At 71.6% G+C, this 114,732-nt stretch carries 108 protein-coding genes (2 of these 108 running past the window's edge); 46 read left to right on the forward strand and 62 right to left on the reverse strand.

Annotated features, from left to right (window positions below; translation table 11 throughout):
* Positions 1-465, forward strand: partial view of a hypothetical protein gene (locus tag BN6_RS34995; RefSeq protein WP_015104590.1) — the 3' portion only. 249 nt of this gene lie to the left of the window's left edge; only the last 465 of its 714 coding nucleotides appear in the window; the start codon falls outside the window, past its left edge; its stop codon occupies positions 463-465.
* A gap of 22 nt (positions 466-487) precedes the next feature.
* Here the strand turns inward: BN6_RS34995 and mnmA are convergent, their stop codons facing one another.
* The 7 genes from mnmA to BN6_RS35030 form a co-directional block, all read right to left on the reverse strand.
* Positions 488-1,570, reverse strand: a complete 1,083-nt coding sequence (gene mnmA / locus BN6_RS35000) for a tRNA 2-thiouridine(34) synthase MnmA (protein ID WP_015104591.1) — start codon at positions 1,568-1,570, stop codon at positions 488-490.
* Between the two features lie 5 nt (positions 1,571-1,575).
* Entirely contained in the window at positions 1,576-2,751 is a 1,176-nt protein-coding gene (locus tag BN6_RS35005; protein ID WP_015104592.1) for a cysteine desulfurase family protein, read from the reverse strand.
* Positions 2,751-4,145 (reverse strand): MFS transporter, encoded by a 1,395-nt coding sequence (locus BN6_RS35010; protein WP_015104593.1) that lies wholly within the window; start codon positions 4,143-4,145, stop codon positions 2,751-2,753. Before BN6_RS35010 ends, BN6_RS35005 begins: the two co-directional genes overlap by 1 nt.
* A gap of 110 nt (positions 4,146-4,255) precedes the next feature.
* Positions 4,256-5,143 (reverse strand): lysophospholipid acyltransferase family protein, encoded by an 888-nt coding sequence (locus BN6_RS35015; protein WP_015104594.1) that lies wholly within the window; start codon positions 5,141-5,143, stop codon positions 4,256-4,258.
* A complete protein-coding gene (locus BN6_RS35020) occupies positions 5,140-5,913 on the reverse strand; it encodes a GNAT family N-acetyltransferase (RefSeq protein WP_015104595.1) in 774 nt (257 codons plus the stop codon). The genes BN6_RS35015 and BN6_RS35020 overlap by 4 nt, the downstream gene beginning before the upstream one ends.
* 149 nt (positions 5,914-6,062) lie before the next feature.
* Entirely contained in the window at positions 6,063-7,022 is a 960-nt protein-coding gene (locus tag BN6_RS35025; protein WP_015104596.1) for an electron transfer flavoprotein subunit alpha/FixB family protein, read from the reverse strand.
* Positions 7,023-7,036: 14 nt separating this feature from the next.
* Positions 7,037-7,819, reverse strand: a complete 783-nt coding sequence (locus tag BN6_RS35030; protein ID WP_015104597.1) for an electron transfer flavoprotein subunit beta/FixA family protein — start codon at positions 7,817-7,819, stop codon at positions 7,037-7,039.
* A gap of 292 nt (positions 7,820-8,111) precedes the next feature.
* On the opposite strand from BN6_RS35030, the gene BN6_RS35035 reads away from it, so the two are divergent.
* Positions 8,112-8,954 (forward strand): DegV family protein, encoded by an 843-nt coding sequence (locus tag BN6_RS35035; protein ID WP_015104598.1) that lies wholly within the window; start codon positions 8,112-8,114, stop codon positions 8,952-8,954.
* A 62-nt stretch (positions 8,955-9,016) separates the two neighbouring features.
* On the forward strand, positions 9,017-9,160 hold the full coding sequence (locus BN6_RS47540; protein ID WP_173430502.1) for a hypothetical protein: 144 nt from the start codon (positions 9,017-9,019) through the stop codon (positions 9,158-9,160).
* A 61-nt stretch (positions 9,161-9,221) separates the two neighbouring features.
* Here the strand turns inward: BN6_RS47540 and BN6_RS35040 are convergent, their stop codons facing one another.
* From BN6_RS35040 to BN6_RS42710, 3 genes are read right to left on the reverse strand one after another with little or no spacing between them, the layout of a single operon-like run.
* Complete coding sequence (locus BN6_RS35040) at positions 9,222-9,917, reverse strand: hypothetical protein (protein ID WP_015104599.1); 696 nt, start codon at positions 9,915-9,917, stop codon at positions 9,222-9,224.
* A gap of 7 nt (positions 9,918-9,924) precedes the next feature.
* Positions 9,925-10,506 carry an OmpA family protein gene (locus BN6_RS35045; protein ID WP_015104600.1) on the reverse strand — a complete coding sequence of 194 codons (582 nt, stop codon included), beginning with the start codon at positions 10,504-10,506 and terminating at the stop codon, positions 9,925-9,927.
* Positions 10,506-11,486, reverse strand: a complete 981-nt coding sequence (locus BN6_RS42710) for a coiled-coil domain-containing protein (protein ID WP_015104601.1) — start codon at positions 11,484-11,486, stop codon at positions 10,506-10,508. Before BN6_RS42710 ends, BN6_RS35045 begins: the two co-directional genes overlap by 1 nt.
* Before the next feature lie 314 nt (positions 11,487-11,800).
* On the opposite strand from BN6_RS42710, the gene BN6_RS35055 reads away from it, so the two are divergent.
* Both BN6_RS35055 and BN6_RS35060 read left to right on the forward strand, forming a co-directional pair.
* Positions 11,801-12,547, forward strand: coding sequence for a class I SAM-dependent methyltransferase (locus tag BN6_RS35055; RefSeq protein WP_041315191.1), 747 nt, complete (start codon positions 11,801-11,803; stop codon positions 12,545-12,547).
* A complete protein-coding gene (locus tag BN6_RS35060; protein WP_015104603.1) occupies positions 12,544-14,022 on the forward strand; it encodes a 1,4-alpha-glucan branching protein domain-containing protein in 1,479 nt (492 codons plus the stop codon). The genes BN6_RS35055 and BN6_RS35060 overlap by 4 nt, the downstream gene beginning before the upstream one ends.
* A gap of 10 nt (positions 14,023-14,032) precedes the next feature.
* On the opposite strand, the gene BN6_RS35065 is transcribed toward BN6_RS35060, so the two are convergent.
* Complete coding sequence (locus BN6_RS35065; RefSeq protein WP_041315195.1) at positions 14,033-14,257, reverse strand: hypothetical protein; 225 nt, start codon at positions 14,255-14,257, stop codon at positions 14,033-14,035.
* A gap of 54 nt (positions 14,258-14,311) precedes the next feature.
* Between BN6_RS35065 and BN6_RS35070 the strand changes: the two genes are divergently transcribed.
* Positions 14,312-15,559, forward strand: a complete 1,248-nt coding sequence (locus BN6_RS35070; RefSeq protein ID WP_015104604.1) for a glycosyltransferase family 4 protein — start codon at positions 14,312-14,314, stop codon at positions 15,557-15,559.
* Between the two features lie 69 nt (positions 15,560-15,628).
* Here BN6_RS35070 and BN6_RS35075 read toward each other — a convergent pair whose 3' ends face one another.
* The gene (locus tag BN6_RS35075) at positions 15,629-16,567 is read right to left on the reverse strand and encodes an NADP-dependent oxidoreductase (RefSeq protein WP_041315198.1); all 939 of its coding nucleotides are present in this window, start codon (positions 16,565-16,567) and stop codon (positions 15,629-15,631) included.
* Positions 16,568-16,634: 67 nt separating this feature from the next.
* On the opposite strand from BN6_RS35075, the gene BN6_RS35080 reads away from it, so the two are divergent.
* On the forward strand, positions 16,635-17,042 hold the full coding sequence (locus BN6_RS35080; RefSeq protein ID WP_015104606.1) for a winged helix-turn-helix transcriptional regulator: 408 nt from the start codon (positions 16,635-16,637) through the stop codon (positions 17,040-17,042).
* Positions 17,043-17,275: 233 nt separating this feature from the next.
* Here the strand turns inward: BN6_RS35080 and BN6_RS35085 are convergent, their stop codons facing one another.
* On the reverse strand, positions 17,276-18,022 hold the full coding sequence (locus BN6_RS35085; protein ID WP_041315201.1) for an acyltransferase: 747 nt from the start codon (positions 18,020-18,022) through the stop codon (positions 17,276-17,278).
* A complete protein-coding gene (locus BN6_RS35090) occupies positions 18,019-18,438 on the reverse strand; it encodes a GNAT family N-acetyltransferase (protein ID WP_041315204.1) in 420 nt (139 codons plus the stop codon). Before BN6_RS35090 ends, BN6_RS35085 begins: the two co-directional genes overlap by 4 nt.
* Before the next feature lie 90 nt (positions 18,439-18,528).
* Between BN6_RS35090 and BN6_RS35095 the strand changes: the two genes are divergently transcribed.
* The gene (locus BN6_RS35095; RefSeq protein WP_015104609.1) at positions 18,529-19,476 is read left to right on the forward strand and encodes a nucleoside hydrolase; all 948 of its coding nucleotides are present in this window, start codon (positions 18,529-18,531) and stop codon (positions 19,474-19,476) included.
* On the opposite strand, the gene BN6_RS35100 is transcribed toward BN6_RS35095, so the two are convergent.
* From BN6_RS35100 to BN6_RS35115, 4 genes are all read right to left on the reverse strand, one after another.
* Positions 19,450-20,604 (reverse strand): THUMP-like domain-containing protein, encoded by a 1,155-nt coding sequence (locus BN6_RS35100; RefSeq protein WP_015104610.1) that lies wholly within the window; start codon positions 20,602-20,604, stop codon positions 19,450-19,452. The genes BN6_RS35095 and BN6_RS35100 overlap by 27 nt on opposite strands.
* Positions 20,605-21,570 carry a class I SAM-dependent methyltransferase gene (locus BN6_RS35105; RefSeq protein ID WP_015104611.1) on the reverse strand — a complete coding sequence of 322 codons (966 nt, stop codon included), beginning with the start codon at positions 21,568-21,570 and terminating at the stop codon, positions 20,605-20,607.
* Between the two features lie 61 nt (positions 21,571-21,631).
* On the reverse strand, positions 21,632-22,411 hold the full coding sequence (locus tag BN6_RS35110) for an enoyl-CoA hydratase/isomerase family protein (protein WP_015104612.1): 780 nt from the start codon (positions 22,409-22,411) through the stop codon (positions 21,632-21,634).
* A 37-nt stretch (positions 22,412-22,448) separates the two neighbouring features.
* Positions 22,449-23,225 (reverse strand): ABC transporter ATP-binding protein, encoded by a 777-nt coding sequence (locus tag BN6_RS35115; protein WP_051075852.1) that lies wholly within the window; start codon positions 23,223-23,225, stop codon positions 22,449-22,451.
* A 143-nt stretch (positions 23,226-23,368) separates the two neighbouring features.
* Between BN6_RS35115 and glgX the strand changes: the two genes are divergently transcribed.
* The 4 genes from glgX (at position 23,369) to BN6_RS35135 (ending at position 28,065) form a co-directional block, all read left to right on the forward strand.
* Positions 23,369-25,513, forward strand: a complete 2,145-nt coding sequence (glgX, locus tag BN6_RS35120) for a glycogen debranching protein GlgX (protein WP_015104614.1) — start codon at positions 23,369-23,371, stop codon at positions 25,511-25,513.
* 268 nt (positions 25,514-25,781) lie between these two features.
* Positions 25,782-26,360, forward strand: coding sequence for a cysteine dioxygenase (locus BN6_RS35125; RefSeq protein WP_015104615.1), 579 nt, complete (start codon positions 25,782-25,784; stop codon positions 26,358-26,360).
* Positions 26,357-26,743, forward strand: coding sequence for a rhodanese-like domain-containing protein (locus BN6_RS35130; protein ID WP_015104616.1), 387 nt, complete (start codon positions 26,357-26,359; stop codon positions 26,741-26,743). Before BN6_RS35125 ends, BN6_RS35130 begins: the two co-directional genes overlap by 4 nt.
* Positions 26,744-26,940: 197 nt before the next feature.
* Positions 26,941-28,065, forward strand: coding sequence for a tetratricopeptide repeat protein (locus BN6_RS35135; RefSeq protein WP_015104617.1), 1,125 nt, complete (start codon positions 26,941-26,943; stop codon positions 28,063-28,065).
* A gap of 71 nt (positions 28,066-28,136) precedes the next feature.
* Here BN6_RS35135 and glgP read toward each other — a convergent pair whose 3' ends face one another.
* Positions 28,137-30,707: an alpha-glucan family phosphorylase gene (gene glgP, locus BN6_RS35140; RefSeq protein WP_015104618.1), complete on the reverse strand. Its 2,571-nt coding sequence runs from the start codon at positions 30,705-30,707 to the stop codon at positions 28,137-28,139.
* Positions 30,708-30,857: 150 nt separating this feature from the next.
* Positions 30,858-33,710, reverse strand: coding sequence for an NACHT domain-containing protein (locus BN6_RS35145; RefSeq protein WP_051075854.1), 2,853 nt, complete (start codon positions 33,708-33,710; stop codon positions 30,858-30,860).
* A gap of 392 nt (positions 33,711-34,102) precedes the next feature.
* Here BN6_RS35145 and BN6_RS35150 point away from each other — a divergent pair, with 392 nt between their 5' ends.
* The 4 genes from BN6_RS35150 (at position 34,103) to glgB (ending at position 41,474) form a co-directional block, all read left to right on the forward strand.
* Positions 34,103-36,082, forward strand: a complete 1,980-nt coding sequence (locus BN6_RS35150) for an alpha-1,4-glucan--maltose-1-phosphate maltosyltransferase (protein WP_015104620.1) — start codon at positions 34,103-34,105, stop codon at positions 36,080-36,082.
* Positions 36,083-36,175: 93 nt separating this feature from the next.
* Positions 36,176-37,987, forward strand: a complete 1,812-nt coding sequence (gene treS / locus BN6_RS35155) for a maltose alpha-D-glucosyltransferase (RefSeq protein WP_015104621.1) — start codon at positions 36,176-36,178, stop codon at positions 37,985-37,987.
* Between the two features lie 5 nt (positions 37,988-37,992).
* Positions 37,993-39,330 carry a maltokinase N-terminal cap-like domain-containing protein gene (locus tag BN6_RS35160; RefSeq protein WP_041319101.1) on the forward strand — a complete coding sequence of 446 codons (1,338 nt, stop codon included), beginning with the start codon at positions 37,993-37,995 and terminating at the stop codon, positions 39,328-39,330.
* Positions 39,327-41,474, forward strand: coding sequence for a 1,4-alpha-glucan branching protein GlgB (gene glgB / locus BN6_RS35165; RefSeq protein ID WP_015104623.1), 2,148 nt, complete (start codon positions 39,327-39,329; stop codon positions 41,472-41,474). The genes BN6_RS35160 and glgB overlap by 4 nt, the downstream gene beginning before the upstream one ends.
* Here the strand turns inward: glgB and BN6_RS35170 are convergent.
* Genes BN6_RS35170 through BN6_RS35180 form a run of 3 tightly spaced genes read right to left on the reverse strand, consistent with a single transcriptional unit; the run spans position 41,461 to position 44,965 of the window.
* Entirely contained in the window at positions 41,461-42,192 is a 732-nt protein-coding gene (locus tag BN6_RS35170; protein WP_051075855.1) for a TolB-like translocation protein, read from the reverse strand. The genes glgB and BN6_RS35170 overlap by 14 nt on opposite strands.
* A 20-nt stretch (positions 42,193-42,212) precedes the next feature.
* Positions 42,213-43,403 (reverse strand): MFS transporter, encoded by a 1,191-nt coding sequence (locus BN6_RS35175; protein WP_015104625.1) that lies wholly within the window; start codon positions 43,401-43,403, stop codon positions 42,213-42,215.
* Positions 43,403-44,965 (reverse strand): discoidin domain-containing protein, encoded by a 1,563-nt coding sequence (locus BN6_RS35180; protein ID WP_015104626.1) that lies wholly within the window; start codon positions 44,963-44,965, stop codon positions 43,403-43,405. Before BN6_RS35180 ends, BN6_RS35175 begins: the two co-directional genes overlap by 1 nt.
* A gap of 296 nt (positions 44,966-45,261) precedes the next feature.
* Between BN6_RS35180 and BN6_RS35185 the strand changes: the two genes are divergently transcribed.
* The 3 genes from BN6_RS35185 (at position 45,262) to BN6_RS35195 (ending at position 49,585) form a co-directional block, all read left to right on the forward strand.
* The gene (locus BN6_RS35185; RefSeq protein ID WP_015104627.1) at positions 45,262-46,647 is read left to right on the forward strand and encodes a neutral zinc metallopeptidase; all 1,386 of its coding nucleotides are present in this window, start codon (positions 45,262-45,264) and stop codon (positions 46,645-46,647) included.
* Positions 46,648-46,718: 71 nt separating this feature from the next.
* Positions 46,719-48,158 carry a neutral zinc metallopeptidase gene (locus BN6_RS35190; RefSeq protein ID WP_015104628.1) on the forward strand — a complete coding sequence of 480 codons (1,440 nt, stop codon included), beginning with the start codon at positions 46,719-46,721 and terminating at the stop codon, positions 48,156-48,158.
* A 161-nt stretch (positions 48,159-48,319) separates the two neighbouring features.
* The gene (locus tag BN6_RS35195) at positions 48,320-49,585 is read left to right on the forward strand and encodes an IS4 family transposase (RefSeq protein WP_015098774.1); all 1,266 of its coding nucleotides are present in this window, start codon (positions 48,320-48,322) and stop codon (positions 49,583-49,585) included.
* A gap of 408 nt (positions 49,586-49,993) precedes the next feature.
* Here the strand turns inward: BN6_RS35195 and BN6_RS35200 are convergent, their stop codons facing one another.
* Genes BN6_RS35200 through BN6_RS35210 form a run of 3 tightly spaced genes read right to left on the reverse strand, consistent with a single transcriptional unit; the run spans position 49,994 to position 52,257 of the window.
* Positions 49,994-50,989 carry a tetratricopeptide repeat protein gene (locus BN6_RS35200; protein ID WP_015104629.1) on the reverse strand — a complete coding sequence of 332 codons (996 nt, stop codon included), beginning with the start codon at positions 50,987-50,989 and terminating at the stop codon, positions 49,994-49,996.
* A 45-nt stretch (positions 50,990-51,034) separates the two neighbouring features.
* Positions 51,035-51,889 (reverse strand): SCO6745 family protein, encoded by an 855-nt coding sequence (locus BN6_RS35205; RefSeq protein WP_015104630.1) that lies wholly within the window; start codon positions 51,887-51,889, stop codon positions 51,035-51,037.
* A gap of 50 nt (positions 51,890-51,939) precedes the next feature.
* Positions 51,940-52,257, reverse strand: coding sequence for an MTH1187 family thiamine-binding protein (locus tag BN6_RS35210; protein WP_015104631.1), 318 nt, complete (start codon positions 52,255-52,257; stop codon positions 51,940-51,942).
* A gap of 43 nt (positions 52,258-52,300) precedes the next feature.
* Here BN6_RS35210 and BN6_RS35215 point away from each other — a divergent pair, with 43 nt between their 5' ends.
* Together BN6_RS35215 and BN6_RS35220 are read left to right on the forward strand one after the other, a co-directional pair.
* Positions 52,301-52,804, forward strand: coding sequence for a MarR family winged helix-turn-helix transcriptional regulator (locus tag BN6_RS35215; RefSeq protein WP_015104632.1), 504 nt, complete (start codon positions 52,301-52,303; stop codon positions 52,802-52,804).
* A 104-nt stretch (positions 52,805-52,908) separates the two neighbouring features.
* Positions 52,909-53,991: a phosphotransferase gene (locus BN6_RS35220; RefSeq protein WP_015104633.1), complete on the forward strand. Its 1,083-nt coding sequence runs from the start codon at positions 52,909-52,911 to the stop codon at positions 53,989-53,991.
* A 40-nt stretch (positions 53,992-54,031) separates the two neighbouring features.
* Here the strand turns inward: BN6_RS35220 and BN6_RS35225 are convergent, their stop codons facing one another.
* The 5 genes from BN6_RS35225 to BN6_RS35245 form a co-directional block, all read right to left on the reverse strand.
* Positions 54,032-54,343: a DUF3817 domain-containing protein gene (locus BN6_RS35225; RefSeq protein ID WP_041319114.1), complete on the reverse strand. Its 312-nt coding sequence runs from the start codon at positions 54,341-54,343 to the stop codon at positions 54,032-54,034.
* A gap of 349 nt (positions 54,344-54,692) precedes the next feature.
* Positions 54,693-55,736 carry an ABC transporter permease gene (locus BN6_RS35230; protein ID WP_015104635.1) on the reverse strand — a complete coding sequence of 348 codons (1,044 nt, stop codon included), beginning with the start codon at positions 55,734-55,736 and terminating at the stop codon, positions 54,693-54,695.
* On the reverse strand, positions 55,733-56,647 hold the full coding sequence (locus tag BN6_RS35235) for an ABC transporter ATP-binding protein (protein ID WP_015104636.1): 915 nt from the start codon (positions 56,645-56,647) through the stop codon (positions 55,733-55,735). Before BN6_RS35235 ends, BN6_RS35230 begins: the two co-directional genes overlap by 4 nt.
* Positions 56,648-56,930: 283 nt before the next feature.
* Complete coding sequence (locus BN6_RS35240) at positions 56,931-59,264, reverse strand: GH92 family glycosyl hydrolase (protein WP_051076082.1); 2,334 nt, start codon at positions 59,262-59,264, stop codon at positions 56,931-56,933.
* A gap of 44 nt (positions 59,265-59,308) precedes the next feature.
* The gene (locus BN6_RS35245) at positions 59,309-62,566 is read right to left on the reverse strand and encodes a GH92 family glycosyl hydrolase (RefSeq protein ID WP_015104638.1); all 3,258 of its coding nucleotides are present in this window, start codon (positions 62,564-62,566) and stop codon (positions 59,309-59,311) included.
* Positions 62,567-62,726: 160 nt separating this feature from the next.
* On the opposite strand from BN6_RS35245, the gene BN6_RS35250 reads away from it, so the two are divergent.
* From BN6_RS35250 to BN6_RS35270, 5 genes are read left to right on the forward strand one after another with little or no spacing between them, the layout of a single operon-like run.
* Positions 62,727-63,710 (forward strand): LacI family DNA-binding transcriptional regulator, encoded by a 984-nt coding sequence (locus BN6_RS35250; RefSeq protein WP_041319120.1) that lies wholly within the window; start codon positions 62,727-62,729, stop codon positions 63,708-63,710.
* A complete protein-coding gene (locus tag BN6_RS35255) occupies positions 63,707-64,702 on the forward strand; it encodes a class I mannose-6-phosphate isomerase (protein WP_015104640.1) in 996 nt (331 codons plus the stop codon). Before BN6_RS35250 ends, BN6_RS35255 begins: the two co-directional genes overlap by 4 nt.
* 1 nt (position 64,703) lies before the next feature.
* Positions 64,704-65,453, forward strand: coding sequence for an ATP-binding cassette domain-containing protein (locus tag BN6_RS35260; protein ID WP_015104641.1), 750 nt, complete (start codon positions 64,704-64,706; stop codon positions 65,451-65,453).
* Entirely contained in the window at positions 65,450-66,436 is a 987-nt protein-coding gene (locus BN6_RS35265) for an ABC transporter permease (protein ID WP_015104642.1), read from the forward strand. The genes BN6_RS35260 and BN6_RS35265 overlap by 4 nt, the downstream gene beginning before the upstream one ends.
* Positions 66,437-66,455: 19 nt before the next feature.
* Positions 66,456-67,424: an ABC transporter substrate-binding protein gene (locus BN6_RS35270; protein ID WP_015104643.1), complete on the forward strand. Its 969-nt coding sequence runs from the start codon at positions 66,456-66,458 to the stop codon at positions 67,422-67,424.
* A gap of 30 nt (positions 67,425-67,454) precedes the next feature.
* Here the strand turns inward: BN6_RS35270 and BN6_RS35275 are convergent, their stop codons facing one another.
* Positions 67,455-68,459, reverse strand: a complete 1,005-nt coding sequence (locus tag BN6_RS35275; protein WP_015104644.1) for a hypothetical protein — start codon at positions 68,457-68,459, stop codon at positions 67,455-67,457.
* 129 nt (positions 68,460-68,588) lie between these two features.
* Here BN6_RS35275 and BN6_RS35280 point away from each other — a divergent pair, with 129 nt between their 5' ends.
* Complete coding sequence (locus BN6_RS35280; RefSeq protein WP_015104645.1) at positions 68,589-70,100, forward strand: alpha/beta hydrolase; 1,512 nt, start codon at positions 68,589-68,591, stop codon at positions 70,098-70,100.
* Between the two features lie 450 nt (positions 70,101-70,550).
* Here the strand turns inward: BN6_RS35280 and BN6_RS35285 are convergent, their stop codons facing one another.
* The 3 genes from BN6_RS35285 to BN6_RS35295 form a co-directional block, all read right to left on the reverse strand.
* Complete coding sequence (locus BN6_RS35285; protein ID WP_015104646.1) at positions 70,551-71,204, reverse strand: response regulator; 654 nt, start codon at positions 71,202-71,204, stop codon at positions 70,551-70,553.
* An 11-nt stretch (positions 71,205-71,215) separates the two neighbouring features.
* Entirely contained in the window at positions 71,216-72,778 is a 1,563-nt protein-coding gene (locus tag BN6_RS35290; protein WP_015104647.1) for a GAF domain-containing protein, read from the reverse strand.
* A 180-nt stretch (positions 72,779-72,958) separates the two neighbouring features.
* Positions 72,959-73,357, reverse strand: a complete 399-nt coding sequence (locus BN6_RS35295) for a pyridoxamine 5'-phosphate oxidase family protein (RefSeq protein ID WP_015104648.1) — start codon at positions 73,355-73,357, stop codon at positions 72,959-72,961.
* Between the two features lie 110 nt (positions 73,358-73,467).
* Here BN6_RS35295 and BN6_RS35300 point away from each other — a divergent pair, with 110 nt between their 5' ends.
* The gene (locus BN6_RS35300) at positions 73,468-74,418 is read left to right on the forward strand and encodes an arylamine N-acetyltransferase family protein (protein ID WP_015104649.1); all 951 of its coding nucleotides are present in this window, start codon (positions 73,468-73,470) and stop codon (positions 74,416-74,418) included.
* A 108-nt stretch (positions 74,419-74,526) separates the two neighbouring features.
* Here the strand turns inward: BN6_RS35300 and meaB are convergent, their stop codons facing one another.
* Both meaB and BN6_RS35310 read right to left on the reverse strand, forming a co-directional pair.
* Positions 74,527-75,492, reverse strand: a complete 966-nt coding sequence (gene meaB, locus BN6_RS35305; RefSeq protein WP_015104650.1) for a methylmalonyl Co-A mutase-associated GTPase MeaB — start codon at positions 75,490-75,492, stop codon at positions 74,527-74,529.
* A 4-nt stretch (positions 75,493-75,496) separates the two neighbouring features.
* On the reverse strand, positions 75,497-76,684 hold the full coding sequence (locus tag BN6_RS35310; RefSeq protein WP_041315221.1) for an acetyl-CoA C-acetyltransferase: 1,188 nt from the start codon (positions 76,682-76,684) through the stop codon (positions 75,497-75,499).
* A 125-nt stretch (positions 76,685-76,809) separates the two neighbouring features.
* Between BN6_RS35310 and mce the strand changes: the two genes are divergently transcribed.
* Positions 76,810-77,256, forward strand: a complete 447-nt coding sequence (mce, locus tag BN6_RS35315; RefSeq protein ID WP_015104652.1) for a methylmalonyl-CoA epimerase — start codon at positions 76,810-76,812, stop codon at positions 77,254-77,256.
* Between the two features lie 5 nt (positions 77,257-77,261).
* Here mce and BN6_RS35320 read toward each other — a convergent pair whose 3' ends face one another.
* Both BN6_RS35320 and BN6_RS35325 read right to left on the reverse strand, forming a co-directional pair.
* Entirely contained in the window at positions 77,262-77,813 is a 552-nt protein-coding gene (locus BN6_RS35320) for a TetR/AcrR family transcriptional regulator (protein ID WP_015104653.1), read from the reverse strand.
* A 77-nt stretch (positions 77,814-77,890) separates the two neighbouring features.
* Complete coding sequence (locus BN6_RS35325) at positions 77,891-78,250, reverse strand: SPW repeat protein (protein ID WP_041319131.1); 360 nt, start codon at positions 78,248-78,250, stop codon at positions 77,891-77,893.
* Positions 78,251-78,493: 243 nt separating this feature from the next.
* On the opposite strand from BN6_RS35325, the gene ccrA reads away from it, so the two are divergent.
* On the forward strand, positions 78,494-79,825 hold the full coding sequence (gene ccrA / locus BN6_RS35330; protein ID WP_015104655.1) for a crotonyl-CoA carboxylase/reductase: 1,332 nt from the start codon (positions 78,494-78,496) through the stop codon (positions 79,823-79,825).
* A 69-nt stretch (positions 79,826-79,894) separates the two neighbouring features.
* Positions 79,895-81,274 (forward strand): hypothetical protein, encoded by a 1,380-nt coding sequence (locus BN6_RS35335; RefSeq protein ID WP_015104656.1) that lies wholly within the window; start codon positions 79,895-79,897, stop codon positions 81,272-81,274.
* Positions 81,275-81,350: 76 nt separating this feature from the next.
* Here BN6_RS35335 and BN6_RS35340 read toward each other — a convergent pair whose 3' ends face one another.
* Positions 81,351-82,058: an alpha/beta fold hydrolase gene (locus tag BN6_RS35340; RefSeq protein WP_015104657.1), complete on the reverse strand. Its 708-nt coding sequence runs from the start codon at positions 82,056-82,058 to the stop codon at positions 81,351-81,353.
* Positions 82,059-82,096: 38 nt separating this feature from the next.
* Between BN6_RS35340 and BN6_RS35345 the strand changes: the two genes are divergently transcribed.
* Complete coding sequence (locus BN6_RS35345) at positions 82,097-82,627, forward strand: GNAT family N-acetyltransferase (protein WP_015104658.1); 531 nt, start codon at positions 82,097-82,099, stop codon at positions 82,625-82,627.
* Positions 82,628-82,703: 76 nt separating this feature from the next.
* On the opposite strand, the gene BN6_RS35350 is transcribed toward BN6_RS35345, so the two are convergent.
* Both BN6_RS35350 and BN6_RS35355 read right to left on the reverse strand, forming a co-directional pair.
* Complete coding sequence (locus tag BN6_RS35350; protein ID WP_231904829.1) at positions 82,704-83,456, reverse strand: alpha/beta hydrolase; 753 nt, start codon at positions 83,454-83,456, stop codon at positions 82,704-82,706.
* 150 nt (positions 83,457-83,606) lie between these two features.
* On the reverse strand, positions 83,607-83,900 hold the full coding sequence (locus tag BN6_RS35355; RefSeq protein WP_041315228.1) for a hypothetical protein: 294 nt from the start codon (positions 83,898-83,900) through the stop codon (positions 83,607-83,609).
* Between the two features lie 52 nt (positions 83,901-83,952).
* Between BN6_RS35355 and BN6_RS35360 the strand changes: the two genes are divergently transcribed.
* Positions 83,953-84,312: a hypothetical protein gene (locus tag BN6_RS35360; RefSeq protein ID WP_148303144.1), complete on the forward strand. Its 360-nt coding sequence runs from the start codon at positions 83,953-83,955 to the stop codon at positions 84,310-84,312.
* Positions 84,313-84,316: 4 nt separating this feature from the next.
* Positions 84,317-84,541 carry an FmdB family zinc ribbon protein gene (locus BN6_RS35365; protein WP_015104661.1) on the forward strand — a complete coding sequence of 75 codons (225 nt, stop codon included), beginning with the start codon at positions 84,317-84,319 and terminating at the stop codon, positions 84,539-84,541.
* 127 nt (positions 84,542-84,668) lie between these two features.
* On the opposite strand, the gene BN6_RS35370 is transcribed toward BN6_RS35365, so the two are convergent.
* The 9 genes from BN6_RS35370 to BN6_RS35410 all read right to left on the reverse strand — a co-directional run bounded on the left by BN6_RS35370 (position 84,669) and on the right by BN6_RS35410 (position 94,454).
* The gene (locus tag BN6_RS35370; RefSeq protein WP_231904830.1) at positions 84,669-85,178 is read right to left on the reverse strand and encodes a DUF3558 family protein; all 510 of its coding nucleotides are present in this window, start codon (positions 85,176-85,178) and stop codon (positions 84,669-84,671) included.
* A gap of 259 nt (positions 85,179-85,437) precedes the next feature.
* On the reverse strand, positions 85,438-87,213 hold the full coding sequence (locus BN6_RS35375) for a 3-hydroxyacyl-CoA dehydrogenase family protein (protein WP_015104663.1): 1,776 nt from the start codon (positions 87,211-87,213) through the stop codon (positions 85,438-85,440).
* A gap of 136 nt (positions 87,214-87,349) precedes the next feature.
* Positions 87,350-88,030 carry a dihydroxyacetone kinase phosphoryl donor subunit DhaM gene (gene dhaM, locus BN6_RS35380; RefSeq protein WP_015104664.1) on the reverse strand — a complete coding sequence of 227 codons (681 nt, stop codon included), beginning with the start codon at positions 88,028-88,030 and terminating at the stop codon, positions 87,350-87,352.
* Complete coding sequence (gene dhaL, locus BN6_RS35385; RefSeq protein ID WP_015104665.1) at positions 88,027-88,656, reverse strand: dihydroxyacetone kinase subunit DhaL; 630 nt, start codon at positions 88,654-88,656, stop codon at positions 88,027-88,029. The genes dhaM and dhaL overlap by 4 nt, the downstream gene beginning before the upstream one ends.
* Positions 88,656-89,657, reverse strand: a complete 1,002-nt coding sequence (gene dhaK, locus BN6_RS35390; RefSeq protein WP_041319137.1) for a dihydroxyacetone kinase subunit DhaK — start codon at positions 89,655-89,657, stop codon at positions 88,656-88,658. The genes dhaL and dhaK overlap by 1 nt, the downstream gene beginning before the upstream one ends.
* A 56-nt stretch (positions 89,658-89,713) precedes the next feature.
* The gene (locus tag BN6_RS35395; protein ID WP_015104667.1) at positions 89,714-91,219 is read right to left on the reverse strand and encodes an aldehyde dehydrogenase family protein; all 1,506 of its coding nucleotides are present in this window, start codon (positions 91,217-91,219) and stop codon (positions 89,714-89,716) included.
* Positions 91,220-91,290: 71 nt separating this feature from the next.
* Entirely contained in the window at positions 91,291-92,283 is a 993-nt protein-coding gene (locus tag BN6_RS35400; protein WP_015104668.1) for a DUF3558 domain-containing protein, read from the reverse strand.
* A 210-nt stretch (positions 92,284-92,493) separates the two neighbouring features.
* On the reverse strand, positions 92,494-92,757 hold the full coding sequence (locus tag BN6_RS35405) for a hypothetical protein (protein WP_015104669.1): 264 nt from the start codon (positions 92,755-92,757) through the stop codon (positions 92,494-92,496).
* A gap of 11 nt (positions 92,758-92,768) precedes the next feature.
* Entirely contained in the window at positions 92,769-94,454 is a 1,686-nt protein-coding gene (locus BN6_RS35410) for a sodium:solute symporter family protein (RefSeq protein WP_015104670.1), read from the reverse strand.
* A gap of 134 nt (positions 94,455-94,588) precedes the next feature.
* Here BN6_RS35410 and BN6_RS35415 point away from each other — a divergent pair, with 134 nt between their 5' ends.
* The gene (locus tag BN6_RS35415; RefSeq protein WP_015104671.1) at positions 94,589-95,284 is read left to right on the forward strand and encodes a hypothetical protein; all 696 of its coding nucleotides are present in this window, start codon (positions 94,589-94,591) and stop codon (positions 95,282-95,284) included.
* Here the strand turns inward: BN6_RS35415 and BN6_RS35420 are convergent.
* On the reverse strand, positions 95,251-95,610 hold the full coding sequence (locus BN6_RS35420; protein WP_041315234.1) for a hypothetical protein: 360 nt from the start codon (positions 95,608-95,610) through the stop codon (positions 95,251-95,253). The two genes, BN6_RS35415 and BN6_RS35420, sit on opposite strands and share 34 nt — an antisense overlap.
* A gap of 252 nt (positions 95,611-95,862) precedes the next feature.
* Here BN6_RS35420 and BN6_RS35425 point away from each other — a divergent pair, with 252 nt between their 5' ends.
* A complete protein-coding gene (locus tag BN6_RS35425) occupies positions 95,863-96,687 on the forward strand; it encodes a hypothetical protein (protein WP_148303145.1) in 825 nt (274 codons plus the stop codon).
* A gap of 4 nt (positions 96,688-96,691) precedes the next feature.
* Here BN6_RS35425 and nucS read toward each other — a convergent pair whose 3' ends face one another.
* On the reverse strand, positions 96,692-97,351 hold the full coding sequence (gene nucS / locus BN6_RS35430) for an endonuclease NucS (protein WP_041315241.1): 660 nt from the start codon (positions 97,349-97,351) through the stop codon (positions 96,692-96,694).
* Between the two features lie 56 nt (positions 97,352-97,407).
* On the opposite strand from nucS, the gene BN6_RS35435 reads away from it, so the two are divergent.
* The 3 genes from BN6_RS35435 to BN6_RS35445 are packed head-to-tail and all read left to right on the forward strand — an operon-like array spanning position 97,408 to position 99,841.
* Positions 97,408-98,790: an amino acid permease gene (locus BN6_RS35435; protein ID WP_231904831.1), complete on the forward strand. Its 1,383-nt coding sequence runs from the start codon at positions 97,408-97,410 to the stop codon at positions 98,788-98,790.
* Between the two features lie 2 nt (positions 98,791-98,792).
* Positions 98,793-99,329, forward strand: coding sequence for an NUDIX domain-containing protein (locus BN6_RS35440; protein WP_015104676.1), 537 nt, complete (start codon positions 98,793-98,795; stop codon positions 99,327-99,329).
* Positions 99,326-99,841 carry a GNAT family N-acetyltransferase gene (locus tag BN6_RS35445; RefSeq protein WP_015104677.1) on the forward strand — a complete coding sequence of 172 codons (516 nt, stop codon included), beginning with the start codon at positions 99,326-99,328 and terminating at the stop codon, positions 99,839-99,841. Before BN6_RS35440 ends, BN6_RS35445 begins: the two co-directional genes overlap by 4 nt.
* On the opposite strand, the gene BN6_RS35450 is transcribed toward BN6_RS35445, so the two are convergent.
* Positions 99,838-100,611: an enoyl-CoA hydratase-related protein gene (locus BN6_RS35450; protein WP_041319148.1), complete on the reverse strand. Its 774-nt coding sequence runs from the start codon at positions 100,609-100,611 to the stop codon at positions 99,838-99,840. The genes BN6_RS35445 and BN6_RS35450 overlap by 4 nt on opposite strands.
* A gap of 56 nt (positions 100,612-100,667) precedes the next feature.
* Here BN6_RS35450 and BN6_RS35455 point away from each other — a divergent pair, with 56 nt between their 5' ends.
* Together BN6_RS35455 and BN6_RS35460 are read left to right on the forward strand one after the other, a co-directional pair.
* Positions 100,668-101,441, forward strand: coding sequence for a hypothetical protein (locus BN6_RS35455; protein WP_015104679.1), 774 nt, complete (start codon positions 100,668-100,670; stop codon positions 101,439-101,441).
* 42 nt (positions 101,442-101,483) lie between these two features.
* Entirely contained in the window at positions 101,484-102,257 is a 774-nt protein-coding gene (locus tag BN6_RS35460; protein WP_015104680.1) for a hypothetical protein, read from the forward strand.
* Here the strand turns inward: BN6_RS35460 and BN6_RS35465 are convergent.
* The gene (locus BN6_RS35465; protein WP_015104681.1) at positions 102,244-103,194 is read right to left on the reverse strand and encodes a GlxA family transcriptional regulator; all 951 of its coding nucleotides are present in this window, start codon (positions 103,192-103,194) and stop codon (positions 102,244-102,246) included. The genes BN6_RS35460 and BN6_RS35465 overlap by 14 nt on opposite strands.
* Positions 103,195-103,267: 73 nt before the next feature.
* Here BN6_RS35465 and BN6_RS35470 point away from each other — a divergent pair, with 73 nt between their 5' ends.
* Positions 103,268-103,783: a cysteine hydrolase family protein gene (locus BN6_RS35470; RefSeq protein WP_015104682.1), complete on the forward strand. Its 516-nt coding sequence runs from the start codon at positions 103,268-103,270 to the stop codon at positions 103,781-103,783.
* Between the two features lie 171 nt (positions 103,784-103,954).
* Here BN6_RS35470 and BN6_RS35475 read toward each other — a convergent pair whose 3' ends face one another.
* Positions 103,955-105,946: a protein meaA gene (locus BN6_RS35475; protein WP_015104683.1), complete on the reverse strand. Its 1,992-nt coding sequence runs from the start codon at positions 105,944-105,946 to the stop codon at positions 103,955-103,957.
* 92 nt (positions 105,947-106,038) lie between these two features.
* Here BN6_RS35475 and BN6_RS35480 point away from each other — a divergent pair, with 92 nt between their 5' ends.
* Positions 106,039-106,335 (forward strand): hypothetical protein, encoded by a 297-nt coding sequence (locus BN6_RS35480; protein WP_015104684.1) that lies wholly within the window; start codon positions 106,039-106,041, stop codon positions 106,333-106,335.
* A gap of 97 nt (positions 106,336-106,432) precedes the next feature.
* A complete protein-coding gene (locus tag BN6_RS35485; protein ID WP_015104685.1) occupies positions 106,433-107,014 on the forward strand; it encodes a DinB family protein in 582 nt (193 codons plus the stop codon).
* A 77-nt stretch (positions 107,015-107,091) separates the two neighbouring features.
* On the opposite strand, the gene murA is transcribed toward BN6_RS35485, so the two are convergent.
* The gene (murA, locus tag BN6_RS35490) at positions 107,092-108,369 is read right to left on the reverse strand and encodes a UDP-N-acetylglucosamine 1-carboxyvinyltransferase (RefSeq protein WP_015104686.1); all 1,278 of its coding nucleotides are present in this window, start codon (positions 108,367-108,369) and stop codon (positions 107,092-107,094) included.
* 87 nt (positions 108,370-108,456) lie between these two features.
* On the opposite strand from murA, the gene BN6_RS35495 reads away from it, so the two are divergent.
* Entirely contained in the window at positions 108,457-109,029 is a 573-nt protein-coding gene (locus BN6_RS35495; RefSeq protein ID WP_015104687.1) for a cob(I)yrinic acid a,c-diamide adenosyltransferase, read from the forward strand.
* Positions 109,030-109,453: 424 nt separating this feature from the next.
* Here BN6_RS35495 and BN6_RS35500 read toward each other — a convergent pair whose 3' ends face one another.
* Together BN6_RS35500 and BN6_RS35505 are read right to left on the reverse strand one after the other, a co-directional pair.
* Positions 109,454-109,888, reverse strand: a complete 435-nt coding sequence (locus BN6_RS35500) for a DUF2550 domain-containing protein (protein WP_015104688.1) — start codon at positions 109,886-109,888, stop codon at positions 109,454-109,456.
* A 22-nt stretch (positions 109,889-109,910) separates the two neighbouring features.
* Complete coding sequence (locus tag BN6_RS35505) at positions 109,911-110,276, reverse strand: F0F1 ATP synthase subunit epsilon (protein WP_041319151.1); 366 nt, start codon at positions 110,274-110,276, stop codon at positions 109,911-109,913.
* Between the two features lie 535 nt (positions 110,277-110,811).
* Here BN6_RS35505 and BN6_RS35510 point away from each other — a divergent pair.
* A complete protein-coding gene (locus BN6_RS35510; protein ID WP_015104691.1) occupies positions 110,812-111,732 on the forward strand; it encodes an IclR family transcriptional regulator in 921 nt (306 codons plus the stop codon).
* A 154-nt stretch (positions 111,733-111,886) separates the two neighbouring features.
* On the opposite strand, the gene atpD is transcribed toward BN6_RS35510, so the two are convergent.
* The 3 genes in view from atpD to atpA are tightly spaced (at most 7 nt apart) and all read right to left on the reverse strand, a layout consistent with a single transcriptional unit that may run on beyond the window.
* Positions 111,887-113,323, reverse strand: a complete 1,437-nt coding sequence (gene atpD, locus BN6_RS35515; RefSeq protein WP_015104692.1) for a F0F1 ATP synthase subunit beta — start codon at positions 113,321-113,323, stop codon at positions 111,887-111,889.
* Positions 113,316-114,227 carry a F0F1 ATP synthase subunit gamma gene (locus tag BN6_RS35520; protein ID WP_015104693.1) on the reverse strand — a complete coding sequence of 304 codons (912 nt, stop codon included), beginning with the start codon at positions 114,225-114,227 and terminating at the stop codon, positions 113,316-113,318. The genes atpD and BN6_RS35520 overlap by 8 nt, the downstream gene beginning before the upstream one ends.
* A gap of 7 nt (positions 114,228-114,234) precedes the next feature.
* On the reverse strand, positions 114,235-114,732 hold the 3' portion of the coding sequence (atpA, locus tag BN6_RS35525) for a F0F1 ATP synthase subunit alpha (protein ID WP_015104694.1). Its footprint extends 1,149 nt past the window's final position; 498 of the gene's 1,647 nt are visible here — the last part of the coding sequence; its start codon lies off the right edge, out of view; the stop codon is at positions 114,235-114,237.

Here is a 114,732-nt window from a genome sequence, read left to right on the forward strand (position 1 = left end):
GGGCTGTTCACGGTCGCCTCGGTGCTGGAGGTGACGTTGATCGGCGTGCAGGCGTGGCGCGGGGTGCCGTCGCACTTCAACGAGGCCACCGCGCTCGACACGGTGGTCACCCGCTGCCTCACCGCCGGCGGGGTCATGATCATCGTGTCGGTGGTGGCGCTCGTGGTCGCCGCGTTCCGAGCCGTGCACCTCGCGCCGAGCATGCGATTGGCGGTTCGGGCAGGCGCGGCGAGCCTGGCCGTGGCGCTGGCGTTCGGCGGGCTGATGATCGCCGAGCGCGGCGGCTCGTGGAAGCTGTCGCACGGCGTGGCGATGCACGGCGTCCTGCTGCTGCCGCTGCTGGCGTGGCTGCTCGCCTTCACCACGGGGGACGAAGCACGCCTCACGCGCGTGGTCGGGACGGCCGCCGCGGGCTACGGGGCGCTGGTCGTGGCCGCGGCGGTGGTCGACGCCGTCAGCCTGTAGGGCCGGTGGTGGTGCGGCGCCGTCAGCCCGTGGTGCTGATGGTGGCGCTGGCCAGCACCAGGTCGCCCGCCGCGTCCGGCCGGTACACCGCGACCGCCTGGCCCGGCGCGACGCCGCTCAACGGCTCGCGCAGGTGCACGTGGAGCTCGCCGTCGACCAGCTCGGCCACCGCCGGGGCGAGGCCGCCGTGCGCCCGCACCTGGGCGACGCACTCCACCGGGCCGGCGAACTCGATCCGGGTGACCGGGGTCCGCGCGACGATCTCGGTCACCGCGAGCTTCTCCGCCGCCCCGACCCGGACCGTGCCGGAGACCGGCTCCAGCGACAGCACGTACCGGGGCCGGCCGTCCGGCGCGGGCGCGTCGATGCCCAGGCCCTTGCGCTGGCCCACGGTGAACTCGTGCACGCCGGCGTGCCGGCCGAGCACCGCGCCGGTCTCGTCGTCCACCAGCAGGCCGGGCTGCTCGCCCAGCCGCCGGGTCAGGAAGCCGCGGGTGTCGCCGTCCGGGATGAAGCAGATGTCGTGGCTGTCCGGCTTCTCGGCCACCTGCAGGCCGCGCTCGGCCGCCTCCGCGCGCACCTCGGTCTTGGTCGAGCCGCCCAGCGGGAACATCGCGTGCGCCAGCTGCTCGCCGGTCAGCGAGGCCAGCACGTAGGACTGGTCCTTGCCGTCGTCGGCGCTGCGCCGCAGCTCCGGCCGGCCGTCCACGGTGGACAGCCGGGCGTAGTGGCCGGTGCACACCGCGTCGAACCCGAGGCCGATCGCCTTGTCCAGCAGGGCCTCGAACTTGATCCGCTCGTTGCACCGCAGGCACGGGTTGGGCGTGCGGCCGGCCGCGTACTCCGCGACGAAGTCCTCCACCACGTCCTCGGTGAACCGCTCGGCGAAGTCCCAGACGTAGAACGGGATGCCCAGCACGTCCGCGGCGCGCCGCGCGTCACGCGCGTCCTCGACCGTGCAGCAGCCGCGCGCGCCGGTGCGCAGCGTGCCAGGCTTCGCCGACAGCGCCAGGTGCACGCCGGTCACGTCGTGACCAGCCGCCACCGCCCGCGCCGCGGCCACGGCGGAGTCCACCCCGCCGCTCATCGCCGCCAGCACCCGCATCCCGCTCACACCTCCGCCTTGAGTCGCTTCATCCCCGCGATGCCCGCCGTGCGGGCCCGGTCCACCACCGGTCCGATCGCCTCGGCCAGCTCCCGCACCTCGCCGGTGGTCGAGGTGTGCCCCAGCGAGAACCGCAGCGAGCCGCGCGCCAGCACCGGGTCCACGCCCATCGCCAGCAGCACGTGGCTGGGCTGCGCGACGCCGGCCGTGCACGCCGAGCCCGTCGAGCACTCGATCCCCTTGGCGTCCAACAGCATCAGCAGGCTGTCGCCCTCGCAGCCGGGGAAGGTCAGGTGGGCGTTGCCGGGCAGCCGGTCCACCGGGTCGCCGTTGAGCAGCACGTCCGGCACCGCGCGGCGCACCTGCGCGAGGAGGTCGTCGCGCAGCGCGGCCAGCTCGCCGGCGCGCGCGACCTGCTCGGTCACCGCGTGGCGCACGGCGGCGGCCAGGGCGACGATCGCGGGCACGTCCAGCGTCCCGGAGCGCACGTCGCGCTCCTGGCCGCCGCCGTGCAGCAGCGGGGTCGTCGGCACGTCGCGGCCCAGCAGCAGCACGCCCACGCCGTACGGACCGCCGACCTTGTGCCCGGACACGGTCAGCGCGCTCGCGCCGGACGCGGTGAAGTCCACCGGCACCGCGCCGACCGCCTGCACCGCGTCGGTGTGGAACGGGATGCCGCGCGCGGCGGCCAGCGCGGCCAGCTCCACCACCGGGTTGACCGTGCCGACCTCGTTGTTCGCCCACATCGCGGTGACCAGGGCCACGTCGTCGTCGAGCACCTCGGCCAGCGCCTCGGGCCGGATCCGGCCCAGCTCGTCGGGCTCCAGCCAGGTGACCGACGCGCCCTCGTGCTCGGCCAGCCACTGCACGGTGTCCAGCACGGCGTGGTGCTCGACGCTGGACGCGACGACCCGGCGCCGGCGGTCCGTGCGGCGGGCCCAGTAGACGCCCTTGACCGCGAGGTTGTCGCTCTCCGTGCCGCCGCTGGTGAAGATGACCTCGGACGGGCGGGTGCCCAGGGCGTCCGCGATGTCCTCGCGGGCCTCCTCGACCGCACGCCGCGCCCGCCGCCCGGAGGTGTGCAGCGACGAGGCGTTGCCCGTGGTGGACAACGCCCTGGTCATCGCCTCGATCGCCTCGGGGAGCATGGGGGTCGTGGCGGCGTGGTCGAAGTAGGCCATCAGTCCTCCAGGGTAGCCCGGCCCAGCCTCGTGGTGAGCACGGCACCAAGGACCGAGACGCCGGCCATCAGCAGGTCGAAGGGCACGACGGCGGCGGTGGGCGCGGCGGTGGAGGCGAACCGGGCGACCAGCACCCCGCCGAGCCCGACCATCAGCGCCGAACCCAGCATGTCGCTGATCTGCAGCGCCGCCGAGTTGAAACCGCGGTCCACGTCGCTGGACGCGGCCAGGGTGAGCACGCTCAGGCTCGACATCGCCAGCCCCATGCCCGCGCCGGCGACCGTCCACAGCACCGGGGTGAGGAACGCGGGGCCCCACGAAGGTGCGATGAGCGTCACGCCGGCCACGCCGACGGCGTTGAGCACGAACCCCCAGCGGACCATGGTGGCGCGCGGGACGTCGGGCTTGCGCGACTGCCACCACGCGCCGGTCGTCCAGCCCAGCGCGCTCAGCGTCAGCGGGATGCCGGCGGCGATGGCCGAGTAGCCGTGCACCGAGGTGAGGGTGAGCGGGATGAACGCCTCGACCGCGAAGAACGAGCCGGCCAGCAGGCCGCGGGCCAGGATCGTCATCGGCAGGCCGCGGCGGGCCCGCAGCGTGCCCTTGGGCAGCAGGACCCGCAGCGCCGGGACGAGCACGGCCAGCCCCGCCAGCCCGATCACCAGGTTGATCCCGGTCGGGTGCTGCGCGGCCCAGCTCAGCCCCACCACGCCCAGCCCCGCGCCCAGCGCGGCCCACGGCAGACCGCGCCGGCGGGTCTCGTCGGGCCGGTGCGCGGGCAGCTTGCCCAGCACCGGGACCAGCAGCAGCACGCCGAGCAGCACGAACGGGGCCAGCCCGAGGAACACCCACCGCCAGGACAGCGCCTCGGTGAGCCACCCGGACACCGCCGGCCCCACCAGCGACGGCACCACCCAGGCGCTGGCCACCAGGCCGAACACGGCGGGCCGGTCGCGCTCCGGGTAGACCAGCCCGATCAGCACGTAGGCGGCCACGATCTGCGCGCCGCCGCCGAGCCCCTGGAGCACCCGGCCGAGCAGCAGTACCGTCATGTCCTGCGCCAGTCCGGCGACGACCAGGCCGACCAGGAACAGCGCGGGCCCGATCAGCAGGCTCGGCCGAGGCCCGCGCAGGTCGCTGAGCCGTCCGGACAGGACGGTGGCGATGACGCTGGCGGCGAGGAAGGCCAGGAACGGCCACGCGTACAGGTCGTCGCCGCCCAGCTCCGCCACCATCCGCGGCATGGCCGTGCCGACGCCCATGTTCTCGAACGCGAGCAGCGTGACGAGCAGCACGATCCCCGCCGTGGGTCCCCTCCGCTCGGGAGTCCAGAGCCGGCCCTTGTTCGTCGTACCGGACTCGTGTCCCGCGTCGGTGGTGCTCACGCGCCCCATGTTTCAACCTCGACCCCGGTGGAGGTCAAGCCGAAGTGACGCGGAGGGCGCGGGCGGGGCACGGCGGGGGCGCGTAGGCGACCGCGCCCCCGCCGGGGTTCCGCCCGGGTTCAGCGGCGTGCGGTGGTCCGCTGCTCGACCGGTTTGCGGCTTCGGTGGACGCGCTGGATCGGGACCAGGACGTCTCCGTACAGCGCTCGTTCGGACTCCCACTGCACCAGGCCGGCCAGGTCTCGGCGGTCGGCGGCGCGGCCGGGGGCGATCTCGTCGAGCACGTGCACCTCGACCACCAGGCCGCGCAGGCGCAGCACGCGCAGCAGGGAGCCGACGAGGGTGTCCGAGCCGACGAACGCCGCCCGGCTCGTGGGCTCGCCGTCGACCAGGTAGCGCAGGACCACCGGCCGGACCGGCACGCCGGCGTCCAGGGCGGACTGGAACAGCGCCGGGCGGTAGCGGCCGGAGGCCAGGCCGCACCACGTGGTGCCCTCGGCGTGGATGCCCACCGCCGCGCCGTCGCGCAGCGCGGCGGCCAGCTCGGCCACCGTCCCGGGCAGCAGCGAGAGCCGCTCGCGGTCCAGGTAGACGGTCCGGGCGGCGGTGATCAGCCGGCCCAGCACCGGCCAGTCCCGGATCTCCCGCTTGGCCACCAGGCGGATCGGCTGCACCGCGTCGATCGCCAGTTCGTCCAGCCACGACACGTGGTTGGACACGACCAGCACGCCACGGCCGGGCGTGGCCTGGAAGACCGGGCCGCCGGTGACGTCCAGCCGCGCGCCGAACGCCCGCACCAGCGCCCGGAACCAGCGGCGCAGCACCGCTTCGCGCGTCCGGCCCTGGCACACCAGTGCCGCGAGCCCCACGAACACCCCGCACGACAGGACGGTCAGCGCGGTGACGACCCGCCACGCCAGCCGGAAGGCGCCCACCGACGGGGTGGCGTGGTCCACGCACCCGTCACCGCACGGCGAGTACGGCATCCACGCGTGCGGGGCGGTCATGATGTCTCGCCCAGGAAGAACTTGAGGTACCGCTGGTCGACGTGCTCCATCCCGAGCAGCACGAACAGGTCGGCCACGCCGAAGTCCTCGTCCAGCGCGGGCCGGCCGCACACCCACGCGCCCAGCCGCAGGTAGCCCTTCAGCAGCGGCGGCAGGACGGCCTTCGCGGGGCGTGGCACGGCGTCGACGTCCCACGGGTTCAGCGGCGTCACCCGGTACTGCTCGGGCGCGTAGTGCTTGGCGTGCACCTGGTCCCACACGCCGGCCGCGTACGAGCCGCCGTCGTTCAGGGGCACGGAGGCGCAGCCGACCAGCCACGAGTGGCCCGACAGCAGCATGTAGCGGGCGATCCCGGCCCACACCAGGGACACCACGGCCCCGGTGCGGTGGTCCGGGTGGACGCAGGACCGGCCGGTCTCCACGACGCCCGGCCGCAGCGCCGCGAGCCGCGACAGGTCGAACTCGGTGTCCGAGTAGAGCCGGCCCGCTTCGGCGGCCCGCTCGGGCGGCAGCATCCGGTAGGTGCCGACGATCTCGCCGGTGCGGTCGTCGCGCACCACCAGGTGGTCGCAGAACTCGTCGAACGGGTCCACGTCGTGGTCGGCGACGGGCGAGTGCAGGGTCGCGCCCATCTCCCCGGCGAAGACCTGGTGGCGCAATCGCTGCGCGGCCACCACCTCGGCGCTGTCGCGGGCGACGAGCAGGGAGTACCGCGGCGCGTCGGCGGCGGCGTCGTTCCCGGTGCTGACAAGCAGTTGAGGCTGCGTCATGGCACTGGTGTACCGACCGGACGGCGTATTCCAGCAGGTTGTTCCGATGACGCATCAGTGGCAGGACGGTTAAACCCTGGTGCGCCGAGTCGGCAAGAGGGCCGTACCTGCGAAAACGCGGGTACGGCCCTCGGCTTTTCCAGCGGTGCTCAGCCCTTGCGCTTGTCGACCTCGCCGGTCAGCTGCGGGGCGACGGTGAACAGGTCGCCCACCACGCCGAAGTCCGCGATCTCGAAGATCGGGGCTTCCGCGTCCTTGTTCACGGCGATGATCGTCTTGGACGTCTGCATGCCCGCGCGGTGCTGGATCGCGCCGGAGATGCCCAGCGCGATGTAGAGCTGCGGCGAGACCGTCTTGCCGGTCTGGCCGACCTGGAACTGGTGCGGGTAGTAGCCGGAGTCCACCGCGGCGCGGGACGCGCCCACGGCCGCGCCCAGGCTGTCGGCCAGCTTCTCGACCACGGCGAAGCTCTCCGCCGAACCGACGCCGCGGCCACCGGAGACCACGACCGACGCCTCGGTCAGCTCCGGGCGGTCGCCGCCGACGATCGGCTCGCGGCCGGTCACCCGGGTCACCTTGGCCGGGTCGGCGGCGGGCAGCTCGACCGACTGCTCCACGGCGTCACCGGGGGCCTCCTCGGCCTCGACGCCGCCGGGGCGCACGGTGATGACCGGCACGCCGGTGGTCACCTTGGACTTGACCACGAACGCGCCGCCGAAGACGGACTGGGTGCCGACGCCGTCGCCGTCCACGTCCACCAGGTCGTAGATCAGGCCGGAGCCCAGCCGCGCGGCGAGCCGGCCGGCCACCTCCTGGCCCTCGACGGTCGCCGAGACCAGCACGGCGGCCGGGGAAGCGGTGCCCGCGATGGTCGCCAGGGCGTCCACCTTGGGCGTGACGAGGTGGTTGACCGCGTCGTCGGACTCCACCGCGTACACCTTGGCCGCGCCGTAGCGGGCCAGCGACTCCTTCACCTTGCCCGCGGTGCCGGGCGATCCGACCACCACCGCGGCCGGCTCGCCGAGACGGCGCGCGGCGGATAGAAGCTCATGGGTGACCTTCTTGACCTCGCCGTCGACGTGGTCGACGAGGACCAGGACCTCAGACATGCGTTCCCTCGCCTTCAGATGAGCTTCTGGCCGACCAGGTACTCGGCGATCTTCGAACCGCCGTCACCCGAGTCCTCGACGCGCTGACCGGCGCTGCGCGGCGGCTTGGGAGCCGCCTCCAGCACCTGCGACCACGCGGCGCCGAGACCGACCTCGCCCGCGTCCAGCCCGAGGTCCGCCACGGTGAGCGTGGACACGGGCTTCTTCTTGGCCGCCATGATGCCCTTGAAGGACGGGTAGCGCGGCTCGTTGATCTTCTCGGTCACGCTGACCACGGCGGGCAGGTTCGCCTCGATGAAGGCCAGGCCCTCGTCGGTCTCCCGCTCGGCCTTGATCACGCCGCCCTCGACGGACAGCTTGCGCACCTGGGTGACCTGCGGCAGGCCGAGCAGCTCGGCCAGGATGGCCGGGATCGCGCCCGCGCGGCCGTCGGTGGCCTCGTTGCCGGCGATGACCAGGTCGAAGCCCTCGACCGTGCCGATCGCCTTGGCCAGGACCTTCGCGGTGGTCAGCACGTCGGAGCCGTGCAGCGACTCGTCGGAGACGTGGACCGCCTTGTCGGCTCCCATGGAGAGCGCTTTGCGGATCGCGTCGGTGGCGCGGCCGGGACCCATCGCGACCACCGTCACCTCGCCGCCGTGCGCCTCCTGGAGCAGCAGCGCTTCTTCCACCGCGCGCTCGTTGATCTCGTCGAGCACGGCGTCCGCGGATTCGCGGTCGAGGGTGTGGTCGGCGTCGGTGAGCTTGCGCTCGGACCAGGTGTCGGGCACCTGCTTGACCAGGACGACAATATTCATGGGTCCTCTTCGACCTCCTGCGGACGGGCGGCGATGTCTCGGGCGAGCCGGTAAGCCACGACCGATCCGCCGGGTGTGCTCAGTGTGTTTCGTGACCCTGCCATGTCATCGCCGCATTGGCATGGTGGTGTCTGCCACCCCGATGTTACCCGCGAGTAGCAGGGGTGCGCACACCGGCAGGCACCGCTGCCGCGTGACGATCCCCACAAGGCGGTATGAGGCCGGACGAACGATATCGTGCCTGCCCTCGGCGGCGTCGCGGGCCGGCGCCGCTCGGCTAGGGTCGGTGGACATGCACCGTCGAGTAGCGATCGTCACCGACTCCACCGCGTGCCTGCCGCCCCAGTTGGCCGAGAAGCTCGGCATCACCGTGGCGCAGATCCAGCTCCGCATCGGGGACCAGGTGGACGACGAGGCCCGAGTGCCGCTGCCCAGGCTCGTGGACGCCCTGCGCGACCAGGAGGACGTCGCCACCTCGCCGCCCGACCCGGGCGCCTTCTTCTGGACCTACGCCGACGCGGCGACGGCCGGGGCCGAGGCGGTCGTGTCGCTGCACGTGTCCACCGACCTGTCGCGCACCGCCGAAGCGGCCCGGCAGGCGGCCGACCAGGCGCGGGTCCCGGTGCACGTGGTCGACACCCGGACGTGCGGGATGAGCCTCGGCTACGCGGTGGTGGCCGCCGCGACGGCGGCCGCGGCGGGCGGCGACGTGCGCCGCGTCGTGGCCGCCGCGCAGCAGAGCTTCCGGCGCAGCACCGAACTCTTCTACGTCGACACCCTGGAGTACCTGCGGCGCGGCGGCCGGATCGGCGCGGCGGCGGCCCTGCTCGGCTCGGCGCTGTCGGTGAAGCCGCTGCTCACCATGACCGACGGCCGGATCGCGCCGCTGGACAAGGTGCTCGGCGCGGAACGCGCGCTGCGCCGGATGATCGACATCGCGGTCGGCCGGGCGGGCGGCGGCGAGGTCGACATCGCCGTGGAGCACTTCTCCGCGCCGGAACGGGCGCAGTCGGTGCTGGAGCAGTTGCGCGCCAAGCTGCCCACGGTGCGCCGCTTCCTGGTGACCACGGTCAGCTCGGCGATCGGCGCGCACGTCGGTCCGGGCGCGGTCGGCGTGACCGTTTCGCCGGTTTAGGAACTCCGGGCGGGGTTTGCCCGTTCACCCGTCAGGGAACCATGACGGGGAAAGGAGACGACATGCCTTCGCTGTTCAGCAAGCTTTCCGCGCTGGCCCGCAGTCCCCAGGGGCGTCGGGCCACCGAGCAGCTCAAGCACGCCGCCCGGGACCCGCGCAACAAGGCCAAGCTCCAGCAGTTCCTGCGCCGGCTGCGCAAGCGCTAGTCCAGCCGACCGGCCCGGCCGAGCAGGGGATCCAGGGCCTGCGGTCCGGGCCGGTGAACGCTCAGCGGGTCCGCCGCCGCGCCGCTTCGAACGTGCGCAGGTAGCGGCGGCGGAACTCGTTCGGGTCGGCCGGGTGCGCCGGCCGGTCGAGCGCGGGATCGGGCACCGACCACAGTCCGGGCTTCGCCTCCGGCGAGGCGGGTTGCGCCGGGAGCGCCGGTGGTTCGGCGGCGGCGTGCGTCGGCGGTTCGGGCCGCACCGGGGATTCGGCGGAGGTCGCCTGCGCGGGCAATTCCGGCACGGCCGGTTCCGGCGCGCTTTCCTCCACGACTTCAAGCTCCACCACGGCCTCCGGCTCGACCACCCGTGCCACGGGCACCGGCTCGACCACGTCGAGTTCGATCGCGTCGAGTTCGACTGCTGCCGGCTCGTCCACCACCGGCTCGACGTCGTCGGGTTCGGTGAGCGGGTCCTCGACCACCGAGGCCAGCGCCGGCACCAGGGTGAGGGCCGGCCGGGTCGGCTCGGCGGGCGGCGCGGAGATCGGCAGGCCCATCACCGGGTTGCGGTGGATGGGCTTGGTCGCGTAGTCGTCCGGCGGCCAGTGCAGGTCGAGCTTCGGCTCCTCCCGCACCGGTGCCGGCGCGGGGGCCGGCTCCGGTACGGGAGCACGTCTGAACATGTACGCGGTCAGCGCGCAACCCGCCGCGAACGACAGTGCGCACAACCCGAAGACGAAGGCGATCGCGCCTGACATAACGCTCCTACCCGACGAGCACGTCGACCTGCGGACCGCCGTCGGACGGCGGACCCCAGACCGGGTCGACCACGACCCGCGTGCTGATTGCCTCTTCCGGGACCCCTCGCGCGACCAGGAACGCGCGCACGAGCTGCGCCCGCTGCATGGCCAGCACGTCGCACCGGTGGCTCGCGGTCTCGCCGTTCCACGCGTGCGCGACCAGCGTCACGACCGCGCCGGTCGTCACGCCGAGCAGGTTGCCCACGCCCTGCTGGACCGCTTCGCCGCGCCCGACGAAGTCCGTGCCGCCGGGTGCGAACGTGATGCCCTTGACCCCGTTGCTGGAGAACAGGCTCGCCACGTTCTGCCGGGTCAGCTCAGGCGACGCCGGCAGCGGCGGCGCGACCGGCGACTCCGCCGGCGCGACCGTGGGACGCACCGGCAGCGGCGGGCGGGTCGGGTGCGACACGACGTGGCCGGGCGCGGACGAGAACGGCAGCGCGTCGGTGAGCTGCTCGCCGTAGACCGAGAACCCGAACGCGGTGATCCCGGCGGGCACCAGGACCAACCCCACCAGCAGCGGGAGGATCGGCAGCCCGCGCCGCATCAAGCCCCCACCCGCTGCCCGTCGGCGACCGGCTCGGTCGCGGTCTGCTGCTCGGGGATCAGGTTCGGCACGCGCTCCGCGGCGGCGGCCAGCGCGGCCCGCGCGGCGGCGAACTGGCCCACCACGGCCCGGCGCAGCTCGCGCAGCTCGTCGGCGTTCTGGTGGATCTCGGCGATCCGCCGCTGGGCCTCGCGGCAGGCCAACTTCACCACGAACGCGGCGCGCGCCTTGGCCAGCTCCTCCTGCTCGGCGAAGTGCTGCGCGGCCTCGTCGCGCCGGTGGGTCATGGTCAGCTCGAAGTAGTTGTGCGCCTTGGTGCGCCGCTCCTCGGACTCGGTCTCCAGGCGGTTGCACTGCTCGGCGGTCTCGCGCAGCAGCCGGTCCGCGTCGTCCTGCGCCTGCGCCATGGCGGCGGCGCAGTCGGCCTCGACCTGGCTGGTGCGGTTGGCCAGGTGGGTCTCGGTGTCCGCGCGCCGGCGCTCCAGGTCGACCTCGCGCTGGTCGAGCTCGGCGGCCCGGCGGGCGGCGGCCGCGCTCAGCTCGCGGGCGTGCTGGTCGGCGTCGGCGCGCAGCGCGGCGATCTCCGCCTCGGCCTCCCGGCGCAGCTCCGACAGCTCGACCTCGGTGCGCTTGCGCAGCGAGTCGACGTCGCGCTCGGCGCGCAGCCGCAGCTCGGCGGATTCCTCCTCCGCCAGCAGCAGCATCCGGTGCAGCCGCTCGGTCGCGCCGGCGGTCGTGGCGGGCGACATCTCCAGCCGCTCGACCCGCGCCCGCGCCCCCTCCAGGTCCCCGCGGGTCATCTCCAGCAGCTTGCGCAGGTCGGCCGCCTGGGCGAGCGCCTCGGCCCGGTCCACGCTGGTGTACCGGAGCTGTTCCTCCAGGTTCTCGATGTGCTCGATCACCTGTCGGCGGTGGAATCCGCGGTAGACGACGTCGAAACCCGCGTGCAGCGGAACAATCTCCGGCTCTTTCGCACCCATGGCCGCCCCACTCGTTTGAAGATTGACCGAGGATACCGACCGGAAGAGTGATCAACCAGCACTAACGTGCCACGACGGGCTTCGCAGAGCCCTGGCCGGCACGCCGTCTTGCAGGGCAAACGATGGAATGAAAGATCAACACGACACAACTTCAGGTCACCCGATTGTGTCATTTCCAGGTCACGGTCGAACCCGCGAACAATCGCCCGCCCGAGGACATCCGGTAATCGAAACCGAGATGTTCACACGAAACAGTGACACCCGGTTGGCCAGGTCCTTGCTACCGGCGAGTAACGAGCGACTACGCTGGCCGGGTGACCGTCGAGCCGCTGCCCCTCACCGGCGAGCGCACCGTGCCCGGGATCCCCGCCGAGAACTACTGGTTCCGCCGCCACGAGGCCGCGTACCTCGACCTCGTCCGGCACTGCACCGGCGCGGTGGTGCTGGAGGCGGGCTGCGGCGAGGGCTACGGAGCCGCCCTGATCGCCCGGCACGCGGCCCGCGTCGTCGCGCTGGACTACGACCTCCAGACCGCCGCGCACGCCGCCCGCGCGTACCCCGAACTCGCCGTGGTGCGCGGGAACCTGGCAGCGCTGCCGCTGGCCGCCGAGAGCGTCGACGTGGTGGCCAACCTCCAGGTGATCGAACACCTGTGGGACCAGGAGGGCTTCCTGGCCGAGTGCACGCGGGTGCTGCGCCCCGGCGGCCGGCTGATCGTCACCACGCCGAACCGGATCACCTTCTCCGCCGGCCGCGACACGCCCCTGAACCCGTTCCACACCAGGGAACTCGCCGCCGGCGAGCTGGCCGACCTGCTGACCGGCGCGGGGCTGGTGGTGGAACTGCTGGCCGGGCTGCGGCACGGGCCGGCGCTGCGCGCGCTGGACGCCCGGTTCGGCGGCTCGATCATCGACGCCCAGGTGGCCGTGGTCGTGGACGACAACCCGTGGCCGGCCGACCTGCTGGCCGCCGTCGAAGGCGTGCGCAGCGCGGACTTCGAGATCACCACCGACGACCTGGACGCGAGCCTCGACCTGGTCGCGGTGGCGGTCCGGCCATGACCGAGGGGACCTTCTGCCTGGTGCTGCACAGCCACCTGCCGTGGCTGGCGCACCACGGGGCCTGGCCGGTCGGCGAGGAGTGGCTCTACCAGGCGTGGGCGCACTCGTACCTGCCGGTCGTGGACCTGCTGGAGCGGTTCGCCGGCGAAGGCCGCGAGGACGTGCTGACCCTCGGCGTCACGCCGGTGCTGGCCGCGCAGCTCGACGACCCGTACTGCCTGCGCGGCGTGCACGACTGGCTGGGCGACTGGCAGTTGCGCGCGCACAGCGCGGCACCCCGGCTGCCGGAGCTCTCGGCGCGCGAGCACCGGGCGTCGCGGTGGGCGCTGGAGAAGTTCGAAACCCGGTGGCGGCACGGTTTCTCCCCCATCCTGAAGTCCCTTGTGGACAGTCGGACGGTGGAGCTGCTGGGCGGACCGGCGGCGCACCCGTTCCAGCCGCTGCTCGACCCGGGGCTGCGGGCGTTCTCGCTGCGCACCGGGCTGGCCGACACCCGGCTGCGGCTCGGGTCCGCGCCCGAGGGCATCTGGGCCCCCGAGTGCGCGTACGCGCCGGGCATGGAGGAGGGGTACGCGGCGGCGGGCGTGCGGCGGTTCCTGGTCGACGGGCCGTCGCTGCACGGCGACACGGCCGCCGCGCGTCCGGTGGGGTCCTCGGACGTGCTGTGCTTCGGACGCGACCTGGAGGTGTCCTACCGGGTGTGGTCGCCGAAGGTCGGCTACCCCGGCGACCCGGCCTACCGCGACTTCCACACCTACGACCACCCCAGCGGGCTCAAGCCGTCCCGGGTGACCGGCGTGCGGGTCGAGCCCGGGGACAAGGCCCCGTACTCGCCGCAGGACGCCGCCGTCGTGGTGCGGCGGGACGCGGCGGACTTCGTGGACGTCGTGGTGCGGCGGCTGCGGTCGCTGCGCGAGCGGCACGGGAAGCCGTCGCTGGTCGTCGCCGCGTACGACACCGAGCTGTACGGGCACTGGTGGCACGAGGGCCCGGCGTGGCTGGAGGCCGTGCTGCGGGCGCTGCCCGAGGCCGGCGTGCGGGTGACGACGCTGCGCGGCGCGGTGGAGGCGGGCCACGTCGGCGCGCCCGTGGAGATCCCGCCGTCGTCGTGGGGCGCGGGCAAGGACTGGCACGTCTGGAACGGGCCGCAGGTCGCCGACGTCGTGGACCTCAACGCGGGCGTCCAGCGCGAACTGCTCGCGCTCGACCTCGCCGGCCGCACCCGCGACCCGGTCGCCGACCAGGCCGTGCGGGAGGCGCTGCTGGCGCTGTCCAGCGACTGGGCCTTCATGGTCACCAAGGACTCGGCCGCCGACTACGCCCGCTACCGCGCGAAGGTGCACGCGGACCGGTTCGCCGAACTCGCCGCGCTGCTGCGCCCCGGTGGCGGGCGCGGTCGTGGGCGCGCGCGGGCGGCCGAACTCCGGGCCCTGGACGGGCCGTTCGGCCACCTCGACGCGCGCGGGCTCGGCTGATGCGCCCGGCTCAGGACCCGCCGGGGTCGCCCACCCGCCCTTCCAGCCGTTCGGTGGTCCCGGCGGAGCCGGGGTGGTCGATCCGGGCCTGCGTGACCGGACCCGCCTTCGACCGGCCCACCCGGTCCGCCGGTCGCTCCAGACCGGCCCGCTTGGCGCGCGCCCGGCGGTCCACCACGAAACCGGCGGCCAGCAGTAACGCGCAGAACAACACCCCGTACGCCCAAGGCTGCATGGCAACTCCCCCCTCGATGACTTCGAGGGTATCCGCGGAATGCGAGGATGCGACATGCGCGTGCTGATGTTGTCGTGGGAGTACCCGCCGGTCGTAGTGGGCGGGCTGGGTCGGCACGTGCACGCCGTGGCGACCGAACTGGCCCGGCAGGGGCACGACGTCGTCGTGCTGTGCCGTCAGCCCACCGGGTCCGACGCCGTCACGCACCCGACGTCGGACTCGCCGGTGGAGGGCGTCCGGCTGGTCCGGGTCGCCGAGGACCCGGCGCACCTGGTGTTCGAGCGCGACCTGGTGGCGTGGACGCTGGCCATGGGCCACGCGATGACCCGCGCGGGCCTGGCGCTGCTGCGCGGGTGGCGGCCGGAGGTCGTGCACGCGCACGACTGGCTGGTCACCCACGCCGCGATAGCCCTCGCCGAGGCCGCCGGCGTGCCGCTGGTGGCCACCGTGCACGCCACCGAGGCCGGCCGGCACAGCGGGTGGCTGTCCCAGACGCTCAACCAGCAGGTGCACTCGGTGGAGTGGTGGCTGGCCAACCGGGCCGACTCGCTGATCACCTGCTCCGCGGCGATGCGGACCGAGGTGGCCCACCTGTTCGAGGTCGACCCGGCCGGGATCACCGTGCTGCACAACGGGATCGAGCCCCGGCGGTGGCGGGTGCGGCCGGCCGGGGTGGCGGCGGCGCGCGAAGAGTTCGCCGCCGACGGCCCGCTGCTGCTGTTCTTCGGGCGGCTGGAGTGGGAGAAGGGCGTCCAGGACCTGATCGCGGCGCTGCCCCGGATCCGCCGGGCGCACCGGGGCACCCGGGTGGTGGTGGCGGGCGGCGGCACGCACCGCGACTGGCTGGTGGAGCAGGCCCGCAAGCACCGGGTGCTGCGGTCGGTGCGGTTCGTCGGGCACCTGCCGGACCGCACGCTCGCGGCCGTGCTGGCGGCGGCCGACGCCGTCGTGCTGCCCAGCCGGTACGAGCCGTTCGGGATCGTGGCGCTGGAGGCGGCGGCCGCCGGGACGCCGCTGGTCGCGTCCACCGCGGGCGGGTTGGGCGAGGTCGTGCTGGACGGCGTGACCGGGCTGTCGTTCGCGCCGGGTGACGTGGACGGGCTGGCGCGGGCCGTGCGCTCGGTGCTGGCCGACCGGCCCGCCGCCGTGCGCCGGGCGAAGGCCGCGAAAGCCCGGCTGGGCACCGATTTCGACTGGGCCCGGATCGCCGCGGACACCGCCGGCGTCTACCGGGCGGCGGCCGCCCGGGAGCACGGGCCGCTCGGCCGGCCCAAGATCGCCACCGGCAACGCCTTCCTGTGACCGCCCGGCGCGGCGCGCCCGCGGACGGCCACGCGGACGGCCACGCGGACGGCTGGGCGGTCGGCGCGGTCAGACGGTCAGCACGATCTTGCCGGTGGTGCGGTTGGTCTCGCCGAGTTCCTGCGCCTTGGCGGCGTCGGCGAGCGGGAACGTCTCGGCCACCACCGGCCGCAGCCGGCCCTCGGCCACCAGCCCGGCGACCCGCTCCAGCGCGGTGTGGTCGGGGGTGACCAGCACCGACGTGGCCCGGATCCCGAGCGGCTCCGCCTCGGCCCGGACGGTGTCCACGTCGTTGGGCACCGCGACGGCCACGTAGACACCGCCCGGCTTGAGGACCCGCAGGGACCGGCTCGCGTAGTCGCCGCCGATCAGGTCGACCACGACGTCCACCGGGTCGACGGCGGTGAAGTCCTCGGTGCGGTAGTCGACCAGGTCGTCCGCGCCGAGGTCGCGCAGCAGGGCGTGCTTGGCGGCGCTCGCGGTGCCCGTGACGTGCGCGCCGAGGGCCTTGGCGAGCTGCACGGTCAGGTGGCCGACCCCGCCCGCGGCGGCGTGCACCAGGACCCGCTGACCGGGCTGGAGGCGGGCCGCGTCGGTGAGCGCCTGCCAGCCGGTGAGCACGGCCAGCGGCAGGGCCGCCGCGTCGACGTGGTCCAGCGCCGCGGGCTTGCGGGCGAAGTGCCGGGCGGGTGCCGCGACGTACTCGGCGTAACCACCGCCGACCTCGGGGAAGCAGGGCATCCCGAACACCTCGTCACCGGCCTGGAACCGGTTCTCGCCGGGGCCGGGGTCGACCACGACGCCGGAGACGTCCCAGCCGGGGACCAGCGGCGGGCGGAACCAGTAGCCGTGCTCGCGGACCTTCCAGTCGATCGGGTTCACGCCGGCCGCGACCACCTGGACCAGCATCTTCCCGGGTCCGGCGGTGGGCCGTTCGATCTCCACCAGCTCCAGCACCTCGGGGCCGCCCAGCGCGGTCTGGCGGATGGCGCGCATCGTGTTCGTCATGGGGTAAAGGATCACCGCGGGTGGTACCTGTTGTGAAGAAGGCACCTTGATGGTATCTAGGTACCTCATGCATACCGTTCCCGACCTGCGAGCTCATGGCGGAGCCGACGCCTTCCTGCGCAACTGCGCGTCGCGGGCCGTGCTGGACCTGTTGACGAACAAGTGGGTGTGCCTGGTCGTGGGCGCGCTGCGGCCGGGCACGATGAGGTTCGGCGAACTGCGCCGCCGACTGGACGGCGTGACGCAGAAGATGCTCACCCAGACGTTGCGGGACCTCGAACGCGCCGGCCTCGTGCACCGGGCCGTGTACCCGAGCGTCCCACCGCGCGTGGAGTACAGCCTCACCCCGCTGGGGCAGAACGTCGCGGGCTTGATGGACGCGATCCGGGTGTGGTCGGAGGAGCACATCGACGACATCCGCACCGCGCAGGAGGCTTACGACACCAAAGCGGGCGAAGAACTCCAGCCGGTATGACGAGAACCGCGGAATGATCATTTTTGCGGAATAGCCGGAGACAACCCGGAGACAACACTGTTGGCAGCAACCGCTTCCGGCCTGGCCGGTCCACGATCGGAGGGTGCGGGGGCACCGTTGGCGAACAACCCTGCTCTGCGTCCGTGAGAACGGGAACGCCTGCTGCTCGAACCGTGGGGCTGGACGGGCATCGAGGCGTTCATCCCCTCGAAACCGCTGGAGTGACCGCCAGGTCAGTCCGACTTGCGCGACCGCTCCAGCGCTTCCCCGGCCTTGCGCGCCATGTCCGCCACGGCCGCACGGCGCACGGCGTCGGCCTCGTAGTCCTCGCGCCGGTCCTTCACCACGCGCGCCGGGATGCCAACCGCGATCTTGTAGTCCGGCACGTCGCCGCGCACCACGGCGTGCGCGCCCAGCACGCACCCGCGCCCGATCCGGGTGCCGCGGGTGACGGTGACCTTCGTGCCGAGCCAGCAGTCCGGGCCGATCCGCACCGGCGACTTCACGATGCCCTGGTCCTTGATCGGCAGCGCGATGTCGGCCGTCACGTGGTCGAAGTCGCAGATGTACACCCAGTCCGCGACCAGCGTGGCCGCGCCGATCTCGACGTCGAGGTAGCAGTTGACCGTGTTGTCCTTGCCGAACACGGCCTTGTCGCCGATCCGCAGCGAACCCTCGTGGCAGCGGATGGCGTTGCCGTCGCCGATGTGCACCCAGCGCCCGATCTCCAGCCGGCCGTAGCCGGGGCGGCAGTGCAGGTCGACGTTCTTGCCGAGGAACACCATGCCGCGCAGCACGACGTGCGGGTTGGCCAACCGGAACCGCAGCAGCCGCCAGTACCGGACCAGGTACCACGGCGTGTACGCGCGGTGGCGCAGCACCCACTTGAGGGACGCCAGGGTGAGGAACCTGGCCTGCGCCGGATCACGCCGCGCACTGCCCCACCTGGTCCACACGGGCGCACCCCACATGCTCGTCACGCGGGCACTCTAACCAGCGCCCGCGCACCCCTCGCGACGAACCCGTGCCGCAGGTAGAGGGCCCGCGCGCGGGCGTTCCCGGCCGCGACCTCCAGCCGCACGGCCCGCGTACCGGCCCACCGCACGACCCCGTCCACCAGCGCGTCGCCGACGCCCCGGCCCCGCGCGGCGGGCGCCACCCACAGCGAGAGCAGGTCGACCTCGTCGCCGTCGGCGGCGCTGACCATCCCGACGTCCGCGCCGTCGAGCACGGCCACCAGGTTGTGCGTCGCGGCCACCCGCCGCCGCCACCGCGCCTCGGGCGCGCCGACCCACTCCGCGTGGGTGGACGTGAACGCCGCCGGCGCGTCGAGCAACGCCGCCAACCGCAACGCCCGCCACCGCGCCCACTCGTCCTCGCCGATCACCTCAAGCACCCCCCGATCATCGCCGAACCTCGCGGCCCGCACCCGTGATCGACCCCACGGGACGCGGGGAAGCCCGCGGCTAGGGCAGGATGGGGGCACGTGACGACCCCTCTCATCATCGACACCGATCCCGGCGTGGACGACGCGTTCGCGCTCGCCCTCGCCGCGGCCAGTCCCGAGGTCGACCTGATCGGCGTGACCACGGTGTTCGGCAACGTGTCGCCGGAGCTCACCACCCGCAACGCGCTGCGCGTGCTGGCGCTGCTGGACCGGGAGGACGTGCCGGTCGCGGCGGGCGCGGCGCGGCCGCTGGTGCACCCCCAGCCGCACGTCTCGAAGGCGCACGGCTCGGACGGCCTGTCCGGTTTCGCCGACACCCTGCCCGAGCCCACCCGCGGCCCCGACCCGCGCGACGCGGTGACCCTGCTCAAGGACCTGCTCACCGCGGCCGACCGGCCGGTGACGATCGCGCCCATCGGGCCGTTGACCAACATCGCGCTGCTGCTCGCCGCGCACCCCGGCCTGCGCGCCAAGATCGCGCGGCTGGTCGTGATGGGCGGCGGGATCCGGGGCGGGAACGTCACCGCCGCCGCCGAGTTCAACCTGTGGTGCGACCCGGAGGCGGCCCGCCGGGTGCTGGTCGGCGCGGAGGTGCCGGTCACGCTGGTGCCGATGGACCTCACCCGGCGGTGCGCGGTCAGCGCGGCGTGGCTGGCGGAGCTGGGCGCGGCCTCCGAGGTCGGCGCGAAGCTGGTCGGCCTGACGCCGGACTACCTGGCCACCTACCGGAAGTTCCTGGGCTGGGACGGGATGGCGCTGCACGACGCGGTCGCGGTCGCCGAGGCGGTGCGGCCGGGGATCCTGGCGACCAGGCGCTTCCCGGTCGACGTCGAGTGCGCGTTCGGGCCGGGCCGGGGCGGGCTGCTGGTCGACGAACGGCTGGAGCACGCCGACCGGCCCGGGATCGACGTCGCCGTGGACGCGGACCTCGACGGGCTGCGCGGGTTCGTCCTGGACCGGCTACGTGCGCTCGGCGTGCGCCAGTAGGTAGGTCGGGGTCCGGCCGATCCGGGTCAGCACGACCGTCGCCTCCGCCCCGCCGGCGGGCTTGAGCCTGCGCCGCAGCGCGTTCGGGTCGACGTCGAGCCCGCGCACCAGGATCTCCAGCCGGCCGACGTCGTGCGCGCGCAGGACGCCGCGCAGCGACTTCTCGTTGTAGTGGCCGTGCTCCACCACCCGGAACGCGCGCACGCCCGGCGGCGGGGTGGGACCGGTCAGGTAGGCGATGTGCTCGTCCAGCTGCGCCAGGCCGTGCCGGGCGGCGTAGTGCCGCACCAGGCCGGCGCGCACCACCGCGCCGTCCGGGTCGACCAGCCACGCCCCGGGCGGGGTGACCGGGCAGTCGTCGGGCTCCGCGTCGGTGATCGTCCACGACGGGCCGGCCGACGACAGCACGCTGGCCCGCCGGGTGACGCCCGGCGTGGCCAGGCCCCGGGTCCACAGGCACGCCTCGCGGACCTGGCCGTCCAGCGAGACCAGCTCCACCTCGTCGGCCCACGGCGCGACCGCGAAGTCCGCGCCGGGCGCGCACTTCACGGCCAGGTCGCGGCCGGCGTAGGCGGCGGCGAGCCGGTCCAGCGGCGGCGCGAAGTCGGCCGGCCGCCAGGTCCGCCGGCCGGCCGAGTCCCGGCGGGCCGGGTCGGCGACCACCGGGACGTCGCGGGAGGTCGGCCGCAGCGCGTCGGCCCGCAGCAGCGGCACCCGCCCGCCCAGGTTGTGCCGGGCCATCGCCAGCCGCACCGGGTCCAGGTCCGAGCCGATCGAGCCGGCCGGCAGCGCGGCCAGGTCCGCGCCCACCGAGCACGTCACGTCGTGCACGACCCGCCCGGCGAACCGCCGCGCCCGGTGCTCCGCGACCGCGCGCGGGGTCGCCTGCTGGAGCGCGTCGTCGGTGTACAGCCCGTCCGTGAAGTCCACCTTGGACGGGGCTTTCCGGCGCAGCAGCAGGGTTTCCAACACGGCCGCGAAGCGCTCCGGCGCGACCTGGCGGGCCCGCCGGACGTCGGTCAGCCGGGACGCCGGGGTGAGCGGGAGGTCGGCCAACGCCGACAGCGCGGCGCACCCCGCGGCCGACCGCAGGTACGCCACGTCGTCGAGGCTGAACGCGTAGCCCACTCAGGCGACCGGCTTGCGGCCCGTCACGGAGACGTTGTAGAACACCTCGCGCGGCAGGACCTTGGCGAGCACGTTCTCGTCCACCCAGGACAGCCGCTGCCAGGTCCGGTAGGCGAACATCGCCCAGCCGAACCCGAGCTTGTCGCGCGGCACGGCCGCCTCGAACGTCCGCACCGGCCACCCGAACAGGGCCGCCGACAGCTCCTCGGTGACCGCCCGGACCTCGGTCGCCCCCGCGCCCCGCGCGGTGCGCTCCAGGTCGGCCGGGTCGAAGGTGTGCAGGTCCACCACGGCTTCCAGCGCGGCGGCGCGGGACGACTCGTCCAGCTCCTCCTGCGGCCGTCGCCAGCCGGTCAACGGCGCCAGCTTCGTCACGTTGGTGGTCAGCCACCACGTCAACTGGCCGAGCTTGCGGGCGTAGAAGTTGCCGATGTCGGTCGGGTCGCCCGCGAACACGAACCGCCCGCCGGGCTTGAGCACCCGCTGCACCTCGCGCATCGCCGCCGCCACGTCCGGGATGTGGTGCAGCACGGCGTGCCCGATGACCAGGTCGAACGTGTTGTCGTCGTACGGGATCCGCTCGGCGTCGGCGACCCGGCCGTCCACCGGCAGGCCCAGGTTCTCCGCGTTGCGCAGCGCCACCTCGACCATGCCGGGCGACAGGTCGGTGACCGAGCCCCGCTCGATCACGCCGCCCTGCATCAGGTTGAGCAGGAAGAAACCCGTGCCGCAGCCCAGTTCCAGCGCGTGCCCGTACGGGCCGACGCCGCCGGCCACCGCGCGGAAGCGGTCCGTCGCGTAGGTGATGCAGCGCTCGTCGTACGAGATCGACCACTTCTCGTCGTACGTGCCGGCTTCCCAGTCGTGGTAGAGCACGTTCGCGAGCTTCGGGTCGTCGTAGGCCGCCTTCACCTGCTCGGCCGTGGCGTGCGGGTTCGGCTTCGGGTCCACCGACGCGGCACCCACCGACGACGCACCCAGCGGCGCGGCGTCGACCGGGGTCGCGGGGACCGCCGGGGACTTCGGGTCAACGACCACTGAACTTCGCCTTTCCGGGGCCGTGCTCGATGAACGAGGCCATGCCCGTCTTCTGGTCCTCGGTGGCGAACATGGCCGCGAAGAGCTGGCTCTCCAGCTTCAGGCCGCTGCCCAGGTCGGTGTCCAGACCGCCGTCGATCGCGGCCTTGGCCGCCGCGTAGGCCCGCGCCGGGCCGCCGACGAACTGGCCGGCCCACCGCTTGGCGGCGGCGAACACGTCGTCCGGGGCGACGACCTCGTCCACCATGCCGATCCGCAGCGCCTCCTCCGCGCCGACGAACCGGCCGGTGAAGATCAGGTCCTTCGCCCTCGACGGCCCGACCAGCCGGGGCAGCCGCTGGGTGCCGCCCATGCCGGGGATGACGCCGAGCAGGATCTCCGGCTGGCCGACCTTGGCGTTGTCGCCCGCGATCCGCCGGTCCGCGCACAGCGCGAGCTCGAACCCGCCGCCCAGCGCGTAGCCGGTGATCGCGGCGACGGTCGGCTTGGGGATCTCCTCGACCGTGCGCAGCGCCGACTGGAACGACCCGGCGCGCGCCGCCATCTCGCCGTAGGACAGGTCGGCCATCTCCTTGATGTCCGCACCCGCCGCGAACACCTTCGGGCCGCCGTGCACGATCACCGAGTACACGTCCGCCCGGCCCGCCGCCTCCAGCGCCGCCGCCCGGATCTCCTCCTGGACCTGCCGGTTCAGCGCGTTCATCGGCGGGCGGTCCAGCCGGATGACGCCGATGCCGTCCTCGACTTCGAGCTTCACGAACTCACCCACAGGTCCTCCTCGACCTCCGTCGTCAGCGCCTCGCAGGTTACCCCTGGGTAGCTTTGCGGCGCGCGAAGTACCGGTCGCCCGACCGCTGGAGCTCCAGCGGCTGGTCGAACGTCTTGGACAGGTTCTCCTCGGTGAGCACGTCGTCGAGCAGGCCCTGCGCCACGATCGCGCCCTCGCGCAGCAGCAGCGCGTGGGTGAAGCCCGGCGGGATCTCCTCCACGTGGTGGGTGACCAGCACGGTCGCCGGCGCGTCCGGGTCCAGCGCCAGCTCGGAGAGCCGGGCCACCAGGTCCTCGCGCCCGCCCAGGTCCAGCCCGGCGGCCGGCTCGTCGAGCAGCAGCACCTCCGGGTCGGTCATCAGGGCGCGGGCGATCAGCGTGCGCTTGCGCTCGCCCTCGGACAGCGTCCCGTAGGCGCGGTCGGCCAGGTGCCCGATGCCGAGCTGCCCCAGCAGCCGCTCCGCCCGGCCGGTGTCGAGCCGGTCGTACTCCTCGCGCCACCGGCCCAGCACCGCGTAGCCGGCGCTGACCACGAGGTCGAGCACCTTCTCCTCGGCCGGGATGCGCGCCCCGATCGCCGCCGAGCACAACCCGATCCGCGGCCGCAGCTCGAACACGTCGGTCTTGCCCACGCGCTCGCCCAACAGGTCCAAGGTGCCCTTGGTCGGGTGCAGCTCGGCTGCGGCAAGCCGCAGCAACGTCGTCTTGCCCGCGCCGTTGGGTCCGAGCACCACCCAGCGCTCGTCCAGCTCCACGCCCCAGTCGACGTCCCCGACCAGCGTGGTCTTGCCCCGTCGAACCGAAACACCCTGCATGTGGATGACCAGATCTTCGTTTTCCACGCCTGCCCTCGCCCCGTCGATGCCTCGCCGCGCCCATTCTCGTGCAACGCCCGACGCGCGGGGGCGGCAGGGCCGTCCTCCCCACCGCGGGGCCGGATGCTGGGAAGATCAGGGGCATGGCCCTCGACTCGTCCCCGCTCGCAGGTCGGCCGTTCCCACTGGGTGCCCACCCGGAGGCCGGTGGTGTGCGCTTCGCGGTGTCCGTGCCGCCCGCCACGGCGGTCGAGGTGTGCCTGATCGGCGACGACGGCTCGGAACGGCGCGTGGAGCTGACCGAGCGCACGTTCGGCGTCTGGCACGGCACCGTGGCAGGCATCACACCCGGCCAGCGCTACGGCTACCGGGTGCACGGCCCGTACGACCCGTCGCGCGGGCTGCGCTGCAACCCGGCCAAGCTCCTGCTCGACCCGTACGCCCGGCAGATCACCGGCACGGTCACCTCGCCGGAGGCCGCCCTCGGCTACGTCGACGACCCGATGCTGGGTCCGCCGTCGCCGGTCGACTCGCTGGGCTCGGTGCCGCTGTCGGTGGTGGCTTCGCCCGGCGGCCCGGACACCGGCGTGAAGCCCGAAGTGCCGTTCGAGGAGGCGGTGATCTACGAGCTGCACGTGCGCGGGTTCACCCAGCGCCACCCGGACGTGCCCGAGCACCTGCGCGGGACCTACCTGGGCCTGGCCCACCCGGCGGTGGTCGAGCACCTGGCGCGGCTGGGCGTCACCTCCGTCGAGCTGCTGCCGGTGCAGGCGTTCCTGGACGAGCCGGCGCTGGTCCGCGAGGGCCGGCACAACTACTGGGGCTACTCGCCGCTGAGCTACTTCGCGCCGCACCCCGGCTACGCGAGCGAGCCCGGCCGCGAGGTCGAGGAGTTCCGCACCATGGTGGCCGCGCTGCACGCCGCCGGCATCGAGGTGCTGCTCGACGTGGTCTACAACCACACCTGCGAGGGCGGCCCGGACGGGCCGACGCTGTGCTACCGGGGCTTCGACGCGCCCGGCTACTACCTGCACATCGAGGGCGGCGGCACGCTCGACATCACCGGCTGCGGCAACACCCTGGAAGCCGGGTCGCCGCAGGTCGTGCGGATGGTCGCGGACTCGCTGCGGTACTGGACGACCGAGCTGGGCGTGGACGGGTTCCGGTTCGACCTGGCCTCCACGCTGGGCCGGCCCGGCGGCGGCCGGTTCGACCGGGCCTCGGCGCTGCTCACCGCGATCACCTCGGACCCGGTGCTGTCCCGGTGCAAGCTGATCGCCGAGCCGTGGGACGCGACCGGCGACGGCTATCGGGTGGGCGACTTCGGCGTGCAGTGGGCCGAGTGGAACGGGCGCTACCGGGACACCGTGCGGGACTTCTGGCGCGGCCACACCGGCGTGCGCGACCTGGCCTACCGGCTGTCGGGCTCGTCCGACCTGTACGCCGACGACCTGCGCCGGCCCTGGCAGTCGATCAACTTCGTCACCGCGCACGACGGCTTCACGCTGCGGGACCTGGTGTCCTACAACGACAAGCACAACGAGGCCAACGGCGAGGACAACCGGGACGGCACCAACGACAACCGGTCCTGGAACTGCGGCGCGGAGGGCGAGACCGACGAGCCCGGGGTGCTCGCGCTGCGCGCCCGCCAGGCCCGCAACCTGCTGGCCACCCTCCTGCTGTCCACCGGCACGCCGATGCTGACCGCGGGCGACGAGCTGTGGCGCACCCAGGGCGGCAACAACAACGCCTACTGCCTGGACGACGAGACGTCGTGGGTCGACTGGGACCCGACCGAGGAGGGCACGGCGATGCTGGCGTTCACCCGCCGGGTGATCGGCCTGCGGGCGACCAGCCCGGCGCTGCGCCAGCCCGAGTTCTTCGACGGCCGCACCACGCCGTCCGGCGCGCCGGACCTGGTCTGGTTCCGGGTGGACGGCGAGGAGATGGCCGAGACCGACTGGTTCGACGAGGGCCGCCGGTTCCTCGGGATGTGGATCGACGGCTCCACCTCGCTGTCGCGCACCCGCGAGGGCGAACTCGTGTCCGACGACTCGTGGCTGCTGCTCCTGCACGCCGGCGCGGAGGCGATCACCGTCACGCTGCCCGGCGTGGAGTACGGCGAGCGGTTCGAGCCGGTGCTCGACTCGACCACCGGGGACGGCTCGCCGGCGCGGCCGGGGCGGCTGGAGCCGGGCGGCCCGCTGGAGCTGGGCCCGCGGTCGCTGCTGTTGCTCAGGGTGCCCGAGGCGGGTCGCGTGCCCGAGGCGGGTCGCGACAGGGCCTGAACACCTCGGTCCCCGAGCCAATCCTGGCTGGTGAGAGGCCCTGCGCGGACCCCGCCGGCCGTGGCACCATGCACCCGTGGCCCGTCAGTTGCTCACGTGGTGCGACCGCACGATCGACCTCCTCCTGGTGGCGTCGTGCGGGTGTAGCCCGACGCGACGTGGCGGCTCGGCTTGACCCCTGGTGGACCTCCCGCCGCGGTGAGCCGGTAAGGCCCCCGTCGCGTCTTGATCGCTACCCCGCACGTTTCCGTAGCCATCAGGAGCGATTTTGACTTCCGTTATCGCGCGCGCCGATGTGCACCCGGCGCTCGACGTCCCGCTGTTCCGCGACCTGCTGCACCCGTCCCGGGACCTGTGGACGCCCCGCGAACTGCGCGAACTGACCTCGTACGTGGCCAGTGAGCTGACCACGCCGCTGCTGTCCATCCTGTCCTTCGACGCCGGGCAGCGGTGGTGGGCCCGGCTCGGGCTCACCGAGGGCGTCGAGCTGTGGCTGCTGTCCTGGCTGCCCGGCCAGGGCACCGAGGCGCACGACCACGGCGGCGCGGCGGGCTCGTTCACCGTGCTGACCGGGGAGCTGTCCGAGGACTACCGCTACCCGGGCGGGCCGATCCGCTCGGCCGAGCGCGGCGTCGGGTCCGCGATCGGGTTCGGGGCCGGCCGGGCGCACCAGGTGACGAACAAGGGCCAGGTGGGCGCGGCCAGCGTGCACGCCTACTCGCCGCCGCTGGTGCCGACCCGCGAGTACCCGAGCCTGGCCGACATCCCGGGCGAGATCGCACCCCTGCCCGCGCGGCGGCTGCCGCTGGACCGGTTGCGGGTGCTCGCGGATCTGGAGGGGCCGTGAGCGCGGAGGCACTGCTGGAACAGGCGCGGGCCGGGTTGCGCCGGGTCGCGCCCGAGGAGCTCGCCGGGCTGTCCGACGTGCTGCTGGTGGACATCCGGCCGCACCACAACCGGCTGGCCGAGGGCGAGATCCCCGGTTCGGTGCCGGTCGAGCGGATCGTGCTGGAGTGGCGGCTGGACCCGGCGGGCGAGTACCGCATCCCGGGGTTCGGCGCGGAGACGACCGTGGTCGTGCTCTGCAACGAGGGCTACGCCTCCAGCCTGGCCGCGCGCGACCTGCAACGGGTCGGGCTGCCCAACGCGACCGACCTCGTCGGCGGGTTCCGGGCGTACGCCGAGGCCGGCCTGCCGATCCGCGAGGGCGCGACGCCCGCCGTCGTGTAGCCCAACAAGCGACCCAGTCGGGTAACCCCGTCTTCCCACCCGACGTCGCGCCGGCAGGTTTCCCGGACCGGGAGCAGGGCCCGGTCCGGGACGCCTGCCGGCGCGACGTCGGCGTGGTGCCGGTGTGGTTGTTCGGCGGGGCGGTCGCGGGGCGACGGGCACGCGCGCCGGGGAACCGCCGGCCGCCGGGTAGCGTCATGGGGTTTGTGTGGATGGTGCTGACGGCGCTGGTCGTCATCGGACTGGTCGTGTGGGATCCGGGCTTCTGGGCGGAGAGCCTGGCCGGCGCGACCTGCGGCCTGCTGGCCGCCATGGCGCTGCTGCAGCTCGGGCTGCTGCTCGGCGCGCTGCTGTGGCGGGTGCGGGTGTCGCTGGTGGTCGTCGGCGTCGGCGCCGAGGTGCGCACCTGGAACACGCCGCAGCGGCGGGTGGTGCTGCGCGCGGTGCCGGTGGTCATGTCGGTCGGGCTGACGTCCGTGCGCACGCCGGTCCGCCGGCGGCTGTGGCTGACCTCGCTGGTGTCCGTGCTGCTGACCGGGCTCGCGGTGGCCGCGTGCTGGGTGTTCCTGGCCGACGGGCCGTTCGGGCTGGGCCTCGCGGTGGCCGCGTCCGCCGTCCTGCTGCACGGGCTGGTGCCCCGGCGCGGGGCGGGCACGACCTCGCCCGGGTGGTTCCTGTTCCGGCTGCCGTTCCTGACCGGGCGGGTGGTCGAGGAGCTGGAGGCCACCCCGATGGTGAACCAGGTGTCCGACGCGCTGTCCGCCGGCGAGCTGGACCGGGCCGAGGCGATCGCCGGGCGGCTGCTCGACGCGCACCCGACGCTGCTGGTCGCGATCGGCTCGCAGGTGGCCGTGCTGACCATGCGGACCCGCTACGCCGAGGCGCTGCACCTGGTCAGCAAGCTGGTCGGGCGGACCGACCTGGAGCAGCGGGACATGGCGTTCGTGATGGCCGAGATGGCCAGTTCGACGGCCAACGCGATGGAGGCCGGGCAGCTGCCGGTCGAGGTCGGCATGGGCGCGGCGCGCCGGGCGTCGGACGGGGCCGTGCAGCTGGGCTACCCCAAGTACCGGTGCACCGGGACGCTGGCGCAGCTCGCGCTGCTGGAGCGGGACACCGACCTGGCGATCGAGCTGGCCGGGCAGGCGAAGCGGACCAGCGAGAGCGCCCTGGGCCGGGCGGACGCGCTGGCCACCATCGCCCGCGCGCAGATGGCGGCCGGCGACAACGCGGCCGCCCGGCGCACGCTGACCGAGGCGAACGAGCTCGCGGGCTGGATGCCGAGGGTCGCCGAGACCAGCGCCCGACTCGACATCCACTGACCGCCCCGGTCCCGACCCGCTCGACGGCCGCTCGACGGCCGGTCGACGTCGACGCCGGGCCGTCCGGGTGACTACCCGGCCAGGACCACCCGACCAAGTTCGGCCGGCGACGCGAGCAGGTCGTGCCTGGGCAGCACCCGGACCGTGTACCCGACCGCCCCGGCGTGCGGCAGCGGCACCTCGATGTCGTAGTTGCCGTTGCCCGCGTACCGCATGGTGTGCGTGACCACGTCGTACAGCTCGTCCGAGTCGCCGACCTTGCCGAGCACGACCTGGACGTCCACCTCGGAGGCCTCCAGCCCGGCCAGCTCGATCCGCGCCCGCACCCCGACCGGCGTGCCCAGCAGCGGCACGGCCGAGCCGCTGAGCGTCATCTCCGACTCCAGCACGCGCACGCGCGTCCACGACGCACGCAGGCGCTGCCGGTACGCGGCGAGCTCCTTGGCACCGCGATAGCCCTCGCCGACCACGGACCCCGCGGACGACGCGGCGGGCGCGTACAGGTTCTCCACGTACTCGCGCACCATCCGCGACGCCTGCACGGCCGGGCCGAGCGACGCCAGCGTGTGCCGCACCATCGCCAGCCAGCGGGTCGGCACGCCGGTGTCGGCGCGGTCGTAGAACAGCGGCGCGACCTGGTTGCCGAGCAGGTCGTAGAGGGCAGCGGCCTCCAGGTCGTCACGGCGGGTCGGGTCGGTGACGCCGTCCGCGGTCGGGATCGCCCAGCCGTTGCTGCCGTCGTACAGCTCGTCCCACCAGCCGTCCCGGATGGACAGGTTGAGGCCGCCGTTGAGCGCCGACTTCATCCCGGACGTGCCGCACGCCTCCAGCGGGCGCATCGGGTTGTTCAGCCACACGTCGCAGCCCCAGTACAGGTAGCGGGCCATCGACATGTCGTAGTCGGGCAGGAAGACGATCCGGTGCCGCACGCCGGCGTCGTCGGCGAACCGGACGATCTGCTGGATCAGCGCCTTGCCGCCGTCGTCGGCCGGGTGCGACTTGCCCGCGACCACGAGCTGCACCGGGCGCTCCGGGTGCAGCAGGAGGGCGCGCAGCCGCTCCGGGTCGCGCAGCATCAGGGTCAGCCGCTTGTAGGTGGGCACCCGGCGGGCGAAGCCGACGGTGAGCACGTCCGGGTCGAACACCGTGTCCGTCCAGCCCAGCTCCAGGGCGGACGCGCCGCGCTGGAGCCAGGACTGCCGGGTCCGCCGGCGCACCTCGTGCACCAGCTTGCCGCGCAGGTCGGTGCGCAGCTCCCAGAGCCGCTGGTCGGTGACCGGCTCGAAGCCGCGCAGGCCGACGCCGGCGTCGTCGGACTCGCCGAGCAGCCGGCTCATCTCGGTGGCCGCCCAGGTCGGGCCGTGCACGCCGTTGGTGACCGAGCCGATCGGCACCTCGGTGACGTCGAAGCCCGGCCACATGCCGCTGAACATGCCCCGGCTGACCTCGCCGTGCAGCTTGGACACGCCGTTGGCGCGCTGGGCCAGCCGCAGGCCCATGTGGGCCATGTTGAACAGGCCGGGGTTCTCCTCCGCGCCGAGCGCCAGCACCCGCTGCGTGCTCACGCCGGGCAGCAGCGCCTCGGAGCCGAAGTAGTGCTGCACCAGGTCCACCGGGAACCGGTCGATGCCGGCCGGGACGGGCGTGTGGGTGGTGAACACGGTGCCCGCGCGCACGGCGGCCAGCGCCTGGTCGAAGTCCAGGCCCTCGCCGGTCACCAGCTCGCGGATCCGCTCCAGGCCGAGGAAGCCCGCGTGCCCCTCGTTGGTGTGGAACACCTCGGGGGCCGGGTGGCCGGTCAGCTCGCAGTACGTCCGCACGGCCCGCACGCCGCCGACGCCCGCCAGGATCTCCTGCCGGATCCGGTGGTCCTGGTCGCCGCCGTAGAGCCGGTCGGTGACGCCGCGCAGGTCCTCGTCGTTCTCCTCGACGTCGGAGTCGAGCAGCAGCAGCGGGATCCGGCCCACCTGGGCCTTCCAGATCTTGGCCCGCAGCACCCGGTCGCCGGGCATGGCCACGTGCACCAGGATCGGCGCGCCGGACGGCTCGGTGAGCAGCTCCAGCGGCAGCCCGCGCGGGTCGAGCACCGGGTAGTGCTCGATCTGCCACCCGTCCAGCGACAGCGCCTGCCGGAAGTAGCCCGAGCGGTAGAGCAGGCCGACCGCGATCAGCGGCACGCCCAGGTCGGAGGCCGCCTTGAGGTGGTCGCCGGCCAGCACGCCGAGGCCGCCGGAGTAGTTGGGCAGCGCCTCGGTGACGCCGAACTCCATGGAGAAGTAGGCGATGGCCGTGGGCAGCGGGCTCAGCTCGTAGTTGCCGTGCTCGCGCCGCTGCTGCACCTCGTCCTGGCGGCGCTGGAACCAGCGGGCCCCGGTGGTGTAGCGGGTCAGGTCGTCCGCGAGCGCCCGCGTGTGGGCGAGGAACTGCTCGTCCCGGGCCAACGACACCAGCCGCTCCGGGTCGACCGTGGACAGCAGCCGCAGCGGGTCCCCGCTGTCCGACCAGCGGTCGGGGTCGATCGAGGCGAACAGGTCCTGGGTCGGCTGGTGCCACGTCCAACGGAGGTTCGTGGCGAGCGTGCCCAGTGCGGACAGCGGCTCGGGCAGGCTGGCTCGGACGGTGAACCGGCGAAGTGCTCGCATGGCGTCGGACCCTATCCCCCATCCAGCGGCGCGGAGCAACGGTCACCCGTACCGATGCAGGGACCGATCCAGTCCGACCAGCACCGATGCCTTCGGCGTGTTCTTTCGTACACAACAGTCCGGCACCGCGCACACCGCACGGGTGCGGCCTCAGCGGTTACCCCGATCGGTGGCCAGCACGATGGTCTCGTCGGCGGCCACCTCGCCGGCCCGGCGGCACTCCAGGTAGGTGGTGCCGGCCGCGATCCGCCGGTACCGGCCGGCGTCCGCGGGCGAGGTCTCGTCCAGCTCCGCAGCCACGCACAACGCACCCAGCCGGATCACCGAGGCCACCTCGCGGGTGAGCGGTTCGCCGCCGACGACGACCGGGCGGGCGGCCTCCCGCACCCGCTCGGGCAGATTCGGGTCCCACAGCCCGGTGCGCAGACCGTGCACGTCACCCATGACGTCGGCGACGAGCTGCACGGGATCGACGTCCCCCGGGCCGGTCTTCACCAGGGCGAGGATCGACGTACCGCCGTCGGGCAGGGCGGACCGCGCCGAGTCCGGCGTGGCGACCCACGCCAGCATGGAGTCCAGGTAGCGGGTCATCGCCTTCCCGACGAACGCCTCGGTGGCGGCGCGCGGGTCGCGGACGACTCCCAGCGAGCCGAGCCGGTAACCACGGCCGAGACCGAGCATGTGCACCACGGGCTCGTCGCGCTCCCCGACCTGCGCGTCCCGCACCTCGCGCACCTGGTCGGCCAGCGTCCGCTGCTCCGACTTCGACCTCCACTTCGGCCACCGGGCCGACGCGACCCAGGCCAGCCGGTGCGCGACGGACGTCAGGAAACCCAGGTCGAGTCCCAGTTCCGAGGCGAGCGCGATGGCCGCGATCAGGTCGGCGGCCGACCTCTCGTGACCGCCGCCCACCCGCACCGACCGGAGCGAGCCGGGCGCGATGACGGGCGGGACCGGCTCCAGGTCCAGGAGCACCGAGACGTGGTCGAGCAGCAGCAGGCGCGGCACCACCCCGGTCGGGTCGATGTCGGATGCCGCGCGGACGGCCATCCGCTCGACGTCGAGCCGGCGTGCGACCGCGGGGTGCGTGGCGCCCGACCTGAGCCAGTAGGGGCGTCCGACCTTGGCCAGGCCCCGGCGCACCGCCGGGGCCTCGGCCTCCGCAGCGGACGGCAGGCGGTACGCGGTCCGGTCGCCGACCATGGCGTTGGCCCAGGTGACGAAAGCGTTCGCGTCGCTCGACCACACGCCCCGCACCGGCGCGGCGGGTTCCACGTCCGGAGGCACCGGCCGGTCGTTGTAGCGCAGGTAGAGCCCGTACAGGGTGTTGGTGACCGGCCTGGCGTACACGCGGGCGTCGCCGACCCGGACCATCTCGCGGCCCAACCGGGTGAGCATGATGCCCGCGACGAGCTGCCGCTGCTCCGGGTCCTCCGCGAGGGCGTCGGCCAGCCGGGCGAGCTGTTCGCGCAGCTCCGGGGACAGCTCGTTGCACACCTCCGCGCAGTCCAGCGCCAGCGCGAGCGCCCCGACCGAGCCCTGCTCCACGCACGCCTGCACGACCGGATCGGCGGACGTCCGCGCCACCCCCAGCACGATCGCCTCCCGCCACCAGTCGTCGTCCACCTTCGCCGCCAGCACGGACAGGTCGCCCAGCTCACGGGCGTGCGCGGCGGCCAGGTACTCCTGGAACGTCAGGTGCGCGAACGAGAACACCCCGCTCTCCCGCTCGACCAGCAGCCCGTTGGAGCTGACGTCCTCCAGCAGCGCCTCCTCGGTCATCGAGGTCGACATCCGGAGCAGCATCGGCTTGAACCGCGCGAGCACGTCGGCCCGCGAGACGTCGCGCACCCGGCGTTCCATCATCGTGAACGCCAGCGCGCGCAGCACGACCTCCTTGCGGTTGCCGTCCAGCCGCACCGGGAGGTTCTTGGCCTCGTGCCGCCGCCACAGCATGACCTCGCAGATCTCCCGGTACAGCTCGGCGCGGCTGTCCGGGAGCTTGCTGCCGAACCGGTGCACGTTGGCGACCATGGTCAGCAGCAGCGGGTTCACCGTCAGGTCGTACAGGGTGGAGTTCGCGTGCAGCTTGTCCAGCAGTTCGTCGGCGGCGGCCTCGGCGCGCAGGCGCACGGCCCGCCCGTCGTCGCGCGTGCTGAGCTTCTCGATCGCCGAGTACCAGCCGCGCACGAAACCGGTCACCTGCTCGTCGGTGAAGTCCCGCACCTGGAGCACGGCCGCGCCGTTGACCGGTGCGGCGAGGTAGCCGTGCGGGCGGGAGGTGAGCACGTAGTCGTTGCCCGGGTACTGGGCGGTCTGCCGCTCGACCCAGTCCGACACCTTGCGCCGGTCGGCCTTGTCGGCGACCTCGTCCAAGCCGTCGAGCAGCACCAGGCAGTCGCCGCGCCGCAGGCGCTGCTCGAACCAGCCGGGCGGTTCCTGCGGCCCGTACCGGCCGAGCCGGTCGCGCACGAGGGTCGCCAGTTCCGCGCCCGCCACGATCTCGGCCACGTGGTCGCGCAGGTAGAGCAGGATCGGGATGCGCCGGCGGCCCCGGCGGGCCCGGCTGACCGTCAGCGCGAGGTGCCGCAGCAGGGTGGTCTTGCCGCTGCCCGGCACGCCGATGATCGCGAGCACCACCGGGTCCGGGCGGTCCAGGAACTCGGTCACCGCGTGCCGGCCGCCGGCCGAGAGCCGGGACAGCAGGCCGGTGGGCGCGTGGTGCGGCGCCTGGTAGGCCAGGCCCACGTCGACGAACACGTCGTCGAACTCGGGCGTGTGGAAGCCGACCACGGCCAGGCCCTTGAGGTCGATGAACTTCAGGCTGGCCCGGGTGTACTCGCGGTAGTGCCGGCCGAACCGGGTCACCCCGCGGCGCAACCCGAGGTCCACCCGGTCCACGACCCGCGCGCTCCACCGCTTCCACAGCGCGCGCGGTACGAGCAGGAGGGCGGCGGCGACGGGGGTGATCGCGGCGGCGGCCCAGCCGAGGTTTGCCAGCACCCGCCGATTCAAGAGCAGCCGGCGACCCGGGCACAGACCCGATCGAGCGATCTCCACCGTGGCCGCCACCCGTGGACCGCCCTGGGCGGCGAGGTGCGCCGGTCACGGACAATTGACCCGTAGTTTTCTTCAGGGACACCGAAGTGGGTCTCCCGCACTCCAAGATCACACCACGCGGTCACGCAGGACCAATGAGACCATCGTTCGGGTGACACACGCTCCGGTGAGTGGGATCGGCGTCTCCCATTACGAGACCGAGGTCACCGCCAAGTGTGCGATCCCCCTCGACGGGGTACGAACACCAGGTACGCAGTCCCCGGTGACAACCTGCGCGACCGGTACGGGCAAACTTGACCTTGCAAGCGTCACACCAGGTGAGAGGGGCGCTGCCGATGAGCGGACGACTCGGTATCGACGACGTCTCCCCGACCGTGGGCTGTGGCCGGTACCCGGCCAAGGCCGTGGTCGGCGAGCACGTCCCGGTGGGAGCGACGGTGTGGCGCGAGGGCCACGACGCCGTCGCGGCCACCGTGACGTGGCGGGGACCCGGCGACCGGGTCGCGAGACAAACGCGGATGGTCGCGGAGGGCGTCGGGCTCGACCGCTGGACCGCCACGATCGTCCCGGACGCCGAGGGCGCGTGGACCTTCCGCGTCGACGCCTGGTCCGACCCGTGGACCACCTGGCTGCACGCCGTCGAGGTGAAGATCGCCGCCGGCCAGGGCCCCGACGACCTGCACAACGACCTGGAGTCCGGCGCGCGCCTGCTCGACCGGGTGTCCCGCCGCCCCGACCGCCGCCGGGACAAGCCGCTGCTGGCCAACGCCGCCGCCGCGCTGCGCGACGAGGAGCGCCCGCTGGCCGAGCGGGTCGCGCCCGCGCTGGCGCAGGACGTGCGCCAGGTCATGCACGAGCACCCGGTGCGCGAGCTGGTCACCAAGGGCAAGCCGCAGAAGATCTGGGTCGACCGCACGCGCGCCGCGTTCGGCTCCTGGTACGAGTTCTTCCCGCGCTCCACGGGCGGGCTGGACGAGGCCGGCGTCCCGGTGCACGGCACGTTCGCCACCGCGACCAAGGACCTCGACCGGATCGCCGCGATGGGCTTCGACGTGGCCTACCTGCCGCCGATCCACCCGATCGGCCGGGTGAACCGCAAGGGCCCCAACAACACGCTGGTGGCCACCGAGGACGACCCGGGCTCGACCTGGGCGATCGGCGCGGACGAGGGGGGTCACGACGCGATCCACCCGGAGCTGGGCACGCTCGACGACTTCGACGCGTTCGTGGCCCGCGCCGGCGAGCTGGGCCTGGAGGTCGCCCTCGACCTGGCCCTGCAGTGCGCGCCGGACCACCCGTGGGTGCTCAAGCACCCGGAGTGGTTCACCACCCGCCCGGACGGCTCGATCGCCTACGCCGAGAACCCGCCGAAGAAGTACCAGGACATCTACCCGGTCAACTTCGACAACGACCCGCAGGGCATCTACAACGAGGTGCTGCGCGTGGTGCGGCACTGGGTCGACCACGGGGTGCGCATCTTCCGGGTGGACAACCCGCACACCAAGCCGCCGGACTTCTGGGCGTGGCTGATCTGGGCGGTCAAGGACGAGCACCCGGACGTGCTGTTCCTGTCCGAGGCGTTCACCCGCCCGGCCCGGCTCTACGGGCTGGCCAAGCTCGGCTTCACCCAGAGCTACACCTACTTCACCTGGCGCACGACCAAGGAGGAGCTGACCGAGTTCGGCTCCGAGCTGGTCGCGCACTGGGACGAGGCCCGGCCCAACCTGTTCGTCAACACGCCGGACATCCTGCACGAGTCGTTGCAGCACGGCGGTCCGGGCATGTTCGCGCTGCGCGCCGCGCTGGCCGCGACGCTGAGCCCGACCTGGGGCGTGTACTCCGGCTACGAGCTGTTCGAGCACCAGGCGGTGCGGGAGGGCAGCGAGGAGTACCTGGACTCGGAGAAGTTCCAGCTGCGCCCGCGCGACTTCCGGCAGGCGGTGGCCGACGGCCGGTCGCTGGAGCCGTGGCTGCGCAAGCTCAACACGATCCGCCGCGCGCACCCGGCGTTGCGGCAGATGCGCACGCTGCGCTTCCACCACGTCGAGAACCCGGCGCTGATCGCCTACTCCAAACAGGACCCGGGCAGCGGTGACACGGTGGTCGTGGTGGTGAACCTGGACCCGCGCGAAGCCCAGGACGGCACGATCTGGCTGGACCTGCCCCTGCTCGGCTTCGACTGGCACGAACGCCTGATCGCGCACGACGAGGTGACCGGGGAGACCTGGGACTGGGGCCAGGCCAACTACGTCCGCCTGGAGCCGTGGCGCGCCTCGGCGCACATCGTGAGCGTGCAGCGCAGGTTCGGCGGCTAGACCCAGCGGACAACTCTCGACACCAGTCCCCGCGCCCCGCAGCGCGAGGGACCGTCGAACGTACCCCCGACTAGGTGGGACGAGGTGGAGCAGATGGCAGAACAACCCCGACCCGACGCCGCGCTGACCGGACTGGACGGCGTGCCGCACACCGGTGAGGCCATCGGCGCGGACGGCCTGCTGGTCGAACCGCAGGCCGAGGACTTCCGGTCGGCCAAGCTCGCGCCGCGCGAGCCGGACTGGTTCAAGGGGGCGGTGTTCTACGAGGTGCTGGTGCGCGCCTTCACCGACTCCAACGGTGACGGCACCGGCGACCTGCGGGGGCTCGCGTCCCGGCTGGACTACCTGGAGTGGCTCGGCGTCGACTGCCTCTGGCTGCCGCCGTTCTACGCCTCGCCGCTGCGCGACGGCGGGTACGACATCTCCGACTTCCGGGCCGTGCTGCCCGAGTTCGGGTCGGTGGAGGACTTCGTCTACCTGCTCGACGAGGCGCACCGGCGCGGCATCCGGGTGATCACCGACCTGGTGCTCAACCACACCAGCGACGCGCACCCGTGGTTCCAGCAGTCGCGGGCCGAGCCGGACGGGCCCTACGGCGACTACTACGTCTGGGGCGACGACGACCAGCGCTACCCGGACGCCCGGATCATCTTCGTCGACACCGAGTCCTCGAACTGGACCTACGACCCGGTGCGCGGCCAGTTCTACTGGCACCGGTTCTTCGCCCACCAGCCGGACCTCAACTTCGAGAACCCGGACGTGCAGGAAGCCATGCTGGACACCCTGCGGTTCTGGCTGGACCTGGGCATCGACGGGTTCCGGCTGGACGCGGTGCCGTACCTGTTCGAGCAGGAGGGCACGAACTGCGAGAACCTGCCGCGCACGCACGACTTCCTCAAGCGCTGCCGCAAGGTGGTCGACGACGAGTACCCCGGCCGGGTGCTGCTCGCCGAGGCCAACCAGTGGCCCTCCGACGTCGTGGAGTACTTCGGGGACCCCGAAGTGGGCGGCGACGAGTGCCACATGGCGTTCCACTTCCCGCTGATGCCGCGGATCTTCATGGCGGTCCGCCGCGAGTCGCGGTTCCCGATCTCGGAGATCCTGGCCCAGACGCCGCAGATCCCGGACGGCTGCCAGTGGGGCATCTTCCTGCGCAACCACGACGAGCTGACGCTGGAGATGGTCAGCGACGAAGAGCGCGACTACATGTACGCCGAGTACGCCAAAGACCCGCGGATGAAGGCCAACATCGGGATCCGCCGGCGGCTCGCGCCCCTGCTGGAGAACGATCGCAACCAGCAGGAACTCTTCACGGCCATGCTGCTGTCGCTGCCGGGATCGCCCGTCCTCTACTACGGTGACGAGATCGGCATGGGCGACAACATCTGGCTCGGGGACCGGGACGCCGTCCGCACGCCGATGCAGTGGACCCCGGACCGCAACGCGGGGTTCTCCTCCTGCGACCCGGGACGGATCTACCTGCCGGTGATCATGGACCCGGTCTACGGCTACCAGGGCCTGAACGTGGAGGCACAGCTGAACAACCAGTCATCCCTGCTGAACTGGACCCGCCGGATGATCGAGGTGCGCAAGCAGCACCACGCGTTCGCGGAGGGCGACTTCACCGACCTGGGCGGCTCGAACCCGAGCGTCCTGGCCTACCGGCGGCGGTGGCGGCGGCCGGACGGGCACGAGGACATCGTGCTGTGCGTGAACAACCTGTCCCGGTTCCCGCAGCCGGTCGAGCTGGACCTGTCCGAGCACCGCGGCGCGCGCCCGGTCGAGCTGACCGGCGGGGTGCGCTTCCCGACCGTGGGCGACCTGTCCTACCTGTTGACGCTGCCCGGTCACGGCTTCTACTGGTTCCAACTGGTCGAAGCGGGCGACGAGGGCGAGACGAGGTGAACCCGGTGACCGAACCGCACGACCTGCTGGTCGACAAGGTGATGACCGAACTGCCCGCGTGGCTGCCCGCGCAGCGCTGGTTCGGCGGCAAGGACCGGCCCGTCACGGCCGTCCGTCCACTGCGGACGTGCGTGCTCAGCGCGGGCGAACCGGTGCTGGTGCACCTGGTGGTGGAGGTGCAGCAGCCGGACCGGCGCGAGCCCTACCAGCTGCTGGTCACCGACCTGGTGGAGAACTACGACGCGACCACCGAGCCCGAGCTGACCGGCCGGCTGCTCGACCTGATCGCGGCCGACACCGAGGTCGACGGCCTGGTGTTCGCGCACGAGCCGGACGTGGAGCTCCAGTCCGGGCTGCGCGGCCGGCCGATCACCTCCGAGCAGTCCAACACCTCGCTGGTGTTCGGCAGCCAGTACATCCTCAAGCTGTTCCGCAAGCTCACCCACGGCGAGAACCCGGACCTGGTGCTGCACCGCGCGCTGCACCTGGTGGGCTGCGAGCACATCGCGCGGCCGCTGGGCTCGATCACCGGCACGCTGGACGGGCAGCCCACCACGGTCGGGATGCTCCAGCAGTTCCTGCCCGACGCGGTGGACGGCTGGGCGATGGCCACCACCAGCGTGCGCGACCTGATGGCCGAGGGCGACCTGCACGCCGACGAGGTGGGCGGCGACTTCGCGGGCGAGGCGCAGCGGCTCGGCCAGGCCGTGGCGACCGTGCACGGCGACCTGGAACGGGCGCTGGGCACCGAGCACGCCGACGACGAGGACATCGAGCGGACCGTCCGGGCGATGGTGACCCGGCTGGACACGGTGGCCGAGGCGGTGCCGGAGCTGCTGCCCTACGTCCCGGCGTTGCGCGGGGCGTTCGAGCAGGCCCGGGACACGCCCGGCGCGATCGCCATCCAGCACATCCACGGCGACCTGCACCTGGGCCAGGTGCTGCGGACCGTGCAGGGCTGGCTGCTGATCGACTTCGAGGGCGAGCCGGGCGCGCCGATCGCCGAGCGCACCTCGCTGCGCTCGCCGCTGCGCGATGTGGCCGGGATGCTGCGATCCTTCGACTACGCGGCCCACCAGCTGCTCGTCGGCCGGCCGGAGGACCACCAGCTCGCGGTCCGGGCGCTGGAGTGGTCGCGGCGCAACCGCGCGGCGTTCACCGAGGGCTACGCGGAGGCGGCTGCGTCCTCGGTGGGCGACCCGCGCGGGCGCGGCCACCTGCTGCGGGCGTTCGAGCTGGACAAGGCCGTGTACGAGGTCGCCTACGAGTACGCGAACCGGCCGGAGTGGTTGACGGTGCCGCTGTCGTCGATCGCCCGCATCACTGGAGAGGGAGCACGATGACCGAGGACGTCGACCGGCTGCTTTCGGGGTCGCACCACGACCCGCACTCGGTGCTCGGCGTGCACCACCTGCCGTCCGGCGAGGTGGTGGCGCGGGCGTTGCGGCCCGGCGCGTCCGCGGTGTCCGTGCTGGCCGGCGACAAGCGCTTCGAGCTGGACCGGGTGGCCGACGGGCTGTTCTCCGGCGAGCTGCCCGAGCACCCGGGCGACTACCGGCTGGAGGTCGACTACGGCGACTCGACCGTCGAGGTCGACGACCCGTACCGGTGGCTGCCCACGGTCGGCGAGCTGGACCTGCACCTGATCGGCGAGGGCCGGCACGAACGGCTGTGGGACGTGCTCGGCGCGCGCGTCCGGGCGTACGACACGCCGGCCGGCCCGGTCACCGGCGTGTCGTTCGCGGTCTGGGCGCCGACGGCCCGCGGCGTGCGGGTGTGCGGCGACTTCGACGGCTGGGACGGCCGCGCGCACCCGCTGCGCTCGCTGGGCTCGTCGGGCGTCTGGGAGGTGTTCATCCCCGGCATCCCGGCGGGCACCCGGTACAAGTTCCGGATCCTGGGCCGCGACGGCGGCTGGCACGAGAAGGCCGACCCGATGGCGTTCGCCACCGAGGTCCCGCCGCAGACCGCGTCCGTGGTCACCGAGTCGACCTACACGTGGGGCGACGCCGAGTGGGAGGCGCGCCGCGACGCCACCGAGTGGATCAACGCGCCGATGAGCGCTTACGAGGTCCATCTGGGTTCCTGGCGTCCGGGTTTGGGCTATCGAGAGCTGGCCGAGGAGCTGGCCGCGTACGTCACGGCGGCCGGGTTCACGCACGTCGAGCTGATGCCGGTGGCCGAGCACCCGTTCGGCGGGTCGTGGGGCTACCAGGTCACGTCGTACTACGCGCCCACGTCCCGGTTCGGCTCACCGGACGACTTCCGGCACTTCGTGGACGTGCTGCACGCCCACGGCATCGGCGTGATCATGGACTGGGTGCCGGCGCACTTCCCCAAGGACTCCTGGGCGCTGGCCCGGTTCGACGGCACCGCGCTGTACGAGCACGCGGACCCGCGCCGGGGCGAGCACCCGGACTGGGGCACCCTGGTGTTCGACTTCGGGCGCAACGAGGTGCGCAACTTCCTGGTGGCCAACGCGCTGTACTGGATCGAGGAGTTCCACATCGACGGCCTGCGGGTCGACGCGGTGGCCTCGATGCTGTACCTGGACTACTCGCGCGAAGAGGGCCAGTGGCTGCCCAACCAGTACGGCGGGCGGGAGAACCTGGACGCGGTGCGGTTCCTCCAGGAGCTCAACGCGACGGTCTACAAGCGGCACCCCGGCGTGGTGATGGTGGCCGAGGAGTCGACGGCGTGGCCCGGCGTCACCCGGCCGACCCACCTGGGCGGCCTCGGGTTCGGGTTCAAGTGGAACATGGGCTGGATGCACGACACGCTGCACTACCTGTCGCGCGAGCCGGTGCACCGGTCGTTCCACCACAACGAGATCACGTTCTCGCTGGTGTACGCGTGGAGCGAGAACTTCGTGCTGCCGCTCTCGCACGACGAGGTGGTGCACGGCAAGGGCTCGCTGTGGCAGCGGATGCCCGGCGACGACTGGAACAAGGCGGCGGGCCTGCGGTCGCTGCTGGCGTTCATGTGGGCGCACCCGGGCAAGCAGCTGCTGTTCATGGGCGGCGAGTTCGGCCAGCAGGGCGAGTGGTCGGAGTCGCGGTCGCTGGACTGGCACCTGCTGGAGTCGCCCCTGCACGCGGGCATCCACGCGCTGGTGGGCGACCTGAACGGGGTGTACAAGCAGAGCCCGGCGCTCTACAGCGCGGACGCCCGGCCCGAGGGCTTCGAGTGGATCGACGCGAACGACTCGGCGGGCAACGTGCTGAGCTTCCTGCGCGTCGGCGCGGACGGCTCGGTGCTGGCGTGCGTGGCGAACTTCGCCGGCTCGCCGCACCACGACTACCGGGTCGGCCTGCCCTCGACCGGCCGCTGGCGCGAGGTGGTCAACACCGACTCGGTCGGCTACGGCGGTTCCGGGGTCGGCAACCTCGGCGGCGTCGAGGCGGTGGCGCAGCCGTGGCACGGCCGGCCGGCGTCGGCGGTGCTGCAACTGCCGCCGGCCGGCGTGCTCTGGCTCATCCCCGAGTGACCTGCGGCGGGCCCGAGCCGTCGGCGGGCACGGTCCACCGCTCGTCCGCCAGGCCGTAGCCCACGGTGTCGGCGTCCGGCCACACGGCCTGGTCGTCGACGCTGCGGGTCTCGGCCAGCGGCGTCTCCGCCATGGTCGCCAGGTCCAGCACGTGCAGCCGCCACGGTCCCGGCTCGACCCTCTTCTTGAAGGCCAGCCGGGTGCCGTCCGGGGACAGCGACGGGCACTCGACGTTGTCCCGCAGCGCCTCCGCCTCCCACGTCCGGTAGTCCGCGCGGATCAGGTGGGTGCGGCCCCGGCTCGCCGCCGTGGCGTAGAAGGTGCTGTCGTCGGCGGTGAACGTGACGCCCCAGAAGTTCAGGTCGGGCGCGAAGTACCGCTGCCCGCCCACGGTGAGCGGGATGTCCTCGATCGACTTGCGCAGCTCGTCGTTCGAGGTGTCGAAGATGCCGGTCCGGGTGGAGAACCCGGCCGTGTTGTAGGAGTCGCCGGACACGAACACGGTGAACGACACCATCCGGCCGCTCGGCGAGACCTGGAGCCGGCTCGGGATGCCCGGGATCTCGTGGCGGGTCTCCCGGCCGGCGGCGGTCACCACCAGTTCCACCATCGGCGGCAGGCCGGGCAGCGCCCGCAGGCACGCCGACGTGGACGCCGCCGCGGACCGCCGGTGGCACGCGTCGGACGCGCCCACCGCGTGGCCGCGGGCGTAGAGCACGTACCCGGTCGCCGCCAGGATCAGGACGACAGCGGCCGCAACACCGCCGCGCCAACCAAGACGGCGGCCAGCGCGGTCAGCGACACGGTCAACGCCGTCGACACTCCCCAGATCGTCCACAACGCTCCAAACAGGACAGAGGACACGAGTTTGGCCAACGCCTGCCCGGTTTGCAGCACCGCCAGGCCGCTGGTGCGCAGCGCGGCGGGCAGCAACGGGCCGGCGGCGGCCGGCAGCACGCCGTCCGTGGCGGCGTAGAACAGGCCGTGCAGGGCGAGCACGACGAACACGTTGACGTACGGCGTGAGCAGCAGGCCGAACGCCGCCGCCAGCGCCACGTGCCCGGTCAGGAACACCGGCCACCGCCCCACCCGGTCCGCGAGCCGGCCCAGCGGCACGGCCAGCAGCAGGTAGACCGCCGCCGTGCCCAGGGCCAGCAGCGGGAAGTGCACCGCGTCCAGCCGGAGTTCCTGCTGAAGCAGCAGGTACAGGAACCCATCGCCGACGGCGACCGCGCCGAGCAGCGCGGCCCACCCGACGACCCGGCGGAACTCCCGGGTCCACAACGACCTCAGCCGGGGCCGGGTCGCCGCGGGCGACTGCCGATCGCGCACCAGCAGCGCGAGCAGCACGACGCCCAGCACGGCGAAGCAGAGGCTGGTGACGAACACCGCGTCGTAGGACCCGAGGCTCGCCCACAGCACGAACATCGCCGCCAGCGGCCCGATGAACGCGCCGACGGTGTCCATCGCGCGGTGGACCCCGAACGCCCGGCCGAGCCCGTCGGCCGGGCTGCTCAACGAGATCAGCGCGTCGCGCGGCGCGGTCCGCAGACCCTTTCCGGTCCGGTCCACGGCGAGCACACCGCCCAGCGCGACCGGCGAGGACGCCACCAGGAACCCGATCTTCGCCGCCGCCGACAGGCCGTAGCCCGCCAGCGCCACGGCCTTGCGCCGCTGGAACCGGTCGGCGACGTGCCCGCCGAGCAGCCGGACCACGGCCGTCACCCCGGAGTAGAGCCCGTCCAGCACGCCGAACAGCAGCGGGCTCAACCCGAGCGCGACCACGAAGTAGAGCGGCAGCACCGCGGTGACCATCTCCGAGGAGATGTCGGTGACGAGGCTGACCAGGCCGAGGGCGAGCACGTTGCCCGCCACCCGGCCCCCGCCCCGGGCGCCCTCCGGCGCCTGACGTGCGGTCGCGAGGTACATCAGTGGCAGTTGTAGGTCGGCGTGCTGTCGACCGGCTTCCCGTCCAGGCCCAGGTACTGCCAGGAGTAGGTGGAGTCGGTCAGGGTCATCTTGAGCACGCCGTGGGTGGACTTGGCGAACTCGGTGACCGCGGGGTTCGCGGACACCTTGTACAGCGACGCGCCGCCACCGCCGCCGATCACCGAGCGGGTGCCGTTCGGGTCGGCCTTCCCGGCGGCGTTCAGCGGCTTGAACCGCTCGTAGTGGTGGTCGTGGCCGGCCAGCACGAGGTCGGCTTTGTTGGCCACCAGGGTGTCCCACAACCCCGCGCTGCTGGTGTTGTTGCCGTGCTCGCCGGAACTCCACCGGGGGTGGTGGAAGTACGCGGCGACGCACCCCTTGCGGTTGTTGGCAAGGTCCTGCTTCAACCACTCGATCTGCGCGGAACCGGGCTTGCTCGACTCGTTGGAGTCCAGGGCGACGAAGTGCCAGTTGCCCTGGTCCCAGGAGTAGTAGGTCTTGCCCTGCGGCGTGGCGATCGCGCCGAAGTAGCCCTTGTAGCCGGCCAGCGGCGGGCTGTCGTAGGTCTCGTGGTTGCCCGGCACCGGCTTGGTCTTCGCCTTGAACTTGCCCCACGTCTTGTCGTAGTAGTTCTGGAAGTCCGACAGGTGGGCGTCGTCGTACTGGTTGTCCCCCATGGTGATCACCGCCAGGGGGTTCAGCTGCTCGACCAGCTTGGCGGTCTTGGGGTGCACGCAGGACGAGCTGCTCGCCGTGCACTGCTCGGCGATGTCGCCCGCCGCCGCGATCACGAACGACCCCGACCCCGCGCCGGTGGTGGCCCGGACCTGGTTGCCGACCGCGGACGTGTTCCCGGCCGCGTCGCGCGCCCGGACCGCGTAGTCGTAGCCGGTACTGGCGGCCAGGCCGCCGTCGGTGTAGGTGGTGCCGTTGGCGGTGCCGACGACGACACCGTCGCGCAGCACGTCGTACCCGGTCACCCCGACGTTGTCGGTGGCCGCCGTCCACGCGAGCGACGCACTGCTCGCCGTGGTCCCGGTGACCCGGAGACCGCCCGGAATGCTCGGCGCGACGGTGTCACCACCACCGCGCACGCCGTAGACCTCCAGCTCCCAGATCGAGTAGCCGTAGCTGGTGGCCCGCGCCGTGCCGAGAACGCGCAGGTAGCGGCCGGAGCTCTGGAGCCCGGCGTGGGTGTCGGAGTCGCCGTCGCCGGTGCTGCGACTGCTGATGTCGGTCCAGGCGGAGCCGTTGGCGGAGATCTGGACCTTGTACTTGGTGGCGTAGGCGGCTTCCCAGCGCACGATCACCTGGTGCACCTCGGAGGTGCTGCCCAGGTCGACGGCGAGCCACTGGGGGTCGATGCCGGGCGCGCTGGCCCAGCGGGTGTCGGTTCGGCCGTCCACGGCGAACTGCCCGGCCAGGGTGGGTTCCTCGGCCGACGAGGTGGTGACCGGTCGGCCTTGGGAGAGCAGGGAATCGGCTGGTGCGCTGGCGGCGGTCAGCGGCTGTGCGAGCAACAAGAGCACAGCCGCCGACGCCAACGGGGCGACACGGCGCACGGTGTTCTCCTCACGGTCCGGGGCGGCGGCTCGGGAGTCGAATAGTAAAGATTGTTTACAATCCGGAGGCTAGCGCCGCACCCAGCCCACGTCAACGCCCTGTCACCCCGCACGCACACCCCGACACCCACCCAGGCACGAACGTCATCCCCCGCACCCCACGGAGTAACCACTTCGTTACCGCGCGTTCCGCCGCCGATCCTGCGCAACCGGCGCGGACGCCCCCCGACCCCTCACCTGGCGCACGAAGTGGCGAGAACAGCCCCCAAGGGGTCGAAAGTCTGCACAATGGTCCGATGCGGCACGCATCGGGTCGGCTGATCCTGCTGGTAGCGGTGGTTTCGACGGCGCTGGTCGCGTCGGCGTGCACCCAAGCCGTCCCCGGGCGGCCGGTGGCGGGCAAGGTCGTCGCCAAGGACGGCGTCGACCCGAGCTTCATCAAGGGCACCGACGGCGGCGACATCGACCGGCTGGGCGCCACCGCGATCACCGACGTCGACAAGTACTGGGAGCAGGCGTACCCGGCCACGTTCGGCGAGAAGTGGCGGCCGATCGAGGGCGGCGTCTACTCGGTGGACACCGCGGACCCGGCCGCCAAGCCGCCGCCGTGCACCGAGAAGGCCAGCGACGTCGAAGGCAACGCCTTCTACTGCCCCAGCGCCGACGCCATCGCCTGGGACCGCGCCGCCCTGCTGCCCGTCCTGCGCGACGGCTACGGCGACGCGGCCGTGGTGATCGTCCTGGCCCACGAGATGGGCCACGCCGTGCAGCGCCGGATGGGCATCACGCCCGAGGCCGAGCGCAAGAACCCGGAGAAGTACCCGACCATCCTCACCGAGGCGATGGCCGACTGCTTCGCCGGCAGCTTCATCAGGTGGGTCAACGACGGCAAGTCCGAGCACCTCGACATCGGCACGGACACCCTCGACGCGGCGCTGGGCGCGCTCATCTCGTTCCGCGACCCGGTGGGCACCTCGCCCAACGACAAGTCCGCGCACGGCAACGCCTTCGACCGCGTGTCGGCGTTCCAGGACGGGTACCAGGAGGGCACCAAGTTCTGCTCCGGGATGACCGTGCAGACCCGCAAGTTCACCCAGCAGGGCTTCACCAACGTCGACGACCGCGACCGCGGCGGCAACCTGCCGTTCGACGAGATGCTCGACGCCATCACCCCGGACCTCGACAACTACTACAAGGCGCTGGTCACGTCCAAGGGCAAGACGTGGACGCCGCCCAAGACCACGCCCACCCAGAAGGAGCCGGACTGCTCCGGCGACCAGGGCCCGGTGGCGTTCTGCCCGAAGGACAAGTCGGTGGAGATCGAGGTCGCCGAGGAGCTGCCCGAGCTGCACGCCAAGATCGGCGACTACGCGACCGGCATCCTCCTCGCGTCGAGGTACGGCATGGCGGCGCGCGCCGCGCTCGGCAAGGAGGTCGACGGCGACGAGGCGTCGGCCGGCGCGCTGTGCCTGGCCGGGGCCTACACCCGCGAGGTGTTCACCCGCCGGCAGGGCTTCGGGTTGTCGCCCGGTGACCTGGACGAGGCGGTGAAGGTGCTGCTGGCCTACGACTACGCGGCCCGCGACGGGTCCGGCGAGGCGTCGGTGGCACCGGGCTTCAAGCGCGTCGACGTGTTCCGCAGCGGCGTGTTCGTCGGCGACAAGGCGTGCGGGCTCGGATAGTTCCGGTCACACCGCCCGCGCCGGACAAGTAGTGTGCGCACGGACCGCACTGATCGGGATGGGGCTTGGACATGGCTCGACGGGTGTTCACGGCCGCGGCGCTGGTCGCGGTCGCAGCGTTGACCGCCGGCTGCTCACAGGCCGTGCACGGTTCGGCACGAGCGGTGAAACCGGACGTGTCCAAGGTGTCCGGCCTGGACATCACCACCGGTGACAGCGGCCCCAAGCCCGGCGTGCCGGACGCCGACCTGCGGGTGGAGAACGGCGACGGCGGCGAGATGGACCGCCTGGCCATCAACACCCTGGCCGACGTCGAGGAGTACTGGTCCGAGCAACTGCCGAAGAACTTCGCCGGCAAGAAGTTCGAGCCGGTCAAGCGCCTGGTCTCGTACGACTCGAACGGCGCCGGCATCGAGATCTGCCGGACGAACACCAAGGGCGTGGCCAACGCCTTCTACTGCTCCCTCGACGACAGCATCGCGTGGGACCGCGGCGAACTGCTGCCCATGCTGGACGACGCCTTCGGCCCGATGGCCGTGGTCACGGTCCTGGCCCACGAGATGGGCCACGCCGTGCAGTACAAGCTCGGCCCGGACAGCGGCGTCACCCAGGCGACCCCGTCGATCATCAAGGAACAGCAGGCCGACTGCTACGCCGGCAACTTCTTCCGCTGGGTGGCGGAGGGCAAGTCCAAGCACTTCCGCATCTCCACCGGTCCGGGCCTGAACCAGATCCTGGCCACCATGTTCTTCATCCGGGACGCCGCCGGCACCTCGGCGGAGAAGCAGGGAGCGCACGGCAGCGCGTTCGACCGCGTGGCCGCGTTCCAGTTCGGCTTCGCCGGCGACCCCAAGCGCTGCGCCCAGATCGACGACCAGGAGATCAAGACCAGGATCACCCAGGAGAAGTTCGACGCGCAGGACGTCGACACCGGTCTGGGCAAGGGCAACGTGAAGGTGGACGACAAGCGCTACCTGGACCTGCTGGAGGAGAGCCTCCGCAGCGCCTTCAACCAGAGCGGAGCCACCCCGCCCACGATGAAGACGGGCGACGCGAACTGCTCGAACGCCCAACAGACCACCCCGGCCGCGTACTGCCCGGCGACCAACACGATCACCGTCGACCTCCCCGACCTGGTCAAGATCGGCACCCCGCCGAAACGAGGCCAGAAGGGCGGAATCGGCGACTTCGCCGCCTTCGCCGAAATCGCGTCCCGCTTCGCCCTGTCGATCCAGAAAGCCACGGGCTATTCGCTGGAAGGCCCGGCGGCCGGCCTCCGCACCGCGTGCCTCACCGGAGCCTGGGCAGGCACGACGAACCAGCCCAAGGCCGACCTCCGCCTGTCCTCGGGCGACCTGGACGAAGCCGTGGCCGAACTCCTGGCGGACAAGAGCCTGATCGCCGCAGACGTCAACGGCCAGGTAGTCCCCTCGGGCTTCGCCCGCGTAGAAGCCTTCCGAGACGGCTTCTACGACGGCAGCGGCCTCTGCACCCGCAAATACTCAGACTGACACCACCCACACGACACACGCGCCCACCACCCGACACACGCGCCCACCCACACGACACACGCGCACCACCTACGCGCGCACCCTCAATCCCCCTGCCGCGTCGTGTCATCCCCGTATGGCCCAATGCCGCTAAGTTAGTGTCCTTACGGTAGAATTCAGCCATGGCGCGTGCTGGGCAGAAGAAAGCGTCGGTTGCGGTCGGCGAAGATGTCCGGCTTGTCGACCGGGTTTCGCTCGGTGTTCTGGCCGAGGTGGTTTCGCGGGACTTGATCGAGGAGGTCCTGGACGAGACCGGGAAACGCGAGCAGCGGACGCGTCTGCTTCCGGCGCATGTGATGGTGCGGTTCTGTCAAGCGATGTGCCTGTTCTTCGACGACGACTACGAGGAGGTCATGCGGAAACTCGTCGGCTCGTTGAAGTCGATGGGGTCGTGGCGCGGTGAATGGCATGTTCCGTCGACCTCGGCGGTGGCGCAGGCACGGCAGCGTCTCGGGTCCGAGCCGTTGCGCGTGTTGTTCGAGCGGGTCGCGGTGCCGGTCGCCGGGCCGGGTGCCCATGGGGCATGGCTGAGGTCGCGGCGGGTCATGGCCGTGGACGGTGTCATGCTCGATCTCCAGGACACGCCGGAGAATGTCGCGGAGTTCGGCAAGAGCGGAAACGACCACAAAGCAAGTGGGTTCCCCCAGGCGTTGGTGGTGGCGTTGGCCGAATGCGGGTCGCATGCGATCGTCGATGCCGTGATCAGTGGCTACCGCGGTGACGAGAAAGCCTTGTCCCGATCGTTGCTCGGCTCGGTCGAGGCCGGGATGCTGGTCACCGCCGATCGGAACTTCTACAGCTACTCGCTCTGGGAGGATTTCCTCGACACTGGCGCCGACCTGCTCTGGAGGATCGGCTCCGGGGTCGAGCTGCCCGTGCTGAAATGGCTTTCCGACGGCTCCTTCGACTCGATCCTGCTGAACCCTCAGGTCCGCGCCGGACGACGCCGACAGGTGATCGCCGACGCCGCCGCCGGGAAGACCGTCAGCCCCGAGCAGGGATTCCGGGTCCGGGTTGTGGAATACGAAGTACCCGACCGGGAGGGCAACGGTACCGGCGAAGTGATCTGCTTGGCCACCACTATTCCGGAACCATCGGAAGCCACTGCCGCCGAACTGGCCTGGTGCTATCACCAGCGGTGGGAGATCGAGTCCGTTTTCAACGAGATCAAGACGCATCAACGCGGTAACGCCCGGATACTGCGGTCGAAATCGCCGGACATGGTCCGTCAGGAGATCTGGGCATTCCTGCTCACTCATTACGCCATCCGCAGTCTGATGAGCCGGGCTGCCGACGAGGCCGATGTCGACCCCGACGAACTGTCCTTCATCCGCACTCTCCGCGTCGTCCGCCGCCAGGTCACCGCTCAGGCGGATTTTTCCCCCTGACCACCGCTGGCGAGCACTTGTCGACACCTTCGAGGAAATCCTCTGGAGACCCACACGAAGACGTCGCAACCGTACCTGCGCTCGCGTTGTCAAACGCGGACGCCACAACTCCTACCGCGTCAAACGACCTGAACACCGCAGCATCAGGCATGACGGAACACCGACCATCAAGCTCCGCTCACCCGCCCTAACTTAACGGCATTGCCGTATGGCCCGCGCGCAGCGAACCGCGCTTTGCCAGGGTATGCAAGCACGCTTTTCGCTTGCATACCCTGGCAAAGGGTGGTTGTCTTCAGACCGGGCCGTACGGGGATGACACGACGCCCGCTCTTTCTTTTAGTCATCCTTGGCGGCTCGCCCGTCCGGCGAGGACTCTTTCAGCTTTTGCTTTAGCTTTTGCTTTTATCTCTAGAACAAAGCACTAGCCAACGCCCGCCGAGCCCGAGCCACCCGATCGTCGTCCGCCGGGAACAGTTCGAACAACCCGACCAGGTGCTCCCGCACCCGATCCCGGTCCTCCCCGAACACCCGCCGAACCGTGTCGATCAACCGCCCGAAAGCGCGCTCCACGTCCTGCCCGGCCAACTCGGCGTCAGCCGCCGCCAACTGCGCGTCGACGTCGTCGGGCGCGGCGTCGGCCGCCGCCACCACGTCGCTGGACAGTCCCTCGGCCCGAGCCGTGAACCGGACCTGCGCCAGCGCGGCCTTCGCTTCGGCGTTGGCCGGCTCAGCCGCCAGGATGGCCTCGTAGGCGGCGATCGCCGCGTCGAACTCGCCGCGCTCGAACGCCTCTTCGGCGGCCACGAACCGCGGGTCCTCGAACTCTTCCACCGGCTCGCCGCCACCGCCGCCGGACGCAGCCTCGGCCGCCCGGATCCCCGGCAGCCGATCTCGCAGGGCGTCGAGCAACCGGTTGATCCACTGGTCGAACTCGACGTCCGACAGCGGCTGGGCGAACGCGTCCACCGGCTGCCCGGCGGCCAGGGCGACCACCGTCGGCACCGACTGGACGCCGAACGCCTGCCCCACCCGGGGGTTGGCGTCGAGGTCGACCCGGGCCAGGATCCACGCGCCGCCACCGGCGCGCGCGGCCTTCTCCAGGATCGGGGACAGCTGTCCCGCCTCGGGACTCCACGCCGCGGTCAGCTCGACCACGACCGGGATGTCCAGGGAGCGCTCGACGACGGCCTGGAACGTGGCCTCCGTGACGTCGAGCACCCACGGACTGTGCCCGCCGTCGGGTGCGCCCGGGGCGTTGCCCGACGCGGAGGCGGAAGCGGATGCGGGCGGCGCGGTGGACCGCTGACGGGCGGCGTCGGCCCGTGCCTTCAGCGCGCCGAGGTCGACAGCCCCGGACAGCGCGGCGGACAGTGCTGCGGTCTTGCGAGGGTCTGGCCTTGTCACGGTTCCATCCTGGCACGAACCGCCCAGTCCCCTGCGGGCGACTGGTCAGGTCGTGAGCTCTCGCACTGGGTCGATCGCCATCGGATTGACCCGCATCGCCTCGTTCTGCCGGGCGAGCCGTAGTACCAGCGGGGTCATCAACTCTTCGAACCTGGCGGTTTTCGCAGGTCCGAGGGCTTTCCACGGGCTTTGGGCAGCGTGATCGGTGCGTCGCTCGATCTCTCTTCTGAGCTCCGCTCCCCGCACGGTGAGTCCTGCGGAGTAGAGGCCGCGCTCCCCCAAGGACGCCTCGGCCGCCGCCCACTCGTCTTCGTTCCACCCCCGGGCCGTCCGCAGATAGGCGGGGTCCAACCCCTTGTCGGCCCCGAAGAGGACCAACGTCTCGCACGGCGTGAGATCAGCGGCCACGAGAGCCGCGATGTGCCCGTCGCCTCTCAGTTCCCGCAACGTCGTGCACGCCTGCCACAGGGCCAGGTGCGGTTCCTCAGGCAGTTCAAGCGCCGCGTTGGCCGCGCCCAGGACCCTGCCCGCCTTGGCGGCTTCGGTTGCCGCGTCTCTCGCCAGCGCGGCTGGTTCCCCCACGTCCAACGTGGGGAGCATCCGGCGCAGAGCACCGTCCACGCCGCGCAGCCGGGTTTCCAGGAACCGCTCAGGCGAGGCCACGTCCCAAGCGTCGGGAAGCGCCCGGGACACCATGCGCGGGTGGAAGCTGTAGAACGCGGCGGCCACCGCCTCGGGCGACGCGGCTCCCAGCGGAGCCGCGCGCATCCCGAAGTAGCCCATCCACCCGCCCTTGCAGCCCAGTTCGTCGGTGGCGGCGCGGGACTCGGGCGTGAAGTACGTAACGTCGTGGTACGTCTCGAACCTGAGCCACAGGTCCCTCGGGCTCGGCTTCGCCATCGCGGTCACCGGGCTAATTTAGTAGGACGTCCGACTATCTGGCAACGGGGTCATTCCGTCGGCTGATCTCCAGGACCCGCGAGGTGCCGCTCCACCCGCTCGACCTTCGCCCGGAGCTGCCCCGTGAACCCGGGCCGGATGTCCGCCTTGAGCACCAGCCCCACGCGCGGAGCAACTGCCTGCACCACCTCGGTGGCCTTCTTCACCACCGCCATGACCTCGTCCCACTCCCCTTCGACCAACGTGAACATCGCGTTGGTCTCGTTGGGCAGGCCGGACTCCCGGACCACCCGCACCGCCGCGGCGACCGCCTCGGCGACGCTGTCGGACTCCCCGCCGAGCGGACTGACGCTGAACGCGACGAGCACAGTTGCCTCCTGGTTTCCGGGTACCCACTGGTAGCTTCGGCGCATGACGTCCCAACCGCTGCCGTTCGACCCCATCGCGCGCGCTGCCGAGCTGTGGGAGAAGCGGATCGGACCGTCGACGGCGATGGCAGCGGTCACGAGCGTCATGCGAGTACAGCAGATCATCCAGTCCGCCGTGGACGCTGCCCTCAAGCCGCACGGCTTGACGTTCGCCCGGTTCGAAGCGCTGGTGCTGCTGACGTTCGCCCGCACGGGCAGCCTGCCGATGCGCGTGATGGGCGAGCGGTTGCAGCTGCACCCCACGAGCGTGACCAACATCGTGGACCGGCTCGAAGCCGACGGACTGGTCCGGCGCAACCCGCACCCCACGGACCGGCGGACGACCCTGGTCGAGATCACTCCCGACGGGCACGCGCGGCGGGAAGCGGCCACCGAAGCCGTGGTCGACGTCGAGTTCGGCTTGCGCGGACTCACCGAACGCCAGACCGAGCAGCTCACCGATCTCCTCGCCAAGGTGCGTCGTGCGGTGGGGGACTTCTCCGATTAAGGGCAGTTCCAGCGTGGCCGTCGCGGTCGTCGTGGTCGGGAGTTGCGGACACGAATCGAAGAAACCGCTGGACGTGACGTAACCCGTCAAGCACCCTGCGACGAGTGCGAGAAGTCGTAGCGCTGGTCATCTACAACGCCGAGTACGTCGGCTCGGTCGAGTTCACCGTGGACAGCCCGTGGTGGAACGACGTCGAACCGGTCGTGACGCGGTTGGACGAGATCCTGGGCGTCGCCACCAGCGTGCTCCGGCTGGTGTCCACCACCGGGTCCGGGATGCGCGACGGCCGGGTGACCTACCAAGTCGAAGCCGCTTCCCGCCCTTCCATCCCCGCTGACCAACCGACGCACCCCGCTGACCGACCAGCACACCTCGCTGACAGAGCAGCAGAAGCGCACGAGCCGTTGAGGATGCCGTGGGCACGCCCAGGCGGCCCGGCAGCACTCGTGGCGTGGGCCGCGCAACACGTCGAGGTCCGACGCGCCGTGCAGGTGAAGACGTGGAACCTGTCCTGCCTCTACCGGCTGGAGACCGACCAGGGGACGTACTGGGCCAAGGAGACCCCACCGTTCATGGCCGACGAAGCCACGGTGACGTCTCTTGTCCGATCCGTCGACCCGTCCTTGGTCCCCGACGTCGTGGCCTCGGCACCCCGACGCACGTTGATGCGCGCCGCAGAGGGCATCGACTGCTGGCACCCCTCTTCCGAGGTGGTCGCCTCCATCGTGCCTCGCTGGGTCGGGGCCCAGGCGAAGGTGGCCGGTCTTGACGGCCGGCAGATCAAGACCAGAGGTGTCGACCTACCCTCGTGCGGCCTGCCGAACACGTTGCTGCACGGCGACTTCCACCCGGGGAACTGGCGCTCCGGAGGGATCGTCCTGGACTGGGCCGACGCCCACTGGGGCCACCCGGCACTGGACGCGGCCAGGCTCATCAGCTTCGTAGGCGATGACGTGAGCCAAGAACTGGGGATCGCCCGAATCTGGGCCGATGCCTGGCTGGAGCACCGGCCAGACAGCGACCCGCTGCAAGCTCTCCGGTACGCAAGGCCGGCAGCGCACCTGGTCGGTGCGTTGGTGTACCAGGAGTTCCTGGACTGCATCGAGGAGAGCGAGCGGGTGTACCACCTGGGCGATCCCGAGCACGAGCTGGAGCTGGCCCGTGCGCTCTCGGCCGAGCTGCCCTGATCCTCGTCTGCTCGGCGGCTGCTCGGCGGCTACTCGGCGGCTACTCGGCGGCTGCCACCGGCTCGGTGAGCTTCCCGTGCTTCTGCGCCCACCGCTCGAAGAACACGGTCCCGAACGGCGGGATGCTGGCGACGAGCGCCCAGACCGTGGTGCGGCGGTCCCACCGCTGGACGAGCATCAGCGTGACCAGGATGTAGCAGACGAAGATCAAGCCGTGGATCGGGCCGAAGATCTTGACGCCGACCTCGGGGCCGATCACGTACTTGACGAACATCCCGATCAGCAGGCCTGCCCAGGACACGGCCTCGGCCAGCGCGAAGAGACGGAAACGACCTACGGGGCTGGAGAGCATGCCACCCATTGTGGTGAGTGACGGGGCTCACCTGGCGTGGGGGTCCGTTTTGCCTGGTCTTCCTGGCGTGGTACCTCTCACGAAGCAAAGCAAAAGAAAAAGCAAAAAGCAAAAGCAAAGGCAAAAGAGTCCTCGCCGGACGGGCGAGCCGCCAAGGATGACTAAAAGAAAGAGCGGGCGTCGTGTCATCCCCGTACGGCCCGGTCTGAAGACAACCACCCTTTGCCAGGGTATGCAAGCGAAAAGCGTGCTTGCATACCCTGGCAAAGCGCGGTTCGCTGCGCGCGGGCCATACGGGGATGACACGACGCGGCAGGGGGATTGAGCGGTGGGCGCTTTCGTTGTCGTCCTAGTCTTCCCAGCGGAAGACCTTGGCGGCGATGAAGCCCACCACCAGGGTGAATGCGATGAGGAACGCGGCGGGGACGGCCAGGGCCTCGATGCCCTTGCCCCGGACCAGGACGTCGATCATCCCGTCGTTCATGTGCCGGAGCGGGAAGATGTTGGAGACCGCCTGGAGCCAGCCCGGGGCTTTTTCCACCGGGAAGAAGGTGCCCGAGAGGAATGCCATCGGCATGATGACGATGTTCGCCGCGCCGCTGGCCGCCTCTTCGGTCTTGCAGAATGCGCCGACGAGCATTCCGACGGCGAAGAACGCCGTGGTGCCCAGTATCAGCAACGGCAGTGCCAGCCACCACTGGCCGTTGAGTTGCAGGCCGAACCACGGGGTGAGGGCCACGGCCACGAACAGCACGCCCTGGACCAGGGCGGTGCCGATGCTGACCAGGATCCGGGAGCCCAGGACGGCGGTCGTGCCGACCGGGGAGAGCCGGATCCGGCGCAGGACCTGCTTCTTGCGCCACGAGACCAGGGTCAGGGACGCGCCGAACACGCCGGAGATCGAGACCGCCCACGACAGGATGCCGGGGGTCAGGTACTGGATCGGCTTGAGCGAGGCGTCCTCGACCGGCTTGGCCTCGAACCTGTAGGTGGGCGGGGTGTTGGTGACCGCCACGTTGACCTTGTCCACCACGCCCGAGACGATGCCGACGACCGTCTGGGCCTTGACCTGGTCGCTCGCGGCGAAGGTCAGCTCGATGTCGTTGCCGTTGACCGCGATCACGGCCGGCAGGTCGCCGTCGTCGACCTTCTGCCGCGCGGTGTCGACGTTGTCGTACTTCTCCAGCTCCAGCGCGCCGGTCTGGTCGAGCGCGGTGATGATCGGGCCGTCGCCGACGACGGCGACCTTGGTCTTCTCGTCGCCCGCGTCGCGGAACAGCAGGCCGAAGACCACCAGGAACATCAGCGGGAAGACGAAGGCGAAGAACAGCGTCATCTTGTCGCGGAGGAAGCCCTTGACCATGGCGATGGACAGGCTCTTGAACGCGGTCATGCGCGGTACTCCCGTCCGGTCAGGTTGAGGAACACGTCCTCCAACGTGGCCGTGCGCACCTGCAGGCCGTCGAGGGTGCCGCGTTCCGCCAGCGCGGACAGCACGGGAGCGGGCTTGCGGGTGGAGATGGTCAGCGAGACCTCGTCCTCGTGGGCGTCCTCGACGCCTTGGATGGCTTTGGCGTCGGCCGCCTTGAGCACACCCTTCTGGAGGATGACGTGCGTGGGCGCGTCGAGGCCCCGGACCAGGGTGGCCGGCGCGTCCATGGCGAGGATCCGGCCCTTGTCCATGATCGCGACTCGGTCGCAGAGGATCTCGGCCTCGTCCAGGTAGTGGGTGGTGTAGACGATGGTCTTGCCGCGCGCCTGGATCGCGCGCAGCACGTCCCACAGGTTGCGCCGCGCCTGCGGGTCGAGCGCGGCGGTGGGCTCGTCGAGGAACACGATGTCCGGGTCGTGCACCAGGGCGCACGCGATGGACAGCCGTTGCCGCTGCCCGCCGGACAGCTTGTTCTCCTGGACGTTGGCCTTGTCCGCGAGGCCGACCAGTTCCAGCATCTCGTCGGCCTTCTTGGCGGTGACGCCGTAGAGCGAGCCGAACGTCTGCAACTGCTCCTTCGCGGTGAGCTTCTCGAAGAAGCTCGACGCCTGGAGCTGCACGCCGATCCTCGGCAGCAGCTTGTGGTTGCGCGGCCACGGGTTCTCACCGAGCAAGGTGACCGCTCCGGCGTCGGACTTGCGCAGGCCCTCGACGATTTCCAGGGTCGTGGTCTTGCCCGCCCCGTTCGGCCCGAGGATGCCGAAGAACTCCCCCTCGGCGACGGTGAACGAGACTCCGTCCACCGCTTTCAAGTCGCCGTAGTGCTTGCGGATGTCCGCGACCACCACGGCTGGTATGCGTGCCCCTGTCATGGCTGGAACGTAGACCGTCGGTGACCACCGGGCGGGCGATCTCGTCCACACGTGCGACGAAAGTGACCAAAGCTCAACAAGTACAATACTTTCGTCGTTCGTTCTGTTGCGCTGCGCATTCGGTCGCCCGCGCACGGTGAGCCGTTGGGCCGACGACAGGTGAGCTGTTGGGCCCTCGACAGGCGGACTGGGGCGTCGGGGGATCGCGGCTTTTGAGTGGTCTCTTGTGGGCGGTTTGTTGTGCCCTATGGGGAATTGGTGACAGTGGGGTTGGTCCTGGGGGTCAGGTGGTGGCGCAGGGGGAGGGCGGGGTGCTGTCGGGGGTGGTGGCCCAGGTGGCTTCGCCTGGGGTTGCGGTCAGGGTGTAGGTCAGGTTCGTGCCGCCGGCGAGGGTGTGGTGGTCCACCCAGACCTTCTCGTGGCGGACGTGGTCCAGTTGGGCGGACTCGATGTACTGGAGCGTTCGGGGGTCTGCGCCTTCCGCGGCGATGATGATCGGGTTGCCGTTCTGCTGGTGGATCACCGACTTGGCGAACCTCGGCGCGTGCAGGATGAACTGGCCGGTGCCGGGCACCGCCGGGTAGAGGCCCAGGGCGCTGAACACGTACCAGGCCGACATCGTGCCCAGGTCGTCGTTGCCCGTCACGCCGTTCGGGCCGTCCACGAACAGGGTTTGGGCGGCGCGGTTGACCGCCGAGGTCTTCCACGGCTGGCCCATCAGGGCGTACATCCACGGGGCGTGCAGGTCCGGTTCGTTGTTCGGGTTGTACCGGAACTGGTTGTAGTAGTCGTACGGGCCGACCACCCACTTCTCGCGGACCGTCTTGGCCGGGTTCGCCACCAGGTCCGGGTAGGCGAAGAAGTCGTCCAGCCGGGCGGTCGCCTTCTCCTTGCCGCCCAGGCGTTCCACCAGGCCGGGGACGTCGTGGTGGGCCAGCCACTGGTACTGCCACGCGGTTCCCTCGTGGAAGCCGTCCTGGCCCTGCGGGGTGAACGGGCTCAGCCACCGGCCGTCGGCCGTCTTCGGGCGCGGGAAGCCGGTGAAGCCCCGGTCGGTGACGGTGTCGTCCCACAGGGTCCGGTAGTTCAGGGCACGGCGGCGGAGGGTGTCGGCGTCTTCGTCGTGGCCCAGGGACTCGGCCATGACGGAGAGCGCGCAGTCGGCCAGCGCGTACTCCAGGGTCGCGGACGCGCCGTGGTGCGGGTCCACGTCCTGGCCCTTCTTCGGGAAGTCCTTGTCGTACTGGACGAAACCGTTCTCCAGGTAGGAGGGGTTGCCCACCCGTCCCTCGAACGGCGACTTCGGGTCGGGGACCTGGGTGGCGTTCTGGAGCAGCGCCCGGTACGCCTGGTCCTCCCGGCCTTCCAGGGCACCGAAGCGCCAGAGGTCCACCAGGAACGGGGTGACCGGGTCACCGGTCATCGTGTTGGTCTCCTGGTTGGCGTACGCCCACCTCGGCAGCCACCCGCCCTGCTCGTGGATGGTCAGCACGGACCTGGCGACGTCCTTGGCCCGGTCCGGGCGCAGGAGGGCGAGGAGTTGGTTGTGGGCGCGGTAGGTGTCCCACAGCGAGTAGTACTCGTAGTAGGTCCAGCCCTCGGCGGTGTGGACCTTGTCGTCGAAACCCCGGTAGCGGCCGTCGACGTCGTTGCCGGTGAGGGGTTGCAGGAGGACGTGGTAGAGCGCGGTGTAGAAGACCGTGCGGTCGGTCGCGTTGTCCGTCTCGATCTCGATGGAGCCTAGTTCGTCGCGCCACAACGCCTGCGTCGCGGTGCGGAGGTCGTCGAAGGTCTGGTCGCGGGCTTCCGCCAGGTTCTTCGTCGCGCCCGCGGGGTCCACGTGGGAGATCGCGGTGGCGGCGGTGACCGGGCCCTCGGCGAAGGTGAGCCACTGGCCGCGCAACCCCGCGCCGCCCTCCGCGCCGCCCCAGTTGCCGGTGGTGGCGAACGGGCGGTCGAACGTCGTGGTGAAGTAGGTCGTGTAGGGCTTGCCGCCGCAGAACGCCTGCGCCGTCACGGTTCCCGCCAGGGTCCGGTCGTCCACGACCCGGACGCTGCTGCCGGTGACCGGCTCCTTGTCGTTGGCCTGCCCCACGTTCACCAGCACGTGCGGGGTGCTGCCGGGCGGGAAGGTGAACCGCTCGACGCCGGTCCGGGTGGTGGCGGTGGACTCCGCGGTGATCCCGGACGCCAGGTCCACCCGGTAGTAGCCGGGCTTGCCCACCTCGCCCTGGTGGCGGTAGCCGACGCCGTAGCGGCGGTGGTCGAAGGACTGCGGGAGCGCGGTCGTCGGCAGGATCGACACCAGGCCGCCCTGCTCCCAGCAGCCCGCGCCGGACAGGAAGAAGTGGCCGAACCCGCGGATCACCGGATCGTCGTAACGCCACCCCGCGTAATGCGACCCGATCGGACTCGAATGGGCCATTCCGAACGGCGCGGACGCGCCCGGGAACGTGTTCCCCTCGTCTTTTGTGCCGATGAACGTGTTCACCGACTCGACCGGGTCCGTCTGCGCGTTCGCCGTCACGGGTACCACCATAGCGGCCATTGTCAGCAATACCAGGGTTGCCCGTAGCACGGATTTACCGTACCCCGACGCCCGGCGCGGAGCGTTGATTTCACACCTCCCGATCGGGTGGATGAAAGCGCGCGTGAGAATCGTCAACCCACGCCTATCGCGAACACGTGGAACGTGCCGCCGGTCACCCCGGAGGGCAGGGTCACCGAGCGGACCTCCTTGGCCTTCAGGGTGATCGGCGCGGTGGCGAAGAGGAACATCTTGAGCTGCTGGGAGGTTCCGCCGGAGTTGTTCCGGTACGGCGTGACGGCGACGACCCGGTTGTCGAACGACGGTGGCGTGGTGGCGTTGCCGCCCAGCGCCCAGTCGGAGAACCCGACGTCCTCCACCTGGGTCGTCCCGTCGGCGTAGGTGATGGTGAGCTTGCCGGACGCCTTGCCGCCGCCCCCGCTGCCGAGCAGGCCCAGCTTCGTGCCGGTGGCGTTGAGCGTCACGGCCTGGCCGGTGGTGTCGACGTTGTCCGGCTCGCCGACCGGCGACGACGGCCAGGTGTAGGTGATGCCGTCCTGGGTGACCTTCGCGCCGGGGGTCAGGCCCTTCTCCGCCAAGGCCTCGCGCGAGTAGCTCCAGCCCCCGCCGTCGAAGTTGCCGATGGCCTGGTTGTCGTCCGGTGACGTGCCGACGTTGTTGAACGCCGCGCGCAGGCTGCCCGGGTCGGCCACCAGCACGGAGATCGTGCTGCGCTGACCGTTGGAGAAGGTCACGGGGATCCGCAGGGTCTGCTCGGCGGTGTCGGGCGCGACGGTGACCGTGACACTCTGCCCGGCCTTGTCGCCCGGTGGCGCGGTGATCTCGCCCTGGCTCGGGGTGACGGTGATCCCGTTGGGCGGCTGCGCGCTCCACCCCACCTTGCCGCCCTTGCCGGAGAAGTCCTGCGCGCCGATCGTGACCGTGCCCGAGGCCCCCGGCGGGAGGACCAGCCGGCCGGGCGTGATGAACGACTGCTGCCCCACCTCGCCGTCGCGGAACGACGGCGGCGCGTCGGCGGGCCCGGTGCCCCACGTGGTCGGCTCGGCGGTCAGGCCGAACTCCACCGTGCCGCCGTCGGCCACCAGCGATTCCGGCAGCCAGGTGCGGGTCTGCGGGCGGCCGTTGAGCTTCAGGTCGGCCACGTGCTTGCCCGCGCCGGAGGTCTTGACCACGATCGGCTCGCCGTTCGGGCGGGTGATGGTCGCCTCGGTGAACACCGGGCTGTTGACGACGAGTTCGGCGCGGCCGGGGATGACCGGGTACATGCCGAGCGCGGCCCAGACGTACCACGACGACATCTGGCCGAGGTCGTCGTTGCCCATCAGGCCGTTCGGGCCGGGACCGAACAGCTCGTCGACCGCCTTGCGCACCACGGCCTGGGTCTTGGCGGGCGCGCCGGCCCAGTTGTAGAGCCACAGGCTGTGCATGATCGGCTCGTTGCCGAGGAACGCGTGCGGCTCGTCGGGTCCGGCGTTGAGCTTGGTGAAGAAGAAGTCCAGCCGGTCGCGGACCTTCGCGTCGCCGCCCATCGCGGTGAACAGGCCGCGTGCGTTGTAGGGCACCATCCAGGTGTACTGCGCGGCGTTGCCCTCGACCCAGTTGTCCGGGTTGCCGGGGTCGAACGGCTCCACGAACGACCCGTCGCGGTTGCGGGCCTGGGTGTAGGAGGTGGCCGGGTTGAACACGTTCTGCCAGTGCTGGGCGCGTTTCATGAACGTCTGCCAGGTCGCGCCGTCGCCGAGCCGGCGGGCGAAGTCGGCGATGGCGAAGTCGGCGCTGGTGTACTCCAACGTGGTGGCGGGCGCACCCCAGACGCCTTGCGCGCCGACCGGCACGTACCCGAGTTCCTGGTACTCCTTGAGCCCCGGGCGTTCCTCGTAGCCCTGGGTGGGCTGGGTCGCGCCGCGCAGCATCAGCAGCAACGCCTTGTTGGCGTCGAAGTCCTTGACACCGAAGGCGTACGCGCTGGCGACCATCACGTGGTACGGGTCGCCGACCATGACCCCGGTGTAGCCGTTGGCGACCGTCCAGCGGTCCCACGAGCCGCCCTGCTCGGCGAAGGCCACCATCGAGCGGACCATGTCGGCCGTTTCCTCCGGTGCCAGCAACGAGAGCAGTTGCATCTCCGAGCGGTAGACGTCCCAGCCGGAGAAGTTCGTGTAGATCGCGTGGCCCTTGTCGGCGGTGTGCAGGCGGCCGTCGAAGCCCGGGTAGCGCCCGTCGACGTCGGAGAACACGTTGGGCTGCAACAGGGAGTGGTACAACGCCGTGTAGAACGTGGTTCGCTGGGCGTCCGTGCCGCCGGTGACCTTGATCTGCCCGAGCCGGTCGTTCCACGCCTTGCGGGCGGCGGTGTGGATACCGTCGAACGACTTGGCGACGTTCTCCGCCTTGAGGTTCTTCTTCGCGCCGTCGACCGAGACGAACGACAGGCCGACCCGCATGGTGACCTCCGGGTCGGCGAAGGTCACGTAGCCGCCGCTGCCCGGTCCGGAGACCGTCGTGTCCAGCGCGCCCACCGAGCGTTGCTCACCCTGCGCGGCAAGGGTCTTGCGGGCATCGCCCAGGTCGCCCTTGCGCGGCGAGCCACCGCGCTCGGCGGACTTGCCGGGCGTGACCGCGCCGTTCTTCCAGGTGCCGACGGACTCGAACGCCTGGTCGAACTGCGCGTGGAAGTAGACCCGGTAGCGGTGGTCCGCGCCGCAGAACCGGCCGCTGGTGGCCCACCCGCTGATGGTGTTCGCGCCGATGGTGACCTCGGCGTCGTCGGTGCCCGCGATCGAGCCGGAGGTGTTGACCAGCAGGGTGGACGTGCTGCCGCCGGGGTAGGCCAGTCGGCCGATGCCGGTGCGCTGGGTGACGCTGAGCTCGACCTCGGTCCCGCTGTCGAGGGTGACGCCGTAGTAGCCGGGGGTGGCGGACTCGTTGGCGTGCGAGAAGGTCGACACGTACCGGCCGGGGTCGGCGGCGGGCGACGTCGTCACCTCGCCGACGTACGGCATGATCGGGACGTCCTGGTAGGTCGAGCAGCCGGCACCCGACAGGTGGGTCAGGCTGAAGCCCTTGATCCGGTTGTCGTCGTAGGAGTAGCCGCCGTGCTGGCGGGTCACCGTGTCGGGACTCCACTGCACCATCCCGAACGGGACGTCCGCGCCGGGGAAGTTGTTGCCCGCGCCGCCGCCGGTGCCGTGGTCGGGACCACCCGGCCGGGTGCCGACGAACGGGTTCACCCAGCGCGCGAGATCGTCCGGTTGGGCGTGGGACACGACCGGTTGGACCAACGCGATTGCCACGACTGCCGCTGTCGCCAGTGCCGCCTTCACGAGCCCTCCTCGTTGACAACGCTGTCCACGAACCTTCGGTAATCGCATAATTGCGGAGGGTGTCGGGGGTGCGTCAAGGCCGTGTCCGAGTGTTGTCCGGTTCGAGACAGCGCGGATCATTGACACGGACCGGGACCGGGTGTGTGATTCGCGGACCATGACAACGTTGTCCGCGAACGGCACCGCCCGGAAGGTCCGGCGCGCCACCATGAACGACGTGGCGCGGCTGGCGGGCGTGAGCATCAAGACGGTCTCGCGCGTGGTGAACGACGAGGCGGGGGTGCACCCGGCGACCGCGGAACGGGTGCTCGCGGCGATCGACCAGCTCGGCTTCCGGCGCAACCTCAGCGCGCGCAACCTGCGCCGCGGCTCGTCCACCGGCACCGTCGGCCTGGTGCTGGAGGACGTGGGCAACCCGTTCTACTCCGGCGTGACGCGGGCCGTGGAGGAGATCTCCCGACTGCGCGGCCGGCAGGTCATCACCGGCTCCTCGGACGAGGACCCGGTGCGGGAGCGCGAACTGGCGCTGGAGTTCTGCTCCCGCCGGGTGGACGGCCTGCTGATCGTGCCCGCGGGCGTGCAGCACGGGTACCTGGTGCCGGAGATGCACGCGGGCACGCCCGTGGTGTTCCTGGACCGCCCGGCGGGCGACGTGGTCGCGGACACCGTGCTGGTCGACAACGTCGGCGGCACCGCGGAAGCCGTGGTGCACCTGGCGTCCTTCGGGCACCGCCGGATCGCGTTCCTGGGCGACTCGCCGGACATCTTCACCGCCAACGAACGCCTGCGCGGCTTCCGCGAGGGCTGCGCGCGGGCGGGCGTCGGGTTCCACGAGTCGCTGGTCCGGATGGGCCCGCACGACGAGGACTCGGTCCGCACGGCGTTGCACCACTTGCGGAACGCGGCCGACCCGGCGACCGCCGTGGTCACCGGCAACAACCGGATCACGGTGCACGCGCTGCGCGCGCTGGCCGGGTCGCCGGTCCGGCCGGCGCTGCTCGGCTTCGACGACTTCGAGCTGGCGGACCTGCTCTCGCCGCCGGTGAGCGTGATCGCGCACGACGCGAGCGCGCTGGGGAAGGCCGCGGCCGACCTGCTGTACGCCCGCCTGGACGGCGACACGTCACCACCGCGCCGCGTGGTGCTGCCGGTCCGGTTGGTGGCACGTGGATCAGGGGAGGTTCGTGCGTGAGCAAGCAGCCGATCGCGCTTCCGGCCAACCAGCCGAAGCAGTTCTACCGGGGCGGGGCGGCGATCGCCACGCTGCGCGGGGAGCCCGGGGCGGACTACGGCCCCGAGGACTGGGTGGCCTCGACCACCACCCTGTTCGGGCAGGACGAGGCGGGCCTGACCAGGCTGCCGGACGGCCGGTGGCTGCGCGACGCGGTCGCCGCCGACCCGGTGGCGTGGCTCGGCCCCGAGCACGTGGCGGAGTTCGGCGCGGACACCGCGCTGCTGGTGAAGCTGCTGGACGCGGGCCAGCGCCTGCCGGTGCACTGCCACCCGTCCAACGCCTTCGCGGCCGAGCACCTGGCCTGCCGGCACGGCAAGACCGAGGCGTGGATCGTGATCGGCACGACCGGCGACGACCCCACCGCCTACCTCGGTTTCCGCCAGGACGTCCCCGCGGACGCCATCGCCACCTGGGTCTCCGCCCAGGACTCGAAGGCGATGCTCGACGCCCTCAACCCGGTGTCGGTCAAGGCGGGTGACACGCTGTTCGTCCCCGCCGGCGTGCCGCACGCCATCGGCGAGGGCGTGTTCATCGTGGAACTCCAGCAGCCCACCGACTTCTCCGTCACGCTGGAGTGGCAGGGTTTCCTCCCCGACCCGGAGTCCTGGCACCTGGGCCTCGGCCAGGACACCGCGCTGGAGTGCGTGGAGCGCCGGGTGCAGCACGTGCAAGACCTGCTGACGCACACCGCGTCCCGCGTCGCCCCCTCGGTGAACCTGTTGCGCGCCAAGGCCGACCCGTTCTTCCAGGCGGACCGCCTGCACGTCTCCGGCCACCAGTCGCTGGTCCCGTCGTTCGCGGTCCTCGTCGTCTTGGAGGGCGAAGGCACCGTGGGGGACACCCGCCTGCACAAGGGCAGCACGGTCGTCGTGCCACACGCGGCGGGCGAGGTCGTGCTGACCGGCGACCTGGTCGCCGTCCGCTGCCGCCCGCCGCGCCTCGGGAGCTGACATGGCGGAACCCCTGTTGGAGGCCCGCGACCTGGTGAAGCACTACGGCAGCGTGGAAGCGCTGCGCGGGGCTTCGTTCACCGCCTACGCGGGCGAAGTGGTGTCCCTCATCGGGGACAACGGCGCGGGCAAGTCGACCCTGGTGAAGTGCCTGTCCGGCGCGGAACAACCCGACAGCGGCACCATCGCGTTCGACGGTCGCCCGATCACCCTGCCCACCCCCACCACCGCGCGGCACCTGGGCATCGAGACGGTGTACCAGGACCTCGCCGTCGCGCCGGACCTCGACCCGGCCGCGAACCTGTTCCTGGGTCGTGAGTTGCTCAAACCCGGGCTGCTCGGCCGGCTGGGCGTGCTGGACAAGAAGGCGATGCGCCGCAGGGCCACCGAGTCGTTCGCGGAGCTGGGGGTGAGCCTGCAGAGCGTCGACGTACCGATCGGCGCGCTGTCGGGCGGCCAGCGGCAGAGCGTCGCCGTGGCCCGCAGCGTGGTCTGGGCGGGCAAGCTCGTGTTCATGGACGAACCGACCGCCGCTCTCGGCGTGGTGCAGCGCGAACGCGTCCTCGAGGTCGTCAAGCGGGTCCGCGACCAGGGCTTGGCGGTCGTGCTGATCAGCCACAACATGCCCGAGGTGCTGGCGGTGTCGGACCGCGTCGAGGTGCTGCGCCTGGGCCGCCGGGTGGCCCGCTTCACCGCCGCCGACACGACCGTGGAGGAACTGGTGGGTGCGATGACCGGAGCCCTCGGATGAGCCTCAAACAACGCCTGTTCGGCGCGAACACCCTGTGGATCGCCCTGGTGCTGCTGGTCCTGGTCGCCGTGTTCGGCGCGATCCGCCCCGACGCCGTCCTGACCACGTTCACCCTCCAGACCACCCTCGTCGAGACGAGCGTGCTCCTGGTGCTCGCGGTCGGCATGACGTTCGTGATCATCACCTCCGGCATCGACCTGTCCGTGGGGTCGGTGCTGGTCTTCTCCGGCGTCACCTCGGCCATGACGATGAACGCCGTCAACGACGGCAACGCCACAACCGCGGGCTGGGGCACCGTCCTGATAGGACTCATCGCGGCCCTTCTCGCCGGCGCGGCCTGGGGCCTGCTGAACGGCCTCCTGGTGGCCAAGACCGGCATCCCGCCGCTCATCGTCACCCTGGGCTCGTTCGGCGCGGCCCTGGGCGCGGGCCAACTGCTGTCCAACGGGTCCAACGTCAGCGGCGTGCCCGACGTGCTGGGCAACACGCTCGGCACCGGCACCTGGTTCGGCGTGCCCAACCTGGTCATCCTCGCCGCCGTGGTGACCGCCATCGGCGCGCTGGTCCTGTCCACCACCAGGTTCGGCCGGCACACCTACGCCCTCGGCTCGAACGAGGAGGCCGCCCGCCGGGTCGGCATCGGCGTCACCGGCCACCTGGTCAAGGTCTACCTGCTGGCGGGCACCCTGGCCGGGCTCGCCGGCTTCATGGCGCTGGCGTACTTCCGGGTCGCGTCCATCACCGGGCACGACACGGACAACCTGAACGCCATCGCGGGCGTGGTGCTCGGCGGCACCAGCCTGTTCGGCGGCGCGGGGTCGGTCGTCGGCACGGTGCTCGGCGTGTTCATCCCCGCCGTGCTGCGCAAGGGATTCGTGATCGTCAGCGTGAACGTGTACTGGCAGCCGGTCGCGGTGGCCATCGTCCTGGTGGCCGCCGTCTGGTTCGACCAGTCGCGGCGAAGGGCGCGCAACCAACGTTAGGCGAGAGGTTGGGGAGACCATGTCAACGAGGACAGTTGCCCTGCTCGGAGCGGCCCTGCTGCTGACCGCGTGCGGCGGCGGGGGCCAGATCGGCGACACCGGGGGCACCGGCGACGCCAAGAAGATGGTGCTGATACCCGGCGTCGCCGCCGAACCGTTCTACATCTCCATGGAGTGCGGTTTCCGCGAGGCGGCGAAGGCCCTGGGCTACGAGGTCGACGTCCAGGCACCGGCGAAGTTCGACTCCACGCTGCAAACCCCGATCGTGACCGGTGTGCTGGCCAACAAGCCCGGCGCGGTGCTGATCGCCCCGACCGACGACAAGGCCATGGCCGGCCCCGTGAAGCAGCTCAAGGACGCCGGCATCAAGGTCGTCGAGGTCGACACCAAGCTGGAGGACACCTCGATCGCCGCGTCCACCGTCTCCTCCGACAACGAGCAGGGCGGCCAACTCGCCGCGCAGACGCTCGCCAAGCTCGCCCAGGACAAGCCGGGCAGCGTCCTGGTCCTCAACACCAAGGCCGGCACCTCCACGACGGACGCCCGCGCCAAGGGCTTCGAGGACGAGATCAAGAAGTTCCCGAACCTGAAGTACGTCGGTCAGCAGTACACCGACAACGAGCCGGACCAGGCCGCGTCGAAGGTGACCGCGACGCTCGCCGCGAACCCAGACCTGATCGGCGTGTTCGCCACCAACCTCAACACCGGCGAGGGCGCGGCGACCGGCCTGCGCAACGCGGGCAAGACCGGCGTGGTCAACCTGATCGGCTTCGACGCCAGCCCCAAGCAGGTCGAGGACCTGCGCGGCGGCGCGGTGCAGGCGCTGATCGCCCAGGACCCGGCCGCCATCGGCCGGATCGGCGTCGAGCAGGCCGTCGCCGCCATCGAGGGCAAACCCGGCAAGCGCGACATCGAGACCACCCTGCTCGCGCTCACCAAGGCCGACATGGACGCCAACGAGAAGTACTTCTACAAGCAGAAGTGCTGACGCCGACGCCTGAGCCGGCCCGAACCCGGCTCAGGCGTCCAGGTACTTGTTGGCCAGCTCGGAGTACTCCTTCTCCAGGTCGTCGGCCAGGTACGCCACGTACGCCCAGGGCACGTCGTGCACGTGGTCGCGCATCCCGATCAGGTGCCGACGGGCCCGCGGCGCGTCGTCGGCCAGCGCGAACGCCGCCGCGAACAGGTTGTGCGCCTGCAACGACCGCGGGTGCGCCCGTCCCGGCGCGGCCTCCCAGCGGTCCGCCGCCTGCGCGATCTCGTCCCGCACCCGGCTGAAGTAGCGCAGCTTCAACGTGGCGATCTTCAACGCGCTGCGCGCCTGCACGGCCTCCTCGAACTGCTCCAGGAAGATCTCGAAGTGCGCCAGCGGCAGCATCGCCACCACCGGGTCGCCCGGCTCCGAGGCGTCGACGCTGCCGTGCGCGAACGCCATCATCTCCTCCGCCGACCCGCCCCACTTCGCCGCGAGGATCTGCAACCGGGTCCAGTGCGCGGGGTAGAGGGAGGGGCACCGGGCCACGATCTCCCGCCACACCTCGTCCTTCTGGTCGCGGTCCACCTGGAGGCCCAGCCCGGCGGTCTGCAGCTGCGCCCACGGCACCGCGTCCCGGGGCAGCAGCTTGGCGGCCTCGTGCAGCGGCCCGACGGCCTTGCGCAACGTGCCGAAGAAGACCTTGAACCGGTCCTTGCCGACGCTGTCGGCGCGCCCGGACCCCCGGATCGCCCAGGCCTCCCGGATGAACGCCGTGCCCGCGAGCAGCCACAGGTCCGGGTCCGAGTTGGTCTTGGCGAGTTCGAGCAGCTCGTCCGCGTGCCCGATGGCGTGCTCGCCCAGCACCTCGACCCGCAACGCCCGCCGCTCGGGCTCGTCCCGGCACTCGGCCAGCACGGTCGTGGCCGCGCGCAGGTGCCCCGCGTCCATCTCCTCGGCCGCGATGTCCAGGATCGCGTCGTCGTAGGTGTGGTCGCGCACCACCTCACGGGCGACCGCCGCGGGCCGCTTCCTCCGGAAAATCCCCACGCTTCCGACCTTACTTTCCCCGGGCAGCAACCGGCCTAGTTCTTTCGTAGACCCGAACGCCAGCCTTTCTGCGCTTGTCGTCCACCCCACCACACCGATGAGGTGGTGGCACGACTGGAGGGGGACTTCATGCGCAAAGCAGTGTTGGCCGTGTCCGCCGTCGCCCTGGTGGCGACGCTCCCGGCGGTGGCACAAGCTCAAGAGCAGGACCAACGCACCCCGCTGCACGCCCAGAGCATCGCGTGGGCACCGTGCACCGACATTCCCGCACCGAACCTGGAGTGCGGCACGTACAAGGCGCCGCTGGACTGGCGCAACGTCGGCAACGGCAAGACGATCACCGTCGCCGTCAGCCGCCTCAAGCCCCGATCAGGCAAGGTCAGGGGCAGCGTGCTGACCAACCCCGGCGGCCCCGGCGGCCCGGGACGCACCCTGCCGCTGCTCTACCAGAGCCGGTCGAAGCTGGTGGACAACTTCGAGATCATCGGCATCGACCCGCGCGGCACCGGCACCAGCACCAACGTGACCTGCGCCAACGTCGACTTCCTCAGCGTGGCGGACCCGCGTGACCGCAGCCGGGCGAACGTGGAGCTGATCTACGACGCGGCCGAGCTCCAAGCCGCCGCGTGCCAGCGCAACTCGGGTGAGTTCGGCAAGGTCGTCAACACCGAGCAGACGGTCAAGGACCTCGACCTGCTGCGCCACCTGCTCGGCCGCGACAAGATCAACTGGATCGGCTACTCCGGCGGCACGTGGATGGGCGCGTACTACGCGACCTACTTCCCGCACCGCGTGGACAAGTTCGTGCTCGACTCGAACACCGAGTTCACCACCACGTTCCAGGACATCTTCGACGAGTTCGGCCGCGGCTTCGAACGCCGGTTCCGGGTCGACTTCCTGCCGTGGGTGGCGAAGTACGACAGCCTCTACCACCTGGGCACGACGGCCGAGCAGGTGCGCCGGAAGTACGAGGAGACCCGCGCGCGCCTGGCGGACAACCCGATCCAGCGCCCCGACGGCACGATCTTCAACGGCGTCACGCTGGACCTCGTGCTCGTGCGGGCGCAGTACAGCAAGACCGAGTTCCCGGACGCGGCGAAGACGCTCTCGGAACTGAGCAACCCCACCGTGACCACGGCGGCAGCCGACGTCCGCTACCCGGACGCGACCAACGCGACGCTGTACAGCGTCGCGTGCAACGACACGAAGTTCCAGGGAGGCCGGGACCACCTGGCCAGGGAAGCGAACCGCCTGGGCAAGCAGTACCCGCTGATCGGCTCGTACCAACTGCTCGCCCCGTGCGCGTTCTGGAACCGCCCACCCCTGCACCTGAAGACGCCGACCGGCAAGGGCGTCCCGCCGATCCTGATGGTCCAATCGGTCCGCGACCCGGCGACCCCCGTCGAGGGAGCGCAGCGCGCCCACGAGAAGTTCGCGGGCTCCCGCCTGCTCACCGTGACCGACGAGGGCGACCACGGCATCTACGGTTTCGGCAACCAGTGCGTGGACAACGTGGTGGAATCGTTCATCGTGGACGGGAAAGTCCCCACAAAGGACCTGACCTGCAAGGGAACCCCCCTCCCAGACCCGACAAAGCCCACGATCAACACCCGGAACCACCTCCCCTTCAACTGGCTCTGACAAAAGCGGCCCGCCGCACCCGGCGGGCCGCGATCAAAAAAGACCCCCGCCCGAGTGTTCTCCCCGTATGGCCTGCGCGCAGCGAACCATGGTTTTCCGGGGGGTGCAAGCACGCTTTTCGCTTGCACCCCCCGGAAAACCATGGTTGTCTCCGACCGGGCCATACGGGGAGAACACGAGGCTCTTCCCTCCCCCGGAGGCCTGCCCAGCGGCGAGCGTCGCTTTTATCTTTTCTTCCCTCCCACCCAGAACACCCACCCAATGCCCTGACCTGCCCCAACGCAGGAACTCCCAGCACAGCCGCGATCACAGGCGCGGCCGCCGGCCCCCATCTCAATTATCCCACAGGACACCGACACCAGGCCGCCGCCAGCTCCCGGCAGCTCGACCACCCCGCCGAAACCGCCCCCACTGCCGCAACCAGATCCCGAAAGCCCCCGACCGCCGCAGTCAGATTCCGGAGGCTCCCGACTGTCGTCGTCGGGCCGCGTACACCCCGGCTTCGGTCCTCCGGTCGAACCCCAGTTTGTGCAGCAACGACGAGACGTAGTTCTTCACCGTCTTCTCGGCCAGGTACAGCCGGGCCGCGATCTGCCGGTTGGTCAACCCCTCGGCGATCAGATCCAGGATTCGACGCTCCTGAGGGCTCAAGGCGGCGTAGCGCGGGTCTTCCACCGGCCCGCCCCGCAGCCGCTGCAACACCGTCGCCGTCACCCCGGAGTGCAGCAGCGACCCGCCCCCGGCCAGCGTCCGGATCGCCGACACCAGATCATTTCCGGAGACCTGCTTCAGCATGTACCCGGCGGCTCCGGCCATGATCGCGCCGAACAGCGCTTCGTCGTCCGAGTACGACGTCAGCATCAGGCACGCCGGCGGCGGTTGGACGCTGGACCGGATCTCGCGGCACACCGTGACCCCGTCGCCGTCGGGCAGTCGGACGTCGATCACCGCCACGTCGGGCCGGTGCAGCGCGGCGGCCGACACCGCCGCGGCGGCGCTCTCCGCCTCCGCCACCACCTCGATGTCGGATTCCACGGCGAGCAGTTGCTGGAGGCCGCGCCGGACGATCTCGTGATCGTCGACGAGCAGCACCGAGATGGACATGAACCCCTCCCCTACCCCGATACCAACGGCACGGACCACGTCACCGTTACGCCCTTGCCCACTTCCGAGTGCACCTCGCAGGTACCGTCCCACCGCGCCGCCCGCGCGGCCATGTTGACCAGACCGCCGGTGTGCCGGGCCCGGCCGGTCGGCAGACCGTCGCCGTCGTCGGTCACCACGAGCCGCAGTTCGGTGGCGTCCCGGTCGACCTCCACCTGCACCTGCACCTTGCGCGCCGACGCGTGCCGCGCCGCGTTGGCCAGCGCCTCGCGCAACGTGGCCAGCAGGTCCGGCCGCACGTGGTCGGGCACCAGGGAGTCGATCGGCCCGTCCGCCGCGAGCGCCGGCTCGAACCCGAGCAGCCGACTGGAGTCCTGCACCACCCGCATCAGCTGGACCCGCAACGACGCCGACCCGGCCGGCGGCTCCTGCAACGAGAAGATCGTCCGCCGGATCTCCCGGATCGTCTGGTCGACCTCGCTCACGAAGTCCGCCAGCCGCTCGACCACCAGCGGCTGCTCGACCAGCCCGTTCAACCCCTGCAACCCCAGTCCGAGCCCGAACAGCCGCTGCACCACCAGGTCGTGCAGGTCGCGGGCGATCCGGTCGCGGTCCTCCAGCACCGCCAACCGCCGGCCGGCCCCGGTCGCCCGGGTGAACTCCAGGATCAGCGCGGCCTGCCGGGCGAACGACTCGACCAGCGCCACGTCCGACGCGTCGAACACCCGGTGGTCACGGGCCCGCGCCACCATCAGCACGCCGAGGATCCGCTCGCCGGCCGCCAGCGGCACGATCACCACCGGCCCGATCCGGTCGAAGTGGCCGGGCAGGCCGTCCAGCACCTTCGTCCGACCGGTCGCGTAGACCTCGCGGCTGGCGCTGCCCTCCCGGGACACGGTGAACCCGCGCAGCTCGCCGTCCATCACCCGGACCGCCAGCTCGCCTTGCGCGTCGGGCAGCGCGAGGACGGCGTTGACGCCGTCCGCCGCCAGCCGTGCCCGGACCGCCACCAGCCGCAGCGAGTCCCGGTCCGGTGTTCCGGTGAGCAGCGCGTTGGTCACCTCGTTGGACGCCCGCAGCCACACCTCGCGCTGCCGCGACTGCTCGTAGAGCCGGGCGTTCTCGATCGCGATGCCGGCCGCCGCCGCGACGGCCACGACGACCTCGTGGTCGGCGCGGGTGAAGTCGGCCCCGTTCTCCTTGTCGGTCAGGTAGAGGTTCCCGAACACCTCGCCGCGCACGTGCACGGGCACGCCCAGGAACCCCGGCGCGGCCGGGTCGAACGCCATGCCGTCGAACTCCGTGCGGTGCGGCTCGTCGCCGTAGGTGAACTCCAGCAGCTGCCGGTTCGGCCCGACGACGGCCAGCGCGCCGTACCGCGCGCCGACCAGTCCGCACGACGACTCCACGATCCGGCGCAGCACGTCCGGCAGGGACAGGTCACTGGCCAGCGACACCACGGCACCGAGCAGCCGGTGCATCCGCTCCTGCGAGCCGAGCACTTCGGCGGTCCGGTCGGTCAGCTCGCGCAACAGCCCGTCCAGGCGCGCGTTCGGATCCGGGGAACCAGGCACCAACCCACCCTCCAGCAGGAAGGTCCCGAGGTTATCCCCTCACCTCACCCACCGCGACGGGCCTCGCCCCTCCCCCACCTCACCCAGCACCCACCCCGGCAACACCCACCCGGCAGCACCCAGCCGGCGGCACCCAGCCGGCGGCACCCACCCGGCAGCACCCACCGAGCAGGACCCACTTCACGGGATCCGCCGACCGGACAGGACTTCCAGCGCCACCACCAGGTACCGGTCCCGCTGCCCGACCCCGCGCGACGCCAGCGGCAGTTCGCGCAGCCGGGCCAGCACCACCTCGTCGTCGACCTCGCTGACGTGTCCGACCGCCATCACCGACCACCCCCGCGACAGGTCGGCGGCCACCTCGTCGATCTGGAACGCCACGATCGTGTCCCGCGCGACCAGCGTGGAACTGCCCTCGGGGACCCGCAGCACCACCGACTCCCCGTCCACCACGTACACGACGGGGTGCACGACCGGCAGCGCCTGGTCGGTGTAGACCAACCTCCCGACGGCCATCGTGCCCAGCAGTCTCAGGCACTCCTCGCGGGAGAGCACCTGGAGTCCCACGGAGTCGTACATCGCACCTCTTCATCCCCCAGTTGCCGGACTAAGACGTTCGGCTCTGTGATCGTCCTTGCCTAGAGTCGGAAGTCCCGGCTTCGACTTCGCACTCGGATGGGGGATTTCCGGTGACCACTCCGTCACCCACCAACACGACCACTCCCACTCCCGAACCCACTCCGACCACCACTCCGGTATCCCGCGAGACCCTGCTCGCACTCCTCCGCAGAATCGGCCTGACCAGCGCCGAGCCGCCGAGCGTGGCCGCGCTGACCCGCCTGCACCAGGCGTTCGTGGAACGCGTGCCATACGAGTCGGTCGAGATCCAGCTGAACCGCCCGACCTCGATCGACCCAGCCGATTCCCTGGCCCGCATCCTGACCGGTCGCGGCGGCTACTGCTTTCACCTCAACGGGGCGTTCGGGGCGATCCTGGAAGCGCTCGGATACCACGTGACAAGGCACCTCGGCGGGGTGCGCACGACGCCCGCCTCACCCGCCGTCATCAACCGGCACCACCTCGTGCTGACGGTCCGCGACCTGCCCGATTCCGCCGACACCTGGCTGGCGGACGTGGGTCTGGGCGACGGCCTGCACTCGCCGCTCCCGCTGCGGGCGGGCGGTCACCGCCAAGGCCCGTTCACCTTCACCCTCGCGCCGTCCGCGATCGCCCCCGGCGGTTGGCGGCTGGAGCACGACCCGCGCGGCGGCCTGCACGCGATGGACTTCGACCCGAACCCCGCCCGCATGGCCGACTTCGCCGAACGCCACCACCACCTGTCGACGTCCCCCGAGTCGGGTTTCGTCAAGACGTTCAGCGTGCAGCGCACCGACGCCCGCGGCTGGGACACCTTGCGCGCGCTCACGCTGTCCCGGACCGAGGAGACCACCAGCAAGACCGTCCTCGACCGGCGCGCGGACTGGTTCCAGGCCCTGGCCGACGTCTACGGCCTGACCTTCACCGCACCGGACGCCGAGACCCTGTGGCGCAAGGCGAACGCCCAACACGAAGCCCACCTCGCGTCCCGCCCTCACCACGACCTCCCCACCACAACCCTCCGCACCACAACCCGACCGTGAACCCCTCGTCTTGAATCCCCGGGTACAAGTGGGGCGCAAACACGGCGGGTGCGCGGACAGCCAGCACCCCCTTGGTGTCCCGCGTGCCGATGTCGACGACGACCGGTGTCACGCGCCCACCCCGTCGACCAACTGGTCGGCAGCGGCGTAGGGGTCCAGCTCACCCGCCACGACCCGGTCGGCCAAGGCGTCCACGGCCGCGCCGCCGCGCAGGTCGCCGAACCGCGACCGCAGCCGTTCCAGCGCGATGGCCTCGATCTCGCCCGCCGCCCGCCGCGCCCGCCGCCGGGCCAGTTCGCCGCGCTCGTGCAGCCAGGCGTGGTGCGCGTCGATCGCGTCCAGCACGTCGGGCACGCCTTCGCCGCGCGCCGCGACGGTCTTCACCACCGGGGGTCGCCACCGCACGTCGGTGCGCTCCCGCCGGCCCAGCGAGATCATGTGCTTGAGGTCGCGCGCGGTGGCGTCCGCGCCGTCCCGGTCGGCCTTGTTGACCACGAACACGTCGGCGATCTCCAGGATCCCGGCCTTCGCCGCCTGGATCCCGTCACCCATGCCGGGCGCGAGCAGCACCACCGTGGTGTCGGCCAGCGACACGACCTCGACCTCGGACTGCCCGACGCCGACGGTCTCGATCAGCACCACGTCGCACCCCGCCGCGTCGAGCACGCGCAGCGCCTGCGGCGTGGCCCACGACAGCCCGCCCAGGTGGCCGCGGGTCGCCATGGACCGGATGAACACGCCGGGGTCCGTGGCGTGCTCGCCCATCCGGACCCGGTCGCCCAGCAGCGCACCGCCGGAGAACGGCGAGGTCGGGTCGACCGCCAGCACGCCGACCCGCCGGCCACGCTCCCGGTAGGCGCTCACCAGCGCCGACGTCGACGTCGACTTGCCCACGCCCGGAGCCCCGGTCAGACCGACGACCTGCGCGTTCCCGGTGAACGGCGCGAGCGCGCGGGCGACCTCGCGCAGGTGCGGACTGCCGTCCTCCACCAGTGAGATCAGCCTGGCGACCGCGCGCGGCTGCCCTTCGCGCGCGCGGTCGACCAGCTCGGCGACGTCGACAGTCCGGACCACACCACTAGACCTTAGGGACGCGCACGATCAGCGCATCTCCTTGACCGCCGCCGCCGCACAGGGCCGCCGCGCCCACGCCGCCGCCACGGCGCTTGAGCTCCAGCGCGAGGTGCAGTGCGATCCGGGCGCCCGACATGCCGATCGGGTGGCCCAGCGCGATCGCGCCGCCGTTGACGTTGACCTTGTCCTCGGGCACGCCGAGTTCGCGCGCGGAGACGACGCCGACCGCGGCGAACGCCTCGTTGATCTCGACCAGGTCGAGGTCGGCCGGGTCGATGCCCTCCTTGGCGCAGGCCGCCTTGATGGCGTTCGCGGGCTGCTCGTGCAGACTCGCGTCCGGGCCCGCCACGACGCCGTGCGCGCCGATCTCGGCCAGCCAGGTCAGGCCCAGCTCCTCGGCCTTGGCCTTGCTCATCACGACCACGGCCGCCGCGCCGTCGGAGATCTGCGACGCCGAGCCCGCCGTGATGGTGCCGTCCGCGGCGAACGCGGGGCGCAGCTTGGCCAGCGTCTCCACGGTGGTGTCGCCGCGCACGCCCTCGTCGGTGCTGAACAGGACCGGCTCGCCCTTGCGCTGCGGGATCGAGACCGGCGCGATCTCCTCGGCGAACACGCCGTTCTCGATCGCCTTGGCGGCCAGCTGGTGCGAGCGGGCGGAGAACGCGTCCTGCTCCTCGCGGGTCAGGGCGTACCGGGCGTTGTGCTTCTCCGTCGACGCGCCCATCGCGACCTGGTCGAAGGCGCAGAACAGGCCGTCGAGGGACATGTGGTCCTGGAGGGTCACGTCGCCGAACTTGTAGCCGCCGCGCGACTTGGGCAGCAGGTGCGGGGCCTGGGTCATGGACTCCTGGCCGCCCGCCACCACGACGTCGAACTCACCGGCCCGGATGAGCTGGTCGGCCAGCGCGATGGCGTCGATGCCGGACAGGCACACCTTGTTGATGGTCAGCGCCGGCACGGTCATCGGGATGCCGGCCGCGACCGCCGCCTGGCGGGCCGGGATCTGACCCGCTCCGGCGGACAGCACCTGACCCATGATCACGTACTGGACCTGCTCGGGCGCGACGCCGGCCCGCTCCAGCGCCGCCTTGATCGCGACGCCGCCGAGCTGGGCGCCGGAGAAGTCCTTCAACGATCCGAGCAGTCGCCCCATCGGGGTACGGGCCCCGGCGACGATGACGGAACCGGACACATCGGCCTCCACGAGCATGGGTGAGCGGTTGTTAACTAGCCACGATACCCAGGGTTACTCAGGGGTAGCCGTGTGAGGCGCCGCACAGGGCCCGCTGCACCGATTCCGCCACTACTGTGCCTGCCATGCAGCCAGAACTCCGCGGCCTGGTGACCGCCATCGACCACGTCGGCATCGCCGTGCCGGACCTGGACGCCGCGATCGCGTTCCACCGCGAGAACTTCGGCCTGGAGGTCGCGCACGAGGAGGTCAACGAGGAGCAGGGCGTCCGCGAGGCGATGCTGCGCGCCCCCGGCGACGACGGCGCCGGTACCGCGATCCAGCTGCTGGCCCCGTTGACGCCCGAGTCGACCATCGCGAAGTTCATCGGCCGCTCCGGGCCGGGGCTCCAGCAACTGGCCTACCGGGTGTCCGATGTGGACGCCGTCGCGGCGGCGCTGCGGGCCAGGGGCCTGCGGCTGCTGTTCGAGGAGGCCAAGCGCGGCACGTCCGGCAGCCGGGTGAACTTCGTGCACCCCAAGGACGCCGGCGGCGTCCTGGTCGAACTGGTCGAACCCGCCGCGCAGCACTGACCGGATCACCCGAGGGCGGCGGCCACGAAGGTGAGCTCCTGGTCCATCCGGTCGTCGTCCGGCGCGTGCCGGGCCACCGAGTGCCGGTAGCTCACCGCCAGCGCGACCAGCGCCGACGCGCTGTCCACGTCCTTGCCGACCACGGCCGCGCCGCCGGCGGCCAGGATCACCTGCCGGATCTGCGCGACGACGAGCTGGTAGCGGGCGTGCAGGGCGTCCCGGACGGCGCTGTGCGTGTCCGCCTCCCGCCACAGCAGGTGGCTGAGCAGCGGTGACGCGTCGAGCCGGGCGTCCAGCGCGGCCACCAGCCTGCGCAGGCTCTCCGCGATGTCGCCGACCACGACGACCCGCCGCGCGTCGACCGCGCCGTCGGGCAGGCGCTGCACGAGCGCGGCCAGCAGGTCCGGTTTGCGGCGGAAGTAGTAGTGCACCAGCCCTTTGGGCACTCCGGCGCGTTCGGCGACGCGCGAGGTGGGCGTGGCGTCGAACCCCGACTCGGCGAACAACTCCTCGGCCGCTCGCAGGATCCGCTCCCGAGCCGACGAGTCCTCGACCACGCCGCACACCTCTCCACGATCCGGACAGCGGACAGCGGGCGAGGTCGCCCGCGCGGACGACCTCGCCCGATCCCACCTCAGTGCGAACCGGCGAGCCCCGAGTGGGCCGCGTTCGCGGCGGACAGGGCCGTCGCGCCGGCCGCGACGGTCAGGACGCCGCCGACCCACGAGACCCACGACGCCGCCATCAGGTCGCTGTAGCCCATCACCCACGGGGAGATGAACAGCAGCGCGCCGAGCACCACCTGGAACCACTCGCCGTAAACCATGCCGGGCATCGCGAGCGACGCGAGGCCGTCGATGGCGATCAGCGCTCCGAGCACGATCATCGTCCACATGGCGGCGTTCGACGTCGTCACCACGAGCGGCGACAGCACCACCAGCACGCCGATGACGACTTCGGCCCAGTCCTGCCACCTGGTCCACGCTCTGGTCATGACCTGCACCTCCGTCCTGGAAGTCGGACACCACCGATCGTGCGCTTGGTTGGCCGCCCGGTCAAGGTCGGCGGGCCGCGAAACGTGGCCGACCGTTCGGGCGAAACACCAGTGCCATGGCTCACAGCCCTGGTACTGAATCGGTTACCCGTGGGTAACCTCCGGCAACCCGCGTGGACCCGCGTCCGACGCCCCGCGTCCGACGCCGAACATCCCGAGCACCCCCGACTGGGAGGGAACGCCGTGCAGAAGATCCTCGATGCGATCCTCGCCGACGAACTGGACGCCATCGGATCGTTGGACGTGCCCGCGACCTACCGGGGCATGACGGTGCACGCCGACGAGGTCGAGCTGTTCCGGGGCCTGGCCACCAAGGACAAGGACCCCCGCAAGTCGCTGCACCTGGACGAGGTGCCCACGCCCGAACTCGGGCCGGGCGAGGCGGTGGTCGCCGTGATGGCCTCGGCGATCAACTACAACACCGTGTGGACGTCTATCTTCGAGCCGCTGTCCACGTTCGGGTTCCTCCAGCGGCTGGGCAAGAGCTCGCCCGAGTCCGCCAAGCACGACCTGCCCTACCACGTGGTCGGCTCCGACCTGGCCGGCGTCGTGCTGCGCACCGGGCCGGGCGTGAACGCGTGGAAGCCCGGCGACCGGGTCGTGGCGCACTGCCTCGACGTCCAGCTGGAGCACCCGGACGGCCACAGCGACACCATGCTCGACCCGCAGCAGCGGATCTGGGGCTTCGAGACCAACTTCGGCGGGCTCGCCGAGGTGGCCCTGGTCAAGGCCAACCAGCTGATGCCGATGCCCCGGCACCTCACCTGGGAGGAGGCGGCGTCCCCCGGTCTGGTGAACTCCACCGCCTACCGCCAGCTCGTGTCGACCAACGGGGCGAACATGAAGCAGGGCGACACCGTGCTGATCTGGGGCGCCTCCGGCGGACTGGGCTCCTACGCCACCCAGTTCGCGCTCAACGGCGGCGCGACCCCGGTGTGCGTCGTGTCGTCGCCGGAGAAGGCCGAGATCTGCCGCCGGATGGGCGCGGAGCTGATCATCGACCGGTCGGCCGAGGGTTACCGGTTCTGGAAGGACGAGCACGAGCAGGACCCGAAGGAGTGGAAGCGGCTCGGCGCGCGGATCCGCGAGCTGACCGGCGGTGACGACCCGGACATCGTGTTCGAGCACCCCGGCCGGGAGACCTTCGGCGCGTCGGTGTTCGTCGCCAAGCGCGGCGGCACGATCGTCACCTGCGCGTCCACCAGCGGGTTCCTGCACCAGTACGACAACCGCTACCTGTGGATGAACCTCAAGCGGATCATCGGCTCGCACTTCGCGAACTACCGCGAGGCGTGGGAGGCCAACAGGTTGGTCGCCAAGGGGAAGATCCACCCCACACTGTCCAAGGTGTACTCACTGGAGGACACCGGCCAGGCCGCGCACGACGTGCACCGCAACGCGCACCAGGGCAAGGTCGGCGTGCTGTGCCTGGCGCCGGAGGAGGGCCTGGGTGTCGTCGATCACGAGCTGCGCTCGGCACTCCTGACCGAAATCAACCGCTTTCGCGGCGTGTAAAGCGAAAACGTCTGGTGGTGCGGGTGGCGGGGTGCCCCCCGCACCGCCGGAACGGGTAGCGTGACCCCCATGGGCCTCGCCGACGACCGTGACCTCGTCCCCCTGGGATCCGGCTTCGACATCGTCAAACGCGGCTACGACCGCGCGCAGGTCGAGGACCACCTGGAGCGCCTCGACTCGGACCTGCGGCTGCTCGCGGCCGACCGGGACGCGGCGGTGTCGCAGACCAACGACCTGAGCCGCCAGCTGGAGGCGGCCCGCTCGGAGATCGCCGAGCTGCGCGGCCAGGTCGAGCGGCTGTCCCTGCCGCCCACCACGTTGGAGGGCCTGAGCGAGCGGTTGCAGCGGATGCTGCGACTGGCCCAGGACGAGGCCAACGAGATCAAGGCCCGCGCCGAGGCCGAGGGCAGCCACATCCGGGCGAAGTCCGAGTCCGACGCGGCCGTGCTGCGCACCCGGTACGAGAACCTGATCGCCGAGCTCGACCAGCGGCGCACCGACATGGAGGCCGAGCACCGCGGCGTGCTGGAGACGGCGCGCGCCGAGGCGGAGCGCATCGTCGGCGAGTCGCGGGACACCGCGGCGAAGCTCGACGAGGAGTCCCTCCAGCGCCGGACCACGGTCGAGGAGGACTTCGAGATCGCGATGGCGGCCCGTCGCGTCGAGTCGATGAAGATGCTGGCCGAGCAGGAGGCCTCCAGCAAGGGCGAGGCCGACCGCCGGGTGCGCGAGGCGGCGGAGGATGCCGCCCGGGTGCGCACCCAGATCGCCCAGGAGCAGGCCGCGTCCAACGCCGAGGCGCAGCGCCTGGTCCGGGAGGCGACCGAGGAGGCCAACCGCCGCCGGCACGACTCGATCAGCGAGGCGAACGCCCGCGTCCAGGAGGCCACCGACGAGGCGAACCGCCGCGTCCGCGAGGCCACCGAGGAGTCGAACCGCCGGGTGACGCAGGCCGCGCAGAAGGTCGACGCGCTCAAGCAGCTGCGCAACCGCCTGTCCCAGCAGCTGCACGCGGTCCGCACCGCGCTGCACGAGGTCACCCCGCTGCTCGACCCGCTGGAGGAGGAGCGCCCGCGCCCGCCGGCCCAGCCCGCCGCCGAGTCGCCCACCCAGCCGGCCGCCGGCGCCCACCCGGCTCAGCCCGCGCCGACGCCCGGCACCCCGGCCGCCGCCCGGCCCGCGCAGCAGGACCAGCCCACCACACCCGCTTCCGGGCCCGCTTCTGGGCCCGCTTCCGCTCAGCCCGCGCAGGCACAGCCGCCCCAGAACCAGCCGGCGCAGGCACAGCCCGCGCAGAACCAACCGGCACAGGGTCAGCCCGCACAAGCACCCGCGCAGACCGCGAACCCCAAGGCCACGCCGGACGCCAAGCCCCAGAGCGGCCCGGACGGCCCGACCCAGAAGATCACCCGCCCGAACCAGTCCAAGGCCCGGTCCGGCAAGCGCTGACCGCCCGGTTCACACCGGCCGCACCCACTCACCGGCCGGCGTCGAGCCCACGCTCACCGGCCGACGCGAGCCCCGCTCACCGGCCGACGCGGGTTCGCCAGTCGAGGACGGCGGCCGCAAACGCTTCCGGTGCCTCGACCGGCGTCAGGTGCCCGACCCCGGGCAACTCCACGTACTCGGCCCGCAGCACGTCCGCCAGGTCGCGGGCGACGGCGGGCGGGGTCAACGCGTCCTCGGACCCGACCAGCACCAACGCCGGCACGTCGACCGCCGCCAGCACGTCGCGCGAGTCGGGCCGCGCGGCCATCGCCCGCTGCGCCCACGCCACCTCGGCGGCCGGCTGCGCCAGCACCAGCTCCGCCACCCGCTCGACCACCCCGGCCGCCGGCGACGGTCCGACCAGGCCGGGGGCCAGGCCGTCCGGCAGCCACCCGACGCCCTGCGCGAGCACCCGGTCCGCCATCGCCAGGCGACCGGCCCGCGCCGCGTCGTCGTCGGCCGTGCAGCGGGTGTCGGCGAGCACCAGCCCGGCGACCCGGTCCGGCGCGCGCCGCAGCAGCGCCATGGCGACGTAGCCGCCCATCGAGCACCCGCCGACCACGACCCGCTCCAGGCCCCGCCGGTCCAGGTCGCGCAGCACGTCGTCGGCGAAGGTGCCCAGGTCCGGCTCCCGACCCCGGCCGCGCAGGTCGGGCGTGATCGGGTCCAGGACGGCCCGCACCCCGTCCCACATCCGCCCGTCGAGCGGGAACGCGTGCAACAACACCAGCGGGAGGGTCTCCATGGGGCGAAATTGTCGTACGCCGTCGCTACCGTCGTCCCATGAGCTCCGCCCCGGACGAGATCCGCACAGACCGACTCCTGCTCCGGCGGGTCGGCCCGGGTGACCTGCGCGCCGCGATCACCATCCTGACCGACCCGGAGACGCACCGGTTCAACCCGGTCGGCCCGCCGTCCCCGGAGGAGACGGCCGACCTGCTGGCGGACTGGCAGGGCCACTGGGCGCACGACGGCATCGGGTACTGGACGTTGGCGCTGGCGGAGACCGGCGAGGTCATCGGTTTCGGCGGGCTGCGCCACCACAAGCTCGACGGCCGGCCGACGCTCAACCTGTTCTACCGGATCGGCGCTGGCCACTGGGGTCGCGGCTACGCCCCCGAGATGGCGCGCGCGGCCATCGAGTGGGCGGACCGGGAGCGGCCCGACCGCCCGGTGGTGATCATCACCGACCTCGACAACACGCCCTCCCAGCGCGTCGCGGAGAAGCTGGGCTTCGCGCACGTGGGCGACAGCATCACCGTCGACGGTCCGGTGCTGGTCTACCGGCGTCAGGAGGCGACCCTGGCCGGCTGACCCGCACCCCGCCGCCGCTGGTCTCCCGCCCCCTGGCCGGCCCACACCCGCCCGGTGCCGGCCGACCTCCTCGGGGTCAAGAGGCGACGATGGTGACCTGGCGCTTCTCGCACGGCCCGGACCAGGTGCGCGGCAACGGGGTGGGCACCTCGGGCCGGACCGCGGCCACGATCGCGTCCAGCACCTTGTCGGACTGCCCGACCATGAGGTGCCGGGCACCGGGGAAGTCGACCACGGTCGCGGTCGGGACGTCCGCGCCGAACCGCCGCCTGGCCTCGTCGGGCGGGAGGTAGTCGTCGAACTCGGGCACCAGGCAGACCACCGGCCTGCCCGTCCACGGGGCCAGGTGCTCGGCCGTGCTCCAGCGCAGCGGCGGCGAGACCAGCACCGCGCCGACCACTCGCGGGTCGCAGCCGTGCATCAGGGCCAGGTCGGTGCCGAAGGACCAGCCGACCAGCCAGACGTCGGGCAGCCCGCGCCCGGTGGCGAAGGCCAGGGCGGCGGCCACGTCGAAGCGCTCGCCCACGGCGTTGTCGAAGCTGCCCTCGCTGCGCCCGGCCTCGCTGACCGTGCCGCGCGTGTTGAACCGCAACACCGCGAGGTCGGCCAGCGCGGGCAGCCGCCACGCCGCCTTGCGCCACAGGTGGGAGTCCATCATGCCGCCGTGCGTGGGCAGCGGGTGCAACAGCACCAGCGTGGCCCGAGGCGGGCCTCCGGCGGGCAGGGACAGCTCCCCCACCAGCCGCAAGCCGTCGGCGGTGACCAGCGTGACGTCCTCGCGTCGCGCGGGCAGCACCGTGTTGGCCGTGATCCGGACACCGTCACCCACGCCGCAGATCCTGCCACCCACCCCGTGCCGCCCGGCAGCCGTGCCCCGTGCCGCCCGCAGCCGCTGCCCGTCCACTCCAACCCGGACTACCGGCGGCCCGGACTGCCTCCAACCCGGACTACCAGCGGCCCGGACTGCCGGCGGCCCGGACTACCAGCGGCGGGAGGTGGGACCGCGGCGGGTGCGGGCGGTCCAGCAGGCCCGGTGCCAGTGGCGGCGGTCTTCGACCGAGCCGTAGTCGGCCGCCGGCCACGCCACGACGTGCGGGGTGCCCGGTGTGATCTCGTGGTCGCAGCCCGGACAGCGGTAGGTCTTGGTGGTCGCGGCACCGGACACGGTGCGGACGAGCCACTCGCCGTCCGGCCCGGTCTCGGACCGCGCCCAGCCGTGGCCGCCGACGGGGGGCGGCTCGTCGGGGCGGTGGGGACGGTTGCGGCGCGGCACGGGTTACCAGGGTAGCTCTGACAGCCGGGCGTGATCGCCTACGGTCCACAGAGTGAACAGGTGGCAGCGGGCTGTGGTCGGGGTGCTGTTGTTACTGGAGATGGGGGTGGTCGCCCAGCCGGCGTTGCGGGCCGGGCTGTCGGACCTCGCCCCTGCCCAGCGGGCGTTGGGACCGATTCCCGGGATGTTGCTGGCCGCGTGCACCATCCTGCTGGTCACGGCCGGCACGGCGCTGGTGACGATGCTGGTCCGGCCGTTCTCGCGGACGTGGGTGGCGACGTACGCGGGCGCGCACGCCGCCGCGGCGGGCCTGGGGTGGGCGCACGAGATGCCGTTGCTCACGCTGGTGGCGGTCGTCTGCACGCTCGGCGTGCCCGCGCTGGTGCTGCTGCCCGGCAAACCGTCACAATAGGCGCGTGCCCACCTACGAGTACCGCTGCAAGGCTTGCGGGTCGACGTTCGACGTCAAGCGCCCGATGAGCGAATCCTCCGCACCCGCCGCGTGCCCGCAGGGCCACGACGACACGGTGAAGCTGCTGTCCATGGTCGGGGTGTCGGGCCTGGCCGGCAACGCCGCCCAGCCCGCCCAGCCCTCCGGCGGTGGCGGCGGCGGGTGTTGCGGCGGCGGCTGCTGCGGCTAGCCGGCCACGGGACGCCGGGCGGCCCAGCCAGGGGCGGCCCAGCCGGGGACGGTCGGGCCGGGGACGGTCGGGCCGGGGACGGTCGGGCCGGGGACGGTCGGGCTGGGGACGGTCGGGCTGGGAGCGGTCAGCCGGTCGGTTCCTTGGCCAGGAGGACCTCGGCGACCTTCTTGCCCTGGTCGCAGATCGCGCCGAACCGCGCCGAACCGTCGATCACGATGATGCCGACGCCGCCGCCCGCGTAGTCCATGACCAGCACGCACGACGGCTGCACGGTGGTGTCCGTGGTGCGGTCGAAGTAGGTGACCTTCCGGTCCGCGAGCTGGAACTCGCCGTTGTTCTGCTCCAGCGTGATCGGCCGCCCGGAGCGGAAGCGCAGCGTGACGCCGACGTCCAGCGAGTCGACCGCGGTCTGCCACTTGCACGACTGGTCGAACTGCGGGTCGTAGCCGGTGTCGGTCGGGGCGGCGGCCTTGTCCCGCACGTCGTACGGCAGGTCCTTCCAGGACAGCAGCTTGCACAGGTCGCTCGCCGGGGCGGCGTCCGGCGAGTCGGACTCCGACGTGGGCTCCGGCGTGCCGGACGAGAACGGCGGCTCGATGTCGAGCACACCGGCCGAGACCGGCGTGCCGTTCACCGAGTAAGCGCAGCCCGACGTGAGGCCGAGCGCTGCTACCAGAAGCGAGAGAACGACGCGCCGCATGGGTCCACCATGCCAAACGACCACGCCCCGGCGGAACCCAGGTACGCCCAAGTCCCACCGGCACGTGCGCGGCATCGACCGTGATCGAACTCGCGCCTGACCACCGGACGCACAGCGCGCCCAACACACGACCCGCCCACGCACTACCCGCCCACGCACGACCGCGCCATGGGCTGCGAGCTGCTGCCCGGGTTCAGGTGTAGTCGCGGAAGCCCTTGCCGGTCTTGCGGCCCAGGCGGCCGGCCGTGACCAGGTGTTCCAGCAGTGGCGCGGGGGCGAAGCCGGCTTCGCGGAACTCCAGGTACAGGGTGCGCTCGATGGCCAGCGACACGTCCAGCCCGACCACGTCCAGCAGTTCGAACGGCCCCATCGGCAGCGAGCAGCCGACCTTCATGGCGTTGTCGATGTCGTCGGCCGACGCGTAGTGCGCCTCCAGCATCTTCACCGCGTCGTTGAGGTAGGGGAACAGCAGCGCGTTGACGATGAACCCGGCGCGGTCGCCGCAGTGCACCGGCTGCTTGCCCAGGTCGAGGCAGACCCGGCGGGCGGTGGCGACGACGTCGGCGGAGGTGGCGATGGTCTCCACGACCTCCACCAGCCTCATCACCTGCGCCGGGTTGAAGAAGTGCAGGCCCACCACGTCACCGGGCCGCGAGGTGGCCGCCGCGCACTCGATGACGGGCAGCGAGGACGTCGTGGTCGCGAGCACCGCGCCCGGCTTGCACACCTCGTCCAGCGCCTCGAACACCGACTTCTTGATCGCCAGTTCCTCGGCCACCGCCTCGACCACCAGGTCGCAGTCCGCGAGGTCCTCGAACCGCACGGCCGGCGTGACGCGGGCCAGCGCGGCGTCCCGGTCGGCCTCGGCGAGCCTACCGCGCGAGACGGCCTTGTCCAGCGACTTGCGGACCTTGCCCAGCGCCGCCTCGGCCTTGTCCAGCGACCGCGCCCGCAGCACGACGTCGTAGCCGCGCTTGGCGAACACCTCGGCGATCCCGGTGGCCATGGTGCCGGTGCCGATCACACCGACCCGCTGGATCTCGCGGGTGGCCGCGCCGGTGTCGGCCGCGGCGGGGGTGAGCACGTCGGGCACGACGACCGGCGAGTCCGGGCCGTCGTAGGTGTAGAAGCCGCGCCCGCTCTTGCGGCCGAGCAGTCCCGCCGTGATCATCTGCTTGAGCAGCGGGGCCGGGGCGTGCAGGCGGTTGCGGGACTGGTGGTACATCGTGTCGAGGATCTCGTAGGCGGTGTCCAGGCCGATCAGGTCGAGCAGCGCCAGCGGGCCCATCGGGTAGCCGCAGCCGTAGCGCATCGCCGCGTCGAGGTCTTCCCTTGTGGCGTAACGGGTTTCGTACATCCGCACGGCGTGGTTGAGGTAGCCGAACAGCAGCGCGTTGGCGATGAACCCGGCCCGGTCGCCGATGACGACGGGGGTCTTGCCCAGCGATTCGGCGAACGCCACGACGTCGGTGACGACCTCGGGCTCGGTGACGACCGTCCGGATCACCTCGACCAGCTTCAGCACCGGGGTGGGGTTGAAGAAGTGCAGCCCCACGACCTTGCCGGGCCGCCCGGTGTGCACGCCGATCTCGGTGATGGACAGCGAGGAAGTGTTGGACGCGAACACGGTGTCCGGGCCGCAGATCCGGTCGAGGGCGGCGAACACCCGGGCCTTGAGCTCGATCCGCTCGGGCACTGCCTCGATCACCAGGTCGACGCCGGCCAGCGCGTCCAGCGAGGTGCTGTAGCTGATCCGGCCGAGGAGTGCGGCGCGGTCGGCCTCGGTGAGCTTGCCCTTGGCCACCGCGCGGTCGGTGGAGTGGTCGAGGTGGCCGCGGCCGCGGACCAGTCCCTCGTCGTCCACGTCCACCGCGATGACAGTGCGGCCGGTCCTCGCGAGCACCTCGGCGATACCGGCGCCCATGGTGCCGAGACCGACGACTCCGACCGTGCTGAACTGGCGCGTCACTGGACTACCTCCCACTTCGCGGAGGGCTACCGGACGGTAACTTGCGCCCGACTATCCCACGGGGCCCGCGTGCCCGACGCGTGAGCTTCACCATCGGGATCGAGCAAGACGCCGGAACGGGACGTGCGCGGCAGGGTCACTCGTCGAAGTCGCGACCGGCCAGTTCGCGCACCCGGCGGACGGCTTCGGCGGCGTCCGGCCCGGTCGCCGACACCTCGACCGTCGCACCGCCCGGCGCGCCCAGCCCCATCAGCGCGAGCACGCTGGCGGCGTCCGCCCGCTCGTCGCCGAACCGCACCACGACCTGCGCGTCCAGCCCCGCCAGCGACCGCACGACCAGCGCGGCCGGCCGGGCGTGCAGGCCGACCTCGTTGGTGAGCACGATCTCCGCCGACTCACCGTCCACAGCGGACTCGGACGACGCCGACCCGTTGTCGGAGCTGTCGCCGAACTGCCCGACCGCGCCGCGCGCGGCGTCCGCGACCGTCGGCAGGTCCGCACCGCCCTGCGCGGCCACCGCCGCCGCGACGGCCCCTTCGACCAGCGGCGCGTCCACCACGAGCACGTCGCCGACCGCCTCCTCGGCGGCCATGTCGGCCACCATCCTCGCGCTGCCCAGGTCGTAGAGCACGACGACGCCACCGCCGGAGTCGGCCGCCGCGATCGCCTCCGAGACGGCCACGAAGTCCGTGCCGAGCCCGCCGGACCCGTCACCCCCGGACGCCACGAGCCGCACGTCCGGCGCCATCTGGCCGGCCAGTTCGACCACGCCGTCGGCCAGCGTCCGGCTGTGCGAGACCACCACCAGCCCGATCACCGCGCACCCCCGGCGAAGCTCCGCAGCAGCAACGACGTCGACCGCGCGCCCGGGTCCAGGTGCCCTGCGCTGCGTTCGCCCAGGTAAGAGGCACGACCCTTGCGCGCCACGAGCGGCACGGTCGACTCCGCGCCCTGCTCGGCGGCCTCGGCGGCGGCGGTCAGCACCCCGGCCACGTCCGCGCCGGTCGACGCCACGGACTCCGCGGCGGCCACGGCGGGCGTCAGCGCGTCCACCATCGTCTTGTCGCCCACCACGGCCTTGCCGCGCGCCACGACGCCCTCCAGCGCCGCCTGCAACGCCGTGGCCACCAGCGTGCCGTCCAACTCCGCCGCGTCGCCCACGGAGGTCGCGGCACGCAGGAACGCCGTCCCGTACAGCGGCCCCGCAGCGCCGCCGACGGTCGAGATCAACGTGGTGGCCGCGAGCTTGAGGACCGCGCCGGGCGTCGACGGCAGGTCACCGTCCAATTTGGACAGCAGCGCGGCGAACCCGCGGTTCAGGTTCTCGCCGTGGTCGCCGTCGCCGATCTCCCGGTCCAGCCGCACGAGTTCCTCGCGGTGCTCGGCGACCACGCCGGCCACCGCCCGCAACGCCCGCGCGACGTCCGCCGCCGTGCAGCCCATCAGACACCCCACCGCAGCGCGGCGGTGTGCACCGGGGCGTCCCACAGCTCGATCAGCTCGTCGTCCACCTTCAGCACGGTCAAGCTCATCCCCTGCATCTCCAGACTGGTGATGTACGAGCCGACCAGCCGCCGTTCGACGGTGATCCCGCGCTCGGCGAGCAGCCGTTCGGCGATGCCGTGCGCCAGGTACAGCTCGATCTGCGGCGTGCCGCCCATGCCGTTGGTGAACAGCAGCACCCGGTCGCCCGCGGCGAAGGGCAGGTCCTCCAGGACCGGGTCCAGCAGCGCGGCCACCAGCTCGTCGGCCGGGCCGACCCGCACCCGCCGCCGGCCGGGCTCGCCGTGGATGCCGATGCCCAGCTCCATCTCGTCGTCGGCCAGCACGAAGCTCGGCTCGCCGGCGTGCGGCACGGTGCACGGCGACAGCGCCAGGCCCATCGACCGCACCTGGCCGATCACCTTGCGCGCCAACGCTTCACAGCCGTCGAGGTCGACCCCGCGCTCGGCCGCGGCACCGACGACCTTCTCCAGCAGCACGGTCCCGCCCACGCCGCGCCGGCCCGCCGTGTACAGCGAGTCCTTCACCGCCACGTCGTCGTCGATCACCACGGTCCGCACGTCGACGCCCTCCGCGGCGGCCAGCTCGGCCGCGGTCTCGAAGTTCAGCACGTCACCGGTGTAGTTCTTGACGATCAGCAGCGCGCCGGCGCCGCCGTCGGTGCGGGTCACGGCCGCCTGCACCTGGTCCGGGGTCGGGGAGGTGAACACCGGGCCCGGACAGGCCGCGTCGAGCATCCCGCGCCCGACGAACCCGCCGTGCAGCGGCTCGTGGCCCGATCCACCACCGGAGATGATCGCGACCTTGCGCTGCACCGGCGCGTCCGCGCGCACGACGACGGCGGGGTCGTACTGGACGTCCAGCAGGTCGGCGTGCGCCGCGGCCATGCCCCGCAGCGCGTCCGCCACCACGGTCGCCGGATCGTTGATGATCTTCTTCACGGTGACCTCCATCGCCGATGGTCACCCCATTCCTACCCCACCCGGGGAGGACACGCTCAGCGCCCGTAGAGCACCTTGACCAGCCGCACGACGTGCCTGATCGTGCGCGATCCGCGCTCGTAGGTCATCGGGTTCAAGGCCGCCGCGAAACGCTTCCGGGTGACCGCGTGCGCGTAGGTGAACTCACGCAGCCCGTCCTCGCCGTGGATGCGCCCGAACCCCGAATCGCCCACGCCGCCGAAGGGCAGCCCGGGTACCGAGGCGTAGGCGAGCACCGAGTTCACCGACACCATGCCGCAGCGCAGCTTGTCCGCCAGCTCCTCGCCGCGGTTGCGGGAGAACACCGTCGCGCCCAGCCCGTAGGGCAGCGAGTTGGCCCGCCGCACGGCCTCGTCCGCGTCGGCCACCCTGGTCAGCACCAGCGTGGGCCCGAACGTCTCGTCGGTCACCGCCGTCGAGTCGTCCGGCACGTCCACCAGGACCACCGGCTCGACGTACGGCGGCCGGATCGACTCCAGCCCTCCCACCACCGCCCGCCCGCCGCGCTCCAACGCGTCGGCCACGTGCGACTTGATGATCTCGACCTGCTTGGGCATGGTGATCGGCCCGAAGTCCGCGTCCGGCTCGCCGCCGGGCCGCAGCTTCTTCGCCTTCTCCACCACGAGCTTGACGAACTCGTCGTACACCGCGTCCGCGACGTAGACCCGCTCGACGCCCGCGCACGTCTGGCCGGCGTTGAAGATGCCGCCCCACACGGTCGCCTCGGCCGCGCCGCGCACGTCCGCGTCCTCCGCGACGATCAGCGGGTCCTTGCCGCCGCACTCGACCAGCACTGGGGTCAGCGTCGCCGCGCAGGAGGCCATGACCTTCCTGCCGGTCGGCGTGGACCCGGTGAACGCCAGCTTGTCGACCCCGGCCGCGCACAGCGCCGCGCCGGTCTCGCCGAACCCCGTTACCACCTGGAACACCGGGTGCTCCGGGACGACCTCGGCGAACGTGGCACCGAGGAACACCCCGACGCCGGGGGTGAACTCGCTGGGCTTGAACACCACGGCGTTGCCGGCGGCCAGCGCGTAGGCGATCGAGCCCATCGGGGTGAACGCCGGGTAGTTCCACGGCCCGATCACGCCGACCACGCCCAGCGGGAGGTACTCCAGCGTCGCCGCGTGGTTGTACATCAGCATGCCGGGCCTGACCTTGCGCTTGCCCAGCGTCTTGGGCGCCTGCCGGGCCGCCCAGTGCAGGTGGTCGATCACCAGGGCCAGCTCGGTGCGCGCGTCGTCGGCGGACTTGCCGGTCTCCGCGCTGATCAGGGTCTGGAACTCGTCCAGCCGCTTGACCAGCAGCCGGCGCCAGGCGTCCAGCCGGGTGCGCCGGCCGTCGAACCCGAGGCCGGCCCAGAACACCGCCGCCGGCCGCGCCGACTCGACCGCGGCCCGCACGTCGGCCTCGCCGTGCACCGGGTGGTGCGCGATGACCTCGCCCGTGCGCGGGTCGAGCGAGGCGAACCGCTTCTGCTCGCCGTCGGCCCGCGAGGGCTTGGTGGGGGCGGTCTGGGTCATCGGGGGCCCTCCAGGTGCACGAAGGTGTTACTCGACAGTAACGGCTGACCGCAGCAGATGTCAGCCCCCGTTCAGCCCTTCGGGACCTTGGGCAGCACGGCCTTCGCGAAGGCCACCGCCATCGCGCACCGGTCGAACTCCGACTTCTTGGGCCCGGCCGCCTTCACCTCGACGATCTCGCCCTCCTCGCCGGTGTTGAGCCGCTGGACCCACTTCACCGAGCACGACGGGTACGCGCCGGAGTTCTCCAGCTGGTAGCCCGTCGTCCCGCCGAGGTCCACCTCGACCTGCTTGGCGTCGAACTTGCGGTCCGCCGGGACGAACGTGGACCGCATGTCCAGCGTGATCTCCTTGCCGTTGGCCACCCACGAGCAGTTGTGCAGCCCGTACGGGTAGATCCGGTTGTCCGCGCCGACGGCCGCTTCGACCGCGGCCTTGTCCACCAGCGCGCACGGGTCGAGCGTGACCAGGGAGTCCTTCGGCGGCGACTTCACGCCCACCCGGTCCTTGAGCAGCTTGACCACCGACTCGGCCACCTTGCGGCCGGGGGCGCACGCGTCGCCCTCCTTGTAGCCGATCTGCACGGTCAGCCCGAGCGCCGGCTTCTCCTGGGTGATCACCGAGACGAAGCACGCGCTGGTGTCCAGCGTCTGCTCGTAGCTCTTGAGCCCGGCGAGCTGCTTGTCCGCGTTCTTCAGCTCGGTGGTCATGGTCTGGCCGATCTCCACGGTGACCGCCAGGTCCTTGCCGTTCTTGTCCTTCATGAAGTTGGAGCACCGGCTGAACCCGGTCGCCGACACCTCGCCGGGCGTGCCCAGCGTCTCCAGCAGCTTGCGGTCCAGCAGCTTGCACGGGTCGATCAGCCGCAGCTTGTCGGCGGCGAACGCCGGGTCCACCGGCTGCCCGTCCGGCACGTTCGTGGGCTGCGGGCCGGTGGTCTCGGTGACGTTCTCCGCGGCCGCCTGCACCGTGTGACGCGGGTACGGCTTGTGCTTGGCGAGGTCCGTGCCGGCGCAGGCGGACACGAGCAGGAGCGCGCACAGGACAGCGACGAGACGGGGCACGCGTGCACGGTAGCGACCGCCCCGCCGATTCGTGGAGGGAACCCTGTGTTCGGGCTCACCACGCCTATCGGGAACGATTCAGAACATCATCCCGCTACACCTGGTGAACCCCTACGAGAGGAGCACCGAGTTGCGCGACCGCATCCGCCGCGCCATCCGCCGTTTCGACGCCTGGACCGTCGAGGCCTTCAACCCCGTCTACCCGCGCCGTTAGGCCCCTTCCGACACGCCCTCCGCCGCGCTCTCCCGCTCGTCCGGCACCACGATCGGCCGCAGGAACGTCCAGGTGGCGAACAGGGCCGCCAGCACCACCATCCCGACGCCGGACCACAGGTTGATGTTGAGCCCGTCGGCCTTGGCCAGGTCGGCGTCGTCGGTGAAGCCGAGCCCGACCACCACCAGCACCACGCCGTAGACCCCGAACAGGACCGCGATCACCAGTCGCAGGTCGAACAGACCGGCCTTGTGCGCCACGACGACCTCCCTCAGCCGAAGATGATGTTGAGCACGGCCGTCAGCACCAGGACACCGATGCCGAGCAGCACGGGCGAGCGGTACCAGCCGGCGTCCGCGCCGGTGGCCGAGTGCTTGCGGGACTCCTTGGGCGTGAGGCTGTAGACCAGCCCGACCAGGCGTTCCTCCGGTACCGGCCGGGTGAAGGTGGTGACCACGACGCTGACCACGATGTCGACCGCGAACGCCGCGCCCGCGCCGACGAAGCTCGCGCCCTGGCCGGGCAGGTCGACCACGCCGGTCTCGGCGAGCACGAACACCGCCACCGCCGCGAGCGTGCCGGACACCAGGCCGATCCAGCCCGCCGCCGCCGACATCCGCTTCCAGAACATGGCCAGGATGAACGTGGCGAACAGCGGCGCGTTGAAGAACGAGAACAGCGCCTGGATGTAGTCCATGATGTTGCCGTAGCCGGCCGCCAGGAACGCGGTGCCGATGGCGATCAGCGTGCCGCCGATGGTGGCCAGCCGGCCGATCCGCAGGTAGTACTCGTCCGGGCGGTCCTTGCGGACGTAGTCCTGCCACAGGTCGTAGGTGAACACCGTGTTGAACGACGACACGTTCGCCGCCACGCCCGCCATGAACGAGGCCAGCAGGCCGGTGATGGCGATGCCGAGCATGCCGTTGGGCAGCAGTTCGCCGATCAGCGCGGGCAGCGCGTTGTTGTAGACGATCCCGGAGCTGCCGTCGCCGGCCTTCAGCGCCTGCATCTCGGGCACGACCAGCGCCGCGATGATGCCCGGGATGATGATCACGAACGGGATCAGCGCCTTGGGGTACGCGCCGATGATCGGCGTGCGCCGGGCGGCCGACATGCTCTTGGCCGACAGCGCGCGCTGCACCTCGGCGAAGTTCGTCGTCCAGTAGCCGAACGAGAGCACGAACCCGAGCCCGAACACGATGCCGATGACGCTGAGCACCGGGTTCTGGATGCCGGTCAGCTCGGTCGCGGGCCACGCGGAGAGCTGCTCGGAGCCACCGGGGCCGGCGGTGACCTTGTCCACCAGGCCCTGCCAGCCGCCGACCTTGTGCAGGCCGACGATGGTCAGCGGGAGCAGCGCGGCGACGATCACGAAGAACTGGAGCACCTCGTTGTAGATCGCCGCCGACAGGCCGCCGAGCGTGGTGTAGGTGAGCACGATCAGCGCGGCGATGACCACCGACAGCGGGATCGGCCAGCCGAGCATCAGGTTGAGCAGGAACGCCAGCGCGTAGAGGTTCACGCCCGCGATGAGCACCTGCGCGACGGCGAAGCTGATGGCGTTGACCAGGTGCGCGCCCTTGCCGAACCGGCGGCGCAGGAACTCCGGGACGCTGCGGACCTTGGAGCCGTAGTAGAACGGCATCATCACCAGGCCGAGGAACACCATGGCCGGGATCGCGCCGATCCAGTAGTAGTGCACGGTCGCCATGCCGTACTGGGCGCCGTTGGCGGCCATGCCCAGCAGCTCGATCGCGCCGAGGTTCGCGGAGATGAACGCCAGGCCGGTCACCCAGGCGGGCAGCGAGCGGCCGGAGAGCAGGAAGTCCAGGCTCGACGACACCGACCGGCGGGCCAGGAAACCGATACCGAGCACGAACGCGAAGTAGATCGCCAGCAACGCGTAGTCCAGCGGTCCGGCGTCCAGCCGGAGGTCCGCCTCGGCGAGCACGGGCACCGTCGCCCACCTCCCTGTTCAACAAGGTCGAACAACAACAGACATTAACCCACAGCCGATCATGCCGACCGTAGTGCAATCGGGCGGTCTTCGCCGATCTGAACTACCCGCGGCCACACCGCGTACTCCCGGGCGTGATCCCCGATCCCGACAGCCCCGACCAGACGCCCGTAGTCAGCGCGTACGGCGTCGAGTACACGGCCCGCGAGCTCAAGCCGTGGCTGCTGGACGACTACACCCGAACCGGTGGTTACGAACTGCGGTTCCTGATCCGGCACATCGGCTACCCGGACGACCCCCGGTGCGTCAGCCACCGGCCGGGCGCGCTGACCGCGCACCGCGCGGCGGGCCGCCTGGTGCTGCTCTACCACCAGGTCGGCGACGAGGACTACGCCGGCGGTGCCGCCGCCGGGCGCGCACACGCGACGGCCGCGCTCACCGACGCGCGCGGGCAGGACTACCCGGAGCACCTGCCGTTCCTGTTCGTCCCGGCGACGCGGCCGGGCGCACGGCGACCGGAGGCCGCGGCCTACCTGGCGGGCGCGGCGGAGGTGGTCGGGCCGTCACGCACGTGGTGCGCCGGCCCGGTCGACCTGGTGCACGGCCTCCAGGACCGCGCGGCGGCGGCCGGGTACGTGCTCTCCGGCGAGGAGGACGACGTCCGCGCGGGCATCGCGTTCTACCGCTGGAACCACGGCCGCATCTACCCCGGCCGGATCGACGCCGGGCTGGTCAAGTCCTACGTCGACCTCTCGGTGTTCGACGACCCGGCACCGGCCGATCACCCCCGGGACGATCAGCGGGTGATCACGAACGGCGTCTCGGCGTAGTACGGCCCCGATGTCGCGCCGATGACGAATTGGGTACCGGGAGCGGAAGTCTGGAAGGAATCCGGCACCTTCACCAACACCCCGGCGAACCGGCCCGCGCCATCCGTCGCCGCATCACCGACCCGCTGCCCGTGAAAGGTGAACACGACTCGGCTGTTGGCGGGATATCCCTCACCGCTGAGCCGGACCTCGTCACCGGCTTTGGCGGACTTCGGCTGGGTCACCAGCCGGGCCGCCGCCGGGGAAGCCGTGGAACTGCCCGCCGCCACCGGCACCGGGCTCATCGCCGGCTCGGATTCGCAGGCCACCGTCAGGCCGAGCAGCACGGCGATCAGCGCGAGGAGTGGCCGGGGTCTTCGTCCAGGCACGGTGCCTCCCCAAGTCGATTCGCCGGGCCGTCAGCGTATATCGCGAATTGCGCGCTGCCACGCGGCCGAACGGCGTACTCGCCCCGGACCACCGCCGACCGGCCGCGCCCGTAGCGCAGAACTTTTCGCGAGCCCCTCTCGAATAGCTTCCGGTGTAAGGTCGGAGCGCATCCGACTGGGGGTTTTTCGACAGGTCGACCCGGAGGCTTCGTGGACATCTGGCGACCCGTGCACATCACCCACCTGCGACCGGCCGGGATCGTTTCCTGGATCGTGGTCGAACCCCGAAAGCAGTCGCTCGAACTGCGCATAGCCCGGATGGACCCGATAACGCTGTACCCGGCGGGGTTGGGCTGCCTGGTCGTCTACTCGCCATTGACCGCATTATTAGGGCTTCCGGGCATTGTGCTGATGTTGATGCTCAGCGTCGCCACACCGCCGGCGGTCCACCAGCACATGAAGCGGCAGGCGCTGGTCAGGTTCGGCCCGAGCTGGCGGATCTCGCAGGTCACCACCGCCCACTTCCGCCACCTGCCGGGCTCCTACCGCAGACTAGGCCGCGAGCTGGCCGAGCACCTCGACGGGATGTGGAACAGCCTGGCCGCCCGCACCGGCTGGCTGACCGCCGACAAGCTGCACGACGCCCACGGCGCCGTCTGGCGGGCGGCGCTGCTGCTGCTGGGCACGGCCGCCGACCACGCCCTGCTGCGCGAGTCGGCCCGCTACACCGAACTCGGCCACCTCGTCGAAGCCCGGACCGCCGAACTGGCGGGCGTGGAGACGGTCGTCGCCACCGTCGCCGCCCAACTGCGCGAGGCGCACGAGAAGGTCGTCCAGCTCGACGCCGTGATCGCCGCCGAGCAGGACCGCCTCTACCGCGAGCAGCACGTGGCCTACCTGGAGAGCAGGCTCACCAGCGGCACGACCGCACTGCACCCGCAAACGATGCCGCCCGCGTGGCAGGACGACCTCGACGCCATCAACGCCTGCCTCGAAGGGGCGCTGACCGTGCTGTCGCCGGACTGGCGCGGCTGAGCCGTCAGAACAGCCGGAACTCGGCGGACTCGATGCCGCGCAACGCGTCGTAGTCCAGCACCACGCACCGGATGCCGCGGTCCTCGGCCAGCGTCCGGGCCTGGGGCTTGATCTGCTGCGCGGCGAACACGCCCCGGACCGGCGCGAGCAGCGGGTCCCGGTTGAGCAGTTCGAGGTAGCGGGTGAGCTGCTCGACGCCGTCGATCTCGCCGCGGCGCTTGATCTCCACCGCCACCGAACCGCCGGTCGCGTCCCGGCACATCAGGTCGACCGGGCCGATCGGGGTCGGGAACTCGCGGCGCACCAGCGTCCAGCCGTCACCGAGCGTGGTCACGTGCTCGGCCAGCAGCTTCTGCAGGTCCGACTCGACGCCGTCCTTCACCAGGCCCGGCTCGGGACCCAGCTCGTGCTTCGAGTCGTGCAGCACCTCGACCAAGGTGATGATCAGCTTCTCGCCCGCCTTGTTCTGCACCACCCACAGGTCCGGGTCCTCGATGAGCCAGCACGGCGGGCTCATCCAGTTCAACGGCTTGAACGCCCGGTCGTCGGAGTGGATGGACACCGAGCCGTCCGCCTTGATCAGCAGCAGGCGCTGGGCCATCGGGAGATGGGCCGTGAGGCGTCCGACGTAGTCGACCTGACAGCGAGCGATGACGAGGCGCACGGCCGACAGGCTACGGGGTGCGAGCGGGGTGCCACCGGCAGGTACCGTCGAGCGCCGTGTCACTCCTGCGCACCAAGCCCGTCGACCAGCTCACCGGCGACGGCGACCACACCCCGCTGCACCGCTCGCTCGGCCTGGTCCCGCTGATCGCGCTGTCGGTCGGCGCGACGCTGGGCACCGGCATCTTCGTCGTCCTCGGCCAGGCCGCCCCGGTCGCCGGGCCGGCGGTGGCGGTGTCGTTCGTGGTCGCCGCGCTGGCCGCGCTGTTCTCCGCGCTGTCCTACGCCGAGCTCGCGGGCGCGGTGCCGGTCGCCGGGTCGGCCTACTCCTACACCTACGCCACGCTCGGTGAGTTGGTCGCGTGGGTGTGCGGGTGGTGCCTGCTGCTGGAGTACGGGGTGTCCGTCGCGGCCGTGGCGGTGGGGTGGAGCGGGTACCTCAACGCCTTCCTGGACGCCACACTGGGCGTCCAGCTGCCGGCCGCGCTGTCCGGCGAGGTGGTCAACCTGCCCGCCGCGGTCGTCGTGCTGCTGGCGATGGGCGTGCTGCTGGGCGGGGTCAAGGAGAGCGCGGCGGTCACCACCGTGACGACCGCGCTCAAGGTCCTGGTGCTGCTGTTCTTCGTGGTGGTGGCGGTGTTCGGGTTCCAGACCCGGAACCTCACCCCGTTCGCGCCGGCCGGGGTCGCGGGCATCACCGGGGCCGCGTCGCTGGTGTTCTTCTCGTTCATCGGGTTCGACGCGGCGTCCACGGCGGGCGAGGAGGCCAAGAACCCCCAGCGGGACCTGCCGCGCGCCATCGTGATCTCGCTGGCGATCGTGACCGTGGTCTACGTGCTGGTCGCGCTGACCGCCGTGGGCGCGGCCGGCGTCGACGTGCTCACCGGCTCGGACGCGTCGCTGGCCGCGGTGCTGCGGCAGCTCACCGACCAGGCGTGGCCCGCCACGATCCTGTCCGCCGGCGCGGTGGTCGCGATCGCCTCGGTGGTGCTGACCGTCCTCTACGGACAGACGCGGGTGCTGGTGGCGATGTCCCGCGACGGCCTGGTGCCGAAGGTGTTCTCCCGGGTCGGCGTGCGCCGGGTGCCCACCGCCAACACGGTGATCGTCGGCGTGGTCGTCGCGGTGCCGGCCGCGCTGGTGCCGCTCGGCCAGCTCGCGGAAGCCACCAGCATCGGAACCCTGGTCGCGTTCGGGCTGGTCAACGTGGGTGTGGTTGTGCTGCGGAGGTCACGGCCGGACCTGCCGCGCGGGTTCCGCACGCCGTGGGTGCCGGTGGTGCCGCTGCTCGGGCTCGCCCTGTGCGTGCTGCTGGTCGCCGGGCTCGCGCCCGTGACGTGGTTGGCGTTCGGGATCTGGTCCGTGGTGGGGTTGGTGGTGTACTTCGCCTACGGACGCCGCCACTCGAAGCTGGCCCCATCGCCGGCACAGGGAGAATGAACGTGGAAACCCTCGGATCGCGTGAGGTGTACGCGAACCCTTGGATGACGGTCCGCGAGGACCCGATCCGACGTGCCGACGGCACGACCGGCATCTACGGCGTGGTCGACAAGCCCGACTACGCGCTGGTCATCCCGCTGGACGGGGAACGCCTGCGGCTGGTCGAGCAGTACCGCTACCCGCTGGGCATGAGGCGCTGGGAGTTCCCCCAGGGCACCGCGCCGGAGGGGGAGGACGAGGAGCCGCTCGCGCTCGCCGCGCGCGAGCTGCGCGAGGAGACCGGCCTGCGCGCCGGGGAGCTGGTCGAGCTGGGCCTGCTCGACGTCGCGGCCGGCATGTCCAGCCAGCGCGGCCGGGTGTTCCTGGCGACCCGGCTCACCGAGGGCTTCCACGAGCGGGAGCACGAGGAGCAGGACATGCGCTCGGCGTGGTTCCCGCGCGCGGAGTTCGAGGCGATGGTGGCGCGCGGCGACATCACCGACGCCCAGTCGATCGCCGCCTACACCCTGCTCCTGCTGCACGAGAACGCGCAGCCGTGAGGGACGTCGTGGAGTTGCTGTCCGCCGACGTGCTGGCGGACGCGGGCGAGCTCGCGGACCTGCTCACCGACGCCGTGGCCGACGGCGCGTCGGTCGGTTTCCTGGCCCCGCTGCCCCGGCCGCACGCCGTGTCGTGGTGGCGGGCCCGCGCGGCGGCCGTGGCCAACGGCGTGCTGTCGGTGTGGGTGGCCCGGGTCGACGGGCGCGTCGAGGGCACCGTCCAGGTCCGGTTCACCACCACGCTCAACGGCACGCACCGCGCGAAGATCATCAAGCTGATCGTGCTGCGGCGGGCCCGCCGCGCCGGGCTGGGCCGGGAACTGCTGGCGGCGGCCGAGAAGTGCGCGGCGGACCGGGGCGCGAGCCTGCTCACCCTGGCCACCAAGACCGGGTCGCCCGCCGAGGCGCTGTTCCGGTCGGCGGGCTGGACCGAGGTGGGCGTGATCCCGGACTACGCGGCCGACCCGACCGGCGAGCTGCGGCCGACCACGATGTACTACAAGCGGGTCTAGTCGGTCCACTCCGCCGGGCGCTTCTCCAGGAACGACACCATGCCCTCCTTCGCGGCGGGCGTCTGGGACGCGGCGGCCATCACCTCGACGGCGATGGCGTACGCGTCGGCCTCGGGCCGGTCCAGCTGGGCGTAGAGGGTCTGCTTGCCCAACGCCTTGCTCGCCCGGCTGCCGCGGGTGGCCCGGCCCAGCAGGTCGGCGACGGCGTCGTCCAGCTCGGCGGCCGGCACCACCTTGTTGACCAGCCCCCACTGCTCGGCGGTCCGCGCGTCGATCACGTCGCCGGTCAGCGCGAGCTCCATCAGCCGCTTGCGCCCGACGGCCCGCGCCACCGGCACCGCCGGCGTGTGGCAGAACCAGCCGGCCTTGCCGCCCGGCAGGGCGAACCCGGCGTCCTCGGACGCCACCGCCAGGTCGCAGGACGCGACGAGCTGGCAGCCGGCGGCCGTGGCCAGGCCGTGCACCCGCGCGATGACGACCTGCGGCACGGATTCGATGGTGCGCATCAGGTCCGTGCACAGGGTCAGCAGGTCGCGCACGCCCTCCAGGTCGCGGGCGGCGACGTCGGCGAAGTCGTGGCCGGCCGAGAACACCGGGCCCTCACCGGCCAGGACGACCCCGGCCGCGTCGGTCGCCGCGATCGCGCGGAACGCCGAGAGCAGCTCCGCCAGGTGCTCGGCGGACAGCGAGTTCCGCTTGCGGGCCCGGTCCATCGTGACGCGCACGACGCCGTCCGCCGGTTCGACGCGAATGTGCTGGTATTCGGCCATGTCCCGACCGTAGTCGGCGGTGCAACCGGCCGCGCGGCGCACTCCGTCCTGAGGCCATGAGACCGCTCGTGCTCGCCCTGGCCGTGCTGCTCGCCGGCTGCACGGCCGGCGAACCCGCCGCCGTGACGACGCCCGCCGGCGGCCCGCCGGTCGACTTCCCGGTGGACGCCGCGCCGCGCCCGGTCGTGCTGATCGGCGAGGCCCTGAACGCCGAGGACGGACTGCGCGACGGCGACCGGCTCGACGCCGCGTTCGAGTTCGCCGGGCAGCACCCGCCGACCCCCGCGCCCGCCGAAGTCGCCCTGCCGGGCCGAATACCGGCCACCATGCCGATGATCGGCTCCGCCGACGCCGTGCGGGCCATGAGCCGCGGCACCGGCGACCCGGTCCGGCTGGTCTCCGCCGAGTTCGGCATGTCCGGGTACGCGACCGACCGCGGCCTGCGATCGCTGCCCGCGTGGAGGTTCACCACCGAGGCGGGCAGCGTGCCGGCGTGGCCGGCGCTGGAGCCCGGCACGTTCTGGAAGCTCGGGGAGGTGCGCCCGGCGACGGTGCGCGAACCGGCGCGCGTCGTCGGCGAACGCCTGTCCGTGACCACGCAGGCCCCACCGGCGGCGTGCCGCGGCGACTCACCCGCCCGCCACGTGCCCGTCATCCGGGAAACCGACAGCACCATCACAGTGGGCCTGCACCCGAGGGGTCACGTCGGCGACTGCCGGCGCAACCTGGCCATCCTCACCGAGGTGCACGAGGTGACGCTCAAGAAGCCGCTGGGCAACCGCCTGCTCCTGGACGGCGACGGCGGCGTCATCGCGGCCACACGCATGTAGCCGACGTGCAACCGCTCTCCCCGCACGTTCCGTCCTCCGGTCATGAGACTGCGAGTGTTGGCCTTGGCCGTGCTGCTCACCGGCTGCGCGTCCGGCGGCAACACCGCCGCCCCGCTCAGCACCACACCGGACGACTTCCCGGCGACCACCGCCCCACGCCCGATCGTCCTGATCGGCGACCTGCTCCAAGTCGTGGACGGCCTGCGCGGTGACGACAAGGTCGACAGCGGCCTCAACTTCACCGCACAACACCCTCCAACACCCCAACCGGCCCCCGTGGCCCTCCCCGACGGCACCCGCCCCACCCTCCCCCTGATCGGCTCGTCCGACGCCCTGAACCGCATGCCCCGAAGAACCGCTCCCACCACCACGTCGACCCTGGTCAGCGTCGAGTTCGGCACCGCCGAGTTCCCCACCGACCGGGGCCCGTGGACGCTGCCCGCGTGGCGGTTCACCAGTGAGGCGGGCAGCGTGCTCGCGTGGCCCGCGCTGGAGCCCGGGGCATTCTGGAAGCCCGGCGAGGTGCGCCCGGCGATCTCCACCGACCAGGCGACCGCGACGGACCGCGAGCTGACGGTGTCGATGCCCGCCGCGCCGGCACCGTGCCCCGGCGACGCCCCCGCCCGCAACGAGGCCGTGGTCCAGGAGACCGCCGGCACCGTCACGGTGGGCGTGCGGACGATCGGCGAGGTCGGGAACTGCGCGCGCACGCTCGCCGTGACCACCCAGCCCTACCGGGTGCCGCTGGCCGCGCCGCTGGGCAACCGCCTGCTGGTGGACGAGCAGGGCGGGGTCATCGTCGTCACGAGGCCGTAGGCACCCGGAACGTGCGGCGGTAGGCGTCGGGCGCGACACCGAGTTCGGCCCGCAGCCGCCGCCGCAGGTTCGCGGCGGTGCCCAGCCCGGACCGCTCGGCCACCCGGTGCACGGTCAGGTCCGTGGTCTCCAGCAACCGTTGCGCCAGCAGCACCCGCTGGGTCTGCAACCACCGCCCCGGCGTGCTGCCGGTGGCGGCCAGGAACACCCGGTGGAACGTCCGCTCGCTCAGCCCCGCGTGCACCGCGAGGTCGCCGACGCCGATCGGCTCGGCCAGCCTGCCCACCGCCCAGTCGACCGTGGCCGACAGCCCGCCGCGCTCGGTCCGGTGCGGCAGCGGCGGGTCCACGTACTGCCGCTGCCCGCCCTCCCGGGTCGGCGGCATCACCAGCCGGCGGGCCAGCGCGGCGGCCACGTCCGCGCCGTGCACCCGCCGCACCAGGTGCAGGCACAGGTCCAGCCCGCCGACCACGCCCGCCGAGGTCAGCACGTCACCCTCGTCGGCGAACAGCACGTCCCGCAACACCGTCGCCGCAGGTGCCTTGTGCTCCAACGCATCCAGCAAGCGCCAGTGCGTGGTCGCCGCGCGCCCGTCGAGCATCCCGGCCGCGGCCAGCGTGAAGGCCCCGGAGCACAGCGCCGCGACCGTGCCGTCGAACGCCCGCAGCGCCCGGACCACCGATCGGGGCACCTCCGCGAACGGGTCCACCCGCCCCGGCACGACGACGAGGTCGCACCCCCTCAGCCCGGACAGCCCGTGCGTCGCGGGCATGACGCCCACCGGGTGCGTCGGCGTGGCGACCCGTCCCGGCGCGCACACCCGGACCTCGGACGGCGGCACGCCGGAGTCGACCCGGGGCACCGCCCAGACCTCGCCGACCACCGAGATGTCGAACGTCCGACTGCCCGGCAACACCAGCACGCCGATCGTGAGCATGGCAGGAAAGTACCGGATCGCGCAGGTTCCGCCACTCCCCCCACCGGCCCCGGACCCAGCACGATCTACAGCCATGACGAACAAGGTGCTGATCCTGATCGACGTCCAGCGCGGCTTCGACTCCCCGGCCTGGGGCACCCGCAACAACCCCGACGCGGAGGCCAACATCGCCGCCCTCCTCGCCGCGTGGACCGGCCCGCTCGTGCTGGTGCGCCACGACTCCAGCAAGGGCTCGCTGAGCCCCGGCCAGGACGGCAACCGGTTCAAGCCGGAACTGGCCGACGCCGCGCCCGACCTGATGTTCGCGAAGAAGGTGAACTCGGCGTTCCACGGCGAGGTCGACCTGCACGCGTGGCTGACCAACCGCGGCATCACCGAGATCGTGCTGGCCGGCATCCAGACCAACATGTGCGTCGAGACGACCGCCCGCGTGGCCGGGAACCTGGGCTACGACGTCAAGGTCGTCCTGGACGCGACCTTCACCTTCGGCATCGAGGACCTCACCGCCGACCAGCTCTACCAGGCCACCGCCACCAACCTCCGCAGCGGCGGCTTCGCCGAAATCAAGTCCACAAAGGACTACCTCTGACCCCCGACACCCCTCACAACCCCCACACCCCTCAAGGGCCCCACACCCCACCCTTCAGGGCCCCACACCCCACCCCTTCGGGCCCCCACACCCTTCCCCTCAGCCCTCATCCCCTCCGGGTCCTAGCGACCCCTCCGGACCCGGTGGCAGCCCCCCTCCCCCACCCACTCCCTACAACCCATTCGCCTCACGAATCACCGACACGATCTCGTCCATGATCTGCGTCAACTCGTAGTCCTTGGGCGTGAACACTCGGGCGATTCCCCGATCCCGGAGCTTGTCGGCGTCGTCGGGCGGCACGATGCCCCCGACGATGACCGGCACGTCACCGGCCCCGGCCGCGCGCAGCCCGTCCACCACCGCCGGCACGACCTCCAGGTGCGAGCCGGACAGGATCGACAGCCCGACCACGTGCACGTCCTCCTGCACCGCCGCCGCGACGATCTGCGCGGGCGTGAGCCGGATCCCCTGGTAGACCACCTCGAACCCGACGTCACGGGCCCGGACGGCGACCTGCTCCGCGCCGTTGGAGTGCCCGTCCAGCCCCGGCTTGCCGACCAGGATCCGCAGCCGCTCGCCCAGTTCCTCGCCGGTGGCCCGCACCCGCTCGCGCACCCGCGCGATCTCCGCTCCCGCCTCACCGGACGCCGAAGCCGCCGAAACCCCGGTGGGAGCGCGGTACTCGCCGAACGTCCCGCGCAAAGCGGAGGCCCACTCGCCGGTCGTGACGCCGGCCTTGGCGCACGCGATGGTCGACTCGACCAGGTTCCGGTCGGTCTTCGCCGCCGCCCGCAGATCGTCCAAAGTGGACGCCACCAGCGTCTCGTCCCGCCCGTCCCGCCACTGCCGGATGGCTTCCACGGCGTGCTGCTCGACGATCGGGTCGATGGTCTCGATGGCGTTCGCGCCCTCGGCCTGCAACGGCGAGGGTTCGGTGGTGGCGAACTTGTTCACGCCCACGACCACGTCTTCGCCGGACTCGACCCGCCGGCGCCGATCGGCCAACGACGACACGAGCGCCGACTTCATGTACCCGGACTCGACGGCCGCGACCGCGCCGCCCATCGCCTGCACCCGGTCGATCTCGGCCCGCGCGCCCGTCACGATCTCCTCGACCTTGGCCTCCACCACCTTGGAGCCCTCGAACAGGTCGTCGTACTCCAGCAGGTCCGTCTCGTAGGCCAGCACCTGCTGCATCCGCAACGCCCACTGCTGGTCCCACGGCCGGGGCAGGCCGAGCGCCTCGTTCCACGCCGGCAGCTGGATCGCCCGCGCACGCGCGTCGCGCGACAGGGAGACGGCCAGCATCTCCAGCACGATCCGCTGCACGTTGTTCTCCGGCTGGGCTTCGGTCAACCCCAGCGAGTTGACCTGCACGCCGTAGCGGAAGCGCCGGTGCTTGGGGTTCTCGATGCCGTAGCGGTCGCGGGTGATCTCGTCCCAGATGCGGACGAACGCCCGCATCTTGCACATCTCCTCGATGAACCGCACCCCGGCGTTGACGAAGAACGAGATGCGCGCGACCACCTCGCCGCGCCGTTCCTCGGGCACCTGGCCGGAGTCGAACACCGAGTCGAGCACGGCGATCGCCGTCGACATCGAGTACGCGATCTCCTGCGCCGGCGTCGCACCGACCTCCTGGAGGTGGTACGAGCAGATGTTGATCGGGTTCCACTTCGGCACGTTCGACACGGTCCACGCGACCATGTCGGTGATCAGCCGCAGGCTGGGGCCGGGCGGGAACACGTAGGTGCCCCGGGAGAGGTACTCCTTGATGATGTCGTTCTGCGTCGTGCCGGACAGCGCGGCCCGGTCCGCGCCCTGCTCCTCGGCCACGCTGACGTAGAGCGCGAGCAGCCACATGGCCGTCGCGTTGATCGTCATCGAGGTGTTCGCCTCGCCGAGCGGGATCCGGTCGAACAACCGGCGCATGTCGCCGAGGTGGCTGATCGGCACGCCGACCTTGCCGACCTCGCCCCGGGCGAGTTCGTCGTCGGGGTCGTAGCCGGTCTGCGTGGGCAGGTCGAACGCCACGGAGAGGCCGGTCTGCCCCTTGTCCAGGTTGCGGCGGTAGAGCTCGTTCGAGGCGGTGGCGCTGGAGTGTCCCGCGTAAGTGCGCATCACCCACGGGCGGTCGCGCTCGCGGTCGGCCGGGTACGGCACGGCAACCTCCTACGACGTTGTTCCCCGTAGCGTACTGACGAGTAACACAGCCGCCGGCGTGCCGTTGCTCACTGAATCGGTGCTGGAGGAGCATGGACACCGTGACCGCGCTCATCCAGATCCTGCTCGTGGCCGTGGTCCTCGGTGCCCTGGCGCTCCTGCTGCGCTGGGCGTTCGGCAACGACCGGCGTGCCGTACCCGATTACACCGGAGAAGACTTCGGCCTGCTCACCGAAGTGGCCGTGGTGCCCACCCCGGAGGCGGCCCGGGTCCTGGCGGAACGCCTGCGCGCGGCGGGCATCAAGACCACCATCGCGACCCGTGGCGACCTGCACCGCCTGCTGGTCTTCCCCGCCGACGCGGCGAACGCGAAACTCCTGCTCCGCTGACCGCGAAGACCCCCGCCACCCTTCCGCGACGGCCAGCGTCAGCCCCCGCCATCCTTCCGCGACGACAGTGTCGTACCCCCCTGCCATCCTTGATCCCATGACCACGAAGTCACACCTGCACCACTACCTGAAACAGGCCCGGGAAGCCATAGTCTGGAAACTCGACGGCCTGTCCGAGTACGACATCCGCCGTCCGCTCACCCCGACCGGAACCAACCTGCTGGGCCTGGTCAAGCACCTGGCGTCAGTGGAGAGCGGCTACCTGGGCAACGTCTTCGGCCGCCCGTTCCCGGAGGACGTCCCGGCCCTGCGCGACGACGCGGAGCAGAACGCGGACATGTGGGCGACAGCCGACGAATCCCGAGCGGACGTCATCGCCTTCTACCGCCGCGTCTGGACCCACTCGGACGCCACGGTCGAGTCCCTGGACACCGACGCGACCGGCAAGGTCCCCTGGTGGCCGGAAGAACGCCGCACGGTGACCCTCGACCAGATCATGATCCACATGATCGCGGAGACCAACCGCCACGCGGGCCACGCGGACATCGTCCGAGAACTGGTCGACGGCCAAGCGGGCCACCGCGCGGAAGTGGACAACATGGCCGAAGGCGACCGCACCTGGTGGCACGACTACCACGCCCGACTAGAAGCCACCGCCCGCCACTTCCAGGCCACCTGACCCCACCACCGCCCTACGGCGCCCCTCTACGGCACACCTCTGCGACACACCTCTACGGTGCCTCTCCGGAGCCGCCTCTACGGTGCGACGCGCTCGACCGTAGCGCCGAGCTTGCGCAGGTTCTCCACAAAGCCCGGGTACCCGCGCTCGATGTGGAAGATCTCGTACACCTCGGTGGCGCCGTCCGCGCACAGACCGGCCAGGACCAGGCCGGCCCCCGCCCGGATGTCCGACGCCCACACCGGCGCGCTCGACAACCGCTCCACCCCGCGCACCACCGCGTGGTGGCCGTCCGTCCGGGCGTCCGCGCTCATCCGCACCATCTCCTCGATGAACCGGAACCGCGCTTCGAACAGGTTCTCGGTGATCATCGAGGTGCCCTCGGACACGCTCGACAGCGCGATCGCGAACGGCTGGAGGTCGGTGGCGAAGCCGGGGTAGGGCAGCGTCACGAAGTCCACCGACTGCGGACGCCCGTCCTGCACCACCCGGAACCCCTGGACCCCGGACCCGTCCGAGCCGTCGAACGTGGTGACCTCCGCGCCGGCCATCCGCAGCTTCTCCAGCACCAGGTCCAGGTGGTGCGGGTTCACGCCGCGCACGGTGATGTCACCCCGCGTCATCGTGGCCGCGAACGCCCACGTGGCACCGACGATCCGGTCACCGATCACGCGGTGTTCGGTGGGGCGCAACGACTCCACCCCGTGGACCGTGAGCGTCGACGTGCCCGCGCCTTCGATCTTCGCGCCCATCTCCTGGAGCATCACGCAGATGTCCACGATCTCGGGCTCGCGCGCGGCGTTGTCGATGACCGTGGTGCCGTTCGCCAGCACGGCGGCCATCAGGATGTTCTCGGTGGCCCCCACGCTCGGGAAGTCCAGCCAGATCTGCGCGCCGTGCAGCCCTTCGGCCTCGGCGACGACGCACCCGTGCTCGATCTCGCTGTGCGCGCCGAGCTTGCGCAGCCCGTTCTGGTGCATGTCCAGCGGCCGGGAGCCGATCGCGTCACCACCCGGCAACGCCACGACGGCCCTCCGGCACCGACCCACCAGCGGGCCCAGCACGCACACCGAGGCGCGCAGCTTGCCCATCGCCTCGGAGTCGGCGCGGTGGTTGAGCTCGGCGGGCGTGGTGATGGTCGCCACGTCGCCGGACAACGTCACCTCACAACCGAGGCTGCGCAGGACGTCCGCCATCAGCGGCACGTCCAGGATCTCCGGGCAGTTGGTGATGGTGGTCGTGCCCTCCGCCAGCAGCGCGGCGGCCATCAGCTTCAGCACGCTGTTCTTCGCGCCGACGACCTCGACCTCGCCGACCAGCCGCGCACCGCCCTGAACCCGGAAGTGCTCGCTCACCAAGGAAACTCCTCAAGTCGGTTCTGGGCGCAATCGTACGGACGCACTGAATCAAGCCAGTGCCCGGAGCCCCCTACAGTGCTCGGCATGGCGGTTCACCTCACCAGGATCTACACCCGGGTAGGCGACGACGGCACCACGGGCCTCGGCGACTTCACCCGCGTCCCGAAAACGTCCCCCCGGATCACCGCGTACGCGGACGTGGACGAAACCAACGCGTCCTTGGGCGTCGCCCTGGCCCTGGGAGCCCTCGCGGACGACGTACGCGAGGTCGTCCGCAAGGTGCAGAACGACCTCTTCGACGTGGGCGCGGACCTCTGCACCCCGGTAGCCCCGAACCCCGAACACCCGCCGCTGCGGATCACCCAGCCCTACGTGGACCGCTTGGAAGCCTGGTGTGACGAGTACAACACCAGGGTGGGCAAGCTGGATTCGTTCATCCTCAACGGCGGCACCCCCGGCGCGGCCCTGCTCCACCAGGCCCGCACGATCGCCCGGAGGGCGGAACGCAGCACCTGGACCCTGCTGGAAGCCGAGCCGGACACGACCAACACCCTCCCGGCCAAGTACCTGAACCGCCTGTCGGACCTGCTGTTCATCCTCGCGAGGGTTGCGAACCCGGACGGCGACGTCCTCTGGCAGCCAGGCGGCAACGCCTAACCACAACGCACGGCCTCACCACAGCCTCGACCGAGAACCTGGGTCCATGGTGCTCAACCGCGCAAGCCGCACCACCCAGTGCGCGCAGCGCACAATCCACCTACCGCGTCGTGTCATCCCCGTATGGCCCGCGCGCCAGCGAACCGCGCTTGAGCAGGTAGTGCAAGCACGCCCTTCGCTTGCACTACCTGCTCAAGGGTGGTTGTCTCCGACCGGGCCATACGGGGATGACACGACGCCCACCGCACCACTCATCCTTGGCGGCTCGCCCGTCCGGCGAGGACTCTTTTCAGCATTTCCGCAGGTCGACGCGCCTTGACCGGACCAACCAACGGCAAGCGATGACCGGCCGATCAGCCAGGCCAAACAGCACCAACGACCCAAAACACCGCCGCCCGGTCACGAGGACCGGGCGGCGGTGGGTTCAGGATGCCCAGGGGATGGAGCGGCCCGGGGGGGCCGATTCCAGCCAGGACAGGAAGCCGGTCAGCGCGTCCGGGCCCATGGCGATCTCCACGGATTCGCCCTTGGCCCCGCTGCACTTCAGCACCACCGCGCCCGTCGGCATCGCGTACGTCTCCGACGCCGTCGGCTCGCGGCGGTCGTCGATCTCGAAGCCGTCCCGGTCGATCACCCGGTCCGGGCCGGTGCGCAGGCTCAGCACCCGCGACCACACGAACGTATCCCCGCGGTAGTGCCCGACGCCGAGATGCCATCCCCGACCGCTCACGTCGAGCCTCGACCGCAGGGCGACATGCACCCCTCCAGCACGAAGCAGGCGGATCCGGCGCCACGCGAAGTACGCGAGGAGCACCACCGCCACGAACAGGACCACCCCGACGACTTCGGCGATCCCCACGGCGTTTGTCCGCTCGTCCGCGTCAGGCCGAGTGTCCCGCGGCGCGGAGCCGCGCGATGGCCCTGGCGCGCTCCACGTCGTCGGCGTTCGTGAGCGCCGACCTGGCCTCGTCCACGTCGATCTCGTTGGCCAGTTCGGCCGCCTCGGCGAGGATGCTCACTCCCTCACCCGTCACCGACAGGAACCCGCCGTGGACGGCCGCGGTCACCAGTTCGTTGTCCACCGTGCGGATCCGGACCACGCCACCCTCGACCAGCTGGCCCAGCACGGGCTCGTGGCCGGGCAGGATGCCGATCTCGCCCTCGGTCGTCTGCGCGACCACCGAAGTGGCCGTTCCTGACCACAGGCGGCGTTCCACCGCGACGAGCTGGACGGTCATGTCGGCCACGCGCATCTCCCTTGTCTCACGGTGGAGTCATGTGCAGTCTAAACGGTCGCCCGAAGCACGCGCCGCCCCAGCCACCCTCAGCCGCGTTCGGCCTGGGGTACCACTCACCTGGCGGTCGCTCCAACGGTCGCCACCGCCACCGCCCCGATCGCGGCGACCACGGTGAACGCGCAGCAGCCCCAAGGATAGGCGATACCCGCAGTAAGCACGGCCCCACCCGGAAGTGGACCACAGATCGCACCCATCCAGCCAATCCCAACCGCCCCGGCGCCGACCAGACCCCGACCTCGTCAGCCACTCCCCGACCTCGCCGGCCACTCCCACGACCACCAACCCCGAGCACAGCACCGAGGTCGAGCGTCAAGAACACCCCGACCAGCACCCCGCCGAACGCTCCGAGCCGATACCGGACACAGCGCCGACATCAGACACCGAGCCAACCGCGCGCCGACCACCATGCCCAGCAACAACCCCACTGTGGACACGGCGCTCGCGCTTCCGGCGTGACACCTCCGAGTGTCCGGAGTGGACCGACATGCGAACTCCAGCGCACAGGGTGAGGTCCACCACACGACCAACCACACGATCCGCCACACCATCCGCCACACCATCCGCCGCACGATCCGTCGCACGCACCCCCGGACGGGCTGTTTCCGTTCAGCGGAAGGCCGGGAGCGGGCCGGCCTGCCAGACTGGCCGGGTGTCAGTCCCCAAGTCCATCCTCGGCCGGGCGTTCACGCTGCTCGCCGTGTTCACCGCGGAACGCCCGTCGGCCACGCTCTCCGAGCTGAGCCGCCACTCCGGCCTCCCGCTGAGCACCACGCACCGCCTGGTCCGGGAACTCGTCGCGTGGCGCGCGCTGGAACGCGACGCCGACGGCCGCTTCACGATCGGCCTGCGGCTGTGGGAGCTGGGCGTGCTCTCCCCCGGCGCGCTGGACCTGAGGGACCGCGCCCTGCCCTACCTGGAGGACCTCTTCGAGGTCACCCACCACAACGTGCAACTGGCCATCCGGGACGAGCTGGAGGTCGTCTACGTGGAGCGCCTGGCCGCCAAGGACGCGGTCAGCGTGCTGACCCGGATGGGCTCCCGGATGCCGCTGCACGCCACCGGAGTCGGCCTCGTGCTGCTCGCGCACGCCCCGCACGACGTGCAGGAGCAGGCGATCCAGACCCCGCTCAAGCGGTTCACCAAGCACACCATCGGCACGCCCAAGGCCCTGCGCGAAACCCTGGCCGCCGTCCGCCGCGACGGCTACGCCATCTCCGACCGCCAGATCGAGCCGATCACCTACTCCGTCGCCGCCCCGGTCCGGGGTCCGGACGGCGACGTCGTGGCCGCGGTCTCCGTCGTCGTCCCGCTCGACACCCGCACCGACACCGTGCTGCCCGCCGTACGCGCCTGTGGCCGCGCCATCTCCCGTTCCCTGGGCTGGCAAACACCACCCCACACCTGACGCCCCCCGCCCCACCACACCCCAGCACCCCGACACCTCAGCACCAGCGCACCCCCGCACCCCCGCACCCCAACGCGCACCAACAGCCAGCGCCCACAAACGAAAAACCCGCCCGACCACATAGGTCGAGCGGGTCTCGCGGATCAGCCGGAACTTACTTGCCGGCCAGCTTCTTGGCGTTGGCCTCGACGTCGTCGAGCCCGCCGCAGGAGAAGAACGCCTGCTCCGGGAGGTGGTCGAACTCGCCCTTGCAGACCCGGTCGAACGCCTCGATCGTGTCCTTGATCGGGACGAACGAGCCCTTCTGGCCGGTGAACTTCTCGGCGACGATGAAGTTCTGGCCCAGGAAGCGCTCCAGCCGGCGGGCCCGGCCGACGAGGACCTTGTCCTCCTCGGAGAGCTCGTCCATGCCCAGGATGGCGATGATGTCCTGCAGTTCCTTGTACTTCTGCAGGATCCGCTTGACCTCCTGCGCGACCCGGTAGTGCTCCTCGCCCACGATGGAGGGCTCCAGGATCCGGGACGACGAGGACAGCGGGTCCACCGCCGGGTAGATGCCCTTCTGCGAGATCGGACGGGAGAGCTCCGTCGTCGCGTCCAGGTGGGCGAAGGTGGTCGCCGGGGCGGGGTCGGTGTAGTCGTCCGCGGGCACGTAGATGGCCTGCAGCGACGTGATCGACCTGCCTCGGGTCGACGTGATGCGCTCCTGGAGCTCGCCCATCTCGTCGGCCAGCGTCGGCTGGTAGCCCACGGCCGACGGCATGCGGCCCAGCAGGGTCGACACCTCGGAACCGGCCTGGGTGAACCGGAAGATGTTGTCGATGAACAGCAGCACGTCCTGGTTCTGGACGTCGCGGAAGTACTCCGCCATCGTCAGCGCGGACAGCGCGACGCGCATGCGCGTGCCGGGCGGCTCGTCCATCTGGCCGAAGACGAGCGCGGTGTCGCCGAGAACGCCCATCTCCTCCATCTCCAGCAGGAGGTCGGTGCCCTCACGGGTGCGCTCGCCGACGCCGGCGAACACCGACGTGCCGGAGAACTCGCGGGCGATCCGGGTGATCATCTCCTGGATGAGCACCGTCTTGCCCACGCCCGCGCCGCCGAACAGGCCGATCTTGCCGCCCTTGACGTACGGGGTCAGCAGGTCGATGACCTTGATGCCCGTTTCCAGGATCTCGGTCTTGCCCTCGAGCTGGTCGAACGCGGGGGCCTTGCGGTGGATGCCCCACTGCTCACCGTCGCGGCCGAGGCCGGGGACGTCCAGGCACTCGCCCAGCGCGTTGAACACGTGGCCCTTGACGACGTCGCCCACCGGCACCTGGATGGCGTGGCCCGTGTCGGACACGGTCGCGCCGCGGACCAGGCCGTCGGTCGGCTGCATCGAGATGGTGCGGACCAGGTTGTCGCCCAGGTGCTGGGCGACCTCCAGGGTCAGCGTCTTGGCCACCGCTTCGAAGGTGATCTCGACGTGCAAGGCGTTGAACAGCTCGGGCACCGAGTCACGCGGGAACTCCACGTCGACGACGGCACCGATCACCCGGACCACACGGCCGGTGCGGGTGGTGGTGGCAGTAGCACTCATGTCACTCATCACTTCCTGCGCCCCCGGTCAGCGCGGAGGCGCCACCGACGATCTCGCTGATCTCCTGGGTGATCTGGGCCTGGCGGGCCGAGTTCGCCTGACGGCTGAGGTTGCGGACCAGCTCGGTGGCGTTGTCCGTCGCCGCCTTCATCGCGGTCCGCCGAGCCGCCGACTCCGAAGCCGCCGCGTCCAGCAGAGCCGAGAACAGCCGCGTCTTGACGTACTTGGGCAGCAGCGCGCCCAGCAACGTCTCGGCGTTCGGCTCGAAGGAGTAGACCGACTGGAGCTTCGGCCGGTCCTCCTCGTACTCGATCTCCATCGGGGCGATGCGCTTCGCGGTCGGCTGCTGGCTCAGCATCGACTTGAACTCGGTGTAGACCACGTGCAGTTCGTCGACACCCTGGTTGCCGTCCTCAGTGCCCTCGAGGAAGGCCGGGACCAGCGTGTCACCCGCTTCCGCGGCGTTGACGTAGTGCGGGAGCTGCGAGAAGCCGCTCCACTCGCCGGAGATCTCCCGGCGGCGGAACCGGTAGTAGCTCGCGCCCTTGCGGCCGATGACGTAGAGCACCGGCTCCTTGCCCTCCGAGCGGAGCAGCGCCAGCAGTTCCTCGGCCGCCTTGAGCACGTTGGCGTTGTAGCCGCCGCACATGCCCTTGTCGCTGGTGACGACCAGGACGCCGGCCCGCTTGGGGGCCTTGCGCTCGGTCAGCAGCGGGTGGTCGAGGTTGGCCGACGCGCTCGCCAGCGCGGAGAGCACACCGGTGATCTCCTCGGCGTACGGCTTGGACGCCGCGACCCGGGCCTGGGCCTTGGCGAGCCGCGACGTGGCGATGAGCTCGTACGCCTTGGTGATCTTCTTGGTCGAGTTGACCGTTCGGATCCGTTGGCGCAGCTCGCGAATCTGTGCCGCCATGCCTACGTCACTTCTCGGTCGGAGCGGGTCGGTTGACCTTGACCGACTCGTGTCCGACCTTGTCGGCGTCCATCGCGTCCGCCGGGGCCTCGTTCACGACCGTGGCGCCGTTGGAAGCGGTGAACTGCTGCTTGAACGCGTTGACAGCGTCCACGATGCCCTTTTCGGTGTCTTCCGACAACTTCTTGGACTCGCGGATGCTCGACAGGATCACGTCGTGGCTGCGGCGCACGTGGTCGAGGAAGTCAGCCTCGAACCGGCGCACGTCGGCGACCGGGACGGAGTCGTAGTGCCCGTTGGTGCCCAGGTAGATGGAGACGACCTGCTCCTCCATCGGGACCGGCGAGTACTGCGCCTGCTTGAGCAGCTCGACGAGCCGCGCACCCCGGTCGAGCTGGGCCCGCGAGGCGGCGTCCAGGTCCGAGGCGAAGGCGGAGAACGCCTCCAGCTCGCGGAACTGGGACAGGTCCAGGCGCAGCGAGCCGGCGACCGTCTTCATCGCCTT

Origin of the sequence: Saccharothrix espanaensis DSM 44229 (genome assembly GCF_000328705.1) — a bacterium.
GTDB lineage: Bacteria > Actinomycetota > Actinomycetes > Mycobacteriales > Pseudonocardiaceae > Actinosynnema > Actinosynnema espanaense.

Excerpts from the sequence above, each read along its gene's own strand:
- mnmA (WP_015104591.1), bottom strand. The coding sequence starts at position 1,570 with ATGCGGGTGCTGGCGGCGATGAGCGGCGGGGTGGACTCCGCCGTGGCC.
- BN6_RS35005 (WP_015104592.1), bottom strand. The coding sequence starts at position 2,751 with ATGGCCTACTTCGACCACGCCGCCACGACCCCCATGCTCCCCGAGGCG.
- BN6_RS35010 (WP_015104593.1), bottom strand. The coding sequence starts at position 4,145 with ATGGGGCGCGTGAGCACCACCGACGCGGGACACGAGTCCGGTACGACG.
- BN6_RS35015 (WP_015104594.1), bottom strand. The coding sequence starts at position 5,143 with ATGACCGCCCCGCACGCGTGGATGCCGTACTCGCCGTGCGGTGACGGG.
- BN6_RS35020 (WP_015104595.1), bottom strand. The coding sequence starts at position 5,913 with ATGACGCAGCCTCAACTGCTTGTCAGCACCGGGAACGACGCCGCCGCC.
- BN6_RS35025 (WP_015104596.1), bottom strand. The coding sequence starts at position 7,022 with ATGTCTGAGGTCCTGGTCCTCGTCGACCACGTCGACGGCGAGGTCAAG.
- BN6_RS35030 (WP_015104597.1), bottom strand. The coding sequence starts at position 7,819 with ATGAATATTGTCGTCCTGGTCAAGCAGGTGCCCGACACCTGGTCCGAG.
- BN6_RS35035 (WP_015104598.1), top strand. The coding sequence starts at position 8,112 with ATGCACCGTCGAGTAGCGATCGTCACCGACTCCACCGCGTGCCTGCCG.
- BN6_RS47540 (WP_173430502.1), top strand. The coding sequence starts at position 9,017 with ATGCCTTCGCTGTTCAGCAAGCTTTCCGCGCTGGCCCGCAGTCCCCAG.
- BN6_RS35040 (WP_015104599.1), bottom strand. The coding sequence starts at position 9,917 with ATGTCAGGCGCGATCGCCTTCGTCTTCGGGTTGTGCGCACTGTCGTTC.
- BN6_RS35045 (WP_015104600.1), bottom strand. The coding sequence starts at position 10,506 with ATGCGGCGCGGGCTGCCGATCCTCCCGCTGCTGGTGGGGTTGGTCCTG.
- BN6_RS42710 (WP_015104601.1), bottom strand. The coding sequence starts at position 11,486 with ATGGGTGCGAAAGAGCCGGAGATTGTTCCGCTGCACGCGGGTTTCGAC.
- BN6_RS35060 (WP_015104603.1), top strand. The coding sequence starts at position 12,544 with ATGACCGAGGGGACCTTCTGCCTGGTGCTGCACAGCCACCTGCCGTGG.
- BN6_RS35065 (WP_041315195.1), bottom strand. The coding sequence starts at position 14,257 with ATGCAGCCTTGGGCGTACGGGGTGTTGTTCTGCGCGTTACTGCTGGCC.
- BN6_RS35070 (WP_015104604.1), top strand. The coding sequence starts at position 14,312 with ATGCGCGTGCTGATGTTGTCGTGGGAGTACCCGCCGGTCGTAGTGGGC.
- BN6_RS35075 (WP_041315198.1), bottom strand. The coding sequence starts at position 16,567 with ATGACGAACACGATGCGCGCCATCCGCCAGACCGCGCTGGGCGGCCCC.
- BN6_RS35080 (WP_015104606.1), top strand. The coding sequence starts at position 16,635 with ATGCATACCGTTCCCGACCTGCGAGCTCATGGCGGAGCCGACGCCTTC.
- BN6_RS35115 (WP_051075852.1), bottom strand. The coding sequence starts at position 23,225 with ATGCAGGGTGTTTCGGTTCGACGGGGCAAGACCACGCTGGTCGGGGAC.
- glgX (WP_015104614.1), top strand. The coding sequence starts at position 23,369 with ATGGCCCTCGACTCGTCCCCGCTCGCAGGTCGGCCGTTCCCACTGGGT.
- BN6_RS35135 (WP_015104617.1), top strand. The coding sequence starts at position 26,941 with ATGGGGTTTGTGTGGATGGTGCTGACGGCGCTGGTCGTCATCGGACTG.
- glgP (WP_015104618.1), bottom strand. The coding sequence starts at position 30,707 with ATGCGAGCACTTCGCCGGTTCACCGTCCGAGCCAGCCTGCCCGAGCCG.
- BN6_RS35150 (WP_015104620.1), top strand. The coding sequence starts at position 34,103 with ATGAGCGGACGACTCGGTATCGACGACGTCTCCCCGACCGTGGGCTGT.
- treS (WP_015104621.1), top strand. The coding sequence starts at position 36,176 with ATGGCAGAACAACCCCGACCCGACGCCGCGCTGACCGGACTGGACGGC.
- glgB (WP_015104623.1), top strand. The coding sequence starts at position 39,327 with ATGACCGAGGACGTCGACCGGCTGCTTTCGGGGTCGCACCACGACCCG.
- BN6_RS35175 (WP_015104625.1), bottom strand. The coding sequence starts at position 43,403 with ATGTACCTCGCGACCGCACGTCAGGCGCCGGAGGGCGCCCGGGGCGGG.
- BN6_RS35185 (WP_015104627.1), top strand. The coding sequence starts at position 45,262 with ATGCGGCACGCATCGGGTCGGCTGATCCTGCTGGTAGCGGTGGTTTCG.
- BN6_RS35190 (WP_015104628.1), top strand. The coding sequence starts at position 46,719 with ATGGCTCGACGGGTGTTCACGGCCGCGGCGCTGGTCGCGGTCGCAGCG.
- BN6_RS35195 (WP_015098774.1), top strand. The coding sequence starts at position 48,320 with ATGGCGCGTGCTGGGCAGAAGAAAGCGTCGGTTGCGGTCGGCGAAGAT.
- BN6_RS35205 (WP_015104630.1), bottom strand. The coding sequence starts at position 51,889 with ATGGCGAAGCCGAGCCCGAGGGACCTGTGGCTCAGGTTCGAGACGTAC.
- BN6_RS35215 (WP_015104632.1), top strand. The coding sequence starts at position 52,301 with ATGACGTCCCAACCGCTGCCGTTCGACCCCATCGCGCGCGCTGCCGAG.
- BN6_RS35225 (WP_041319114.1), bottom strand. The coding sequence starts at position 54,343 with ATGCTCTCCAGCCCCGTAGGTCGTTTCCGTCTCTTCGCGCTGGCCGAG.
- BN6_RS35230 (WP_015104635.1), bottom strand. The coding sequence starts at position 55,736 with ATGACCGCGTTCAAGAGCCTGTCCATCGCCATGGTCAAGGGCTTCCTC.
- BN6_RS35235 (WP_015104636.1), bottom strand. The coding sequence starts at position 56,647 with ATGACAGGGGCACGCATACCAGCCGTGGTGGTCGCGGACATCCGCAAG.
- BN6_RS35245 (WP_015104638.1), bottom strand. The coding sequence starts at position 62,566 with ATGCGATTACCGAAGGTTCGTGGACAGCGTTGTCAACGAGGAGGGCTC.
- BN6_RS35250 (WP_041319120.1), top strand. The coding sequence starts at position 62,727 with ATGAACGACGTGGCGCGGCTGGCGGGCGTGAGCATCAAGACGGTCTCG.
- BN6_RS35260 (WP_015104641.1), top strand. The coding sequence starts at position 64,704 with ATGGCGGAACCCCTGTTGGAGGCCCGCGACCTGGTGAAGCACTACGGC.
- BN6_RS35265 (WP_015104642.1), top strand. The coding sequence starts at position 65,450 with ATGAGCCTCAAACAACGCCTGTTCGGCGCGAACACCCTGTGGATCGCC.
- BN6_RS35270 (WP_015104643.1), top strand. The coding sequence starts at position 66,456 with ATGTCAACGAGGACAGTTGCCCTGCTCGGAGCGGCCCTGCTGCTGACC.
- BN6_RS35280 (WP_015104645.1), top strand. The coding sequence starts at position 68,589 with ATGCGCAAAGCAGTGTTGGCCGTGTCCGCCGTCGCCCTGGTGGCGACG.
- BN6_RS35285 (WP_015104646.1), bottom strand. The coding sequence starts at position 71,204 with ATGTCCATCTCGGTGCTGCTCGTCGACGATCACGAGATCGTCCGGCGC.
- BN6_RS35295 (WP_015104648.1), bottom strand. The coding sequence starts at position 73,357 with ATGTACGACTCCGTGGGACTCCAGGTGCTCTCCCGCGAGGAGTGCCTG.
- mce (WP_015104652.1), top strand. The coding sequence starts at position 76,810 with ATGCAGCCAGAACTCCGCGGCCTGGTGACCGCCATCGACCACGTCGGC.
- BN6_RS35325 (WP_041319131.1), bottom strand. The coding sequence starts at position 78,250 with ATGACCAGAGCGTGGACCAGGTGGCAGGACTGGGCCGAAGTCGTCATC.
- BN6_RS35335 (WP_015104656.1), top strand. The coding sequence starts at position 79,895 with ATGGGCCTCGCCGACGACCGTGACCTCGTCCCCCTGGGATCCGGCTTC.
- BN6_RS35340 (WP_015104657.1), bottom strand. The coding sequence starts at position 82,058 with ATGGAGACCCTCCCGCTGGTGTTGTTGCACGCGTTCCCGCTCGACGGG.
- BN6_RS35345 (WP_015104658.1), top strand. The coding sequence starts at position 82,097 with ATGAGCTCCGCCCCGGACGAGATCCGCACAGACCGACTCCTGCTCCGG.
- dhaL (WP_015104665.1), bottom strand. The coding sequence starts at position 88,656 with ATGGGCTGCACGGCGGCGGACGTCGCGCGGGCGTTGCGGGCGGTGGCC.
- BN6_RS35395 (WP_015104667.1), bottom strand. The coding sequence starts at position 91,219 with ATGACCCAGACCGCCCCCACCAAGCCCTCGCGGGCCGACGGCGAGCAG.
- BN6_RS35450 (WP_041319148.1), bottom strand. The coding sequence starts at position 100,611 with ATGGCCGAATACCAGCACATTCGCGTCGAACCGGCGGACGGCGTCGTG.
- BN6_RS35455 (WP_015104679.1), top strand. The coding sequence starts at position 100,668 with ATGAGACCGCTCGTGCTCGCCCTGGCCGTGCTGCTCGCCGGCTGCACG.
- BN6_RS35460 (WP_015104680.1), top strand. The coding sequence starts at position 101,484 with ATGAGACTGCGAGTGTTGGCCTTGGCCGTGCTGCTCACCGGCTGCGCG.
- BN6_RS35465 (WP_015104681.1), bottom strand. The coding sequence starts at position 103,194 with ATGCTCACGATCGGCGTGCTGGTGTTGCCGGGCAGTCGGACGTTCGAC.
- BN6_RS35470 (WP_015104682.1), top strand. The coding sequence starts at position 103,268 with ATGACGAACAAGGTGCTGATCCTGATCGACGTCCAGCGCGGCTTCGAC.
- BN6_RS35480 (WP_015104684.1), top strand. The coding sequence starts at position 106,039 with ATGGACACCGTGACCGCGCTCATCCAGATCCTGCTCGTGGCCGTGGTC.
- BN6_RS35485 (WP_015104685.1), top strand. The coding sequence starts at position 106,433 with ATGACCACGAAGTCACACCTGCACCACTACCTGAAACAGGCCCGGGAA.
- BN6_RS35495 (WP_015104687.1), top strand. The coding sequence starts at position 108,457 with ATGGCGGTTCACCTCACCAGGATCTACACCCGGGTAGGCGACGACGGC.
- BN6_RS35510 (WP_015104691.1), top strand. The coding sequence starts at position 110,812 with ATGCGAACTCCAGCGCACAGGGTGAGGTCCACCACACGACCAACCACA.
- atpD (WP_015104692.1), bottom strand. The coding sequence starts at position 113,323 with ATGAGTGACATGAGTGCTACTGCCACCACCACCCGCACCGGCCGTGTG.
- BN6_RS35520 (WP_015104693.1), bottom strand. The coding sequence starts at position 114,227 with ATGGCGGCACAGATTCGCGAGCTGCGCCAACGGATCCGAACGGTCAAC.